The sequence below is a fragment of the Streptosporangium nanhuense genome, assembly GCF_059358815.1.
The window spans coordinates 1-115343 of the sequence record NZ_JCADBG010000016.1 but is presented as its reverse complement, the minus strand read 5'-3'; the positions used below and the strand labels follow the sequence as shown (position 1 = coordinate 115343).

Annotated in this window: 99 protein-coding genes (1 of these 99 running past the window's edge); 47 read left to right on the top strand and 52 right to left on the bottom strand. The window is 71.8% G+C overall.

The window, feature by feature from the left end:
• The 5 genes from AC5L38_RS28330 to AC5L38_RS28310 all read right to left on the bottom strand — a co-directional run.
• On the bottom strand, positions 1-417 hold the 5' end (the start) of the coding sequence (locus AC5L38_RS28330; RefSeq protein ID WP_495245871.1) for a class I SAM-dependent methyltransferase. Its footprint begins 429 nt before the window's first position; only the first 417 of its 846 coding nucleotides appear in the window; it begins with the start codon at positions 415-417; its stop codon lies off the left edge, out of view.
• A 205-nt stretch (positions 418-622) separates the two neighbouring features.
• Positions 623-826: a hypothetical protein gene (locus AC5L38_RS28325; protein WP_495245870.1), complete on the bottom strand. Its 204-nt coding sequence runs from the start codon at positions 824-826 to the stop codon at positions 623-625.
• Between the two features lie 143 nt (positions 827-969).
• Positions 970-2172: a CU044_5270 family protein gene (locus AC5L38_RS28320; protein ID WP_495245869.1), complete on the bottom strand. Its 1203-nt coding sequence runs from the start codon at positions 2170-2172 to the stop codon at positions 970-972.
• Entirely contained in the window at positions 2169-2690 is a 522-nt protein-coding gene (locus tag AC5L38_RS28315; protein ID WP_495245868.1) for an RNA polymerase sigma factor, read from the bottom strand. The genes AC5L38_RS28320 and AC5L38_RS28315 overlap by 4 nt, the downstream gene beginning before the upstream one ends.
• A gap of 146 nt (positions 2691-2836) precedes the next feature.
• On the bottom strand, positions 2837-4213 hold the full coding sequence (locus AC5L38_RS28310) for an alpha/beta fold hydrolase (protein WP_495245867.1): 1377 nt from the start codon (positions 4211-4213) through the stop codon (positions 2837-2839).
• Positions 4214-4550: 337 nt separating this feature from the next.
• Between AC5L38_RS28310 and AC5L38_RS28305 the strand changes: the two genes are divergently transcribed.
• The gene (locus AC5L38_RS28305) at positions 4551-6089 is read left to right on the top strand and encodes a glycosyltransferase family 39 protein (protein WP_495245866.1); all 1539 of its coding nucleotides are present in this window, start codon (positions 4551-4553) and stop codon (positions 6087-6089) included.
• A 24-nt stretch (positions 6090-6113) separates the two neighbouring features.
• On the opposite strand, the gene AC5L38_RS28300 is transcribed toward AC5L38_RS28305, so the two are convergent.
• The 9 genes from AC5L38_RS28300 to AC5L38_RS28260 form a co-directional block, all read right to left on the bottom strand.
• Positions 6114-6803 carry a DNA alkylation repair protein gene (locus tag AC5L38_RS28300; RefSeq protein ID WP_495245995.1) on the bottom strand — a complete coding sequence of 230 codons (690 nt, stop codon included), beginning with the start codon at positions 6801-6803 and terminating at the stop codon, positions 6114-6116.
• A gap of 234 nt (positions 6804-7037) precedes the next feature.
• A complete protein-coding gene (locus tag AC5L38_RS28295; RefSeq protein ID WP_495245865.1) occupies positions 7038-7256 on the bottom strand; it encodes a helix-hairpin-helix domain-containing protein in 219 nt (72 codons plus the stop codon).
• Between the two features lie 282 nt (positions 7257-7538).
• The gene (locus tag AC5L38_RS28290; RefSeq protein ID WP_495245864.1) at positions 7539-8345 is read right to left on the bottom strand and encodes an SDR family NAD(P)-dependent oxidoreductase; all 807 of its coding nucleotides are present in this window, start codon (positions 8343-8345) and stop codon (positions 7539-7541) included.
• 290 nt (positions 8346-8635) lie between these two features.
• Positions 8636-10561: a discoidin domain-containing protein gene (locus AC5L38_RS28285; RefSeq protein WP_495245863.1), complete on the bottom strand. Its 1926-nt coding sequence runs from the start codon at positions 10559-10561 to the stop codon at positions 8636-8638.
• A gap of 222 nt (positions 10562-10783) precedes the next feature.
• Positions 10784-11770, bottom strand: a complete 987-nt coding sequence (locus AC5L38_RS28280) for a substrate-binding domain-containing protein (protein WP_495245862.1) — start codon at positions 11768-11770, stop codon at positions 10784-10786.
• Between the two features lie 37 nt (positions 11771-11807).
• Entirely contained in the window at positions 11808-12794 is a 987-nt protein-coding gene (locus AC5L38_RS28275; RefSeq protein ID WP_495245861.1) for an ABC transporter permease, read from the bottom strand.
• The gene (locus AC5L38_RS28270; protein ID WP_495245860.1) at positions 12791-14365 is read right to left on the bottom strand and encodes a sugar ABC transporter ATP-binding protein; all 1575 of its coding nucleotides are present in this window, start codon (positions 14363-14365) and stop codon (positions 12791-12793) included. The genes AC5L38_RS28275 and AC5L38_RS28270 overlap by 4 nt, the downstream gene beginning before the upstream one ends.
• Positions 14362-15777: an aldehyde dehydrogenase family protein gene (locus AC5L38_RS28265; protein WP_495245859.1), complete on the bottom strand. Its 1416-nt coding sequence runs from the start codon at positions 15775-15777 to the stop codon at positions 14362-14364. Before AC5L38_RS28265 ends, AC5L38_RS28270 begins: the two co-directional genes overlap by 4 nt.
• 64 nt (positions 15778-15841) lie before the next feature.
• Positions 15842-16624, bottom strand: a complete 783-nt coding sequence (locus AC5L38_RS28260; protein WP_495245858.1) for an IclR family transcriptional regulator — start codon at positions 16622-16624, stop codon at positions 15842-15844.
• Positions 16625-16939: 315 nt separating this feature from the next.
• Between AC5L38_RS28260 and AC5L38_RS28255 the strand changes: the two genes are divergently transcribed.
• Positions 16940-18805 (top strand): CASTOR/POLLUX-related putative ion channel, encoded by a 1866-nt coding sequence (locus tag AC5L38_RS28255; protein WP_495245857.1) that lies wholly within the window; start codon positions 16940-16942, stop codon positions 18803-18805.
• 244 nt (positions 18806-19049) lie between these two features.
• Here AC5L38_RS28255 and AC5L38_RS28250 read toward each other — a convergent pair whose 3' ends face one another.
• Together AC5L38_RS28250 and AC5L38_RS28245 are read right to left on the bottom strand one after the other, a co-directional pair.
• On the bottom strand, positions 19050-20147 hold the full coding sequence (locus AC5L38_RS28250) for an alanine racemase (RefSeq protein WP_495245856.1): 1098 nt from the start codon (positions 20145-20147) through the stop codon (positions 19050-19052).
• Positions 20148-20564: 417 nt separating this feature from the next.
• Positions 20565-21299 (bottom strand): SDR family oxidoreductase, encoded by a 735-nt coding sequence (locus AC5L38_RS28245; protein ID WP_495245855.1) that lies wholly within the window; start codon positions 21297-21299, stop codon positions 20565-20567.
• Positions 21300-21378: 79 nt separating this feature from the next.
• Between AC5L38_RS28245 and AC5L38_RS28240 the strand changes: the two genes are divergently transcribed.
• On the top strand, positions 21379-22002 hold the full coding sequence (locus tag AC5L38_RS28240) for a TetR/AcrR family transcriptional regulator (RefSeq protein WP_495245854.1): 624 nt from the start codon (positions 21379-21381) through the stop codon (positions 22000-22002).
• 114 nt (positions 22003-22116) lie between these two features.
• On the opposite strand, the gene AC5L38_RS28235 is transcribed toward AC5L38_RS28240, so the two are convergent.
• On the bottom strand, positions 22117-23778 hold the full coding sequence (locus AC5L38_RS28235) for an alpha-amylase family protein (RefSeq protein WP_495245853.1): 1662 nt from the start codon (positions 23776-23778) through the stop codon (positions 22117-22119).
• A gap of 117 nt (positions 23779-23895) precedes the next feature.
• Here AC5L38_RS28235 and AC5L38_RS28230 point away from each other — a divergent pair, with 117 nt between their 5' ends.
• The 5 genes from AC5L38_RS28230 to AC5L38_RS28210 all read left to right on the top strand — a co-directional run bounded on the left by AC5L38_RS28230 (position 23896) and on the right by AC5L38_RS28210 (position 30054).
• Positions 23896-24282 (top strand): hypothetical protein, encoded by a 387-nt coding sequence (locus tag AC5L38_RS28230; protein ID WP_495245852.1) that lies wholly within the window; start codon positions 23896-23898, stop codon positions 24280-24282.
• 226 nt (positions 24283-24508) lie between these two features.
• Complete coding sequence (gene secD / locus AC5L38_RS28225; protein ID WP_495245851.1) at positions 24509-26785, top strand: protein translocase subunit SecD; 2277 nt, start codon at positions 24509-24511, stop codon at positions 26783-26785.
• A 208-nt stretch (positions 26786-26993) separates the two neighbouring features.
• Positions 26994-27320 (top strand): four-helix bundle copper-binding protein, encoded by a 327-nt coding sequence (locus tag AC5L38_RS28220; protein WP_495245850.1) that lies wholly within the window; start codon positions 26994-26996, stop codon positions 27318-27320.
• Between the two features lie 263 nt (positions 27321-27583).
• On the top strand, positions 27584-27799 hold the full coding sequence (locus tag AC5L38_RS28215) for an EF-hand domain-containing protein (RefSeq protein WP_350969734.1): 216 nt from the start codon (positions 27584-27586) through the stop codon (positions 27797-27799).
• A gap of 566 nt (positions 27800-28365) precedes the next feature.
• Positions 28366-30054: a tRNA ligase subunit PheS family protein gene (locus tag AC5L38_RS28210; protein WP_495245849.1), complete on the top strand. Its 1689-nt coding sequence runs from the start codon at positions 28366-28368 to the stop codon at positions 30052-30054.
• Between the two features lie 27 nt (positions 30055-30081).
• Here the strand turns inward: AC5L38_RS28210 and AC5L38_RS28205 are convergent, their stop codons facing one another.
• Complete coding sequence (locus AC5L38_RS28205; RefSeq protein WP_495245848.1) at positions 30082-31407, bottom strand: hypothetical protein; 1326 nt, start codon at positions 31405-31407, stop codon at positions 30082-30084.
• A gap of 451 nt (positions 31408-31858) precedes the next feature.
• Here AC5L38_RS28205 and AC5L38_RS28200 point away from each other — a divergent pair, with 451 nt between their 5' ends.
• On the top strand, positions 31859-32677 hold the full coding sequence (locus tag AC5L38_RS28200) for a sensor histidine kinase (RefSeq protein WP_495245847.1): 819 nt from the start codon (positions 31859-31861) through the stop codon (positions 32675-32677).
• A gap of 146 nt (positions 32678-32823) precedes the next feature.
• Here AC5L38_RS28200 and AC5L38_RS28195 read toward each other — a convergent pair whose 3' ends face one another.
• A complete protein-coding gene (locus AC5L38_RS28195; protein WP_495245846.1) occupies positions 32824-34713 on the bottom strand; it encodes a sensor histidine kinase in 1890 nt (629 codons plus the stop codon).
• Between the two features lie 164 nt (positions 34714-34877).
• On the opposite strand from AC5L38_RS28195, the gene AC5L38_RS28190 reads away from it, so the two are divergent.
• Positions 34878-35537, top strand: coding sequence for a response regulator (locus AC5L38_RS28190; protein ID WP_495245845.1), 660 nt, complete (start codon positions 34878-34880; stop codon positions 35535-35537).
• An 82-nt stretch (positions 35538-35619) separates the two neighbouring features.
• Here the strand turns inward: AC5L38_RS28190 and AC5L38_RS28185 are convergent, their stop codons facing one another.
• Positions 35620-36021, bottom strand: a complete 402-nt coding sequence (locus tag AC5L38_RS28185; RefSeq protein WP_495245844.1) for a response regulator — start codon at positions 36019-36021, stop codon at positions 35620-35622.
• A 311-nt stretch (positions 36022-36332) separates the two neighbouring features.
• Here AC5L38_RS28185 and AC5L38_RS28180 point away from each other — a divergent pair, with 311 nt between their 5' ends.
• Together AC5L38_RS28180 and nhaA are read left to right on the top strand one after the other, a co-directional pair.
• Positions 36333-36965: an IclR family transcriptional regulator gene (locus AC5L38_RS28180; protein ID WP_495245843.1), complete on the top strand. Its 633-nt coding sequence runs from the start codon at positions 36333-36335 to the stop codon at positions 36963-36965.
• A 168-nt stretch (positions 36966-37133) separates the two neighbouring features.
• Positions 37134-38450 (top strand): Na+/H+ antiporter NhaA, encoded by a 1317-nt coding sequence (gene nhaA, locus AC5L38_RS28175; RefSeq protein WP_495245842.1) that lies wholly within the window; start codon positions 37134-37136, stop codon positions 38448-38450.
• A gap of 47 nt (positions 38451-38497) precedes the next feature.
• Here nhaA and AC5L38_RS28170 read toward each other — a convergent pair whose 3' ends face one another.
• Complete coding sequence (locus AC5L38_RS28170; RefSeq protein ID WP_495245841.1) at positions 38498-38851, bottom strand: VOC family protein; 354 nt, start codon at positions 38849-38851, stop codon at positions 38498-38500.
• 235 nt (positions 38852-39086) lie between these two features.
• Here AC5L38_RS28170 and AC5L38_RS28165 point away from each other — a divergent pair, with 235 nt between their 5' ends.
• The 12 genes from AC5L38_RS28165 to AC5L38_RS28110 all read left to right on the top strand — a co-directional run bounded on the left by AC5L38_RS28165 (position 39087) and on the right by AC5L38_RS28110 (position 49785).
• Complete coding sequence (locus tag AC5L38_RS28165; RefSeq protein ID WP_495245840.1) at positions 39087-39884, top strand: phytanoyl-CoA dioxygenase family protein; 798 nt, start codon at positions 39087-39089, stop codon at positions 39882-39884.
• A gap of 79 nt (positions 39885-39963) precedes the next feature.
• Positions 39964-41136: a homogentisate 1,2-dioxygenase gene (locus AC5L38_RS28160; RefSeq protein ID WP_495245839.1), complete on the top strand. Its 1173-nt coding sequence runs from the start codon at positions 39964-39966 to the stop codon at positions 41134-41136.
• Between the two features lie 148 nt (positions 41137-41284).
• Positions 41285-42115 carry a hypothetical protein gene (locus tag AC5L38_RS28155; RefSeq protein ID WP_495245838.1) on the top strand — a complete coding sequence of 277 codons (831 nt, stop codon included), beginning with the start codon at positions 41285-41287 and terminating at the stop codon, positions 42113-42115.
• Positions 42115-43251, top strand: coding sequence for a fumarylacetoacetase (fahA, locus tag AC5L38_RS28150; protein WP_495245994.1), 1137 nt, complete (start codon positions 42115-42117; stop codon positions 43249-43251). The genes AC5L38_RS28155 and fahA overlap by 1 nt, the downstream gene beginning before the upstream one ends.
• 111 nt (positions 43252-43362) lie before the next feature.
• Positions 43363-43800, top strand: a complete 438-nt coding sequence (locus AC5L38_RS28145; protein ID WP_495245837.1) for an NfeD family protein — start codon at positions 43363-43365, stop codon at positions 43798-43800.
• A gap of 4 nt (positions 43801-43804) precedes the next feature.
• Positions 43805-44890, top strand: coding sequence for an SPFH domain-containing protein (locus AC5L38_RS28140; protein WP_495245836.1), 1086 nt, complete (start codon positions 43805-43807; stop codon positions 44888-44890).
• Positions 44891-45135: 245 nt separating this feature from the next.
• On the top strand, positions 45136-46164 hold the full coding sequence (tdh, locus tag AC5L38_RS28135; protein ID WP_495245835.1) for an L-threonine 3-dehydrogenase: 1029 nt from the start codon (positions 45136-45138) through the stop codon (positions 46162-46164).
• Positions 46165-46216: 52 nt separating this feature from the next.
• A complete protein-coding gene (locus AC5L38_RS28130) occupies positions 46217-47389 on the top strand; it encodes a glycine C-acetyltransferase (RefSeq protein ID WP_495245834.1) in 1173 nt (390 codons plus the stop codon).
• Between the two features lie 115 nt (positions 47390-47504).
• Complete coding sequence (locus tag AC5L38_RS28125) at positions 47505-48419, top strand: LysR family transcriptional regulator (RefSeq protein WP_495245833.1); 915 nt, start codon at positions 47505-47507, stop codon at positions 48417-48419.
• Positions 48420-48425: 6 nt separating this feature from the next.
• On the top strand, positions 48426-49118 hold the full coding sequence (locus tag AC5L38_RS28120) for a hypothetical protein (protein ID WP_495245832.1): 693 nt from the start codon (positions 48426-48428) through the stop codon (positions 49116-49118).
• A 17-nt stretch (positions 49119-49135) separates the two neighbouring features.
• Complete coding sequence (locus tag AC5L38_RS28115; RefSeq protein ID WP_495245831.1) at positions 49136-49591, top strand: hypothetical protein; 456 nt, start codon at positions 49136-49138, stop codon at positions 49589-49591.
• 14 nt (positions 49592-49605) lie between these two features.
• Positions 49606-49785 (top strand): hypothetical protein, encoded by a 180-nt coding sequence (locus AC5L38_RS28110; protein WP_495245830.1) that lies wholly within the window; start codon positions 49606-49608, stop codon positions 49783-49785.
• Between the two features lie 469 nt (positions 49786-50254).
• Here AC5L38_RS28110 and AC5L38_RS28105 read toward each other — a convergent pair whose 3' ends face one another.
• The 3 genes from AC5L38_RS28105 to AC5L38_RS28095 form a co-directional block, all read right to left on the bottom strand.
• The gene (locus tag AC5L38_RS28105) at positions 50255-50785 is read right to left on the bottom strand and encodes a pyridoxamine 5'-phosphate oxidase family protein (RefSeq protein ID WP_495245829.1); all 531 of its coding nucleotides are present in this window, start codon (positions 50783-50785) and stop codon (positions 50255-50257) included.
• A 205-nt stretch (positions 50786-50990) separates the two neighbouring features.
• Positions 50991-51731, bottom strand: coding sequence for an aspartate/glutamate racemase family protein (locus tag AC5L38_RS28100; protein ID WP_495245828.1), 741 nt, complete (start codon positions 51729-51731; stop codon positions 50991-50993).
• Entirely contained in the window at positions 51731-53311 is a 1581-nt protein-coding gene (locus AC5L38_RS28095) for an NCS1 family nucleobase:cation symporter-1 (protein ID WP_495245827.1), read from the bottom strand. Before AC5L38_RS28095 ends, AC5L38_RS28100 begins: the two co-directional genes overlap by 1 nt.
• 405 nt (positions 53312-53716) lie before the next feature.
• Here AC5L38_RS28095 and AC5L38_RS28090 point away from each other — a divergent pair, with 405 nt between their 5' ends.
• A complete protein-coding gene (locus AC5L38_RS28090; protein ID WP_495245993.1) occupies positions 53717-54337 on the top strand; it encodes a helix-turn-helix domain-containing protein in 621 nt (206 codons plus the stop codon).
• Here the strand turns inward: AC5L38_RS28090 and AC5L38_RS28085 are convergent.
• A complete protein-coding gene (locus AC5L38_RS28085; RefSeq protein WP_495245826.1) occupies positions 54321-56120 on the bottom strand; it encodes a GumC domain-containing protein in 1800 nt (599 codons plus the stop codon). The two genes, AC5L38_RS28090 and AC5L38_RS28085, sit on opposite strands and share 17 nt — an antisense overlap.
• Positions 56105-56860 (bottom strand): ABC transporter ATP-binding protein, encoded by a 756-nt coding sequence (locus AC5L38_RS28080; protein ID WP_495245825.1) that lies wholly within the window; start codon positions 56858-56860, stop codon positions 56105-56107. The genes AC5L38_RS28085 and AC5L38_RS28080 overlap by 16 nt, the downstream gene beginning before the upstream one ends.
• A gap of 229 nt (positions 56861-57089) precedes the next feature.
• On the opposite strand from AC5L38_RS28080, the gene AC5L38_RS28075 reads away from it, so the two are divergent.
• A complete protein-coding gene (locus AC5L38_RS28075) occupies positions 57090-57464 on the top strand; it encodes a hypothetical protein (RefSeq protein ID WP_329086781.1) in 375 nt (124 codons plus the stop codon).
• Positions 57465-57582: 118 nt separating this feature from the next.
• On the opposite strand, the gene AC5L38_RS28070 is transcribed toward AC5L38_RS28075, so the two are convergent.
• The 3 genes from AC5L38_RS28070 to AC5L38_RS28060 all read right to left on the bottom strand — a co-directional run bounded on the left by AC5L38_RS28070 (position 57583) and on the right by AC5L38_RS28060 (position 59076).
• Entirely contained in the window at positions 57583-57981 is a 399-nt protein-coding gene (locus AC5L38_RS28070) for a hypothetical protein (RefSeq protein ID WP_495245824.1), read from the bottom strand.
• On the bottom strand, positions 57978-58358 hold the full coding sequence (locus tag AC5L38_RS28065) for an SgcJ/EcaC family oxidoreductase (RefSeq protein WP_495245823.1): 381 nt from the start codon (positions 58356-58358) through the stop codon (positions 57978-57980). The genes AC5L38_RS28070 and AC5L38_RS28065 overlap by 4 nt, the downstream gene beginning before the upstream one ends.
• Positions 58359-58473: 115 nt before the next feature.
• Positions 58474-59076 carry a PadR family transcriptional regulator gene (locus AC5L38_RS28060; protein WP_495245822.1) on the bottom strand — a complete coding sequence of 201 codons (603 nt, stop codon included), beginning with the start codon at positions 59074-59076 and terminating at the stop codon, positions 58474-58476.
• A gap of 250 nt (positions 59077-59326) precedes the next feature.
• Here AC5L38_RS28060 and AC5L38_RS28055 point away from each other — a divergent pair, with 250 nt between their 5' ends.
• The 3 genes from AC5L38_RS28055 to AC5L38_RS28045 all read left to right on the top strand — a co-directional run bounded on the left by AC5L38_RS28055 (position 59327) and on the right by AC5L38_RS28045 (position 60565).
• Positions 59327-59827, top strand: a complete 501-nt coding sequence (locus AC5L38_RS28055) for a VOC family protein (protein WP_495245821.1) — start codon at positions 59327-59329, stop codon at positions 59825-59827.
• Between the two features lie 172 nt (positions 59828-59999).
• On the top strand, positions 60000-60218 hold the full coding sequence (locus AC5L38_RS28050) for a hypothetical protein (RefSeq protein WP_495245820.1): 219 nt from the start codon (positions 60000-60002) through the stop codon (positions 60216-60218).
• A 2-nt stretch (positions 60219-60220) separates the two neighbouring features.
• Positions 60221-60565: a DUF1036 domain-containing protein gene (locus AC5L38_RS28045; protein WP_495245819.1), complete on the top strand. Its 345-nt coding sequence runs from the start codon at positions 60221-60223 to the stop codon at positions 60563-60565.
• A gap of 385 nt (positions 60566-60950) precedes the next feature.
• On the opposite strand, the gene AC5L38_RS28040 is transcribed toward AC5L38_RS28045, so the two are convergent.
• The 7 genes from AC5L38_RS28040 to AC5L38_RS28010 all read right to left on the bottom strand — a co-directional run bounded on the left by AC5L38_RS28040 (position 60951) and on the right by AC5L38_RS28010 (position 69710).
• Positions 60951-62831 carry a GTPase family protein gene (locus tag AC5L38_RS28040; protein WP_495245818.1) on the bottom strand — a complete coding sequence of 627 codons (1881 nt, stop codon included), beginning with the start codon at positions 62829-62831 and terminating at the stop codon, positions 60951-60953.
• Complete coding sequence (locus AC5L38_RS28035) at positions 62828-64666, bottom strand: ABC transporter (protein ID WP_495245817.1); 1839 nt, start codon at positions 64664-64666, stop codon at positions 62828-62830. The genes AC5L38_RS28040 and AC5L38_RS28035 overlap by 4 nt, the downstream gene beginning before the upstream one ends.
• A gap of 403 nt (positions 64667-65069) precedes the next feature.
• A complete protein-coding gene (locus tag AC5L38_RS28030) occupies positions 65070-65768 on the bottom strand; it encodes a response regulator transcription factor (RefSeq protein WP_495245816.1) in 699 nt (232 codons plus the stop codon).
• Between the two features lie 84 nt (positions 65769-65852).
• The gene (locus AC5L38_RS28025) at positions 65853-66446 is read right to left on the bottom strand and encodes a hypothetical protein (protein WP_495245815.1); all 594 of its coding nucleotides are present in this window, start codon (positions 66444-66446) and stop codon (positions 65853-65855) included.
• Positions 66447-66487: 41 nt separating this feature from the next.
• Positions 66488-67750 (bottom strand): ABC transporter permease, encoded by a 1263-nt coding sequence (locus tag AC5L38_RS28020; RefSeq protein ID WP_495245814.1) that lies wholly within the window; start codon positions 67748-67750, stop codon positions 66488-66490.
• The gene (locus tag AC5L38_RS28015; RefSeq protein WP_495245813.1) at positions 67747-68550 is read right to left on the bottom strand and encodes an ABC transporter ATP-binding protein; all 804 of its coding nucleotides are present in this window, start codon (positions 68548-68550) and stop codon (positions 67747-67749) included. The genes AC5L38_RS28020 and AC5L38_RS28015 overlap by 4 nt, the downstream gene beginning before the upstream one ends.
• On the bottom strand, positions 68547-69710 hold the full coding sequence (locus AC5L38_RS28010; protein WP_495245812.1) for an efflux RND transporter periplasmic adaptor subunit: 1164 nt from the start codon (positions 69708-69710) through the stop codon (positions 68547-68549). Before AC5L38_RS28010 ends, AC5L38_RS28015 begins: the two co-directional genes overlap by 4 nt.
• 147 nt (positions 69711-69857) lie before the next feature.
• Here AC5L38_RS28010 and AC5L38_RS28005 point away from each other — a divergent pair, with 147 nt between their 5' ends.
• Positions 69858-71963 (top strand): efflux RND transporter periplasmic adaptor subunit, encoded by a 2106-nt coding sequence (locus AC5L38_RS28005; protein WP_495245811.1) that lies wholly within the window; start codon positions 69858-69860, stop codon positions 71961-71963.
• A 68-nt stretch (positions 71964-72031) separates the two neighbouring features.
• Here AC5L38_RS28005 and AC5L38_RS28000 read toward each other — a convergent pair whose 3' ends face one another.
• The 4 genes from AC5L38_RS28000 to AC5L38_RS27985 all read right to left on the bottom strand — a co-directional run bounded on the left by AC5L38_RS28000 (position 72032) and on the right by AC5L38_RS27985 (position 76476).
• The gene (locus tag AC5L38_RS28000) at positions 72032-73420 is read right to left on the bottom strand and encodes a sensor histidine kinase (RefSeq protein ID WP_495245810.1); all 1389 of its coding nucleotides are present in this window, start codon (positions 73418-73420) and stop codon (positions 72032-72034) included.
• Positions 73420-74127: a response regulator transcription factor gene (locus AC5L38_RS27995; protein WP_495245809.1), complete on the bottom strand. Its 708-nt coding sequence runs from the start codon at positions 74125-74127 to the stop codon at positions 73420-73422. The genes AC5L38_RS28000 and AC5L38_RS27995 overlap by 1 nt, the downstream gene beginning before the upstream one ends.
• Before the next feature lie 34 nt (positions 74128-74161).
• Complete coding sequence (lhgO, locus tag AC5L38_RS27990; protein ID WP_495245808.1) at positions 74162-75352, bottom strand: L-2-hydroxyglutarate oxidase; 1191 nt, start codon at positions 75350-75352, stop codon at positions 74162-74164.
• A 110-nt stretch (positions 75353-75462) separates the two neighbouring features.
• Entirely contained in the window at positions 75463-76476 is a 1014-nt protein-coding gene (locus AC5L38_RS27985) for an NAD-dependent epimerase/dehydratase family protein (RefSeq protein ID WP_495245807.1), read from the bottom strand.
• A 399-nt stretch (positions 76477-76875) separates the two neighbouring features.
• On the opposite strand from AC5L38_RS27985, the gene AC5L38_RS27980 reads away from it, so the two are divergent.
• Positions 76876-77253 carry an STAS domain-containing protein gene (locus AC5L38_RS27980; RefSeq protein WP_495245806.1) on the top strand — a complete coding sequence of 126 codons (378 nt, stop codon included), beginning with the start codon at positions 76876-76878 and terminating at the stop codon, positions 77251-77253.
• A gap of 106 nt (positions 77254-77359) precedes the next feature.
• Here the strand turns inward: AC5L38_RS27980 and AC5L38_RS27975 are convergent, their stop codons facing one another.
• Together AC5L38_RS27975 and AC5L38_RS27970 are read right to left on the bottom strand one after the other, a co-directional pair.
• Positions 77360-80875: an SCO7613 C-terminal domain-containing membrane protein gene (locus AC5L38_RS27975; RefSeq protein WP_495245805.1), complete on the bottom strand. Its 3516-nt coding sequence runs from the start codon at positions 80873-80875 to the stop codon at positions 77360-77362.
• A gap of 122 nt (positions 80876-80997) precedes the next feature.
• Complete coding sequence (locus AC5L38_RS27970; RefSeq protein WP_495245804.1) at positions 80998-82152, bottom strand: hypothetical protein; 1155 nt, start codon at positions 82150-82152, stop codon at positions 80998-81000.
• Positions 82153-82270: 118 nt separating this feature from the next.
• Here AC5L38_RS27970 and AC5L38_RS27965 point away from each other — a divergent pair, with 118 nt between their 5' ends.
• The gene (locus AC5L38_RS27965; protein ID WP_495245803.1) at positions 82271-83239 is read left to right on the top strand and encodes an aldo/keto reductase; all 969 of its coding nucleotides are present in this window, start codon (positions 82271-82273) and stop codon (positions 83237-83239) included.
• 142 nt (positions 83240-83381) lie between these two features.
• Here the strand turns inward: AC5L38_RS27965 and thpR are convergent, their stop codons facing one another.
• The 3 genes from thpR to AC5L38_RS27950 form a co-directional block, all read right to left on the bottom strand.
• Complete coding sequence (gene thpR, locus AC5L38_RS27960; protein WP_495245802.1) at positions 83382-83972, bottom strand: RNA 2',3'-cyclic phosphodiesterase; 591 nt, start codon at positions 83970-83972, stop codon at positions 83382-83384.
• Positions 83926-85191, bottom strand: a complete 1266-nt coding sequence (locus tag AC5L38_RS27955; protein ID WP_495245801.1) for an MFS transporter — start codon at positions 85189-85191, stop codon at positions 83926-83928. Before AC5L38_RS27955 ends, thpR begins: the two co-directional genes overlap by 47 nt.
• Before the next feature lie 311 nt (positions 85192-85502).
• Positions 85503-85958, bottom strand: coding sequence for a MarR family winged helix-turn-helix transcriptional regulator (locus tag AC5L38_RS27950; RefSeq protein WP_495245800.1), 456 nt, complete (start codon positions 85956-85958; stop codon positions 85503-85505).
• 279 nt (positions 85959-86237) lie between these two features.
• Here AC5L38_RS27950 and AC5L38_RS27945 point away from each other — a divergent pair, with 279 nt between their 5' ends.
• The 7 genes from AC5L38_RS27945 to AC5L38_RS27915 all read left to right on the top strand — a co-directional run bounded on the left by AC5L38_RS27945 (position 86238) and on the right by AC5L38_RS27915 (position 94359).
• Entirely contained in the window at positions 86238-86843 is a 606-nt protein-coding gene (locus AC5L38_RS27945) for a hypothetical protein (protein WP_495245799.1), read from the top strand.
• Complete coding sequence (locus AC5L38_RS27940; protein WP_495245798.1) at positions 86840-88069, top strand: aspartyl protease family protein; 1230 nt, start codon at positions 86840-86842, stop codon at positions 88067-88069. The genes AC5L38_RS27945 and AC5L38_RS27940 overlap by 4 nt, the downstream gene beginning before the upstream one ends.
• A 129-nt stretch (positions 88070-88198) precedes the next feature.
• Entirely contained in the window at positions 88199-89077 is an 879-nt protein-coding gene (locus tag AC5L38_RS27935; protein ID WP_495245797.1) for an AraC family transcriptional regulator, read from the top strand.
• A gap of 178 nt (positions 89078-89255) precedes the next feature.
• A complete protein-coding gene (locus tag AC5L38_RS27930; RefSeq protein ID WP_495245796.1) occupies positions 89256-89798 on the top strand; it encodes a (2Fe-2S)-binding protein in 543 nt (180 codons plus the stop codon).
• The gene (locus tag AC5L38_RS27925) at positions 89795-90790 is read left to right on the top strand and encodes an FAD binding domain-containing protein (protein WP_495245795.1); all 996 of its coding nucleotides are present in this window, start codon (positions 89795-89797) and stop codon (positions 90788-90790) included. Before AC5L38_RS27930 ends, AC5L38_RS27925 begins: the two co-directional genes overlap by 4 nt.
• Positions 90787-92913, top strand: a complete 2127-nt coding sequence (locus AC5L38_RS27920) for a xanthine dehydrogenase family protein molybdopterin-binding subunit (protein ID WP_495245794.1) — start codon at positions 90787-90789, stop codon at positions 92911-92913. The genes AC5L38_RS27925 and AC5L38_RS27920 overlap by 4 nt, the downstream gene beginning before the upstream one ends.
• Positions 92914-93258: 345 nt before the next feature.
• Positions 93259-94359: a hypothetical protein gene (locus tag AC5L38_RS27915; protein WP_495245793.1), complete on the top strand. Its 1101-nt coding sequence runs from the start codon at positions 93259-93261 to the stop codon at positions 94357-94359.
• 99 nt (positions 94360-94458) lie between these two features.
• Here the strand turns inward: AC5L38_RS27915 and AC5L38_RS27910 are convergent, their stop codons facing one another.
• The gene (locus AC5L38_RS27910) at positions 94459-95925 is read right to left on the bottom strand and encodes an NCS2 family permease (protein ID WP_495245792.1); all 1467 of its coding nucleotides are present in this window, start codon (positions 95923-95925) and stop codon (positions 94459-94461) included.
• A 131-nt stretch (positions 95926-96056) separates the two neighbouring features.
• Here AC5L38_RS27910 and AC5L38_RS27905 point away from each other — a divergent pair, with 131 nt between their 5' ends.
• Positions 96057-96317 (top strand): DUF2530 domain-containing protein, encoded by a 261-nt coding sequence (locus tag AC5L38_RS27905; protein ID WP_495245791.1) that lies wholly within the window; start codon positions 96057-96059, stop codon positions 96315-96317.
• Between the two features lie 25 nt (positions 96318-96342).
• On the opposite strand, the gene AC5L38_RS27900 is transcribed toward AC5L38_RS27905, so the two are convergent.
• Both AC5L38_RS27900 and AC5L38_RS27895 read right to left on the bottom strand, forming a co-directional pair.
• Positions 96343-99567 carry a sacsin N-terminal ATP-binding-like domain-containing protein gene (locus AC5L38_RS27900; protein WP_495245790.1) on the bottom strand — a complete coding sequence of 1075 codons (3225 nt, stop codon included), beginning with the start codon at positions 99565-99567 and terminating at the stop codon, positions 96343-96345.
• Between the two features lie 270 nt (positions 99568-99837).
• Positions 99838-100653, bottom strand: coding sequence for a DUF3027 domain-containing protein (locus tag AC5L38_RS27895; protein WP_495245789.1), 816 nt, complete (start codon positions 100651-100653; stop codon positions 99838-99840).
• A 193-nt stretch (positions 100654-100846) separates the two neighbouring features.
• On the opposite strand from AC5L38_RS27895, the gene AC5L38_RS27890 reads away from it, so the two are divergent.
• Positions 100847-102529 (top strand): MFS transporter, encoded by a 1683-nt coding sequence (locus AC5L38_RS27890; protein WP_495245788.1) that lies wholly within the window; start codon positions 100847-100849, stop codon positions 102527-102529.
• A gap of 153 nt (positions 102530-102682) precedes the next feature.
• On the opposite strand, the gene AC5L38_RS27885 is transcribed toward AC5L38_RS27890, so the two are convergent.
• The gene (locus tag AC5L38_RS27885) at positions 102683-103081 is read right to left on the bottom strand and encodes a cold-shock protein (protein WP_495245787.1); all 399 of its coding nucleotides are present in this window, start codon (positions 103079-103081) and stop codon (positions 102683-102685) included.
• Between the two features lie 90 nt (positions 103082-103171).
• Positions 103172-103801 (bottom strand): HAD family hydrolase, encoded by a 630-nt coding sequence (locus AC5L38_RS27880; protein WP_495245786.1) that lies wholly within the window; start codon positions 103799-103801, stop codon positions 103172-103174.
• Between the two features lie 379 nt (positions 103802-104180).
• Between AC5L38_RS27880 and AC5L38_RS27875 the strand changes: the two genes are divergently transcribed.
• A complete protein-coding gene (locus tag AC5L38_RS27875) occupies positions 104181-104804 on the top strand; it encodes a TetR/AcrR family transcriptional regulator (RefSeq protein ID WP_495245785.1) in 624 nt (207 codons plus the stop codon).
• Between the two features lie 211 nt (positions 104805-105015).
• On the opposite strand, the gene AC5L38_RS27870 is transcribed toward AC5L38_RS27875, so the two are convergent.
• A complete protein-coding gene (locus tag AC5L38_RS27870; protein WP_495245784.1) occupies positions 105016-105540 on the bottom strand; it encodes a hypothetical protein in 525 nt (174 codons plus the stop codon).
• A 1258-nt stretch (positions 105541-106798) separates the two neighbouring features.
• On the opposite strand from AC5L38_RS27870, the gene AC5L38_RS27865 reads away from it, so the two are divergent.
• From AC5L38_RS27865 to AC5L38_RS27850, 4 genes are all read left to right on the top strand, one after another.
• Entirely contained in the window at positions 106799-107020 is a 222-nt protein-coding gene (locus AC5L38_RS27865; RefSeq protein ID WP_495245783.1) for a hypothetical protein, read from the top strand.
• Positions 107021-107197: 177 nt separating this feature from the next.
• A complete protein-coding gene (locus AC5L38_RS27860; protein WP_495245782.1) occupies positions 107198-109609 on the top strand; it encodes a helicase-associated domain-containing protein in 2412 nt (803 codons plus the stop codon).
• A gap of 307 nt (positions 109610-109916) precedes the next feature.
• Entirely contained in the window at positions 109917-110528 is a 612-nt protein-coding gene (locus AC5L38_RS27855) for a hypothetical protein (protein WP_495245781.1), read from the top strand.
• 172 nt (positions 110529-110700) lie between these two features.
• Positions 110701-112347, top strand: coding sequence for a DNA repair helicase XPB (locus tag AC5L38_RS27850; RefSeq protein WP_495245780.1), 1647 nt, complete (start codon positions 110701-110703; stop codon positions 112345-112347).
• 337 nt (positions 112348-112684) lie between these two features.
• Here the strand turns inward: AC5L38_RS27850 and AC5L38_RS27845 are convergent, their stop codons facing one another.
• On the bottom strand, positions 112685-112975 hold the full coding sequence (locus AC5L38_RS27845; protein WP_495245779.1) for a hypothetical protein: 291 nt from the start codon (positions 112973-112975) through the stop codon (positions 112685-112687).
• A 164-nt stretch (positions 112976-113139) separates the two neighbouring features.
• Between AC5L38_RS27845 and AC5L38_RS27840 the strand changes: the two genes are divergently transcribed.
• Positions 113140-115161, top strand: coding sequence for a HelD family protein (locus tag AC5L38_RS27840; protein WP_495245778.1), 2022 nt, complete (start codon positions 113140-113142; stop codon positions 115159-115161).
• The last annotated feature ends 182 nt before the right edge of the window (positions 115162-115343 follow it).

Sequence of the window (115343 nt, the reverse complement as noted above, 5' to 3'; positions counted from 1 at the left end):
GCCGATGTTGGCGAACGCGGCGACCGGATCGGCGAAGAACATGATCCCGAACCGGCTCACGGCCACGTCGAAACTCGAAGCGGGAAAGGGGTGGACCTGGGCGTCGCCCTCCTCGAACGTCACGTTGGCGACCCCCTCGTCGGCCGCGCCGGCACGCGCCCGCCGCAGCATCGGCGCCGACAGGTCGATCCCGGTGGCCCTCCCGAGTCGCGCCCGCCCGGCGGCCAGGCGCGTCACCTGCCCGTTGCCGCATCCGACGTCGAGCACGCGGTCCCGGTCGCCGATGGCGGCCGCCGCGAGCAGGTGGTCGTTGAACCCGCTGTTCACGGCGTCGTACCGGGCGTGGTGATCGGCCCAGTGGCTCCCTTCGTAGCCGTTCCACGCTTCCGCCTGCTCGGTGTTGACGATGGAAAGCATCGAGTTCCTCCCGTGGGTCCCGGGACGTCCCGAACGGCTCCCCCGGTTCCGGGTCGCGACGCCCCGATATGAACGAGCGTTCATGAATACTCGTTCATAATGAGGACGCCGGGCGGGAGATGTCAATCGTCACGTGAGCGATCCGGAAGCGGGGAGGGGTGACGCGGCGGACGCCGTTCGCGGGAACCGGCGTCATCACCCTCGTTCAGCCGAACCGGATGTGCCTGGCCCCCGTCCACGCACGCCTCAGGCGTCCCCGCAGCGCGCCGTCCGTGTCCGGGGCGAGCGCCGGACCGGCCGAGGCGGCGATGTGGTCGGCGACCAGCGGAATCGTGAGGCGGTCGGTCCACACGTGCTCGGCGAACTCCCGCTCGCGCAGCCGTTCCAGGCACAGGTCGAGCCTGGACACGGGCCGTCCCGGGCGGGAAAGGCCGTGGCCGCTCGGAGGACGCGCCGGTGTCTCGCCGGTGACCCTTGACCCCTGATCCTCCGTACGCCCCTGAAAAGCACGGCGGGTCAAGGGGCAGGGGTCAGGGGTCGGTGGTCGGGGATTCAGGACGCGGGCTTCTCGTCGGTCCAGCCGGCTTCGATGACGGTCTGGGAGTGCCACACCGTGCCCGGCTCGAATCCGGCCTGCAGGCCACCCGGCCGTACCACGACGTTCTCCCTGGCCAGTGCCGTGCCGGTCTCCTCGTCGAAGATCAGGCGGTTCAGCAGGACACCGTCGGCGCCCTTGGCGTCCGCCTTGGCCCTGGCCCGCTCCTCGATGGCGACCGAGCTGCCGGTGCGGCCCTCCGCGTCGGTGACGTCGCGGTCGACCTTGACGGTCTTGAGGTCGGCCAGCATCCGGAAGGCGGCGCCGCGCACCTGCGGGGTGACCGGCATGTCGGTGATCAGCCCGATCGCGACGGAGAACAGCCAGGTGTCCGACGACATCGGGGTGTCCGCCTCGGTGCCGGTCCCCTTGTAGGCGCGCAGCAGCCAGGCCTTGAGGCCGCCGGGGTCGTCGGGCAGGCCGCGCAGGTCCTTCATGGTGACGTTGCGGCCCAGCCAGAACACCTTGTCCCCGTCGACGAGCGGAGCCCGGCTGTCCTTCGCCTCTCCCTGCTCGGTCGACACGACGTACCCGCCCCTCGGGCCCCCCTGCTTGCCGGGGACCTCGACCTCGATCCTGGTCGGGGAACCGGCCCGCCGCCAGGCCGCCTCGTCGTCCGGGCTCGCGGGCCGCGCCCCGAGCGACCGCGTCCGGAACCACTGCTCCCCGCCGGTCGCGAACGGGGTCCAGCCCTCGTCCCGGGTCCGCTCGACGACGGTGTAGTCCCCGTCGGCCGCCTCGGACAGCGTCCGGGTCACCGACGCGGTGTGCCAGTAGGCGCCGGTCGTGTCCGGCTGGCGGGCCGCCCCGTGGGCGGCGGCGAGCAGGATGGACCTGCTGGAGAGCTCGACCCGCGGGGCGGAGGCCGTCGGGCTGGAGGTCGTCGAGCCGGAGACCGTCAGGTCCGGGTTCGCCGGGGCGGAGGACGCGTCCGGGACCGTGCCGCCGGTCGCGGAGATCGTGACGGCGACCGCGGTCGCGGCCGCGGCGGCCCCGGCGAGGCCGAGGCCCCACCCCGGGCGGGCGACCCCGCGCCTGGCCGGCGCCCGCCGGGGCTCCGCCATGGCGCGGGAGAGCTCGGCGGCCCGGGTACGCGGATCGACCGGCGCGTCCCCCAGGTGCTCGGGGCGTGCGGCCCGCAGCTGATCGATGGGGTTCATGACCACTCCTCGCTGAGGTTCCTCATCCGGGGTCCGGGGTACGCGGCGGTGTCCATCTCCTGCTTGAGCCGCTTGCGCGCGCGGTGGAGCCGCACCCGGAAGGCGGTCGGGGAGCAGCCGACGACCCGCGCCGCGTCGCGGGGGGAGAGCCCCTGCCAGGCGGTCAGGATCAGGAGCTCCCGGTCGTCCTCCGACAGCCCCGTCAGCGCCTTGAGCACGCTGAGCCGCTCCGCCACCTGCTCGGCGACGTCGTCCTCGATCCAGGTCCGCAGCTCGGCGCCGATCGCGTCGCGCCGGACCTCCGCCCGGATGTTGTCGCGCAGCACGTTGCGGGCCACCCCGAGGAGCCACGGCAGGGCCGGCTCCGGCACGTCCTCCAGCCGCCGCCAGGCGATCGCGAACGTCTCGCTCACCACCTCGTCCGCCACCTGCCGTCCCGCCCTGCTGACCACGTAGGCCCAGACACGCTGCCGGCACTCGTCGTACATGCTGGTGAACCGTTGCGAGTCGTCCGTCACCGCCCCGCCCCCTTCGTACCGGATGTGTTGTTCTGACACCGGGAAATGGCCGGGGCCCCTCGTTTGTTACCTGCCTTCCTTAAGAAAAATGGTACGAACCGCCACAAATCAGGAATCACCCCTGCCCGGACCCGCCCGTCAGGGCGTCAGCACTTCGTCCCCGCCGGAGGCAGTACGCGGTCGGTGAGATAGCGGTCGATGTGATCGCGGGCGCAGGGGTTGGAAGCGTGGAGCGTGTGGCCGGGGCCCTCGTGGCGGACGGTGACGCTGCCCGGCACCTGCTTGAGCACCCGCTGGACGGCGTCCGACTCGCCCCAGGCTCCCGCGCCGAGCATGGGCGGCAGGCCCTTCGGCAGCGGCGCGGGCGGGTTGGTCACCTTCACCGGCCAGCCGACGCAGCCGAGGGTCCCGGTCGCCATGGTGTTGGCGGTTCCCGCGTTGGGCGCGACCTTGCGCAGCCGGGCGATCATCGCCTCCAGCTCGGCGCGGTCGGCGGGACGGGGCCAGTCGACGCACTCGGTGACGCCGGTCGACTGGTCGGGGTAGCGGGCGCCGCGCTCGGGCACGAAGCCGGAGGCGTCGCCGCCGACGGCCGCGCGGATGTCCCGCGCCAGCTCCGGCCACGCCTCGGCGCCGTCCCTGGCCGCGCTCACCGCGAAGGCCTGCAGGTCGCGCCCCTCGTACGCGATCCCGGCCTTCTTGGCGGGGATCGGCCTGCGGTCGGCCCCGGCGACCAGCCCGCGCCACTTCGCGGGCACGTCGCGGCACTTCCCGGCGGCGGCGCACCAGTCGAAGAAGCGGCCGAGGGCCTCCTCGTTGCTCCGGGCCATCTTCTCCAGCTCGCCGTCCCAGTCGGCGGCGCTGTGGTTCCACGTGCCGTCGAGCACCATCGTGCGCACCTGGCCGGGGAAGAGGCGGGCGTAGTCCTGTCCGTAGAACCCGGCGTAGGAGGCGCCGTAGAAGTTGAGCTTCGCGCCGCCGAGCGCCTTCCTGATCGCCTCCATGTCCCTGGCGTGGTCGGCCGAGCTCATGTTGGCGAAGAACTCGGGATCCTTGTTGCGGCAGGCCTCGGCGTAGCCTCGGTTGGTGTCGGAGAGCCGCCCGAAGTCGGCGTCGTTCTCGGGGAACGTGGGCAGCGGGATCCGTGTCCAGGTACACGGCAGGCCGGTGCTCAGGCCGCGGATCTGCTCGCCGTAGCCCCGGGTGTCCCAGGTGACGATGTCCATGCGCTCACGGAGCTCGTCCCACTGGTCCACAGACTGGGTGATGGCGATCCCCGGCGCGCCGGGGCCGCCGTAGGCGATCAGGACGGAGCCCTCGGAGGTGCCGGTCGCCTTCAGGCGGCCCAGCTTCAGGGTGATCTCGCGCCCGTCGGGCCGCTGCCAGTCGACGGGGACCCGCAGGTCGGCGCATTCCATCCCGACCTTGTCACCCGGGCAGGCGCTCCAGTCGAGGGGATCTGTCTGTGGCGCCTGTACGCCCGAGCCGAGCAGGCTCAGGACGATGGCGATTGACGTCAGCATGACGGCCACGATCTCCGAACGGCCACCCCTGCCACATCGGAGCCCGGTCTGATTCCGGAGACGGCGGATCAGACCGGGGGATGTCATCCCGCGAGGGCTCACGCCTCCCGGCCGGCGAAGGCGAGACCGCTACCGTCGTGCCCCGCCCGGAACCGGGTGAGGGTCCAGCCCGGAACCAGGTGACGTGCCCCGTCCGGAACCAGGTGACATGTCCAGCCCGGAACCAGGTGACGTGTCCCGTCCGGAACCAGGTGATCGGGACGTCCTCTAGCGCCGGATGACGGGCGGATCAGGATCATCCCTCGCGTCACCGGCGTCGAAGGCCGATGATGAACGAGTGCCCGAGTCCTCCTCCCCCTCCGCGCGGCGCACCCCTGACAGGTCCTCCTCCGCACCACACGCCCCTCGCGCGTCCACCCCGGCCGCCCCCTTCGCCGGGCGGCCCGTCGGCGCGGTCGCGCTGGCCACGCTCGCCGTGCTGCTGGCCGCGAGCCCGCGCTACGGCTACCACCGCGACGAGCTGTACTTCCGGATGCTGGGCGAACAGCCCGCCCTCGGATACTTCGACACCCCGCCACTGACCCCGCTGATCGCGCGGGCCTCGATCGCCGTCCTCGGCGACACCGTGGTCGCCCTGCGCGTCGTTCCCGCCCTGATCGCGTCGCTCGTCGTCGTCCTGGTCGCCCTCCTGGCCCGGGAGCTCGGCGGCGACCGGAGGGCGCAGATCGTCGCCGCGGCGGGAATCGCCACCACGACCCTGCTCCTGCTCGGCGGGCACTCCCTGCTCACCCTGGGTGTCGACCTGCCGCTCTGGGTCGCGGCGGCGCTGTTCGCCGTACGGGCGCTGCGGGGCGACGGCCGCTGGTGGCTCGCCCTGGGTGCCGTCGCGGGGGTGGCGACGTACAACCGGCAGCTGATCGTGCTGCTCCTGGTCAGCGTGGGCGTGGGCGTGCTGGTGGCAGGGCCGCGCGAGGTGCTGCGGGACCGCGGGCTCTGGCTCGGCGCGCTGCTCGCCCTCGCGATCGCCGCGCCCAACCTGGTCTACCAGGTGACCCACGGCTGGCCGCAGCTGGTGATGGCCGGGGCGCTGGAGGCGGACGAGGGCGCCGACAACCGCCTCGCCTTCGTACCGTTGCAGATCCTGCTGCTCGGCCCGCCCCAGGCGGTCTTCCAGGTGGCCGGTGCCGTACGGCTGTGGCGGGAACCCCGCCTGCGCTGCCTCGCCCTGTCCTATCCGCCGGCCTGCGCGCTGACGCTCTACTCCGGCGGGCGCCCCGACTACGTGGCGGGCCTGCTCGTGCTGCTCTTCGCCGCGGGGTGCGGCCCGGTCAGCCGGTGGATGTCGGGTACGGGACGGCGCGCGCTGGTCGCCGGCGCCCTGGCGGTCAACGCGCTCGTCTCCGTCGTCATCGCGCTGCCGGTGATCCCTCCCGCGGCCCTGGAGGGCACCCCGGTCGCCGGGATCAACGAGGTGGCGCGCGAGTCGGTCGGATGGCCGGAGTTCGCCGCCCGGGTCGCGGCGGTGGTCGGCGAGCTGACGCCCCAGGATCGCGCGCGGGCGGTGCTCCTCACCGACAACTACGGCGAGGCCGGGGCGCTGGACCGCTACGCCGGGGAGTACGGCCTGCCCGAGGTGCACAGCGGGCACAACGAGCTCTACTTCCGTGGCCCGCCGTCACCGTCCGCCCGGGTCGCCGTGGTCGTCACCGACTCCCCCGGCGGCTACGCCCGCGCGTTCGCCACCTGCGAGGAACGCGGCAGGATCGACAACGGCGTCGGCCTGTCCAACGAGGAGCAGCACCTGCCCGTCCTCGTCTGCCGCGATCCGCTGCGCCCATGGCATCTGCTCTGGCCCGAGATGCGGCACAACAGCTGACACCCCGCCACCCGCCCGCGTCCGCTACCGCCGGCTCACCTGATGAGCCGCCGTCTCATCGGGCTGCCGGCGCACCATCTCGGTGATCCAGATGGGCGCGAACGGAGACGTGCAGCCCGGGGACGTCGGGTAGTCCTTGAGCACCTCCAGGCGCTCGCCGATGTCGATCGCACGGGCGCGGTGCTCGGCGTGCTCGATCCCGATCTGGGCCAGGCAGTGGTTCATCGCCCACTGCAGGCGGTCCGGGGCGTCCTTCATCTTCGCCTCGATGACGTCGAGCAGTGCCGCGAGGTCGAGGCTCTCGGGCCTCTTCGCCACGCGTTCGGTGGTCAGCGCCCAGCCGGCACTCGCGACCACCGGATCGGGATCGGCCGACCAGGCCAGGCGCAGCTCTTCGGAGTGCGGGTTCTTCTTCACCACGTAGTTCACGAGCCAGTCGTGCGCCTTGGGGGCACGCGCCTCGCGCAACATGACGTCCAGCTCGTCACGCCCGAACGCCTTGGGGCGGCAGATCAGGATCGCCAGCAGTCTCGCCGCGGTGTCGTCCGTCTCCCAGAGCCGGCACGCGAGTTCCTGCTGCGTCTTCAGCCGCTTCGCGAGCGCGCGCAGCCTGCCGAGGTTCACACCGTGATCGTCGCCGTGTCTCTCGTTCGCCTCGCGTGTCCTCGGGTCCTCGATCTCGGCCAGCTCGGCCATCACCTCGGCCACCATCATCTCGGCCACCTCGACCTTCCATCCGTCACGTGTGAGATTCCGCCTGTACACGCCGGTTCGGCGGCGGCCACCGACCCGGGATCCCGCGTCCTCACGAATGTGCCACGGCTCCCGGCCCCCTCTCCTCCACTCCGGGCAGCCGTCCGGCTCCTGGCCGTCCCTGCCGGGAGGGGGCCCGTCCCTGCCGGGAGGGGGCGGCCACGGGCCGGCTCACGAGCCGGCCAGCAGACCGGCTCAATGCTCGGCGAAGGCGAGGCCGCGTTCGGCGAGGGCCTCGCGCAGGAGGCGGACGGCCTTGGGCCCCACACCGTGCAGCCGCAAAAGCTCCCGCTCGGTCAGGGAGGCCACCTGGGCGAGCGTCGTGTGACCGGCCGCGGCCAGGGCCCCGCGTGCGGGACGTCCGATGTTGGTGGGGATGTCGACGAGGACGTCGTCCGAGTGCGGGGTCGTCATGATGCCTCCTCGCGGAACGGGCAGCCGGTCGCACCGCGCCACGGGGAACCCTCGGCGCGAGAACACCACGTCGCGGGAACCCCTCAGCGCGGGAACCCGGCGTCGCGGGGACACGCGGCGCGGTGGCGCAAGTCTCGCATCCCCCTACGACAGAATCGGCGGGACGGCATCGGACGGCCATGGGCCTCAGGTGGCCATGGGCGTCGGACGGCCATGGGCATCGGGTGGCCACCGGTGTTCGGGTGACCCCGGGAAACCCGGTCCCCGCTGGAACCGGGTGTGTCAGACCTCCTTCAGGAAACCGGCGTCGACCGCGAAGTCCGCGCCGGTGGTGCTCGCCGAACGCGGCGAGACGAGCAGGGCGATCACGTCGGCGACCTCCCGCGGCTCGACGAGGCGGCCGGTGGTGAGCCTCATCATCTCCACCGCGACACTGTCCAGCACGGTGTCGCGATCGGTTCCCGCCTGCGCGGCGATGATGTCGGCCGCGCCGCCCTCCTCGGTCCACCACGCCGTCCGGACGGGCCCCGGCGACACGGTGTTCACCCGGATGCCCTGCGGCGCGAACTCCTCCGACAGCGCCTTGGTGAGGTTGTTCAGGCCCGCCTTGGCCGCGTTGTAATCGACGTTCATGGGTGCCGGGAGCCGGGCGCCGCCCGAGGACACGTTGACGATCGCACCCCCGCCCCGCCGGAGCATCACCGGGACGGCGGCACGGACGGCCCGTACGACCGAGAACAGGTTGAACTCGAACATCGCCCGCCAGTCGTCGTCCGTGGGGGCGAGGAACGAGAAGCGCGGCAGGGACACGCCTGGCGGCGGGCCACCGGCGTTGTTCACCAGGATGTCCAGCCCGCCGAACGTCTCCACGGCCCGCGCCACGATCAGCGCCGGCGCCTCGGGGTCGGTCAGGTCGGCCGGTACGTGGAGAAGGTCGGCGCCGTCGAGCGCGTCCAGCTCCGGGGTGCTCTTTCGCGAGGCGGCCACGACGCGGGCCCCCTCGTCGAGCAGGACACGGGTGACGGCCAGGCCGATGCCCTTGGAGGCACCGGTGACGACCGCGACACGGCCGGAAAGCTGCAGGTCCATGGAGTAGCCCTCTCGTCGTCGGGCCCCCGGGCGGAGGGAGGGGCCCTGCACGCGAGCAAAGCTATGGCGGGCAGGCGATCCCGGGCTGGCCGGATTCGGACCGGCAATTCCGGCCGGATTCAGACCTCTCATCCGGTGTCGGCATTCCGGTGTCGGCGCTCCGGCGTCGGCGCTCCGGCGTCGGCGCTCCGGCGTCGGCGCTCCGGCGTCGGCGCTCCGGCGTCCGGGCGGACGCTCACACCCGGCGGACACGGCGCCGCGGCGGGGACTCCCGCCGCGGCGCGTGCTCGTCAGCTGGAATAGGCCTCCAGCTCGAAGATGCGGGCCGCGGTGTCGCTGTCACTGGTCGGGGTGATGACGTTGAGCCGGACGTACCGGGCGGTGACGGGTGTGATGGCGTGGGTGGTGACGTTGGCGGTGTTGCCCCGGGCGCTCACGACGTTCGTCCAGGTGGTGCCGTTGGTACTGACCTGGAGGTCGAAGTCGCGGGTGTTCCAGGCCGTCTTCTCGCCGCCCGCGCCGGAGTGGCGCACCACGAACCGTCCCACCTGCGTGTTCGACTGCAGGTCGACCTGGAGCCACTTGTTGGCGCCCAGCGCGCACCACTTGTCGGAGTTTCCGGCCGTCCAGCTGCCGTTGACGGCCTTGGCGGGAGCCTCGTCGGCCGCGCACTGGTTGCCGGCGGTGGCAGGTTTGTTCAGCGCCAGGTTGGTGACCGGCTGCGTCGTCTCGGGGACGTAGAGGCGGATGTCGGTCAGGCTCGCGCTGCCCTCGTAGACGTTGGTGTAGAGGTCGCCGATCACGAAGTAGTCGGGGTACTGGGAGCCGGCCGGCCACTGGTTCGGCCAGGACGCGCTGCCGTTCACGTCGTTCTGGACGAGGGTGGCGTTGTAGCGGCCGTCGTACTCCTCGGGCCTGATGTTGTAGTGCCAGATCGGCGCGTTGCCGACGATGAAGGGGCGGTGGAAGCGGATCGTCTTCTGCCCGACCCTGGCGAAGTTGCCGCTGGCCTCCAGGACGTAGCCGGTGGCGTCGCGCTCGATGGCGAAGGTGTAGGACTGGTCGGGCATCAGCTCGGGCTGGAGCTCGGCCGCCGACGACAGCTGCTGCTCGGCCACGCCGCCGGAGCAGCTCGTCATGAACCACTGCGAGTTGCCCGCGAGGCCGCCGGGCCCCGGCGTCCAGTTGGGCAGGCCGCTGATCCACATGTTGACCGTGTTGAAGTTGCCGTCGCGGTAGTTGTAGTACTGGTTGGTGTTGGAGTTGCAGACCCGCCCGCCGGTGCCGCTGCCGACCCGGTCGGGGTGCTGGGAGAAGGAGTCCATCAGCACCTTGCGGCGGTAGTGCCAGAAGTGGTTGTTCCTCGGGGCGGGGTTGGCGAAGTCCACGATCGACATGAAGTGGAAGCCGTTGTAGCCGTACGGGCCCGACCTCACGTCCTGCCACTCGCAGTAGGGCGCGGCGGCGTTGCCGCTCCAGCCGGGGCTCCTGGACCCCTCGCCCCAGGGGTGCTGGGTCTTGCATCCTTGGGTGCCGTAGCCGTTGACCTTGCCGTTGTACTCGATCGAGCCGTTCCGCTTGCCGCCGAAGTCGATGGTCTTGAGCTTGTACTCGACGCGATACCGGTCGGGCAGCTTGCTGGTGGGCCGGAAGATCGCCCCGCCGGTGTGGTCGGGCACGTTCAGCACCGCCGCGGGCGCGCCGCCCACCGTCGCGGTGGTGATCGACGGCGGCGACTCGATGACACCGTCCTTGTTCCAGTCACGGGCCGAGAGCGAAGCCGTCAGCCAGCCGCCCTGGCCGACCGGGAACTCCTTGCGGTAGGTGGCGAAGGAGTTGAACGCGGTGGTCCAGGCCGGCCCGTAGTCGTTGCGGTACCACTGGCCGGAGTCGTCCATGATCGTGTCGAACGGGGTGGTGTAGTTCTCCCTCACCCACGGCGCGTTGCCCGTGTTGATGGGAGCCGAGAAGTTCTCCGAATGCAGCAGGGTCCAGGCGGCGGCGCTCTTCGCCGCACCCGCCTTGCTCTCCGCACCGGCTTTGGCCTGCGCGCTCGGGGTGCTCGGGGTGCTCGGACCGGGAGTACGGGTCCCGGCCGATGCGGCGGTGTCACCTGTCGCGGGGGTGCTGACCCCGAACGAGGTGAGTGCCACGACGGTCGTGGTGACCGCGGCGAGGGCCGCCTTGCGCGCGGCCCCTCTGACGTTTCTTCGCATGGGTTACGTGCCCTTCACTCGACGAGTAAGGCGTTGCTCGTACCTGAACGCGACCCGCGCCCTCGCGGGTGTTCGCACCTCCGTTCCGATATCGGGCGACCACGGGTGGCGTCGCCGACCGCCACCCGGCCGCCGTTCACGACGGGCCGTACTCCGCGGGCCGCTCCCCCGAGCGGTCGCGGGCCCGGGCCGTTCCCCCGAACGGCCGCGGATCGAAGGGGGCTAGAAGCCGCCCTTCGGGTCGAGGAACTCGGCCGCGTTGTCCTTGGTGACCCTCGGGGAGGGCACCACGGTGTCCTTCTCGACCTTGGCTCCGCCCAGGATCTCGACCGCCCGGTCCAGGCCCTTGGCGCCGATGATGTCCGCGTCGTTCAGGCCGGTCACCAGGTAGTTGGTGCCGTCGAGGATCGCCTTGAGCGCCTCGGCCTGGCCGTCGACGCCCGCGATAACGATCTGCTCGGACTTGCCCGCGTCCGCGATGGCGCGCTGCGCGCCCAGGCACATCGCGTCGTTCTCGCAGAACACCGCGACGAGGTCGGGGTTGGTCGCCAGCAGGCTCTCCATCACGGTGAGGCCGCCGTCCGATCCCCAGTTGCCGAAGTCGGGGGCCTCGACGAGCGTGATGCCCGCGGTGCTCCCGAGCACCGACTTCACGCCCTCGGTACGGGCCAGGCCGATGCTGTTGTCGGCGGGACCGCCCTTGATGATCGCGACCTTGCCGCCCTTGGGCAGCTTCTCCGCGAGGAACTGACCGTTCTGCACGCCGATCGCCTTGTTGTCCGGGCCGATCCAGCTGGTGTACTCGCCGGTCTGGAACTTGCGGTCCACCAGGACCACGGGCTTGTTCGCCGTCTTGGCCGCGTTGAGCGCCGCGGGCGCCGACTCCAGCGGGCCGCCGGAGATGATGATGGCGTCGACGTTCTTGCTCAGCAGGTCCTCGACGTTGGAGGCGAGCTTGGCCGCGTCGCCGTTGGCGTCGGTGCTGATGATCTCGATCTTGCCCTTCTTCTTGGCCTGGGCGGCGATCGCCTTGTCCATGCCGCTGAAGTAGGGGCCGCTCAGCATGAAGTTGGCGACGCCGATCGTGTAGGAGCCGTCGCCGGAGGCGGCGGTGGCGGTGGAGGGCTCGCCCTCACCGGCCGAGCAGGAGGCGAGGCTGAGGGCGAGAAGGCCGGTGGCCAGCAGGCCGCTGAATTTTCTGATGTTCATTTCGGTATACCTCGGGGGGTGTTGTGGAGCGGGTACGTCAGGCACGCGCCTGGTTGGCACGCTGGACGAGGATGACGGCGATGATGATCAGTCCCTTGAGCACCTGTTGCCAGAAGCTCTGCACGCCGTACAGGTTGAGGAGGTTGTTGATCAGTACGAGGACCAGGACGCCGCCGAAGGTGGCCCTCGCCGACCCGCGCCCGCCCGCCAGGCTCGCCCCGCCGATCACGCACGCGGCGATCGCGTCGAGCTCGAAGGCCACCCCGACGCTCGGCTGGGCGATGCCCACCCGGCTGGCCAGGATGACGCCCGCCAGACCGGCGCACGCGCCGCTGATCGTGTAGGCGAGGATCACGTGCCTGCGCACGTTGATGCCCGCGAGCCGCACGGCCTCGGCGTTGCCGCCGATCGCGACGATGGAGCGACCGCCCGGGAAGCGGGTCAGGAACAGGCCGCCCGCGAGGAACACGGCCAGCATGATCACGGTGCTCAGCGGGACGGGGCCGAGCATCGCCGAGCCGAGCGTGAGGAACGCCGGGTCCTCGGGGGTGATCGGCACCTCGGAGTAGACGAACGCCAGGCCCCTGATCGTGGTCAGCGCCGCCAGGGTCACCACGAAGGGCGCCAGCCCGAACCGGGCGACCAGCACCCCGTTGACCAGCCCGAACCCGATCCCGCAGGCGATGCCCGCGACCGTCGCCATCGGGATGGGCAGGTCGGAGACGAGGCCGGCGGTGATGATGCCGGAGAAGGCCACCACCGACCCGACCGACAGGTCGATGCCGCCGGTGAGGATCACCACGAGCATCCCGTACGCCAGCAGGCCGGTGGTGACCATCTGCTTGAGCAGGTTGGTGAGGTTGGTCTGGGTCAGGAACGTGTCGGAGGTGAGCGCCGCCACCGCGACGAGCGCCACGATGAGCGTGACGAACGCGACCTGCGCGGTGAGGTCCCGGCCCGCCAGGACCAGCCTGGGGAGCCTCCCGGAGGTCAGGGCCGCCGGGGCTGGGGTTGTACGGGTCATGCCGTGAGTCCGATCGAGTGGGCGAGGATCTCGTCCTCCGTGGTCTGGTCCGAGCGCAGGTCGCCGGTGATGCGCCCCTGGTTCATCACGAGCACCCGGTCGGTGGCGCCGAGCACCTCCGTCAGGTCCGAGGAGATGAGCAGGACGGCGAGACCCTGCCGGGCGAGGTCGTCGATCATGCGGTAGATGTCGACCCTGGCCGCCATGTCCACGCCCCGGGTCGGCTCGTCGAGGATGAGCACGCGCGGCTCGGCCAGCAGCCACTTGGCGAGCACGGCCTTCTGCTGGTTGCCGCCGCTGAGGTTGACCACCGGCATCGAGGCGCACCCCGGGGGCTGGATGCCCAGCCGGTCGATCATGTCGGTGACGTTCCTGCGCCTGAGGCCCGTGTCGATCAGCGGGCCCCGGGTGGCCGAGTGCAGGGTCGTGAGCGTGATGTTGTCGAGCACGCTCATGCCGAGCACCAGGCCGGTGCGCTTGCGGTCCTCGGTGACGAGCGCGAGCCCGGCCGCGATGGCCTCGGCCGGCGTACGGAACCCGACGGCACCGGACCGGCCGGGTGCCCGGCCGGCGGACCCGGACCCGGACTCAGGTACGGACCCGGCCCCGGATACGGACCCGGACTCGGCGCCGGAGCGGACCCGCACCTGGCCCGCGGAGGCGGGTTCGGCGCCGAAGACGCATCTGGCCAGCTCGCTGCGGCCGGAGCCGACCAGGCCGAACAGCCCGACGATCTCCCCCGAGTGCACCGAGAACGAGACGTCCTCGAACTCGCCCCCGCGAGTGAGCCCGGAGACGCTGAGCCGTACCTCGCCGTGCCCGGCGCGCCGGTCGGGGTAGATCTGTTCGAGGCGGCGGCCCGCCATGAGGCGGATCAGCTCGTTCTCGCCCGTGCGGGCGGGCTCGGTCGTCTCGACGATCCTGCCGTCCTTGATCACCACGATCGAGGTGGCCAGCTCCAGGACCTCCGCGAGCCGGTGGGAGACGTAGACGACCAGCACCCCGCGCTCCTGCAACCTTCTGATCAGCGCGAACAGCGAATCGAGGTCGCTTCCGGCCAGCACCGCGGAGGGCTCGTCGAGCACCAGCACGCGCGGCTCGTCCACCAGCGCCTTGGCGATCTCCACCATCTGCTGCCTCGCCACCGTGAGGCGGCCCGCGACGGTACGCGGGTCGATCGCGCCGAAGCCGATGCCCTCCAGCAGCTCCCCGGCGCGCGCGTGCGCCGCCGCCCAGTCGATGAGCCCGCCGCGCCTCCTGGGGAAGTGCCCCATCAGCAGGTTCTCGGTGACCGACAGCTGGGGTACCAGGGTCAGCTCCTGGTAGACGGTGCGGATGCCCCGGGCGTGCGCGTCGTGCGGCGAGCGCAGCTCGACCCGCTCGCCGTCCATCCACATCTCGCCCGCGCTCATGGGCTGGGCGCCGGCGAGGATCCTGATCAGGGTCGACTTGCCGGCTCCGTTCGCGCCGACCACGGCGAGGACCTCGCCGGGGTGGCCCACCAGGTCCACCCCGTGCAGCACCTCGACGCCGCCGTAGTCCTTGCGGACGCCCCGGAGCTCCAGGCTCATCCGAACGCCTCCATGATGACGACCGTCTTCTGCCGGGTGAAGTCGAGGACGGTCTCGTGCAGGCCCTCGCGGTAGCCGCCGGTGTCCTTGGTGCCGCCGAAGGGCAGGTTCTCGGCGCGCAGCGCGGTCGAGCCGTTGACGACGACCCCGCCGACGTCGAGGCGCCGCGCGATGGAGAACGCCCGCGAGACGTCCCGGGTGAAGACCGCGGCGTGCAGGCCGTACGGGGACTCGTTGGCCATCCGCACCGCGTCGAGGGGGTCGGAGAAGCGGGCGACGGGCGCCACCGGGCCGAAGATCTCCTCGGCGAAGGTGGGACTCGTGGCGGGCACGTCGACCAGCACGACCGGGTCGACGAACGCGCCGCGCCTGCCGCCCCCGGCGGCGAGCCTGGCGCCGTCCCCGACGAGCCTGCCGACGGCGGCCTCGACCCGCTCGGCGGCCTCCTCGGCGATGAGGGGGCCGACGTCGGTCTCCTCCAGCAGCTGGTCGCCGACGACGAGCTTCGCTGTCTGGCCGAGCAGCGACTCGACGAAGGCGTCGTGGATGCCGTCCTGGACGTAGACGCGCTTGACCGCGCAGCAGATCTGCCCGTTGCCCCTGGCCAGGCGGCCGAGCACGACGGCGCGGGCGGCCTCCTCGGCGTCGGCGTCGTCGCAGACGATGAGCGCGTCGTTCCCGCCGAGTTCCAGGAAGACCTTCTTCAGGGTCGCGGCCCCGAGGCGGGCGATCTCGCGGCCCGCCGCGGTGCTGCCGGTGAGGCCCACCGCCGCGATCCCGGGGTGCCCCGCCAGCGTCTGGGACACCTCGACGCCCCCGGTGACCAGCTGGTGGGCGTGGGCGGGCGCACCGGCCCGCTCGACGAGCTCGGCCACCCTGACCAGGGACAGCGGGCAGCGGGCGGGCGGCTGGACGACGACGGCGTTGCCCGCGGCGAGGGCCGCGGCGGCCTTGTGCGCGTACAGCTCGACCGGGTAGTTGAACGGGACCAGCGCCGCGACGACGCCGAGGGGCTCGCGCATCGTCACCGCGAGGTGCCGCTCCAGGCCGGGTACGGCGTCGAGCGGGATCTGGCGGCCGAAGAGCCTGGTGGCCTCGCCCGCGTACCCGCGGAAGATCCGGATCGCGGCGTCGACCTCGCCGCGGGTCTGCTGCACGGGCTTGCCGTTCTCGGCGGCGAGCAGCGTGGCGAGCTCCACCCGCTCGGCCTCGATCAGGTCGGCCACCCGGCGCAGGAGGTCCGCGCGCTCGTGGGCGGGCATGGCCGCCATCGCCCGCTGGCCCTCCTGGGCGGCCTCGACCACCGCGGCCACCCGCTCCGCGCTCGCCGCCTCCACCTCCCCGAGCTGCTCGCCGGTACCGGGGTTGCGGACGGTGATGACGGAGGCGTCCGGCGAGGTGAGAGCGGACATTCGTTGCACTTCCTTCCATGCGGGCCTTGCGTTACGAGCCGTGCGGGCCTTCGGAAAAGCGGGATCAGGCGGGTTTGCGGGTCCTGGGGGCGGCGTAGCCGATGCGGCGGCCGATGTCCGCGGCCATCCCGAGCGCGACCGGCGCCAGGCGGTGGCAGTCGTCGAGGCTGAACCGTCCGGCCGGTGCCGACACGCTGAACGCCCCCACCGGGCGGCCGGAGGCGTTCATGATCGGCAGGCCGATGCAGCGCACCCCCTCCTCGTTCTCCTCGTCGTCGATCGCGAAGCCCTGGTCGCGTACGGTGTCGAGCTCGGCGAGCAGCGCGTCGCCGGTGAGGCTTCTGGGCGTGCGGGGTTCCGCCCGCACGGCCAGGACCTCGGCGCGGCGCGGCTCGTCCAGGAAGGCGAGGACGGCCTTGCCCATCGCGGTGCAGTGCAGCGGCACGCGGCTGCCGATGCGGGAGACCAGGCGCACCGACTTGGCGCTCTCCACCTTGTCGACGTAGACGATGTGGTGGCCCACCGGGACCCCGAGGTGGACGGTCTCCCCGCTGATCTCGACCAGCTCGGCCAGGTACGGCTGCGCCGCGGCGCGGAGCCCGTCCTCCTCCAGGTAGCGCCCGGCGAGGGTGATGAGGGTGACGCCGAGCCGGAAGGCGCCGGTGGCGTCGCGCTCCAGAACGCCCAGTTCCAGGAGCGAGATGGCGTAGCGATGGGCGGTGCTGACGGCGACACCGGTCTGTGCCGCGAGCTCGCCCAGGGTCATCCCGGACTGACCGCTTCCGGACACGGCACTGATGAGCTCAAATGCCTTATCGACGCTTGCTGATTTCCTACCGCTCTTCATTCGAGTTACTCGAATCTATTTTCAGATATTTGTAAGATTTTTGCGATAGTTACATCAGCGATAACCACTGTCAACCCTCGTGCACAAACAGCCGCCGTGCGGGGTGAGGCTTTCGCAGGGCCGACACAGTCGGACTTGTAGGCATAAAAAAGTACAAAACACTGAATTCAGGCATATGTCTCATCAGAACGCGCGCCATTGCCCGTTGTGCGGTCGAACCCGGCGGCGACCCGGGCCGTTCACCCTTCCCTCCTCCCGATGACCTGTAGTTTTTGTACGATTGTTGACTCTGCTTTACCGACGGGGGGAAATTCCGTGCTGAGGGCGACGTTCCGTGAACGCCTGCGTTACTGGTTCGACAACACCATGTCGCGGGGCACGACCGCGCTGATCGGGTGGCTCGCCGTCATCTCCCTCGGCCTGATCCTGCTGGTCACGGCGCTGGGCCTGTGGCTGACCCCGAACGAGGCCGCCAAGAACCACGGCGCCCCCGGCCTGCTGTGGATGACGCTGATGCGCGCGCTGAGCCCCGGGAAGGTGGCCAGCGACACCGGCAGCGCGCCGTTCGTCGCCCTGATGTTCGTCGCGTCGCTGGGCGGGATCTTCATCGTCAGCGCCCTGGTCGGCGTCCTGTCCAACGACCTCAAGAGCAGGTTCGAGGAGCTGCGCAAGGGCAGGTCCCGGATCATCGAGAACGGCCACATCGTGGTCCTGGGCTGGTCGGAGCAGGTCTTCACGATCATCAGCGAGCTGGTCCAGGCGCACGCGAGCGACCGCAGGTCGGTCATCGCGATCCTCGCCGACAAGGACAAGATCGCGATGGAGGACGAGATCCGGCAGTTCGCGGGCGAGACCGGCAGGACCAGGCTGGTCTGCCGGACCGGGCGGCCCGCCGAGCCGACCGACCTCGACCTGATGAACCTGTCCGAGGCCCGCTCGGTGGTCGTCCTCTCCCCGCAGGGCGAGGATCCCGACGCGCACGTCATCAAGACGCTGCTCGCGCTGGCCAAACGGCCCGGCGGCCACCCGCCGGTGGTGGCGGCCATCGCCGAGAGTTCCAACATGGCCGCGGCCCGTCTCGCGGGCGGCCCCGACGTCCACCTCGTCGACTCCGACGACACCGCCTCCCGGCTCATCGTGCAGTCGTCGCGGCAGTCGGGCATGTCCGTGGTCTGCATGGACCTGCTCGACTTCAGCGATGGGGAGATCTACCTGCGCTCCGACCCCGACTTCACCGGCATGACGTACGGCGAGGTGCTCCCGGCCTACCAGACCGCCACGGTGATCGGGCTGCGCCGGGACGGGGCGGCCATGCTGAACCCGCCCATGGACACCGTGATCTCGGACTCCGACGAGATCATCGTGATCGCCCACGACGACTCGATGATCCACCTGGCCGACGGCATGCCCTCGGCCAGCGAGGAGTCGATCGTCATGGTCGAGCACACCGAGCGCAGCGCCGAGCGCACCCTGATCCTCAACTGGAACGGCCGGGGCCGCCAGATCGTCCGCTATCTCGACGGTTACGTCGCGCCCGGCTCGGTCCTGGACATCGCCTCAGACCACCCCGACACGGCGAACGGCTTCGAGGGGCTGAGCAACCTCACGGTCAACGTCAAGGACTGCGACACCTCCGACCGCTACGCCCTCGACTCGCTCGGCCTGGGCCTCTACCAGCACGTGATCGTGCTCTCCGACGACCGCTACAGCCCCGGCCACGCCGACACGCGCACCCTGATGACCCTGCTCCAGCTGCGCGACATGCAGTCCTCGCTCGGCGAGCGCTACTCCATCGTCAGCGAGATGCACGACGAGAACAACCGGAGCCTGGCCGAGGTCACCAGGGCCGACGACATCGTGATCAGCGACACGGTGATCGGCCTGCTGCTGGCCCAGCTCGCCGAGAACCGGCACCTGGCCGACGTGTTCGGCCGGCTCTTCGACTCGGGGGGCTCGGAGATCTACCCGCGCCCGGCGGAGCGGTACGTCCGCTCCGGGGCGCCGGTCGACTTCGCCTCGGTGATCGAGTCGGCCCGGCGCCGCGGCGAGACGGCGATCGGCTACCGCCTGGCGGACCGCGTGAACGAGGCCCCCCACTTCGGTGTCGTCATCAACCCCGACAAGTCGCGACCGCTGCGCCTCGGCCCCGGCGACTCGGTGATCGTCCTGGCCGAGCGCTGACCCTCCGGAGCGGGCCCTACGGGTTGGTGATCATGAAAGCGAGCCCGAGCAGCACTACGACGGGGATCAGCCAGACCACGGCCTCGATCGCGAACTCCTTGTACACGGTGAGCTTCTCCCTCTGAACGCTTCGGACGCTTCGGATGCTTCGGAAACTTTGGATGCCGCCTGACACATGAAAACGACGATGCGCAGCATATGCGTAGCGGCAGGTGTTTCCGTATTCGGGTCCGAGCCTTCGGCCCTACCGGCTCAGATAGTGGAAGCTCGGCTTCGGGTGCATCAGGAAGTCGTGGTGGGAGATGTTCCAGGCGTAGGCGCCCGCCATCGTGAACTCCACCAGGTCACCGGGCTTGAGCGCGATGGGGACCCGGCGGGCCAGGATGTCCTTGGGAGTGCAGAGCTGGCCGACGATCGTGATCGGCTCACCGGCCTCCGTCATCACCAGGGGCTGGTCGTGGCCCTTGGTCGCGGGGGTGCGGATGTGGTGGGTCCCGCCCGCCACGACCGCGAACAGCTCGCCGTGGACGCGCTTGACGTCGATGACGCGCGTCACATACCTCCCGCAGTAGACGGTGAGCGAGCGTCCCGGCTCGATCCGGAGCGTCTCGCCGGGACGGCGGAGCGCGGCCAGGCCCCTGCCGTAGGCCGCCCAGTCGAACCGGTCGCCGGGGTCGGCGTAGGAGACGGCCATGCCGCCGCCGAGGTTGATCTCGCTCACCCCCAGTGTCCGCGCGTAGTCCAGGACGGCTGCGGCCAGCTCCAGCATCCGGGGCGCGTCGAGCCCGCTGGCCAGGTGGGCGTGGATCCCGCGCAGCCGTACGGCACCCTGGGTCTCCAGCAGGGCGACGCATTCGGCGATCCCCGCGGGGTCCATCCCGAACGGCGTGGCGCCGCCGCCCATCGCCAGCGAGGCCCCGTCGATCGGGAGGTCCAGGTTGACCCGGAGCAGCACGTCCGCCGAGCGGCCCGACGCGAGCAGGCGGCGCAGCTCGCCGGGGCTCTCGACGTGCAGGCGGGTCACGTCGCCGAACAGCTCCGCGTCCGTCTTGCCCGGCCCGCCCAGCGCGACCGGCACGTGCGGGAAGTGCTCCCGCACGTGCGCGAGCTCGCCCCCCGAGGCGACCTCGAAGCCGTCGACGTGCGGGGCGAGCGTCCGCATCAGCTCCGGGTCGGGGTTGGCCTTCACCGCGTAGTACAGCTCGACGTCCCCCAGCGCGGCGCGGACGTCCCTGACGTGGGCGCCGAGCTCGACCAGGTCGTAGACGTACGCGGGCAGCGGCCCGGCCAGGAACGACTCCGAGGTCTGCGGCTGCGCCGCGGCTGTGGCTGTGGCTGTCACTGCGTTCTCTCCGATCTTGGCGGTACGGGACGCCGGACGAGCGGGACCCGGGTCTCGACGATCAGCCGGTACGCGGGCGTGGCCCCGGCCGGCTGCCCGTCCACGAGCTGATCCGTGTGCTGGACATCCAACACGCTCCGTCCGGACGGTTCATCGATACGGGGGCCGTGTCGGGTGAAAGTCGATGCCGCGACACCGGGCTCGGGCTCACACTCCTCGCCGGACCGAGCCGGGCCGGGCTGGACCGGGCCGGGCCGGGCCGGGCCGGGCCGGGAAAGGCCACCGGACCGGAGCCCGGCCGCCGAACCGCAGACCGCTCCTCGCTCTCGCGAAGCCCGAAGCCCGAAGCCCGAATCCTCGGCTCTGTCGCCAGGCCCCGGAACCTCGCCCCCGCCAGAGCCCGGAACCTCGCCCCCGTCAGAGCCCGGAGCCGCCGGTGGCGTCGAGGATGGTTCCGGTGACCCAGCGGGCGTCGTCGGAGACCACGAACGCGACGACGTCGGCGACGTCCTCCGGGGCGCCGACCCTGGCGAGGGCGGCCTGCCCGGCCGCGTACTCCTGGGCCCGCGGGTCGCCGCGCAGCCAGCCCGCGTTCATGTCGGTGTCGGTGATGCCCGGCGAGACCGAGTTCACGGTGATCCCGCGCGGGCCGAGCTCCTTGGCCAGCGTCCGGTTCAGCACCTCTATCGCCCCCTTGGTCGCGACGTAGGCGGGACTCTCGGGAAAGGCCATCCTGGTCACGCCGGAGCTGATGGTGACGACGCGCCCGCCGTCGCGCATGAGCGGCAGCGCCCGCTGGATGATGAAGAACGGCGCCCTGACGTTGACGGCGAACATCCTGTCGTACGCCTCGGGCGTGACCTCCGCGATGCCGCCGGGGACGATGATCCCCGCGTTGTTGACGAGGATGTCGAGCCCGTCCACCTCCTTCTCCAGGGCGGCGAAGAGCGTCTCCACGTCCCCCTCCACGCCGAGTTCCGCCCGGACGGGGAACGCCTCTCCCCCGGCCTCGGTGATCGCCGCCACGACCTCCCCCGCCGCCGCCTCGTCCTCGGCGTAGTGGACGGCCACCCGGACCTCCTCGCGCCCGAGCCGCAGGGCGATCGCCCTGCCGATCCCCCTGCTCGCGCCCGTGACCAACGCGGTTCTCACATCGCCTCCCGTATTTTTAGCGAGCGCTACAAAACGGAACCGTAGCAGGGTTTTTTAGCGAGCGCTATACAATGCTCCGGTGAGCAGGAAGCGAGCCTTCGACCGCGACGCCGTGCTGGAGATAGCGCTGCTGGAGTTCTGGCGGCACGGCTACGAGTCCACCTCCATCGCCTCCCTCACCGCCGCGATGGGCATCCGGCCGCCCAGCCTGTACGCCACCTTCGGCGACAAGCGGCAGCTGTTCGGGGAGGTCGTCGAGCGCTACAGGAGGTACGACTTCTCCGCGCGGGCGCTGGCCGAGGAGCCGACCGCGCGGGCGGCGATCGCCAGGATGCTGCGCGAGGCCGCGATCGACTACACCGACCCCGGGCACCCGCCGGGCTGCATGATCTTCAGCGCGGCCGTCAACGTCGGCCCGGAGTCGGCCGACGTGCGGGAGGCGATGCGCGGGATCAGGGAGGCCGGCAAGGCCGCGATCGCGGCGCACATCGCCTCGGACGTGGCGGCGGGCCTGCTTCCCGAGGGCACCGACCCCGAGGCTCTCGCCCTGTTCTACGCGGCCACCGTCCAGGGGATGTCCGCCCAGGCCCGCGACGGCGCGACCCGGCGGGACCTGGAGCGGATCGCCGAGCTCGCGATGCTCGCCTGGCCCGGGGAGCGGGAGACCGCGCCGGACGGGCACCCCGGACGCGTTCCCGGGTGATGGTGACCTCCGGCCGGATCACCCGCTCCCGGCCGGAGTCTCCCCTGGTGTTCGTCCATTCCCGGGCGAGGCCCCTTGGCGCTCACCCGCTCTTGGCCGAGGTCCCCCCGGTGCTCACCCGCTCTTGGCCGAGGTGTCCTCCGGCGCCGCGTCGGGGACGGAGGCGCGGAGCCAGCGGGTGCCGTAGGGCTCCAGCGTGAACTTCACCCGGCCGTCGGAGGGCAGGTTGAGAGTGCCGTCCACCAGCAGGTCGACCAGCACCTCGCAGCCGTCGAGCTTCTCGAGGACGAGATCCACCTTCGCCTCGCGGTCGGCGAAGTTGTGGACGGCGACCACGGTGCCGCCCTCGGCGTCGGCCCGGTGGGCCAGCACGGCCACGTCACCGGCGTCCAGGATCTCGTACGTGCCCCAGGCCAGCTCGGGCGACTCCCGGTAGCGCTCGATCAGGAGCCTGGTCCAGCTGAGCAGTGAGTCGGGGTCGCGGCGCTGGTCGGCGACGTTGACGTTGCGCGGGCCGAACTTGCCGGTGGGCGAGGGGACGGTGGTCTTCGGATCGGGCGAGAAGCCGCCTCCGGCCGACCACTGCATCGGGATCCGGACCGCCATCCGGCCCTCGGCCTTCAGGTTCTCGCCGAGACCGATCTCCTCGCCGTAGAAGAGCACCGGCGTGCCCGGCAGGGAGAACAGCACGCTGTAGGCCAGCTTGAGCCGCCGCATGTCGCCGCCGAGCATCGGGGGGAGGCGGCGGCGCAGGCCCCGGTCGTACAGCTGCATGTTCTTGTCGGGGCCGAAGGCGTCGAAGACCTCGTGCTTCTGCGCCTCGGTGAGCTTGTCCAGGGTCAGCTCGTCGTGGTTGCGGACGAACATCGCCCACTGGGAGTCGTCGGGCGGTTCCGGCCGGTCGCGCAGGGCCTCGGCCAGGGCCTCGGGGTTCTGGCGGGCCATCGACAGGTGGAAGCGCTGCATGGCGATGAAGTCGAAGCACATGGTGACCTCGTCGCCGTTGCCCGCGTCGCCGAAGAACTTCATCAGGTCCGGGTAGGGCAGGTTCACCTCGCCCAGCAGGATCGAGGTGCCGTCGCGGCGGTTCATGAAGGCGCGCAGGTCGGCGAGGAACTCGTGCGGGTCGCCGCCGATGCCCTCGATCAGGAACGGCACGGCGTCCACCCGGAAGCCGGACAGGCCGAGCTCCATCCAGAAGCCGAGGATGCGCGCGATCTCGTCACGGACCTGCGGGTTCGCCGTGTTCAGGTCGGGCTGGAACTTGTAGAAGCTGTGGTAGTAGTACTGGTTCGTCTTCTTGTCCAGCTCCCAGAGGCTGTCCTCCTTGTCCGGGAAGACGATCGACTTGGGGTCGACGGGCCCCGGCTCGTCCTGCCAGACGTACCAGTCGCGCTTGGGGGAGTCGCGGCTGGAGCGGGCCTCCTTGAACCAGGGGTGCTCGTCGGAGGTGTGGTTGACCACCAGGTCGGCGATCACCCGCATGCCCCGGTCCCTGGCGGTGCGCACGAACTCCACGAAGTCGCCGAGGGTGCCCAGCCGGGGGTCGACCGAGTAGAAGTCGCTGATGTCGTAGCCGTCGTCGCGGCTGGGGCTGGGAAAGAACGGCATCAGCCAGATGCAGGTCACCCCGAGCCGGTCCAGGTGGTCGATCTGCTGGGTCAGGCCCCGGAAGTCACCGATGCCGTCACCGTTCCCGTCCTTGTAGGTCTCGACGTCCAGGCAGTAGACGACGGCGTTCTTCCACCACAGATCGGCCGTGTAGGTGATTCGCATGCGTGCGCACTACCCTCCCTTGACGTTTTTATGAGACAACGCGGACATTGGGCCGGCACGGGAGAGATCGGCGAGCCCCCGGCGCGCTACGGTGGACGGGACGGCCAGGAGGAGATCATGCGACAGCTGAGGCGCGGCGCGCCCTTCGGCTGGCTGCTCGCCCTGCTGCTGCCGCTGCTCGTCTCCGGCGGTCTGGGCGGGGGCGGCGCCACCGCCCTCCTGCGTCATCCCGCCGTCGCCCAGTCCTCCGGCGAGCACCAGCGGCTGTCTCGCCCGGCCTTCGACGCGGGGCACAGGAACGCCCTCGTCAGCGGCCTCTCCGCCACCGGGATCGGCCTGGCGGGCGGGGGCGGCCACCCGCTCGCGACCCCGCCGGCTGACCTCCGGCACCTGTCCCTCGCCTCCGGCCCGGCCTCGCGCCCGGCCCGCGACGACGACACCCGCCCGCTCGCGGCCCTGATCGTCAGGCCGGGGCGCGCGCCGCCCGCCTCCACGGCCGGCTGAACCGCCCCGGAGCCACTCCGGGCCCTCGCCGTACCGGAGAACGGCCTTCGCCGACCGGGAGGCGCCTTTCCCGTACCGGGAAACGCCCTTTCCTCGTCTGAGCACCCGAACGTCTGAGCACCCGGACGTCCGGGTGCTCATAGGCCGCCGTACGCGAGGCACGCCGGCGTCCGGAAAGGCCCCTCCGGCACCCCCGAGGACAGTTCCCCAGCCTGTGGAGGCTCCCATGTCGCGTGCCCCGGTGGTACGCGCGGTGGCGGCGCTCGCCGTCATCGCCACCTCGCTCTTCATCGCCCTGACCATGTCGCCGCGCCTGGGTCTCGACCTGCGCGGCGGCACCCAGCTCGTCCTGGAGACCAGGGACTCACCGACCGTCAAGGCCGACGCCGCGGCCACCGACCGCACCCTTGAGGTGCTCCGCCGCCGGGCCGACGGCCTGGGCGTGGCGGACGCGCCGCTGGCCCGCTCCGGCGAGCGGCGCATCATCGTGGAACTGCCCGGCGTGCAGGACCCGACCAAGGCCGCCGAGGTCATCGGCAAGACCGCGCAGCTCACCTTCCACCCCGTCCTCGGCGTCCCCGACCCGGCGGCCGGGACCAAGCCCGGGAAGGGGGAGCAACTCCTTCCCGACGAGAGCGGCGCCCCGCTGCACATCGGACCGGCCGCCCTCACCGGCGAGGGCGTCAGCGGCGCCGAGGCGGGGATCGACGCACAGCAGGGCAGCGGCTGGTTCGTCACCGTCGACTTCCGCGACAGCGGGCGCGCGGAGTGGGCCGAGCTGACCGGCCAGGCCGCCTGCAACCCGGCGGGCGACCACAAACGCAGGGTCGCCATCGTGCTCGACTCCAAGGTGATCGTCTCGCCCCAGGTGAACGAGGACGTGGCCTGCAACGTCGGCCTGCCCGGCGGGTCCACCCAGATCACCGGCACCTTCACCTCGGAGGAGGCCGCCGACCTGGCCCTGCTGATCAAGGGCGGCTCGCTGCCGGTGCCCGTCGAGATCGTCGAGCAGCGGACCGTCGGCCCCACGCTCGGCGCCGCCGCGATCACGGCCAGCGCCCAGGCCGCGGTCATCGGCGTCGCGCTCACCGCGCTGTTCATCGTCGTGACCTACCGGCTGGTGGGCCTCATCGCCGCCTTCGCCCTGGCCTGCTACGCGCTGATCTCGTACGCGGCGCTGGTGGCGCTCGGCGCCACGCTCACCCTGCCGGGACTGGCGGGCTTCGTCCTGGCGATCGGCATGGCGGTCGACGCCAACGTGCTGGTCTTCGAACGGGCGCGGGAGGAGTACGCGGCGGAACCGGGGTTCAGGGGCGCGCTGGAGAAGGGCTTCCGCAACGCGTGGAGCGCGGTGGCCGACTCCAACATCACCACGCTGCTCGCCGCCGGACTGCTGTTCTTCCTGGCCTCCGGGCCGGTACGCGGTTTCGGCGTCACGCTGAGCATCGGTGTGATCGCCTCGCTGATCACCGCGATGGTCATCACGCGCGTCCTGGCCCAGTGGGCGGTGAGCCTCCAGGCCGTGTCCTCACGGCCCCGGCTGACCGGTCTGTCCGACATCGGGCGCGTCCGCACCTGGCTGAACGCGCGCAAGCCGGACCTGATGAGCCGCCGCGCGGTGTATTTCCTGGTCACCTGCGTGCTGGTGGCCGCGTCCGTGGCGGGAGTCTCGGTGCGGGGGCTCGACTTCGGCGTGGAGTTCACCGGGGGCAGGCTCGTGGAGTACTCCACGAGCACCCCGATGAGCGCCGACGCCGCCCGCGAGCTCGTCAGCGAGGCCGGGTTCCCCAACGCGGTGGTGCAGTCCTCCGGCGAGGACATCTCCGTACGGGCCGGTCAGATCGCTCCCGCCGACGTGGTGCGGATCGAGAGCGCGCTGGAGAGCGGGGGCGCCCAGGTCACCAAGGAGCGTGACGAACTTGTCGGGCCGAGCCTCGGGGACGAGCTGCGCCGCAACGCGCTGATCGCGCTGGGTGTCGCGCTCGCCGCGCAGCTCGCCTATCTCGCCTTCCGGTTCCGCTGGACGTTCGGGCTGGCGGCGGTGCTGGCCCTGGTGGCCGACGCGACGATCGTGGTCGGCGCGTTCGCGTGGCTGGGCAAGCCGGTGGACGGGGTGTTCCTGGCCGCGATGCTCACCGTGATCGGCTACTCCGTCAACGACAAGGTCGTGGTCTTCGACCGGGTCCGCGAGCTGTGGGGGGCGCGGCCGACGGCCCCGTTCGCCGAGGTGACGAACACCGCGATCCTGCAGACCGTCCCCCGTACGGTCAACACCGGCCTGGGCGCGCTGTTCATCCTGGCCGCGCTGGCGGTGCTCGGCGGCGACTCGCTGACCGACTTCGCGGTGGCGCTGCTGATCGGGATCGTCGTCGGCACGCTCTCCTCCGCGCTGGTCGCGGGGCCGCTCGCGATCGAGCTGGAGAGGCGCAGGCCCACCGGGCCGCCACGGCCCAAGCGGAAGGGACCCGCCCCGGCCCGCCAGGGCTCGGGCGCGGTGGTCTGACAGCCCCCGGCCTTCCCTACTAATCCTACAAATGATGGGTGAATTTATGCACAAAACTATTGCCATCTGCGACTAAAGGCAGAACTCCCCGGCTGGCAAGGCCCTCCGGCAGGGGCACAACACTGTTGCGAGATCTTCGGCCGTTGAAGCAGGACGGTCACGAAAACGGGGAGAAAGCATGAGCCACGCGGTCAAGATGAGCCCTCAGATGCAGAAGAGCATCAGTGCGTGCATGGAGAGCCACAGCCGTTGCGAGCAGACCATGACCTACTGCCTCATGCAGGGGGGCCAGCATGCCGACATGGCGATGATGGGCCCGCTCATGGACTGCGCCGACATGACCCGCATGTGCGCGGACATGATGATGCGCCAGTCGCCGATGGCGATGGAGATGGCCGCGATGTGCGCGAAGGTGGCCACCAGGTGCGCCGAGGCGTGCATGACCATGAGCAACGACACGACGATGAAGGAGTGCGCCAACACGTGCCGCATGTGCGCCGAGGCCTGCCAGGCCATGGCCGGCGCGCGAGCCTGAGAACCACCCGCGTCCGCCCCGTCCCCGCCCGGCCCGCCCATGGCGGCGGAGGGCGGCGTGACGGGACCGAGGGTTGACGGAGGGCAGGCCGGAGGGTTGTGAGGGGCGCCGCCGATCGCATCGGCGGCGCCCCCGTCATGGCCGGAACGAGTCCGAAAGAGCTGGAACGATGGCAATCCTCCGCTTTCCGCCAGGGGGCGCGCCTCGAATCCCGCTAGTGTGCTTGGCGTCTGATTTCCCTGCTGCCGAAGGCGGATGCAATCGTGGCGGACGACTACGCGACGACTTTCAAGATCGTTGATGTTGACGGTGACGGCCTCATCTCGATTCCCGAGCTGACGAGGCTCATGGAGGTGCTCGGCCAGCCGATCACCCCCGAGGCGGCCGCGGCGGCCGTCGCCAGGATCGACCAGGACGGCGACGGCCTCATCTCCCTGGAGGAGTTCGCCGGATACCTCGCCCAAACCCGGGCGGGCTGACCTCCCATCCCGGTCCGGACACTCCGACCCCGGGCCGGTCGACGGGCCGAACCCGATCGGGACATCCCGCCCACACCCGGGCCGGGTACCCCGATCGGGTCCGGCCCCGCCGTTTCCCATCCCGCCGTTCCCGCCTCACCACTTCCGCCCCGCCACTTCCGGCCTCTGAACGCCCCGCCGCCGATTCCTCTCGAATGCGGCCGGACCGCCCCCCACTTCACCCCGGCGCCGATCTGGTGGCATGTTGACTCACCATTGACCGGGCAATAACTTTGGGTAGTCATACAAGCGCTCAGCGTAGCGAAGGCTCGGGATGACGTGTGAGCGCCGGTGTTCCCGAACGGGTGTCGCACACGGACCCCCTTCCAGAAGGCGACCTCGCGTCTCACGCGTGAGGTCGCCCGGTCGCCACGGTCCGCGCTTCCGCTCGCTTCCCGTCACGTCCCGGCCGAAAGGCGATCCGGCGGCCTTCGCCTGACCGCCCAGGGAGCCGTCCGCCGGGGGGAGGGCGGGGAGCGCGGGGAGCGCCTCCACAGCCCCACAGAGGAAGAAGGCATAGGCAGTTGATGAGGAGCGCATCCAGCGGCCGCGCCGGGAGCGCGCCGTACGACTCGCGTGGCGCCCGGCATCCGGTGACCATCATGGCCGAGCAGATGACCGACGTCTTCCTCGACCTCGGCTACGGCGTCGCCGAGGGACCCGAGATCGAGGCCGGGTGGTTCGCCTTCGACGCCCTCAACATGGACGACCGCCACCCCTCCCGCGCTCCCGGACGCACCTTCCACGTCGAGAACCCCTCGGCCCCCGGCCGCGGGTCGGGGCTCGTGCTGCGCCCGCACACCTCACCGGTGCAGGTGAGGGCGATGCTCGACACCCCCCCGCCCCTCCGCGTGGTCTGTACGGGCCGCGTCTTCCGTCCCGACGTGGCCGACGCCACCCACAGCCCGGTGTTCCACCAGGTCGAGGGCCTCGCCGTCGACCTGGGCCTCACCATGGTCGACCTGAAGAAGACCCTCGACCACTTCGCCGTCTCCATGTTCGGCAGGGGTGCGGTGACCCGGCTCCGCACCCATCACTTCGCCTACACCGACCCGTCGGCGGAGGTGGACGTGGAGTGCGCCGTCTGCCGCGACGACACCGCCGAGGAAGATCCGGCCACGACGCCCCGGAAGGGCGCCGCCGGAGCCCCGCCCGCGAACCCGTGCGGGACCTGCGGCGGCGAGGGATGGATCGAGTGGGGCGGGTGCGGCATCGTCCATCCCCGGGTGCTGGCCGCCTGCGGCGTCGACCCGCACCGGTACGGCGCCTTCGCCTTCGGCATGGGCGTCGAGCGCACGCTGATGCTCCGGCACGGGCTGAGGGACATGCGCGACGTCGTCGACGGCGACGTCCGCTTCCCCCTCGGGATGGACGAGCTCGCCCCCGGCAGACCGCGAGCCAGGCCCCTCCCCCGGGCCACGACCGCGATCACGGCCACGACGCGAGCCGTACCGGCCGCGCGGGCCGTGCCGGAGATGGAGACCATCCCGCTGGCGCGCGGCCACGGCGCGAGGAGCGTACGGAGGCGGGAGACCGGTGCGGGGCTTCCCCGGTCACAGCACCTGCGGCGGCGCATCGGGCACGCGCTGGCCGGAGCGGGATACGTCGAGACGCCGTGTTTCCCCTTCGTCTGCGACGCCGCGTGGGACGCCTTCGGCCTGGCGCCCGACGACCCGCGCCGCGCCACGCTGACGCTGACGAACCCGATCAGCCCGCGCGAGCCGTCGCTGCGCACGACGCTTCTCCCCGGGCTGCTGGCCGCGCTGGGTCTCAACCTCGCCCGGGGAAACCGTGCCCCGGCGCTCTTCGAACAGGGGGTGGTCTTCGTCCCCCTCACGGGCGCCGGCCTCCCGCCCGTTCCCCGGGCGGACCGCCGTCCCACCGACGACCAGCTCGCCGCGCTGAACACCGCCATCCCCGCCCAGCCCCGCCACCTCGCCGCCGCCCTGACCGGCGAGTCGTCGTGGGCCCGCGCGGTCGACGCCGCGCGTACGGCGGCGCACATCATGGGAGCGGGGCTGGTCACCCGGCCCACCGAGCACGCCCCCTGGCTGCCCGGACGCTGCCTGGAACTGCTCGTCGGCGAGGCCGTGCTGGGTCACGCGGGCGAGCTGCGGGCCGGTACGGTCCAGGCGCTGGGCCTGCCCCCGAGGACGAGCGCGATGGAGATCGACCTCACCGCGATGGAGCACCTCACCGACCTCGGGAGCAGGTGACTCCCGAGGCGGATCGAGGGCGGAAGGTCAGGCGGTCGTGAGATAGATCTGGCCGAAGACCTCGGAGAGCTTCTTGAGGTCGGTGGCCGTGTCCGTCTCGGGACTCGCCGGGTTGTAGACGCCGGCCAGGCGGCGCTGGATCGGGAGGAGCTTCTTCAGCTGCTCCCAGGCGGTCAGCCGGCTCACCGCGCCCTGGGCGTTCTGGACGCTGGTCCACACGTTCACCTGCTGGGCGCCACCGTCCTTGACGGGCGCCGACAGCCGGGAGGCGACCTTGGCGTCGGTCACCTGGCCGACGAGCCCGGTCTCCTCGGCGGCGACCTGGGCCAGGACGTCCCACGAACGGGCGCGGACCTGGATCCACTGGTTGAGGTGGGCCTGCGTCGAGTTGATCTTCCAGGCGTCGTAGCCGCCGTACAGCAGGCCGCTGTCCAGGGAGAGCTGGTCGACGCGGCCCGCGATCAGGGGAGCCTCGATCTTCTCGGGGGCCAGCAGCGGGTACCGCTTGCGCATCTCGGCCTTGCAGGCGTCGTTCGCGCCGCAGGCGAGCTCGGGAACCACCGTGTGGATGCCCAGCCGCTTGCCGGGCGCGGCCTGGCGGAGGGCGTCGGAGGCCGCGGTGACGAACGCGGTGATCTCCTCGTCGGTCTTGAACGTGGTGTTGTAGCCCAGCTGGGAGGTGAACCGGATGCCCGCCACCTCCGGACGCGAGGCCAGCGCGCCGATGCGCTTGACGGCGGCGGTGAAGGTCTCGGTGCCGGCCTTCCAGTCGTCGGCCAGCTCGGTGTCGATCCAGACCCTCAGCTGCACGGCCTTCGCCGCGGTGATCGCCTGACCGGCGGGAGTCTGCGCCGCGGCCGCGATCGCGGGGTCCTGGGCGGTGCCCGTGGGGGTGGGGGTCGGGGTGACGGCGCCGGTCCGCTCGGACCCGGCGACCGTGCCGTCGCCACCCTCACCGTGCCCGTCGACCGAGCACGGCTGGCCGGCCTCGCACTCGGGCGTGCCGCCGTCGTCGGCTCCCTCGGGGAAGGGGGAGTTCTCGTCGCCCTCGGAACCGCCACCGGGCGCCTCCGGGCAGACCGATCCGGGGGCCGCGCAGTCGAGGAACTTGCCGTCGCTCGGGGTGGCCCCCTTGAGGTTGGCGTTGTCGTCGGCACCCCAGAACAGCGCGACCCCGAGGGCCTCTTCCGGCTTGGCCAGCCAGGTGCACACGACGTAGGCCGGGGTGTCGGCTCCCAGCAGGTCGTTGCAGCTGCGGGGATCGTCCTGTGAGTACGCGGCCCCGGGTGTCATGACACCGACGAGCGCGAGCGTGGCGCCCATGGCGAGAGCCCGGCGCAGAGTAAGTCGCATGTCCTGAACTCCCCGGAAAGCTGGTCAAAACGATCGATCTGCACTTTACCCAGATCACAATGGGCTCGACAGTCCCGGTCAAGGAATCCTCAGCATTCCGATATATCCCACCGGACCCGTACCGGCCGTCACGCCTCACACCGCCATCGCGCCAGAGTGAGGCGTCCCAAGGTGAGCCATGCGGGAGCGAGCCCGCCGGCCCGGGCGGCGGGCCTTACCGGGGCGAGGGCGCCCGGGGCATTGCGGCTAGCCGGAATGCCGGGGACCCCGCTGGCATGAAGCCCCAGACTGGGGCTGCCAGCGCAGACGGCGGGTGGCAAAGGCGACATCATGATTCGGTGAACACCTGTCCAGAGGCGAGCGGGCTCCCCCGGGCCATCGAGGTGCCGGTGGGAAACTCCACCACCGTCGACGAAAGCGCCCTGATCGCCCCGAATCGAAACGGACCCTCATGTCGTCGCGCGCCAAGGATCTGAGCAACGGGTTCCACGGCCTCCCGAGGGCGGACGAGATCAAGCACCTCGCCCTGGCCACCGGCAACCTGCTGAACCGGCTGGAGAGCGCCAGAAGCCGGGTCGACCAGTCGCTGACCCAGCAGCGGCGGTTCGTGGCCGACGCCTCGCACGAGCTGTTCACCCCGATCGCCGGCCTCAGAACCCTCCTGGAGGAGGCACGGCTGCACCCCGACCAGACGGATCTGGACGAACTCCTGTCAGACGCGCTGGAGGGCGTCGGCCGGCTCCAGACGATCGTCACCGACCTGCTGGTGCTGGCGAAGGTGGGAGCCAACACCTCTGACGCGTTCGTCACCGTTGATCTGGGGGAAATGGTCCGCGCCGCGATCTCGCGGCGCGAGAACGGTGTCCCCGTACGGCTCCGGCTCGCCCCCGGGGTGCGGGCGAACGTCGTCAACGCGGAGATCACCCGGCTTCTCGCCAATCTCCTGGACAACGCCCAGCGCCACGCCAGGCACGCGGTGCTGGTCGAGGTGTGCCGGAACGGCCGGTACGGCGAACTGGCCGTCGCCGACGACGGTGACGGCATCGCCACCGCCGACCGGGAGAGGATCTTCGAACGGTTCACCAGGCTGGACACCGCCCGCTGCCGTAACCGGGGGGGCACCGGGCTCGGTCTCACGATCGCCCGTGACATCGCCGAGGCCCACCGGGGGACCATCGACGTGGAGGACTCCAGCACCGGCGGCGCGCGGTTCGTCCTCCGCCTCCCCCTCGCCGGTCACCAGCCGCCCGAACCCCCTGACATCGGCTGACATCGGCTGACATCGGCCGCCACCTGCACCTTCAGCACCGATCAACCGCTCACCGTCCCGGAACGGCACCGGCACCGGCACCGGCACCGGCACCGGCACCGGGTGAGACCGTCACAGGCCGGCACCTACCTCGTGGGGCGGGACCGTCACGGAGCCGGGCAGTCGCGACCGGCGCCGTCACACCCGGTATCGTCCGCGACCGGTATCGTCACGGAGAGCGACGTCCCCTTCTGTGCGGAGCTCGCGACCTTCAGCCTGCCGCCGAGCGTCTCGATGCGGTCCTTGAGCCCGATGAGCCCCGACCCCTTGCCGTAGTCGGCTCCTCCGACCCCGTCGTCGTGGATCGAGAGCCGGAGGGTCGTTCCGGCCGCGCCCAGGGTGACGTGCACCTCGGAGGCGTTCGCGTGCTTCGCCACGTTGGTCAGCGCCTCCGCGACCGTGTAGTAGACGGCCACCTCTGCGCACTTCGACAGGCGCGGGACGGGGTCCAGTTCGAGTTCGACGGGAAGGGTGCAGCGGCGTGCGAGCGCCTTCAGGGCGGGTACGAGCCCGCCCCTCGAGAGGATCGCCGGGTGGATGCCGCGTGAGAGCTCCCGCAGGTCGTCCGAGACCCCGGTCAGCCCCTGGACCGCGCGGGACAGCCGCTCCCTGAGCTCGGTCATCGCCGGCGGCACCCCGGCCTCCGCGGCGCGCAGTTCGAGCCCGAGCGACACCAGTCGCTGCTGGGCTCCGTCGTGCAGGTCGCGCTCGATGCGCCGGCGGGTCTCGTCAGCCGCGGCGACGACGCGGGCTCGGGAGGCGGCGAGCTCGGTGCGGGCCTGCGCGTTCGAGATGGCGGTCGCGACCAGCTCGGTGAAGTTCATCATGCTCTCCTCCACGCCCTCGAACCTCGGCTCCCGGGCGCTGGAGAAGACGAGCATCACCCCCCACAGGTATCCGTCGACGACGATGGGAGAGCCGATGGCCGAGGTGACCCCCATTTTCTTGGCCCAGGCGGCGATCTTCCCGGAGCTCCGGCCGTAGTCCGCCCTCCGCGTCGGGCGCCCCGTCCTCAGCACGGTGGCCGAGACGCTCACCTCGCTGAGCGGCCACCGCGAGCCGAGGGGCAGCACCTTCTCCGTGCCGTCACGCCAGCTCCACGAGCCCAGCACCGTCACGTGGGCGGGGTCGTAGCGGCTGATCGCGACGTGGTCCGCGTTCATGAGGAAACCCATCTCGCAGGCGACCGCGTTGAACAGCTCCGCCGAGGAGATGCCCCGCGCCACGAGTGTCGCGACGCGCCGCAACGCCGCCTGCTCCCGCGCGATCCGGCGGAGCTCGTCGCGGCTGGACGCCAGGACCATCCCGGTGTTCTCGCGATCACGGGCCGCCCTCAGCAGCGCCTCCAGGGAGGGCACCATCCGCTCGCGCAGACGCCTCCGCGCGGGCTCGGACACCCCGGCGGGCAGGACCAGCGTGCCGACCCTGGCGCCGCCCTCCATGAGCGGCACCACCTCTCCGTGCTCTCCCGCCGGGACCGCCTCAAGCCGGATCTCCAGGTTCGGTATCCCCAGGGCCCGTGCCAGGAGACGCGAGGCCGGCGGCAGCGCCGCCTCCAGGTACTTCGTACGCAGCAGGAGGTGGGCCAGGCGCGCGGCGAGATCCGCCTCGCAACGGCGGTTGTCCGCCTGGACGTTCAGCGAGCGCACCAGCGCCGCGATCGAGCTGATCACCACCCCGACGAGAAGGAAGATCGGGAGCGGGGTCCAGGGCCAGCGCGCCTCGTACGAGAAGCTCCACGTGGGCGGGATGTTGAAGTAGACGAAGGCGACGGCGCTGCCCACCAGGGTCGCCAGCCCCAGACCCAGACCCCACACGACCGAGACCAGCAGGACACCGAGCAGATAGATCCCCCCGAGGAAGTCGCCCGACGTCACGCGCTCCAGGAAGAGGGACAGCACGACTTCCGCCGCGATGCACAGGGCGCCACAGATGATCCCCACCACGAGGGGCGGCCGCTTTGTGCGCAGCAACAACGACAAAAGTCGTTCGCGCATGGAGACTAAGATACTCGCATGTCAAGAAGGGAATTGACGGCTTTTCCCGATCATGCTCCGCACGTACGGCCACCTGGACATTCGAGGTGTGATTCCTTTAACTCCGCGTGACCGTTCCTGTATCCAGAATTCAGGGAGAAACGCATGGCGAAAGGGCGGGAGCCGTGAGCGAGAACCGGATACGAATAGCGCTGGCGGACGACGACGTGCTTTTCCGCGAGGGCATGGCGAGCCTCATGTCGCGGTCGGGCTTCGAGGTCGTCGGCCAGGCCGGGGACGCGCCGGAGATCCTCGCCCTCGTCCGGCTGCACCGGCCGGACCTCGTCATCCTCGACATCCGGATGCCACCGGCCCACTCCAACGAGGGTCTCGACGCGGCACGGGTGATCCGCGAGGAGTTCCCCGAGACGGGGATCCTCCTGCTGTCCGCGCACATCGAGGTGGAGGAGGCGATGGAGCTGCTCGCCACGGGCCATCGGGTCGGCTACCTGCTCAAGAGCCGGGTGACCGGTGTGAACGACTTCATGGAGACGCTCGGGCGCATCGCCCAGGGCTGCTCGGTCGTCGATCCGAGCCTCGTACGGGAACTCATCAGGACCCACCGCAGGGACGACCCGCTGGGGCTCCTCACGGCGCGCGAGCAGGAGGTCCTGGCCCTGATGGCGGAGGGACGCTCCAACTCCGGCATAGCGCACAAGCTGTGGATCACCGAGGGCACGGTCGAGAAGCACGTGCACAGCATCCTGTCCAGGATGCGGATACCGGGGACGGAGGACGACCATCGCCGCGTCCTCGCCGTGCTGACCTTCCTCGACGCCCGCTGAGAAAGCCGCCGGGAAGCCGCAGGGAAGCCTCTGAGCCGCTTGGAAGCCCGTTGACGGCGGGGGGCCGGGGGCCGATCCGGCGTCACGGGACGCGCACGGGCCCGTTGAGATCCTCGTCACCGTCGTCCTCCCCGAGGATCTCCCGGATGGCCGCCCCGGAAAGGGCTGATTTCTGGAGGAACGCGATGGCGGGACTGACAGCGATCATCTCCGCGAAGTCCCCTTCCGCGTGCGTCGAGATCAGGATGACGCGCGGGGTGCCGAGCCGCGCGGCCACGAGCCGCCGGGCCAGGTCGAAGCCGCTCTCCTCGCCGAGATCGATGTCCACGAGCGCGACGTCCGGCCGGACGTCGTCGACCTGCCGGAGGGCGTCGTCGCTCGCGGAGGCCATGCCGACCACGGCGATCCCCTCCATTTCGAGCAACACCCGGGCGGCACTGCGGAAGTGATCGCTGTCGTCGACTATGAGGCAGCGTATGGCCACACATCGAGAATCCCAGGGAAACGACCTCGGGACATTGCAGCTAGCGGGGGGCTGCCCCATATCGGGAACGCCGGTTCACATCCGGGCGGAAGCGATGATCGGTGCCTACTCCCAGCTCGCCGGACGTTCCGGAATCCGGCCGACGATCAAGGCCGGATTCCGGAACGTCCGGACAGCGCGACGGCCAGGCACGCCCCGCCCGGCGAACCCCTCGGACATCGGACGACAACCGAAGCATGATCCCCACCCGGTGGGCGTCCCGGGTGCCGGGCGATAATCGGGGCATGCTTCCAGCCCAGCGGGCGTCCTAGATGCCGGCCGAATCCTCGCAGACCCTGGAGCGCGGCCTGCGGCTGCTGCGCCTGCTCGCCGACGGGCGGCGGGGCCGTACCCCCACGGAGCTGGCGGCGGAGCTGGAGCTGAGCCGCCCGGCGGTGTACCGGCTGCTCACCACCCTCCAGAGCGAGGGCTTCGTCCGCCGGGACGGCGACGGGCGGCTCCACCTGGGCTTCGGGGTCCTCGTCCTGGCCCGGGCCGTGCAGCCGCTGCTGCGGGAGGGCGCCCTACCCACCCTGCGCAGGCTGGCAGAGGAGGTCGGGGCGACCGCGCACCTGACGGTGGCCGAGGGCGACGACGGCCTGGCCGTGGCGGTGGTCGAACCCTCCTGGACGAACATGCACGTCGCCTACCGCGAGGGCTCCCGCCACCCGCTGGGGCGGGGTGCCGCCGGACTGGCCATCCTCGCCCTGCGCGAGGGCCGTACCGGCTACCTGGTCTCCGAGGGCCAGCTCCAGGAGGGGGCCAGAGGCGTCGCCGCCCCCGTGCCCGGCCTCCCCTGGCTGGAGGCGTCGGTGGGCGTGGTCACCTTCACCCGGCTCGACCCGGACGCCGTGGGCCCCCGCGTCGCCGCCGCCGCCGCGGAGCTGTCCGGTTCGCTGACCTGACCCCCTCCCCCGGACGCCGTGGGCCCCCGCGTCGCCGCCGCGGAGCCGTCCGGTCCGCCGGCCTGACCCCCTCTCCTCAGGCGCCGGTGGGCCTGCGGGTAGGGTGAACGCCGGTGCGCCGGGAAGTTTGGTCGGCAGTGTCTGACCCGAACCCGAAATGGAGCACCGATGAGCGGCACCTCACCCGGCACGCCTCGCCTGTTCAGCCGAGGTTCGTGGGACGAGGCCCGCCGCGTCGCGGACATCCTGCGCGGGGAGACCGTCGGCGGAGCGCTGCTGCTGGCCGGTGCGGTGGTGGCGATGATCTGGGCGAACTCCCCCTGGTCGGACGCCTACGAGGCGCTGCGCGCCGTCAGGGTGGGCCCCACGGCCCTGCACCTGGATCTGAGCCTGGCGGCCTGGGCCTCCGACGGACTGCTGGCGATCTTCTTCTTCGTGGCCGGGCTCGAACTCAAACGCGAGTTCGTCGCCGGTGACCTGCGCCAGGCGCGGCGGGCCGCGGTGCCGGTCGCCGCCGCGTTCGGCGGCGTGCTCGTCCCGGCCGTGCTGTACCTGATCGTCACCCTCTCCAGCGGCGCCGGTGACGGCGCGGCGAGGGGCTGGGCGATCCCGACGGCCACCGACATCGCGTTCGCGCTCGCCGTGCTCGCGGTCATCGGCCGCCACCTGCCCGCGGCACTGCGCACCTTCCTGCTCACCCTGGCCGTGGTCGACGACCTGATGGCCATCGTGATCATCGCGATCTTCTACACCGAGCACCTGTCGGTACTGCCGCTGCTGGGCACGCTGGTGCCGCTGGCGGTCTTCGCCCTGCTGGTGCGGCGCCGGGTGCGCGCCTGGTGGCTGCTGCTCCCGCTGGCCGCCGCGACCTGGGCACTGATGCACGCCTCGGGCGTGCACGCCACCGTCGCCGGGGTGCTGCTGGCCTTCACGGTGCCGGTCGTCCGCAGCGAACGAGCGGGTGGCCCGGACGCCGGGCCCGGCCTGGCCGAGCACTTCGAGCACCGTCTGCGGCCGCTCTCGGCCGGGGTGGCCGTGCCGGTGTTCGCGTTCCTGTCGGCGGGGGTGAGCATCGGCGGCCCGGGCGGCCTGGTCACCGCCCTGGCCGACCCCGTCGCGATCGGTGTCGTCGCCGGGCTCGTGGTCGGCAAACCCGTCGGGATCATGCTCGCGACCTGGCTGGTGTCCCGCTTCACCCGCGCCGACCTGGACGAGAACCTGGCCTGGGTCGACGTGGGCGGGCTGTCGGTACTGGGCGGGATCGGGTTCACCGTCTCCCTGCTCGTCGGGGAGCTGGCCTTCGGGGCCGGCAGCGAGCGCGACGCCCACGTCAAGGTGGCGGTCCTGGCGGGCTCCCTGATCGCGGCGCTGGCGGCGGCGCTCATCCTCCGCCTGCGCAACCGGACCTACCGGCGCATCCACGAGGCCGAGACCGCCGACCGTGACGGCGACGGCATCCCCGACGCCTACCAGGAGCGTCCCTGAGCGCGCCCGGGGACGCTCAAGGGCGCTCCGGAACGCCTCAGGAACGCTCAGGAACACGGTTCCAGGAATTCGAGACGGTTGCCGTGGGGGTCCTCGCTGTGGAAGCGGCGCATTCCCGGGAAGTCGTCGTCGAAGTCGACCGGGTAACCGGCCGCGTCCAGGCGCCGGGCCCACTCGTCGAGATCACGGACCAGGAGACCCGGGTGGGCCTTGCGAGCGGGGCGGAAGTCCTCCTCGACGCCCAGGTGCAGCTCGATGCCGTGGCCGCGGAACCAGCACCCGCCCCGGCCCGCGAGGGCCGGAGGCTTGGGAATCTCGGCCAGGCCGAGCACGCCCTCGTAGAAGTCACGCAGGACCGGCTCGCTTCCGGGAGGACAGGCCAGCAGGACGTGGTGCAGCATCGCGACCCCTCACATATATCTTGACATGAAGATACTTTGCGCCCACCGTCCGGCACAAACCCTCCAGGTCACCGCCACGAGGAGGCACCCACGACTCGTACCGCCCAGGTTCCCAAGGCGTCACACGGTCGTCGGAGCGGTCGCCTCCGGCCTCAGAGGAGCGGCAAGAGCACCCGACAAAGGCGGTGCGGAGAATGTCGGGCGACCGGGGCCGGTGCCGCCGCACGATGGAGGCATGGATGACACGACCCTGGTATCCCGCTTCCTCCGCGACGGCTTCGTGAAGCTGGAGGGCGCCGTCGCGCCGCGCGTGGCCGCGGACTGCGCGCGGCTGCTGTGGCGGGAGACGGGCTGCGACCCGGACGACCCGGCGACGTGGACGCGGCCCGTGCACTGGGTGGCCGACATGGCGCAGGGGCCGTTCGCCGCCGCGCCCAACTCCCCGTCCCTGCAGCACGCGTACGACCTGCTCGTCGGCGCGGGACGCTGGGAGCCGCGCTACTCGCTGGGCTCCTTCCCGCTGCGCTTCCCGCACGAGGAGGAGCCGGACGACGCGGGCTGGCACATCGAGGGGAGCTACCTGCCGGAGGGCGAGAGCTGGTACTTCACGAACCTGCGCTCCCGGGGCCGGGCGCTGCTGATGCTGTTCCTGTTCAGCGAGGTCGGCGAGGAGGACGCCCCGACCCGGATCCGGGTCGGCTCACACCTCGACGTGCCGGAGGTGCTGGAGAGGTACGGGGAGGACGGGGCGAGCGGGCTGGCCCTCGCGCCCGGCCTGGTGGCGGCGTCCGACCACCGGCCGCTCGCCCTCGCCACCGGGTCCCCGGGCGACGTCTTCCTGTGCCATCCGTTCCTGGTGCACGCGGCGCAACCGCACCACGGGGCGCGGCCGCGCTTCATGGCCCAGCCTCCGCTGATGCCGGCCGTGCCGTACGAGCTGGAGCGGGCCGACGGCGCGTACTCGCCCGTGGAGATCGCGATCCGCCGGGGTCTGGGCCGGGACACCCCCGGCCCGGACGGGGACGACGTTTGACATCTCCCCGCCCCTGACAGATGGTTGTTCGTATAAAGGACGCATGCGTCCGATAAGCGGACATAGGCGGGAGAAGCGGATGCCGTACTACCGGGTCGTAGGGGAGATCCCCCGCAAGCGGCACGTGCAGTTCCGGCGGCCCGACGGCGGGCTGTACGCCGAAGAGCTGATGGGCGAGGAGGGGTTCTCCAGCGACTCGTCGCTGCTCTACCACCGCCACCTCCCCACCGCGATCATCAAGGCCGAGGCCGTCGAGCCCGACGCGTCGAAGGGGCTCCTCACCCCCAACGTGCCCCTCTCCCCCCGCCACCTGCGCACCCAGGACCTGCCCGCCGGCGGTGACCTGGTCACCGGGCGCGGGCTGCTCGCCGGGAACGCCGACGTCCGCATGTCGTACGCCGCGAGCGAGGAGGCCAGCGGGCTCTACCGCAACTCCATGGGCGACGAGTGCGTCTACATCGCGAGCGGGCGGGTCGGGTTCGAGTCGACGTACGGGGCGATCGAGGCCGGGGAGGGCGACTACGTCGTCATCCCCACCGGGACGATCCACCGCTGGGTGCCGCGTGGCCCCGTCACGGCGTTCGTCATCGAGGCGGCGGGCCACATCCGGCCGCCCAAGCGCTACCTGTCCAAGTACGGCCAGTTCCTGGAGCACGCGCCCTACTCCGAGCGCGACCTGCGCACCCCGCAGGAGCCCATGATCGCCGAGGGCGAGGAGGTGCCGGTGCTGGTCCGCACGCGCGGCGGGCTCACCCGGCTGGTCTACCGCGACCACCCGTTCGACGTGGTCGGCTGGGACGGCTGCCTCTACCCGTACGCGTTCAACATCAACGACTTCGAGCCGGTCGTGAAGCGCACCCACGCCCCGCCGCCGGTGCACCAGACCTTCGAGGGCCCCAACTTCGTGATCTGCTCGTTCTGCCCCCGGCCGCTCGACTTCCACCCGGACGCGATCCCGATCCCGTACAACCACCACAACGTCGACTCCGACGAGCTGATGTTCTACGCGGGGGGCGACTACACCGCGCGCAGGGGCTCGGGCATCGACGTGGGCTCGGTCTCGCTGCACCCGGCGGGATTCACGCACGGCCCGCAGCCTGGCGCCGTCGAGGCCGTCATCGAGGCGGTGCGGCAGGGCCACACGCAGACGAGCGAGCTGGCCGTGATGGTCGACACCTTCCGCCCCCTCGACCTGGGCCCGGCAGGGCTGTCGGTGGAGGACCCCGCGTACGCGTGGACATGGGCCCGTTGACGGACACGGTCCAGGACGCGGCCCAGGAGTGGCCCGGGACGCGGGCCCGTCGCCGGCGACGCGAGGCACGATCACCCGCCCGCCACGGGGTAGGGACAGGACCATGAGCGCACACACGAGCACGGGGACGGGCGCGACTGTGAACGACGTGGGAGTGAGAACGGCGGTGCTCTTCCGGGAACTCGTCGACGACGCCGGGCTGTTCCCGCCGACCGGCCTGCCGATGGCCGAGGCCCTGGAGCGGCACAGGAACGACCTGGCGGGCAACGACCCGGTGCTCACCCACCGCTTCCTCTGCCCCGCCGGACGCCTGGCGGAGCTTCGCGACCACCTGACCTTCCCGATCCGGCTCGGCCTGATCCTGGACACCCCCGACGTCCCGTCCCTCGAGGACGTCGCCGTCGAGCTGGTCGAGGTGCGCCAGGCGCCGGGCGAGACCCCCCGGAGCGTGTCGGAGCGGCTGGCCGGGCGGCTGCCCGGCGGCGCCCGGCTGTTCGTGGAGGTCTCCCCGGACGACCGCGCCTCCCTGCCGCGTGACGCCGCGGGCCCCGGCCTGAAGTTCCGCTGCGGCGGGCTGAGCGCCGGAGCCTTCCCCAGCGCGGCGGACCTGGGCGCCCTCATCGCGCACTGCGCGCAGCACGGCGTGCCGTTCAAGGCGACCGCCGGGCTGCACAACGCGGTCCGCCACTTCGACCCCGTGCTGGGCGTGGACCGCCACGGCTTCCTCAACCTGGTCCTCGCGGTCTGCGCGGCCGTGGAGGAGCGCGACCCGGTGCCGGTGCTGAAGCTGACCGACGTCGGCGAGCTGGTACGCCTGGCCCAGGCCGTGCCCGACGCCACCGCGACGCGCGCCAGGGAGCTGCTGGTGTCGTACGGGTCGTGCGACACGCACACCCCGATCGAGGACCTGACGGCCCTGTGCCTGATCGACCGGCGCCCGCCCACGGTGACCACCGGAACAGAAGAGGAGAACGCGTGATGTCTTGGGGCCTGGAGAACCTGCCCTACGGAGTCTTCTCCCGCCACGAGGGGGAGACCCCTCGCGTCGGCGTCCGGTACGGCGACCACGTGGTGGACCTGGCCGGGGCCCTGCACGACGAGGTGTTCGCCACCGGCTCGCTCAACGCCTTCATGTCCAGGGGCCCGGCCGCCTGGCGCGACACCCGGGTCCTGATCCAGAACAAGCTGAGCACCGACCAGGCGGTGATGGGGCCGCACCTCGTCCCGCTCGACCAGGTCACGCTGCACCTGCCGGTCGAGGTGGCCGACTACGTCGACTTCTACTGCTCGCTGGAGCACGCCTCCAACCTGGGCCGGATGTTCCGCCCCGACGAGGAGCCGCTCAAGCCGAACTGGCGGCACCTGCCGGTCGGCTACCACGGCAGGGCCGGGACGGTCGTCGTGTCCGGCACCCCGGTCACCCGCCCCTCCGGCCAGCGCGGCGCGGGGGTCTTCGGCCCGTCCGCCAAGCTGGACATCGAGGCGGAGCTGGGATTCGTCGTCGGCGTGCCCACGGCCCTCGGCGACCGGGCCGGGCGGTTCGAGGACCACGTGTTCGGCGTGACCCTGGTCAACGACTGGAGCGCCCGCGACATCCAGGCGTGGGAGTACGTCCCGCTGGGCCCGTTCCTAGGCAAGTCCTTCGCCACCTCGGTGTCGCCGTGGATCACCCCGCTGGCGGCCCTGTCGGAGGCGCGCGTCGAGGGCAGGCCGCAGGACCCCGAACCGCTCGGCTACCTGCGTCGCGACGAGCCGTGGGGGCTCGACCTGCGGCTGGAGGTCTCCGTGAACGGCGAGGTCGTCTCCCGGCCCCCGTACCGGGACATGTACTGGACGCCCGAGCAGATGCTCGCCCACATGACCGTCAACGGCGCCGCCCTGCGCACCGGCGACCTCTACGCCAGCGGCACGGTCTCCGGCTCCGCCCCCGGCGAGCGCGGCTCGCTGATCGAGCTGACCTGGAACGGGACCGAAGCACTGAAACTGCCCGACGGCTCGACCAGGACGTTCCTGGAGGACGGGGACACCGTCACGATCACCGCGACCGCCCCCGGGCCCGGCGGGAGCGTGATCACCCTGGGTGCGGTCTCGGGCACGATCGAGCCCGCCCGGTAGCTCCGGCGACCGGCGGAAGAGCCGGGCCTGTCGGCGATCGGGCGGAGGACATACCGTAGGAGAGGAACCTCCCAGACGTCCGGCGCGTTGTACAGGCAGGAGGGCCGGAGCATGGAATATTGGGTCATCTGGTTGATCTTGGCGGTGGCGCTGGGAGTCGCCGAGATACTCACCCTGACCACCGCTCTCGGCCTGCTCGGGGGCGCCGCCCTCATCACCTCCGTCGCCGCCCTGATCGGCCTGCCGGTCCCGCTCCAGCTCGTGGTGTTCATCGCCTCCCTGGTCACCGGGGTGGTCGTGGTCCGGCCCATCGCCAAGCGCCATCTCACCATGCGGCAACCCCGCGGCCAGCGGTTCGGGATCCAGGCGCTCGTGGGCAAGCCCGCCTACGTCCTGCGCGAGGTGACCGGCATGGACGGCCGGGTGCGGATCGGCGGTGAGGAATGGTCCGCCAGAGCCTACGACGAGACCCTGGTGATACCCGCCGGGGCGACCGTCGACGTCATCGAGATCGAGGGCGCGACCGCGCTCGTGTATCCACGGGAGTGACACCATGGACGCTCTGCTCATAGCCGGACTGCTCATCGTCCTGTTGGCGGTGTTCACCGTGATCCGCTCGGTGCGCATCGTCCCCCAGGCCCGGGCCCGCAACGTGGAGCGGCTGGGCCGCTACCACAGCACGCTGAAGCCCGGCCTGAACTTCGTCATCCCCTACATCGACCGGGTCTATCCGATGATCGACCTGCGCGAGCAGGTCGTCTCCTTCAAGCCCCAGCCGGTGATCACCGAGGACAACCTGGTCGTCGAGATCGACACGGTCCTGTACTTCCAGGTCACCGACCCCCGGGCGGCGGCGTACGAGATCGCCAACTACATCCAGGCCGTGGAGCAGCTCACGGTCACCACGCTGCGCAACGTCGTCGGCTCGCTCGACCTGGAGATGACGCTGACCTCGCGCGACACGATCAACAGCCAGCTGCGCGGGGTGCTGGACGAGGCCACCGGCAAGTGGGGCATCCGGGTCAACCGGGTGGAGATCAAGGCCATCGACCCGCCCAAGAGCATCAAGGAGGCGATGGAGAAGCAGATGCGCGCCGAGCGGGACAAGCGCGCCGCGATCCTCAACGCCGAGGGCCAGCGGCAGTCGCAGATCCTCACCGCCGAGGGTGACAAGCAGAGCGCGATCCTGCGGGCCGAGGGTGACCGGAGCGCCGCGATCCTCAAGGCCGAGGGCCAGTCGCAGGCCATCGACGAGGTCTTCCAGGCCGTGCACCGCAACGACCCCGACCCCAAGCTGCTGGCGTACCAGTACCTGCAGGTGCTGCCCGAGCTGGCCAAGGGCCCGAACAACACGTTCTGGGTGATCCCCAGCGAGGTCACCTCCGCGATCCAGGGGGTCTCCAAGGCGTTCACCGAGGCGCTGCCGCAGTCGTCGGCCGTTCGCGAGGCCCCCAGGGTCAACGAGGCCGCGGCCGAGGAGCGGAAGCTGGCCGAGCAGGCCGCCGCCGACGCGGTCGCCGAGGCTGCCGAGGCCGATCTGGGGCCCCGCCAGCTCAACGCGCCGCCCGCGCACCTGCCCGGCGACGACCTCCTGGGTACGGGGACGCGGGAGGAGCAGCACCACCGCACCACCCACTGACTCCCCCGAGGTCCCTCGGTCCTCCCGCCCGGCCCCCCGGGTGGGAGGACCGATCTCGTGATGGGCGCTCCGACGGCGAGGGCCGCCCCTTCTGATCGGTTTGCGGTCAAATGTCTGGGTAACCCTCTAGGTCTCGGGGGCCTGGCGTGAAGCAATGCTGTGGGTGGGGTTAAGAAAACCGCGATGGACACCCCCGAAGGCGACCGGGCACAGTGCGTAGGGTCGGAGCTGAGGGGGAATCCGCTATGAAAGCGCTGGTCAAGGAGAGGGCCGAACCGGGCCTGTGGCTGGCCGACGTGCCCGAGCCGTCCGTCGGTCCGGGCGAGGTGCTGATCAGGGTGCTGCGCACCGGGATCTGCGGCACCGACCTGCACATCCGGAGTTTCGACGCGTGGGCCCGGCAGACGCTGCGGACGCCGCTCGTCATCGGCCACGAGTTCTGCGGCGAGGTCGTCGAGGTGGCGCCTGGCGTGGAGGACATCGCCCCCGGTGACCTGGTCAGCGGCGAGGGACACCTGGTCTGCGGCAAGTGCCGCAACTGCATGGCCGGGCGGCGGCACCTGTGCCGCAGCACCGTCGGGCTGGGGGTCAACCGCGACGGCGCCTTCGCCGAATACCTGACGCTCCCGGCCTCCAACGTCTGGGTGCACCGGGTCCCGGTCGACCTCGACGTGGCCGCGATCTTCGACCCGTTCGGCAACGCGGTGCACACCGCCCTGACGTTCCCGATGGTCGGCGAGGACGTGCTGATCTCCGGCGCCGGGCCGATCGGGCTGATGGCCGCCGCGGTGGCCACCCACGTGGGCGCCCGCAACGTGGTCGTCACCGACATCAGTCCCGAACGGCTGGAGCTGGCCCGCAAGCTCGGGGTCACCCTGGCGCTGAACGTCGCCGAGACGTCCGTCCGGGAGGGCATGGACGGGCTGGGCATGCGCGAGGGCTTCGACGTGGGCCTGGAGATGTCCGGGAACCCGACGGCGCTCCGCGACATGATCGCCTCCATGTCGCACGGCGGGAAGATCGCCATGCTCGGCCTGCCCGCCGAGGAGTTCGCCGTCGACTTCGCGACGATCGTGACCTCGATGATCACCCTCAAGGGCATCTACGGCCGGGAGATGTACGAGACGTGGTACGCCATGTCCGTGCTGCTGGAGAAGGGCCTCGACCTCTCCCCGGTGATCACCGACCGCTTCTCCTACCGCGACTTCGACGCGGCCTTCGACACCGCCGCCGGGGGCAGGACCGGCAAGGTCATCCTGGACTGGACGGCCTGATGTCCGGCTCCCGCGACGTCCCCGGCAAGATCATTTCGGATTGGACCGCCTGATGTTCGACAATCTCCGCGACGACTTCCGCACGACCCTGAACGAGATCGCCGAGGCCGGGCTGCTCAAGCCCGAACGGGTCATCACCACCCCGCAGCGCGCCGGGATCGCGGTCGCGGACGGCGGTGAGGTCCTCAACTTCTGCGCCAACAACTACCTCGGCCTGGCCGACCACCCCGAGGTGGTCGCCGCCGCCCAGGAGGCCCTCGACCGCTGGGGCTTCGGCATGGCCTCGGTCCGCTTCATCTGCGGCACCCAGGAGGTGCACAAGGAGCTGGAGGCGCGGCTGTCGGACTTCCTCGGCCAGGAGGACACCGTCCTGTACAGCTCGTGCTTCGACGCCAACGGCGGCGTGTTCGAGACGCTGCTCGACGACCGCGACGCGGTGATCTCCGACGCCCTCAACCACGCGAGCGTCATCGACGGCATCCGCCTGTCCAAGGCGCGACGCCTGCGCTACGCCAACCGCGACCTGGCCGAGCTGGAGGCGCGCCTCAAGGAGTCCGCCGACGCCCGGCGCAGGCTTATCGTCACCGACGGCGTCTTCTCCATGGACGGCTACGTCGCGCCGCTGGCCGAGATCTGCGACCTGGCCGAGCGGTACGGGGCCATGGTGATGGTCGACGACTCCCACGCCGTCGGCTTCGTCGGCGAACACGGCGGGGGCACCCCCGAGCTGCACGGCGTGCGGGACCGGGTCGACATCCTCACCGGCACGCTCGGCAAGGCCCTCGGCGGGGCCAGCGGCGGCTACGTGGCGGCGCGCAGGGAGATCTGCGAGCTGCTCCGCCAGCGCTCGCGCCCCTACCTGTTCTCCAACTCCCTCGCCCCGGTGATCGCCGCCGCGTCGCTGCGCGTCCTCGACCTGATCAGCGGCTCCGACGAGGCCCGGACGAGGCTGCGCGCCAACACCGAGCGGTTCCGCACCGGCATGACCGAGGCCGGGTTCGACATCCTGCCCGGTGACCACCCCATCGTCCCGGTGATGATCGGCGACGCCGCCGAGGCCGCCGCGATGGCCGAACGCCTGCTGGAGCGGGGCGTCTACGTGATCGGCTTCTCCTATCCCGTGGTCCCGCACGGCCAGGCCCGCATCCGGGTCCAGCTGTCCGCGGCCCACTCGGCCGAGGACGTCGACCGCGCCCTGGAGGCCTTCGCCGCCGCCCGAGGCTGAACGGTCGCACGCCGCCCCGGGAACAGTCACCCACAGCCTGTGGACAAAGTGCCCTCGACAACCACCAAAAGGGCCTTTGTCGCAGTTCACGGACGACCTCGGCGACAATACGTAGGTGATTGACACGCGGCGGCTCAGAACCCTGCGTGCGGTGGCCGACCACCGCACGGTCACCGCGGCCGCCGCCGCGCTGCACCTGACCCCCTCGGCGGTCTCCCAGCAGCTCGTCGCCCTGGAACACGAGGTGGGCCACCGGCTGCTCGACCGCGACGGCCGGGGCGTGCGGCTCACCGCCGTCGGGCGCATCCTCCTCGACCACGCCAATGAGATCTTCGCCCAGCTTGAACGGGCCGGGGCCGACATCGCCGCCTACACGGCCGGCACCGCGGGCGAGGTGAAGGTGGCCTCCTTCGCCACCGCGATCGGGCTGGTCGTGGCACCCGCGGTCGGCGTCCTGCGGGACAAGGAGCCCGGCATCCGGGTGCGCGTCCTGGACGCCGAGGGCGACCAGAGCCTGACCATGGTCCTGGACGGCGCGGTGGACGCGGCCGTGGCCGTGGAGTACCGCGGGGCCCCGGCCGAGGACGACCGGCGGCTGTCGCGCATCGCTCTCTACTCGGAGCCGTTCGACCTGGTGCTCCCCCGGGGCCATCGCCTCTCCGGGGGCGAGGTGGCGGTCGCGGACCTGTCGGGCGAGACCTGGATCGGCCCCTACCCGGGCAACCCCTGCCACGACGTGATCGCGCTGGCCTGCGAGCACGCGGGCTTCACCCCCGAGTTCGCCCACTCCTCCGACGACTTCAGCGCGGTGGTCGCGCTGGCCGCCGCCGGCTCCGGGGTGGCGATGGTGCCGCGCCTGGCCCTGCGCGGCACCGACCTGTCCGGCGTGGTGATCCGCCCGGTCCCCGGCCCCGAGCGCCGCGTCTTCACCGCGGTACGCCGAGGCGCCGAGCGCCATCCCCTCCTCGTACCCCTGCTGGACGCCCTCCGGCACACCGCGACGGCCCTGAACCGAACCTCGTCACCCTGAAGGTTCGTGACGACCACCATCGCTTCCTCTACCACCGCGCTCGGTGACGTAGACCCGCCCGCTGTCATCACGACAATTGATGTTCGGTATAACCGAAGATATATTCGGCTCATGCGAAGCGTCGCGGCGCCGATCGTTCCCATCTTCAGGACTCGGAGCCAGGCGGAGATCCTGGCCGCCATCTATCTACGGCCCCGGCAGGACTGGACTCTCGCCTCTCTCGCCCGAGATCTGGGCGTGGCCCCCTCAACCTTGCACGCCGAGGTTCATCGCCTCATCGACGCCCAGTTGATCACTACCACCGAGATCGGGCGTTCCCACGTCCTGCGCGCCAACACCGGCCATCCGCTGTGTCGGCCCGTGACCGAGATCCTGAGCTACGTGTACGGACCTCGTACGATCATCAGCGAGGAGTTCGCCGGCATTCCCGGCACCGAGCGCCTGCTCATCTTCGGCTCGTGGGCCGCCCGCCATGCCGGAAACCCAGGACCTGTCCCCCACGACATTGACATACTCGTCGTCGGCGAGGTCGACCGTGCCGCCCTCTACGCCGCCGCCGACCGTGCTCAGGAACGCATCGGCATGCCGGTCAATCCCGTCCTCGCCTCCACCCGCCGCTGGAACGCGGAGGCCGACGCCCTCATCAGGCAGATCAGGTCAGCCCCCGTGATCGACCTGACCGCCGAGATCCACACCTGATCGGAGAGACCCGGCCCATGACGCGGTGGACACGTGGCGAAGCGGACGTCGAGCGGATGTTGACCTCCGGCGAACTCCAGCGCGTCCGTGGCGAGGCCACCGACGGCAGTGGATGGCTGGAGAAGGCGACCACCACCCTCGCCAGCGCCGAAGGGCTCAGGGCAACCGATCCGAACTCCGCCTACACACTCGCCTATGACGCGGCGCGCTTCGCCTGTGCCGGCCTGCTGGCACAACAGGGCTTACGGGCCACGACCTCCGGCGGCCACTACGCCGTCCAGCAAGCCGTGATCCGGCAGTTCGGCCCCACGTTCGAGCCGTACGGCACCATGCGCCGCAGGCGCAACGAACTCGAATATCCGGAGTTCCCCGACGAGGTGGTGGAAACAGCGGAAGCGGACCACGCGATAGCGTCCGAACGCGCACTGATCGACGCCACCGGCAAACTCCTCGACCACCTCGGGCTGTTCTGATCTCCGGGAGCGGGATGACGGTCGCGGACCTGTCGGGCGAGACCTGGATCGGCCTCTACCCGGGCAACCCCGGCCTCGAGCGCCGCGTCTTCACCGCCGTACCCCGAGGCGCCGGGCGCCATCCCCTGCTCGTACCCCTGCTGGACGCCCTCCAGGACGCGGCGGCGACACTGCGCCGCACCCCGCCCCTGTGACGCGGACGCTCGCCGAGACCAGGGACGTCACCGAGAGGTACGAAGTCTCGTGGCGCACGCCATCTCGGCCCTCGGGTCCCCGAGGCGACGGGAATTCCCCATCATCCGTCCGCAACTCCCCCGGGGCGGGCCACCGGTTCCGGTGACGGTGCCAGTAACGCCCCGCGACCACCACCATCAGAGCGGTCGCGGCGATCATCCCGGCGACCGCTGCCTGAAGCACCAGCTGCATATCACCCACCCCGTCCTTAAAGTCACTTATGGGGCTTTTCGTGGAACGAGGGGTTCATGGATGCGTCATGACTTGCAGACTTTCGGAAAGCGCTTTACCATACCCACCCCTCACCATCTGGCGCCGGCAGGCTGGTCCCATCGACGGACCGGCGACGGCCTGACAGCTCGTTGGACGCGGAGGTTCGGAGCGGTCCCGTCGGGAGGGCATCGGTCTCGCTGAGGACAGGGCCGCGGATCAGGACCGGGGTGCCGCGGTGAGCTTCGCGACGTCGGAGGTGTAGACGGTCATCCAGTGCGGATGCAGCCGGTAGTAGACCACCTCGCCGTCCCAGTCGAAGGCGTCGTCGTCGTAGAAGCCCTTGAGGTACGCGCGCAGGTCCGGCCAGTCCGCGGCCGGCTCGCCGTCCCGGGGGTTGAGGGTCTCCACCGTGCCGTGCGTGAACACGCCCAGTTCCTCACCGCGCAGGTGCGCGGCGCTGACGGCGGGCCTGGCGGCGAGGTGGCGGGCCTTGGCGGCGTCGCGTGCCGTGCCGAAGTGCCACTTCCCGTGCAGGAAGTGCCCGTCCACACCGCTGATCCGCGGCTCGCCCTTCGCCGTCACGGTGGACAGCGCGAGGGTGCGCATGCCGGTGAGGACCCGGGTGAGCTGCTCCGCGGTAAGGGTGTGCTCGCCGTTGATGATCGAGCGGAGGTGCGAGGTGGAACGGGAGAGGGAGACGTCGAGGAGGGCCTGAAGCTCTTTGAGCTCCTCTGGCGTTTCGCGCATCGAAGTCCTTGTCCATCCGTAGGGGCCGGTCCACGGCCGCCGTCGACGTCGGCCGGTGGGGCCATGCTCGCCCGAAAACCCGACACCTTGTGTCATGTTTCCTCAGTGAAAGGCGTGCCATCGGCGCCCTCCGGGCCGGCGACATCGTCCTCCCTCCACGCACCGATCGACCGAGGCCGCCCCCTCCCCCGTGTCGTCTCGTACGTCAGACGGAGAAGTCCCGCAGCAGGCCCGTGTACCTCTTGGGGCCCGGAGGGGCGAACTCGCCCCGGGTGCTCGTCCGCAGGCCGAGGTGGACCAGCGACTCGACGAGCTTGGTCGCCACGGCCACGCCGTCGATCACCGGGACGCCGACGGCGCGGGAGACGTCCGCGCAGAACGAGGCCATGCCCGCGCAGCCGAGCACGATCGAGTCGCAGCCGTCCCGCTCCACGGCCTCGGCGCACAGGGCGGTCACCACCCTCCGCGCGTCCGACGAGGGGTCGTCCAGCTCCAGTACGGGGATGTCGCAGGCGTGCACCCCCCGGCACGCGCCCGCGAAGCCGTACCGGGTGGCGAGGTCCCACGCCCGGCCCGTGGTCCTGGCGAGGGTCGTCACGACGCTGAAGCTCCGGCCGACCAGGGTGGCGGCGTGCATGGCCGCCTCGGCGATCCCGACCACCGGCCCCGAGGCCAGCTCGCGGGCGGCGTCGAGGCCGGGGTCGCCGAAGCAGGCGATGACGTACCCGTCCGCCCCCGCCGCCTCGCCCGCCGCGATCTCCGCCAGCAGGCCCGGCACGGACAGGGCCTCGTCGTAGTGGCTCTCGATCGACTCCGGGCCCATGGCCGGGCTGACGGCCGTGACGACGGTGGAGGGCGCCGCGACCGCCCGGGCGCACCGGCCGATGTTCTCGGTCATGGCCCGGGCGGTGTTGGGATTGATCACCCGGATTTCGACGGGGGTCATCAACCGGTCAGGGTCGTGCCGTCCGACACCTGCTCGACGTCGCGGTCGAGAGCGCCGATCCTCGGCGACCTCCGCTCCAGCGCGGTGAACGCCACGAACCCGAGCCCGCAGCCGACGAACCAGCTGTAGTCGCCGATCCAGGTCACGTCGGCCGTGGTGAGCCCCAGGTCGAGCAGCATCTTCGGCACGAGCACCGACGCGATCGCGGGGACCCCGCTGAGCACCGTCGCCCAGATCGCGTTGGGGTTGTAGCCGCCCCTGAAGAAGTAGCGTCCGGTCGGTTCGAGGGTGAACATGTCGTCCACCCACACCCGCTGGCGGCTCACGATGTAGTAACCGGAGATCAGGATCCCGAACAGCGGCCCGATCAGGGCGCCGAGGATGCCGAGCGTGTAGTGGATGGCGTCCGGGTTGCTGTACCAGTTCCACGGCGTGAGCAGCACGGAGCCGACCGCCGCGATCATGCCGCCGGTCCGCCAGCTGATCTTCTGCGGGTTCACGTTGGAGAAGTCGAACGCCGGGGAGATGAAGTTCGCGACGATGTTGATGCCGATGGTCGCGATGACGAAGGTGAGCCCGCCCAGCAGGATCGCGAACGGCGTGTCGATGCGCTCGACCGTGTGGATGGGGTCGGTGATGAGCTCGCCGAACACGGGCACGGTCGCCGACGCGGTGATCACCGTGAGCAGCGAGAAGAACAGGAAGTTGATCGGCAGCCCGAGGAGGTTGCCCTTCTTCACCGCCGCGAACGACCTCCCGTACCGGGAGAAGTCGCCGAAGTTCAGCATCGGCCCGGAGAAGTACGAGACGACGAGGGCGATCGCGCTGAGCATGACCGGGATCGACGCGCCGAAGTCGAGGTTCTCGCCCTCGGAGAGGTCGAGGCTGATGTTCTCCCAGCCCGCCTGGCTGACCAGGTAGACAGCGAGCACGACCATGACGACGTACACGGCGGGCCCGGCCCAGTCGATGAACCGCCTGATCGCCTCCATGCCCTTCCAGAACACGGCCGCCTGGGCGACCCAGAGGATGGCGTAGCAGATGTAGCCGAGCGGGGACAGGCCGAGGAAGCCGCCCTCGTTCAGCGACGCCGACGCGGGCCAGAACTTGAGGAAGATGATGATGAGCGACTGGGAGGCGAGGTAGGTCTGCACCCCGTACCAGGCGATCGCGATGAGGCCCCGGATGATCGCGGGGATGTTCGCGCCGCGCACCCCGAAGATCGCCCGGTTGATGACCGGGTACGGCACGCCGGTGACCTGGCTCGGCTTGGCGACCAGGTTGCAGAACACGTTCACGATGACGATGCCCACGATCAGGGCGAACAGGACCTGCCAGCTCGCCAGCCCGAGGGCGAACAGGCTGCCCGCGGTGACGTAGCCGCCGACGCTGTGCACGTCGGACATCCAGAAGGCGAAGATGTTGTACGAGGACCACGTCTGCTCGCGGAGCGGGGCCAGGTCCTCGTTCGCGAGGCGGGGGTCGTATCCGGGCTTGACGAGCCCGGCGCCGACGGGCATGCCGGCCGCCTCGACGACGTCGTGTAATTTCGGCTGGGACGGTGCGCTGTGTTCGGTCATTGCCAGCTTCCGTGGGGGGTACGGTGCGGGGACCGGTGTGTCCCGCGCGCGGGTGTGCCGGGGCGGAAGGTGCCGGGAGATCGGCCCGGGTGATCGGCCCGGGAGCCGCCCCCCGGGGCCGTCGAAGGATCGGCCCGAAGGAACGGCTTCGGAGGAACGGCTTCGGAGAATCGGTTTCGGAAGATCGACTCGGAGGATCGGCGAGAATGGCGTGTCGGCGGAGCCGTGGCGACCGCCCGGTGGCGGGTGACGTGCCTCGGTGCGGGCCAAGGCCGTCACCGGGGCTGTGGCGTGGGCTGTTAAGTGGTCACTTAACAGCTGCCGTCAATGTATGCCTTGACACCCGAGCCCTAATTTCGCCCGCGTAAAGGCCTTGTGACAATTGGTGTGGAGGCCGTGACAGCCATGACCCCGGAACCCGGCACGGAGATCGAGGCCATCACGAACGAGCACCTCGGCCGCAGGCTCCGCGAGCTGCGCCTCCGGTCGGGGATGTCGCTGCGGGCCCTCGCCCGCGAGCTCGGCATCTCGCCCAGCGCGGTGTCCCAGATCGAGCTCGGCACGATGCGGCCGTCCGTCAGCAGGCTCATCGCCTTCGTGTCCGCGATCGGCGTGCCGCTCGCGGCCGTGTTCGACACGGCGGAGGCGGCCGGCGCCGACCCGGCGGGGCCGGACACGCCCGCCGGCCGGTTCGCCGTCCGGCGCTCGTGGGAGGTCGCCCCCATCCTGCTCAGCGGCGGCATCACCTTCCGCAGGCTCTCGCCCACGCCGTCACCCGACGTCGAGTTCTTCGAGTCGACCTATCCGCCGGGCTCGATCTCCAACGCCCACGGCCACTTCCTCAAGCACGAGGGCTACGAGGTCGGGACCGTCACCCGGGGCGAGCTGACCATCGACTTCGAGTCGGAGGTCGTCACCCTCGCCGAGGGCGACTCCGTCACCTTCCCGTGCAGCCGCCCCCACATCATCGGCAACCGTTCGGAGACCGTCACCGCCGTCGCGACCTGGCTCATCGTTCATCGCTGAGCGCGGGGGCCTCCTTCCGGCGGTAGGAGAGGACCACACCCGTCGTGTAGATGCCCACCCCCAGCAGGACCATGAACACGATCGTGGGCCACTGCAGCCACGACGGCAGGTAGAGGGCCAGGAACCACGCCCGCGTCGGGCTCTCCGAGACCTTGAGGTAGCCGGCCAGCAGTCCCTGCGGGAACAGCGGGATCGCGCCGAACGTGAAGCAGAGCCCGATGATGATCTGCTTGTGGCGCGGCAGGGACTCGAAGGGGAGCCGCCCTCTCGCGCCCGGCTTCGGAGCCGGTCGGCGGCCGGTGCGCATCGTGTCGAGCAGCTCGGGCCCCTTCTCCAGCAGCCGCCGCTCGGCGAGCAGCCCGAACCCCCAGTAGCAGAGCACCCCCGTCAGGGCGCCGACGGCAACGCCCGCCCAGCCGAGCAGCCCGGTCACGATCGCGGCGGGGGCCGCGGTGAGGGCCACCAGCGCCAGCACCGCGTACACCATGCCGGTGACCGCGCCGTCCTCCTCCGTGGAGCGCAGCGGGTTGCCGCCGCGCCGGTGCGGGTCGGTGCCGGGGATGAGCCCGTACACCGAGATCAGGGGGACCAGCCCGGCGCCGCCGCCCAGCATGGCGAGGAGGACGGCGAGCAGCATGGGCCACGGCCCGCCGGTGACCGCGGCGAGGGAGACCGTCACCACGAGGGCGACGGGCGCGACGGTCAGCAGCCACGCGTGCTGCCGGCCCCGGACGTCACGCGCGCCGGGCGTCATGAGCATGAGCCACAGCGCGGTGCCGTCGGTGCCGTAGAGGTTGGCCGACATGGCCGCGGCCATCACGACGAAGACCGGCCCCGCCCAGGGCAGCATCCCCGTCCAGCCCAGCAGCAGCGGGGCCCCGGCGAAGCACACGCCGTAGGCGAGGGCGAAGGTCAGCTGGTGCGTGCGCACCAGGTCACGCGACCAGGTACGCAGTTCCTTGGCGAGGACGGCGCCTGAGGCGGTGGTGGCCCGGATCGGCCGGCGTCCCCTCGTGGCCGCCCTGGACGCCCCGGTCCGCCGGGTGAGCAGCACCGCCCACGCGGCCAGCAGCATGACGACCAGCAGCGCCATCCCGGCGAGGGCCGCCAGGGCCCGCGGCCAGTCGGCGGACGCGGCGGCCTCGACCGCGACCGTCCCCCAGCCGGAGGGCAGGTAGCGGGCCGCCGTCGCCACCACCGGGGGGAGCCCTGACGTCTGCCCGAGTGCCATGAAGACGACCCAGATCTGGCCGAGGAAGGCCAGGATCAGGCCGTTGGTCAGGCCGGCGCCGATCGCGCCCACGCGGGAGCGCAGCGCCAGGCCGAGCAGGGCCACCGCGACCCGGGAGAGCAGGACGAACATCGCGAGCTGGAGCAGCAGCGCCGGGACCGAGACGAGCGCGGGCACCACGCCCCGCCGGGCGCCGGAGACCGTGAGCCCGGCCAGGGCGATGAGGCTGATCACGGGCGCCACCCCGACGAAGGCCGCCATGAGCAGCCCCGAGGCCAGGCGGCGCGGTCGCAGGCCGAGCAGCGTGAAGTACTCCGGGCGGAGCGTCTCGTCGCCGCCCCCGGCGAAGACGGGACCGAAGATCCAGCCCAGCATCCAGACGGCGTACACGGCCGGGAGCAGTTCCGGCCAGGAGAGGGCCGTGAAGATCGTGCCGGCCGCGAGGACCAGGCCGACCACCGCGCCCATGACGACGAAGCCGGCCCGCTGCCCCGACATCGAGTGACGGAGCACGGCCACCTTCATGTTGACCATGGTCAGTTCGACAGCCACGTCAGCTCCTTCACGCCGCCGTCGGCGGTGCCGACCAGACCGACGAAGGTGTCTTCGAGGGAGCCGGTGCCGCGGACCTCGTCCAGGGACCCCGCGGCGGCCACCCTGCCCTTGTCGATCACCGCGACGTGGTCGCAGAGCTGCTCCACGAGGGCCATGACGTGGCTGGAGAGCACGATGGACCCGCCACCGGCCACGAAACCGCGCAGGATCGTCTTGATCGTCGCGGCGGACACCGGGTCCACGGCCTCGAAGGGCTCGTCGAGCACGAGCAGCCTCGGCGCGTGCAGCAGGGCGGTGGCCAGGCCGATCTTCTTGCGCATCCCGGTGGAGTACTCGATGACGAGCGTCTTCTCCGCCTCGTCGAGCTCCAGCACCGACAGCAGCTCCTCGGCGCGCTGGTCGACGACCTCGCGCGGCAGCCCGCGGAGCAGGCCGAGGTAGGTCAGCACCTCCCGGCCGGTGAGCCGTTCGGGCATGGCCATCCCGTCGGGCAGCACGCCGACCAGCGTCTTGGCCGTGGCCGGGTCGGACCACACGTCGGCGCCGAAGATCCGCGCGTTGCCCTCGTCGGGACGCAACAGGCCGACGGCCATGGACAGGGTGGTGGTCTTGCCGGCGCCGTTCTGCCCGACGAGCCCGTAGAAGGAACCCTGGGGGATGTTCAGATCCACGTGGTCGACGGCGACCTTCTCACCGAAGGTCTTGCACAGACCGTGGATCTCAAGTGCTGCGGGCATGGATTACTCCGGAGTGCGGGGGGAGGAGTGCCGGTTCGCTCAGCGACCGAGCCAAAGATCAATAAATATAAGCATTTGAGAACTTACAGCGGCGGCAGCCGCGCATACCAGGCCCGCCACGGAAAGGACGGCCTCCCGGATCGGGCATCCTCGGCGACATCGACCCGTACCGCATGAGCCGCAAGAGCCGCATGAGCGGACGCGATCCGGCCGACCTATCCTGGGAGGGGTGGAAGAGAACCGGGCACGACGGATCGTTGACGCGCTGCGCGATCGTGGCATAGACGGCCACCTGGCGAGGGTCGGGGTATACCAGTTCGGGATACGCGTGTCACTGCCCGACGGGCGCGAGGCGGAGTGGGACACCGACGGCACCGCGGGCCTCGAAGCCCAGGTGATGCGCAACGGGATGCTCGTCGGCTTCGTCCCCGTGATCGAGGGGTCCGAGGACTTCGACGAGCAGCAGGTCCTCGACGCCATCGCGCGGACCGACTACGACCAGCCCATCGCCAGGCAGCGCGCGCAGGCGCCACCGCCGGCCGAGCCCCTGCCCCGCATCGGCGGCGTCTTCCGCCGCTTCTTCGACGGCTTCCGCTACCGGTGACGGGGACCGGGCGGGTTCCCGCCCGGTCTCGGGACGCCGGCGTCCCGCGTTCGCCGACCACTCGAACGCCCGCCACCGATCGCTCGTCGGCGGCGCCCGCGCGCGTACGCCCGGAGCGCTAGGCCATACGGGTCGCACACCCCAGGCGCTGTCCTGTCCGGACGAGACTCTCGGCGAACCCCCGCCGCGTCCTGTCGGCGAAGCCGACGAAGAAGCGGTTGGCCAGCGGCACGCCCCACCGCATCGTCCGCGCGACGTTGAAGACCCGGTGCACGAGCAGCGCGCCCCGGGGGTGCGGTTCGACGCTCCACTCGCCCCGGTACCACCAGCCTCCCTGGAAGGAGATGGTGTGGCCGGTGACCTCCACGGTGGAGGTGTGACCGGGCAGGTCCTCGACGGTGAAGCGGCCGGTGCGCCGGCCGTCGGGCAGCAGCGTGCCGGCCAGGTCGTCGAAGACCACGGCGACCGGCGCCTCGACGATCCCGGCGACCTCGGTGATCAGCTTCCTCCCCGTCACCGCGCCACCCTGGTGTTCTGGAAGGAGGCGAATCGCCAGCCTTGCGGCGTGCCGACGGCGGTGAAGGAGACGGTCGACTCGCGGAGCTCGCCCGCCAGGTCGGTGCCGCCTCCCGAGATCACCAGGACCGCCGCGTCGGCCAGCGGTTTGACCTTGACCTGCTCGTTCGGCATGGACATGGTGGAGCCCTTGAGCGGGCCGTCGAAGAGCCATCGGTGCGAGGACTCGATGGCCGCCCGCCCCTCGATGTGCGTGCCGTCGAAGACGATGTAGTCGGCGTCCTCGGTGAAGAGGGCGGCGTAGGCGGTGGCGTCGCCCGCGTTCCACGCCTCGGCGAGGCGGGTGAGCAGGACGTTGATCTCCGTGTTCACGGACATGGCGCGATTCCTCACGGTCGCGGCGCCTATCCTGGGGGTGCGAGTCCAGACAGGGCAGGCGCCTTGTTCGGATAGCCGGCTGCCAGGGTGTTGACGCACCCTGGCAGCCTCTTTCTCATGGTTCGTCGAGTATTTGCGACAGCAGTTCCTGCTTGACGGTGCCCCTCCAGTCGAGTTCCCCGGACTCCAGGCGGGCGACGACGCGCCGCACCCAGGCCAGCTCGGCCTCGTTCAGCGTGCGCTCGTAGTCGACCTCGATCATCAGGATGTCGGGCAGGCCGCTGTCCCTCATGGCACGCAGGTGGGCGTCCGCCCCGGCCAGCACTCCTTCGATCGTCGCGGCCCTGGTGCGCAGGGCGCGCAACGCGTCGGGCACCGGCAGGGTGCCCATGAGGGAGACGGCCGCGGTGAACGTACGGCGGTCGGGGCCGGGGTTCTCAAGGAGCGCGCGGAGCCTGGTCGACAGCTCCTCGCGGCCCTCGTCGGTGATCTCGTAGACCGTACGCTCCGGCCGGCGACCCTCCCTGCTGGTCTCGACCGGGACGATCAGATCCTCGCCGGCGAGCTTCTCGACCGCGTGGTAGAGGCTCCTGGGCAGCCCCGTCACGTAGTCCTTGTGGGTGTCGACGATGAAGCGGTGAAGCTCGTAGGGGTGGCCGGCGCGCACCGAGAGCATGGCCAGCACGGTCAGGCCGACCAGATCGGGGCGTCGCGCCATGGGGATGCCTTTCTCTATATTGCAATGTGCACTATAGCAGAAGACAGAAAACCTCACCCGGCTCGGGCTCGACGGCGGCGCCACCAGCCGCCACCTCACGATGTCGCCGGAGCGCCAGGAAACCAAGACCGCGCGGAGCACTCGCCGGAAGGCATACGTCGTCGTCCATCAGATGCTTTCAGGACAGAAACCGGCCGGTATCAGAGCTAGCTTCGTCACATTGAGACACTCGCACTCAGGAGGCAGTTCGATGTCCCTTGTCAGACCGATCCCCCAGGGCTACGGCACCGTGACGCCATGGATCATCTCTCACGACACGCCACAGCTCATCGACTACATGGTGAGGGCCTTCGACGCGGAGGAACTCTTCTGCCTGACCGGCGAGGACGGACGGGTCGCGCACGCGGAGGTACGGATCGGCGACTCGGTGGTGATGATGTTCGACGGGCGGCCGGAGTGGCCCCCGACCCCCGCCTTCCTCCGCCTCTACGTCGAGGACTCCGACGCCGTGCACCGCCAGGCCGTCGCCGCCGGCGGGACCTCGGTCACCGAGGTCACCCACCTGGCCTTCGGTGACCGCGTCGGGCGGGTGCGCGACCCGCTGGGCAACCTCTACTGGATCCAGACCCACATCGAGGACGTGAGCCCGCGGGAGATGGAACGCCGCCTCGGCGACCCCGGGTTCACCGAGGCGATGGCGTACGTCCAGAGCGCCGACTTCTTCCCCGGCCGGGCTCCCGGACCCCGCTGACACCACCGCGCCGGGCCGGCCCGCGACCACGCGACGATCTTCCCCGGTAGGCGGTCTCGCCGAGACCGCCTACCGGCCCTCCCGCGATCCGGGAATGAAAACGATTCTTTACATGGCCTTGGAGGTGACTGTATGTTATCGAGCAATCACTCTACGAACTCAACGAATGTAGGTGAGCCCCATGCCGGACAACGGCAACGAACGCTCTCCCGATCCCCGGGTGGCGTTCGCGGACGCGACGTCGGCCAGCACGGGAGAGACGGACGAGCGACCGGGAGCGGCCGACCGCGCCGCCGTGACCGCGAAGACCGACGACCATCTCCCTCCACTGGCCGACGACCCGATCGACGACAGGCCCCTCGCCCTGCGATTCACGGAGCCGGAGGAGTAGAGATGCAACTGCACTTCCGTAACCGCTACACCTCCAAGGTGTGGGTCGCGATCATGTTCTACAGCCCCGACGGCTGCCGCGACTACGGCCAGTGGGGCACCCGGGGCTGGTGGCCCATCAACCCGGGTGGCGAGGCGTTCGTCCTCAACACCGGCAACCGCTACGCCGCCTACTACGCCGAAGCCGCCAACGGAGCCGTCTGGACCGGCGCCTACGGCCCGATGTACGTCTACCAGAACGCCTTCGACTCCTGCATCAACATCGGCAGCACCGCCGCCAGGCTCGTCGGCACCCGGCTGATCGACATGAACGGCTATTCGAGCTACTACGTGAATCTCACCTCCTGACGCGCTCCCCCCACGTGGCGCGCCGGCCGGCCTCGGCCGGTTCCGCGCGGCAGTGGGAGCGGACGCGGATGAGCGCCTCCTGAGAGACGGACACCGGAATCCCTTCTCCGGAGTCCGCCCCCCTTCACCCGGGAGGCGCTCGATCTCATCCGGAACCGCCCCCATCCGCAGGTTCCGGCCCGCCCATCCGCAAGCCCCGATCCACCTACCTGCGGGCTCCGTTCCCGCCCACCCACGAGCCCCGATCCACCTACCTGCGGGCTCCGTTCCCGCCCACCCACGAGCCCCGATCCACCTACCTGCGGGCTCCGTTCCCGCCCACCCACGAGCCCCGATCCACCTACCTGCGGGCTCCGTTCCCGCCCACCCACGAGCCCCGATCCACCTACCTGCGGGCTCCGTTCCCGGCCACCGTGACCGCCTCGGTGAAGTGGTGATACCGGGTCAGCTCCTCCTCCATGGGATCCAGCACCAGCTCGCGACCGACCTTGTCGACGCTCGACCGCAGTGCCCTCGCCGCCTTGCGGGCCCGCCTGCGGCCGCCGAGCCAGGCGGCCACCCGGGAGAGCAGCGCGATCAGCAGCCCGAGCAGGAGACCCCCGATCAGCAGCGTGGTCGGCCAGGGCAGCTCTCCCGCGGTCGGCATGTAGAGGCTCGGAAGCCGGAGATAGTCGAGGGCGACCAGGGCCAGCAGCCAGATCCCCCCGGCGAGCATCGTCGCGAGCACCAGCCACTGCGCCAGCCCGGCCAGCCGCCACCACAGGGGCCGCCGGGAGACCCCGAGCGAGGTGGTGGCCACCGCCCGGTCCAGGCCGTCCTCCAGCTCGTCTCCGTGCGACCTCGCCGCCTGCCGTACGGCGGCGGCCCACGGCGCGGGAAGCCCCGCGGAGGCGGCCCCGGCGGCCTCACGGATCGCGGTGTCCATCCGGGAGCGCTGGACGACGGTCGCGACGGGGATCGACGTCCTTCCGACGAGCCCCTCCGGCTCTCCAGGCTTCCCCGGTATCACCGGTTCCCCGGCGGACCGGCTCGTGGCGTCCAGGCGGAGGCGGCGGAGCGGGTCGGGCCGCAGGCGGCGGATCCACCTGGTGGGCGGCCACCCGGTGGCGGCGACCGAGCGGTGCCGGTGGGACTTGGCCACGGCCTCGACGACCACCGGCACCCCGGCGGCCTGCGACAGCGCGTCCCTCAACGGCCTCGCCAGGCCGTCCGGCCTGCTCTCGACGTCGGGAAGCGGCTCGCCGGGGGTGACGCCGGACGCCTGGAGGAGCGCGTCGGCGGCCATGCCCGCGTCGGCGGCGAGGCGGGCGGACCAGGACCGCCGGTCGGCGACCCGGGAGATGAGCAGCGAGCTCAGCTCGGGAACACCCGCACCGGTGCGGGTGGACACCCCGATCACCGGGACACCGGTCAGCCCGTCCTCGTCGAGGAGCCGCCGCAGGTCCTTCAGGCACCGCTCGGCGGCGGCCGGGGAGAGCCGGTCGATCTGGTTGAGGACCACGACCATGACGTCCCGGTGCCGGGCCAGTGGCCGGAGGTAGCGGTCGTGGACGGCCGCGTCGGCGTACTTCTGCGGGTCGAGCACCCACACCAGCAGGTCGACCAGCTCGACGAGCCTGTCGACCTCCAGCCGGTGCGACGGCTCGATCGAGTCGTGGTCGGGCAGGTCCAGCAGGATCAGCCCGGCGGCCTCCCCGTCCACCCCGGACGCCTGCCCTGGGCTGCCCGACGGCTGGAGGGCGGCGGCCGAGGAAGCTCCGGCGAACGTGGCCCCCGCCTCGGCGGCCCTCCCGTCCCCTCCGAACAGCGTCCCGCCGGCCCTCTCGCCCGGCTCGGCCCCGCTCGCGCCGGCCGGGGGGCCGGCGCCGTTCCCGTGCCACGGGCTTCGACCGGCCTCGCCGGGGGTGTCGAGGAGCTCGTGGCGGCGGGGGATCTCCAGCCAGTCGAGCAGCGGTCCGGCCCCGGAGCCCTCCCAGAGCGCGGCCTGGGCGGTCGAGGTGGTCGGCCTGGTGACGCCGACCGTGGCGAGCGAGGTGCCCGACAGCAGGTTGAACAGCGAGGACTTGCCGCTTCCGGTGGCCCCCGCCAGCGCGACCGCGGTGTGGTCGACCGACAGGCTCGCCCGCACCCCGGCCCGGGAGATCACCGAACGCGCCGCGGCGACCGCCTCGGCGTCCAGCCTCCCGTCGGCCAGGTCCGCGGCGCGTGCCAGCGCCGCCAGCCGGTCGTCCAGCGAGACCGTCTTCTCTCGTCGCAGCAGCTTCACGCCTGGCCCGCCTCTCCCGTTCCGGTGGCGCGCGGGAGGCCGTCGGGCGGTCTCCTGGACTCCCCCACCGCGATCGGGACGGACCCCGCGGGGAGGGCGGCCCTGCGGTCCGCGACGGGGAGCTCGCGCAGGTGCTCTCGTACGGCCTCGGCGGTGGCGCGGAGGGCGGGGGCGGTGCCCTCGGAGGGCTGGACGGCGTCCAGCAGGTCGGTGAAGCGGTCGGCGTCCTCGCCGAGGAGGATCGCGACGCGGGCGCGCAGGTCGGAGCGGGCCTTGACGGTGAGGTCGCGGACGGCCTGGTCGCCGAAGACGGCCTCCAGGACCTTCTGGCTGAGCACGCTGGTGCCTCCGGCGATGCCGACCTCGATGCCGGTCAGGCCGCCGGTCGAGGCGAACACCGCGATCATCAGCAGCAGCCCGGCCCCGTTGAGGCCGAACGAGGCGACGCGGGCGGTGGTCCGCCTGTCGGCCCCCTCCTCGCGGACCAGGTCGAGCACGTACGACTGCCAGCCCCTGACGGCCTCCTCGGCCCTGGCGGGCAGGTCGGCGGAGGCGCGACCGAGACGCCCGGCGACGGCGACCCCCTCGTGTTCGAGGAGGGCCCGCCCCGAGGGATGCGACGACCACGACTCCAGCAGGCGCTCGGCGGCGCTGTCGGCCGAGGCCCTGATCAGCGCCTCCACCCCGCTCTCCAGGGCGCTCCGCAGCTCGCTCTCGGGCGCGCGCCGCCCTGTGACGAAGGCCACGACCCGGTCCCTGAACCTGCCGACCCTGCTCTCCAGGGAGCGCATCAGGTCGCCGGTCCCGATGAAGTCCTGCCAGCGGGCCAGGACCTCGCCGCGCAGCAGCGACCCGTCCCGCATGCCCTCGTCGAAGGAGGCGAGGCCCACGGCGTAGGCGGCGTCCGCCATCGAGCGGAGCTCCTCGGCCCCGGTGTGCTGGCGGTCGACCGCCGAGGCGAGCGCGGGCACGCGGGTGGAGAGGCTCTCCAGCGCGCCGGACAGGGTCTGGCGCACCACCTCGGCGCGGGAACGGGAGTCGGCGGCGATGGCCATGAGCCAGTCGGCGATCGGCTGGACCGCCTGGCGCGGCAGGCGGGCGTTCTCGTCGGGCAGCACCAGCTCAGGCACCTCGAACAGGTGCGTACCGCCCAGGCCGTTGACCTCCAGCAGCCGGTTCAGGTCCTTGCGCACCACGCCCATGGCCTCGGGAGGGACCCTGGACAGCACGACGGCCAGGGCCGTGCTCCGCTCCCTGGCCGAGCGCAGGAAGCTCCAGGGGACCTCGTCCGCGTACCGGGCGGCGGTGGTGGTGAACAGCCACAGGTCGGCGGCGGCGAGCAGCTGGGCGGCCAGCTCGCGGTTGGCGGTGACGATCGAGTCGATGTCGGGGGCGTCGAGCAGGGCCAGGCCGGGCGGGACGGCCGCGGCGGTGACGATCCGGAGCGTGCCGGGCTCGCCCCTGCCGCTCCCGGTGACGCGCGGCAGGCCGGGCAGGATGTGCTGGGCGGTGAACCACTCGCGGTCGACGGGACTGGTGACCAGGGTGGGAGCCATCGTCGTGGGCCGCAGCACGCCCGGCTCGGAGACGTCCTCGGCGACCAGGGAGTTGACCAGCGTGGACTTCCCTGCCCCGGTGGAGCCGCCGACGACCGCGAGCAGCGGGGCGTCGATCGCGCTCAGCCGCGGGATCAGGTAGTCGTCGAGCTGGCCGGTCAGCTCGCGCATCGCCCGGCGGTCGGCCGCCACGTCGCCGATCGCGAGGGGGAACAGCTCGCGGTCGAGGTGCCGCCGCAACTCCCGCAGCGTCTCCAGAAGACCGTCGTTGTCACCCATACGGTCGATCCTGCCCTGCGAGGGCCCCTCTAGACGCGTTTGGCCGCGCCGAACCGTCCGGGCCGAACTCCCGAGGCCGAACCGTCCGGGCCGGCCGCGAGCGCCCTGTGGACGCGTCGGGCGCGGCATCGAACCGGCGGCCTGGCTCGGGGGCAGGCCGCGAGCGCCCCCGGAAACGCGTTTGGCCCCACCGCTCGACCGGGTTACGGGGGCGAACTCGGTAAAGCGGTGGGGCCCAGCCCTCGGACCTCATCCTCGGGCCGTGTCGAGCTCGTCTCCCCCGCAGCTGGAGGCGAGCCCGAGCCCGTCGGATGCTTCCGAGGTGATCGGGGGTCGTGCATTGTCTATTTGAACACACAAAGCTCAGAAACGGGTCAGCTGGAGCTGAATATCAGCTGAAAATTCAATCACTATGGGGCGGGCGCAACACATAGCCCACACCGCGGAGGGTGTGGATGAGCCTGGGCTCGGCCGTGTCGACCTTCCGGCGCAGGTATGAGACGTAGGACTCGACCACCCCGGCGTCACCGCCGAAGTCGTAGTTCCAGACGTGGTCGAGGATCTGCGCCTTGGACAGCACCCTGCCGGTGTTGACCATGAAGTAGTGCAGGAGCTTGAACTCGGTCGGCGACAGCCGCACCGGGACGCCGGAGCGCCAGACCTGGTGCGCCTCCTCGTCCAGCTCCAGGTCACCGACCTGCAGGCGCACCGGAAGGTCGAGATCTCCCCTGGTACGGCGCAGCACGGCCCGGATGCGGGCGAGGACCTCCTCCAGGCTGAACGGCTTGGTCACGTAGTCGTCGGCCAGCCGCAGCCCGGCGACCTTGTCGTCGGTGGCGTCGCGGGCGGTCAGGAAGAGCACGGGCATCTGCCCGCCCATCTCCCGCAGCCGCCCCGCCACGGCGAAGCCGTCCATGTCGGGCAGCATCACGTCCAGCACGACCAGGTCGGGACGGATGCGCTCGGCGAAGTGCACGGCCTCCCGGCCGTCCACCGCCGTCACCACCTCGAACCCGGACAGGCGCAGGCTGGCCGAGAGTAACTCCCTGATATTCGGTTCGTCGTCCACGACCAGCAATCGGGCTTCCACTCTGTCCAGCACGTTCCGAGGCTCGCCCACCTCGCTGGAACGCAGCTCAGCCTGGGCTGAACGTTTCCTGAGAACCCTCTCGGCACCGCCCCCGCCTCACCGGCGTCCGGCGCCCTCGTTGATGGCGGTCGCGGTCACCGAGCCGTCGTCGGCCGTGGATCCGCGCACGACCACCGCGCCTCCGGGCCTGAGGTCGGTGACCTTGCCCTGCTTCGTGACGCGTACGGACGTCTCGTCCGTGGTGTTCACGGTCACGACCGAGCCGTCCGCCGTCCGGACGTAGACCTTGCCGCCCTCGACCCGCTGCACCGTGCCGACGGTCATGCCGCCCCGGCCGCCACCTCCCCGGCCGCCCTGGCCGCCCTGCCCCTCCTGGCCGCCCTGACGGCCCTGGCCGCCCTGACGGTCGCCGAACCCGCCGGAACCACCGGGGCCGCCGAAGCCACCGGGGCCCGCGCCGGCCTGCCGCATGGCACCCGCGGGGACGCCGGACGGAGCGCCCATCGCCTTCTGCGCCTGGATGCCCACGATCACCCCCGCCACGAGCATCACCCCGGCCCCCAGCACGAGGGTGAGCGTCGACAGGCGGCGCGGCGGCCTGGCCGCCAGCTCGCCGTCCAGGTCCCCCCGGAACGGGGAACTCTCCAGCGCTCTCCCCGCCGGGACCGTCTCGTCGGCGTTGCCGCCCATGTGTCTCTCCTCGCCTTCCTAAGCCGCGTATGCCGTACGGGTCACTCGTGACGCAGGGCCTCGATGGGCCGGAGCCTGGCCGCCCGGTTGGCCGGGTAGCCGCCGAAGAACAGCCCGATGCCCACGGAGACGCCGAGGGCCAGCGCGATCGAGGACGGTACGAGCACCGGTGAGATCCCGGCGATCGTGAAGCGGGTGCCGGCGAACGCGATCGCGACGCCCGACAGGCCGCCCACCAGGCTCAGTACCGTCGCCTCCAGCAGGAACTGGCCGAGGATGGCGCTCCTGGGCGCGCCGATGGCCTTCCTGATGCCGATCTCCCTCGTCCGTTCGGTGACGGTGACGAGCATGATGTTGGTGATGCCGATGCCGCCGACCAGCAGGGAGATGGCGGCGACCGCGCCGAGCAGGGCGGTGAAGATCCCGACGGTCGAGCTGACGGTCTCCTGCAGGGTGGCCTGGTTCAGGATCCGGTAGTCCGCGACGCCCGTCGGGGTGATGCCGTGCCGCTGGTTGAGCACGGCGGTCACCTCGGCCTGCGCGGAGTCGGTCGTGTCGGCGCCGGTCGCCTGCACGATGATCGAGCCGAGCGCGCCGAACCCGGTCAGGCTCTGCTGCACGGCGGGCAGCGGCACGACGGCCACGTCGTCGGCGTCCTGCATGCCCGCCGAGCCCGACTCCTTGAGCACCCCGATCACCGTGAACGGCACCCCGGAGACGCTGACAGACTCGCCGACCGGATCGGCCGTGCCGAACAGCGCCTCGGCCACGGTCCGCCCGATGACCATGACCTTCCTGGCGGCGAGCACGTCGTCGTTGACGAAGTAGGTGCCGCTGTCCACGGGCCTGTTCGTGGCCTCGAAGTAGCTGGGGTAGGTGCCGACGAGCTGCGCGATCGTGTGGCCGGCGCCCTCGTGGACGGCGGCGGCCGCGTTCGCGGTCACCACGGGCGACACGCTCCGCACCGACGGGACCTGCTCGCGGTCGGTCAGCGCCCTGGCGTCCTCCAGGGTGAGCTGCCTGGCCTGGGTACGCGGGCCCTCGTTCTGGCCCCTGGCCGCCCGGCCCCCGCCCCCTCCTCCGCCACCGCCTCCGCCTCCGGTGAAGGACGCCGAGACGGTGAGGGTGTTGGCGCCGAGCCGCTGGATGGACTGCTGGATGCTCTGCGAGGCCCCTTCGCCGAAGGCGACCAGCAGGATCACCGCCGCCACCCCGATGAGGATGCCGAGGGTGGTCAGGAAGCTGCGCAGCTTGTTGGCGGCCAGCCCGCGAAGCGCGAACCTCAGGATTTCGAGCCGACTCACGCGGTGACCTCCGGCGTGCGGGGCGGCAGGTCGTCGTCGGGAGTCCCCGGCATGCGAGGCGGGAGGCCGTCAGCGGGAGTCCCCGGCGTGCGGGGCGGGAGGCCGTCGACGGGGGCCTGGCGGCGGTCCTCGACGATCCGGCCGTCCACCAGGCGGATGACCCGCTTGGCGTGGGCGGCCACGTCGTCCTCGTGGGTGATGATCACGATCGTCCGGCCCGCGACGCTCAGCCCGTCGAGGATGCCCAGCACGTCCCCGGTGGAGGCGGTGTCGAGGTTGCCGGTCGGCTCGTCGGCGAGCAGCAGGGCGGGCGCGGTGACCAGCGCCCTGGCCACGGCCACCCGCTGCTGCTGGCCGCCGGAGAGCTCGTTCGGCTCGTGGCGGACCCGGTCGGACAGGCCGACCTGCTCCAGGGCCGCGAGGGCGCGGGCCCGCCGGTCGGCGGCGCCGACCCCGCCGTAGGCCATGGGCAGCTCGACGTTGGCGAGCGCGCTCATCCGGGGGATGAGGTTGAACGACTGGAAGACGAACCCGATCTTCCGGTTGCGGAGTACGGCGAGCCTGCGCTCGTCCAGCGAGCCGACGTCGGTGCCGTCGATGCGGTAGTCGCCGGAGGTGGGCACGTCCAGGCAGCCCAGGATGTTCATGAGCGTGGACTTGCCTGAGCCCGAGGCGCCCATGATGGCGACGTAGTCGCCCCGGTCGACGCTGAGCGACACCCCGCGCAGCGCCCGGACCTCGGCGTCTCCCCTGCCGTACACCTTGGTGATGTCCGTGAGGGACAGGACGGGGACGGTCATCGGCCGTTCCCTCCCCCGGCGGGGCGGATACCGCCGCCACCGCCACCGCCCCCGCCACCGCCGTTGCGACCGCCGCCGAAGCCGGGGAAGCCGCCCTGCTGGGTGGTCTCCGTGGGCACCGGGCGGACCACCTGGTCGCCCTCGGCGAGACCGGACCTGATCTCGGTGAGCGCGTCGCCCTTGATCCCGGTCTCCACCTGGACGGGTGTCTGGCGGCCGTCCCGCAGTACGGTCACCGTGCTCCGCCCGCCCGCCGTGGAGATCACCGCGGAGGATACGGCGAGCACGTCCTCGGCGCGTTCGACGACGACCCCGACCGTGGCCGTCTGGCCGAGCCTGACCTGTTCCGGCACCTCGGTGAAGGAGATCGTCACCGGGTACTGGACCACGTTGTTGCTGGTGGTGGCGGTCGGCTGGATCTGGGTGACCTTCCCTGAGGCGGTGACCCCGGTGAGCGCGTCGAACCCGATGGAGGCCGTCTGGCCGACCTTGAGCCTGGTGACGTCGGTCTCGGTGAAGGTGCCGACGAGTTCGAGCCTGCGGGTGTCGGCGAGGTCGACGAACCCGCCCGAGGCGTTCGCGTTGGCGTTGCCGTTCGCGTTGGCCCCGGACCCGGCCGAGTTGTTCGCGTTCGTCGCGGCCTTGGAGGCGGCCCCCGAGGAGCCGCCGACCGTGCCGTTGACGGCGGTGACCGTACCGGCGAACGGCGCCTTGATGACGGTGCCGTCCAACGCGCGCTTCGCGGACCGGTAGGTGTTCCTGGCCGTGACGTACTGGGCGTAGGCCGCGGCGGTCGAGGTGTCGTCGTCGGCGGTGTCGAGGGCGGCGGCCGCCGCGTCCAGGCCCTCCTGCGCCGAGTCGTCGTCGAGCCGGGCGAGGATCTGTCCCGCGGTGACCTTGTCCCCGGCCTTGACGTAGATCTTCTCGACGGTGCCGCTCGACCCGAAGGAGAGGGACCGGGCCCGGGCGCTGGCCACGGTTCCCGAGGCGGAGACGGACGCGGAGACCGTGGCACGGGTCACCGGCACGGTCCGCACCGCGGCGTCGGCGGATGAGGCCTCGCCGCCGAGGGAGGAGTAGGCGATCACCACTCCGCCCAGCAACAGGACCCCCAGGGTCCCGTTCACGATCAGCGCTCCGCGCTTGGTCGACAGCTTCACAGCGCCTGACCCTGACGCACCAGGCTTGGACTCACCCCGGCGAAGGCTGAAGATTTCCTGTAGACCGTGTCGTACCGCTCCCGATGCACAGCAAACCTTCAGGGGCCTGTGAGCATGCTGTGAATCAGACGGTCCAGGATGTCCGCCATGAGACCGACCCATCTCCCGAAGAACCTGCGCGCGGGAGGGCTCGCCCTGGCCGCCCTCGTCCTGGTGGGCGCGGGGGCGATCGTCGTGTTCGACGGCGGCTCCGAGCAGGCACCCCGGGTGGAACTGGCCTCCGCCAGGCGCGGGACGGTGACCGCCGCCGTGTCGGCCGCGGGCGGCACCGTGGACGACGGCACCCGCGAACTGGCCTTCGGCGGATCGGGGACGGTCACGAGGGTCTACGTCAAGGCCGGGGACAGGGTCGACAAGGGGGACGTGCTCGCCAGGATCGGCTCCGCCCCCGCGCGCGAGCGCCACGACGCGGCGAAGGCGCAGCTCGCGGCGGCAGAGGAGGCGCTGGAGACGGCGGAGAGCACGCCGGGGGGTACGGCGACGACCGGGGTCGGGCAGCAGACGGGGGCGCAGGACGGGAGCCGGACGGCGGATCGGGCCACGGATCGGGCCATGGATCAGGGCACGGATCAGGGCACGGATCAGGCGGGGTCCGACCGGTCACGGACCGATCAGACAGGAACCAACCGGAAGGGGACCGACCAGACGGGGACCGACCGATCGGGGAACGACCAGACAGGGGCCGACCGGTCGGGGACCGCCAGGCAGGCCGGCTGCGAGCCCACGGCGACGCGGCCTCCGGGGGCGGGCGCCACCCCCACGCCCGCCCCGACCCGGACGGGTGCCCCCACTCGGAGGCCGGAGCCCGCGCGCACGCTCTCACCGCCCTCCACGTCCACGCCGACCGGATCGGCACGCACGCCCTCGGCGCCCTCGGCGTCCCCGGCGTCGGCTGGACGGACTGGATCGACTGAATCGGCGAGGGCGGTACAGGTCGCCCCCGCGGGCGGGATCGTCCCCGCCGGGTACCGCTTCGCGGCGGCCCCGGTCCTCACCCCTTCCCCCACCCCCGTTCCGGTGCGGGACTCCGCGTCCGTACCGGCGCGGTCCCAGGCCTCGCCCACGGCCACCCCGGCACCGACCGTGACGCCGGCGGCCGTACGGACGGGTGACGGCCCGCCCCGGCCCGCGCCGACGGTCACCGTCACGGTGACGGCCGCTCCGACGGTGACCGTGACGGCCACGGCGACGGTCACCGTGACCGCGAGGCCGCACGGGAGCGAGCCGCCCGCGACCGCCGACCCCGGCCCCACGGGCCCGCCCTCGGGCCCGTCGACCGGCCCGAGCGAGCACCCTGGACCGACAGCGGGCCCCACCGGTCCCGGCGGTCCCACCGGCACGGCGGCGCCGACCGCCACCGCCAAGCCCACCGGCAGGCCCACCTCCAGGCCCACCTCCAGGCCCACCGGCACCGGATGCCCCACCCCGAAGCCGAGCGCGAGCACGGGAACGGACAGGGGCGCGTCCCCGAACAGGAACACCGGGCAGAACACCCGGCAGGGTCCTCAGCAGGACGGCGGGACCGGGCGGGGGGCGCTCACCGTCGAGCAGGCCGAGGACCGCGTGAAGCAGGCCCGGGCGGAGCTGACCGACGCCGCCGAGGAGCTCGCGGGCGTGCGGATCGTCGCCCCCTCCGACGGCACCGTCATGTCCGTGGCCGGGGCGGTCGGCGACAGCGCGGGCACCGGGACCTTCCTCACCCTCGGTGACCTGGACGAACTTCAGGTGGAGGCGTTGTTCACCGAGTCGGACATCGGCAGCCTGAAGCCGGGACAGCGGGCGGCGATCACCCTGGCCACCCGGCAGGGGGAGAGGTACGCGGGCACCGTGACGGGAATCGCCCCCACCGCGACCACCAGCGACCGGCTGGTGAGGTACGGCGTCACGATCGCGTTCGACGAGCCCCCGGCGAACCTCCTGGTGGGCCAGACCGCGTCGGTCACCGTCACCGTCGCCGAGTCCGCGGAGACGCTCTACGTCCCGGTCCAGGCCGTACGGACCAGGGACGGGGTTTCCAGGGTCACCGTGCGAGGAGGCGTCGAGCGGGTCGTGGAGACGGGGGTCCGCGGCGACCGGTACGTCGAGATCACCTCCGGGCTGTCCGAGAACGACCGGGTGGTCCTGCCCGGCGGCGCGACCGGAGGGGAGTTCCCCGACAGCGGCTGGCCGGAACCCGCCACCGGCGCCCCCTGAACCGGGCGGCGACCGGCCGGACCGGCGGGATCGACCGGACCCGGGTGGTTCAGTCGGACCCGGGTGGTTCAGTCGGATTCGGGGGCGAGGGGGAGGATCACCCGGAACGTCGAGCCCTTGCCGGGCTCCGACTCCACGTCGACGCGGCCGCCGTGGGCCTCGACCATCGCGGCGACGATGGCCAGGCCGAGACCGCTCCCGCCGTCCTCGGGGGCGCGCCTGCCCCGGGCGGAGTCGGCGCGGTAGAAGCGTTCGAAGACGCGCTCACGCTGCTCGACGGTGAGCCCCGGCCCCTCGTCGGCCACCTCGATGACGGCCATGCCCTCGTCGCCGGAGAGGATCACCCGTACGGGGGTGCCCTCGGGGGTGTGGGTGAGCGCGTTGGTCATGAGGTTGCCCACGACCTGGCGGAGCCGTACCTCGTCGCCGGAAACGATGAGCGCGGAGCCGTCCACCGAGAGCGTGACGTCGCGTTCCGGGGCGAGGATGCGGGCGTCGTGGACGGCGTCGGCGGCGATGGCGAGCAGGTCGACCGGCCGCATGACCATCGGCCGCTGCTGGTCGAGCCGGGCCAGCATCAGCAGGTCGTCGACGAGCAGGCCCATCCTGACCGCCTCGGACTCGACCCGGCGCATCAGCGGCGCGGCGTCGATGCCGGGCGCCTGCCGGTAGAACTCGGCGAAACCCCGGATCGAGGTCAGCGGCGTGCGCAGCTCGTGCGAGGCGTCCGCGACGAACCTGCGCATGCGCTCCTCGGAGCTGCGGGCCGAGGACTCCGACTCCGAACGGGCGCGGAAGGCCGTCTCGATCTGGGTGAGCATGCCGTTCAGCGACCGGCCGAGGCGGCCCACCTCGGTGCGCGGGTCGGCGTCGGGGACGCGGCGGCCCAGGTCTCCGGCGGCGATGGCCTCCGCGGTGCGCTCGATCTCCTCCAGGGGGCGCAGGCTCCTGCGGATGATCACCACTCCGGCCCCGGCGAGCATCAGCACCAGGCCGCTCCCGCCGAGCAGCTCCACCAGGGCGAGCTGGCCGACGATCTGCCGTACCTCGCCCATGTCCACGGCCACGAGGAGGCTTCCGCCGGTGTCCAGCGAGGTCACCCGGACCCGCCAGTCACCGCTCTCGAACGGGTCGGCGTCCTGGCCCGGGGGCACGGTCGGCCCCGGCTTGCCCTCCACGTCGATGCCGCTGAGCAGGACGACGTTCTCGCCGTTCCCGGTGCGGAGTTCCAGCCTGGCGTCGGACGGCAGCGACTTGTTCAGCAGCGCGACGGAGCCCCGGTTGTTCATGCGGCGCAGCGCGGAGTCGACGGTCAGGTCTATCTGGCTGTCGACGCGGTCGATCAGGTAACCGCGCATGATCGAGACGCTGCCGATGCCGATGAGGGCGAGCGCGATCGTCAGCAGGACCAGGATGACGCCGATCAGCTTCACCCGCAGGGGAGTCGCGTCGAGCATCACGAGGCCGGTGGAAGGCGCAGCACGTATCCGACGCCGCGCAGGGTGTGGATCAACCTCGGCTCGGCATTGTCGATCTTGCGGCGGAGCACGGAGACGTAGGACTCCACGATCCCGACGTCGCCCCTGAAGTCGTAGTCCCACACGTGGTCGAGGATCTGGGCCTTGGACAGCACCCGCCCGGCGTTCGCCATGAAGTAGCGCAGCAGCTTGAACTCCGTCGGCGACAGCGCCACCGCCTTGCCCCTGCGCCACACCTCGTGGCTCTCCTCGTCGAGCTCGACGTCGGCGAAGGTGAGCCGGGGCGGCCGGGGCGCGAGGTCTCCGGCGCCGGTACGGCGCAGCACCGCCCGGATGCGGGCCACGACCTCCTCCAGGCTGAACGGCTTGGTCACGTAGTCGTCCCCGCCCACGGTCAGCCCCCGGATCTTGTCCTCGGTGGCGTCACGCGCGGTGAGGAAGACCACCGGCGTGTCGCTGCCGCCGCCGCGCAGGCGCCGTACGACGTCGAAGCCGTCCATGTCGGGGAGCATCACGTCGAGCACGATGAGGTCGGGCCGGTGCCGCTGGACGGCGGCGACGGCGTCCGTGCCGTTGCCGGCCGTGTTGACACCGAACCCGGCGAACCTCAGGCTCGCGGCCAGAAGTTCGAGGATGTTGGGCTCGTCCTCGACGATCAGCAGGCGGGCCTCGGGTGAGTCGGTCACTGGTTTATTTTCACCGGCCCACATGAGAAAGCAGTTAACTGGTCAACACTGAGGCTAACCCCACAATATGCCTGGCAATCGCCAAACTTGACGTGGCCGCCGGTGAGGGGGCGTTGCGCACGAGGGCGACGCGGCCGTGCACGTCGATCGCGAAGTCGTCCAGCATGCCGCCCTGCCCGTCCACAGCCTGCGCGCGGACGCCTCCGGCGGTCCTGACCAGGTCGGTTGCGGTCAGGGCCGGGACGTAACGGCGCGCGGCCCGCAGGAAGGATCCTTTACCCATGGAACCGGCCACCTCCCTGATCCCGGTCCGCCAGTGCCTGGCGGCCAGCCGCCGGGTGCCCCGCCAGGCCAAAATCCGGCCCAGGTCGGCGAGGTCGACGTCCCGCCAGGAGTAGCCCTCCAGCGCCAGCGCCATGACCGCGTTGGGGCCGACCAGCACCTCGCCGTCGATCCTGCGGGTCAGGTGCACGCCGAGGAACGGGTAGCGGGGGTCGGGAACCGGGTAGATGAGCCCGCGGACCAGGTCCTTCGCCTCCCCGGCCAGCGCGTAGTACTCGCCGCGGAAGGGGACGATCCGCACGTCTCCGGGAACCCCCGCCATCCGCGCGACGGTGTCGGTGCCGAGCCCGGCGCAGACGATCACCCGGTCGAACTCCAGCCTCCGCTCCCCCGCCAGGACGCTCACCCCGCTCGCGGTCTCCCGTACGGCGCGCACCGGGTGGGACAGCAGCACCGAGCCGCCGCCCTCCTCCACGTCCAGGGCCAGGCGCCGGGCGACGGCGGGGAAGTCGGCGATCGCGGTGTGCGGGGAGTGCACGGCGCCCACGCCGACGGCGTGCGGCTCGATCTCGCGCAGGGCCAGCGCGTCGAGCTCGGCGATGCCGGGAACCCCGTTCGCGCGGGCCCGCTCGGCGATCCTGCGCAGCTCGGGCCGCTCGGGCCCGGTGGAGGCGACGACGAGCTTGCCGACCTCGTCGTACGGGATGCGGTGCTCGGCGCAGTACTGCCTGAGCATCGCCACGCCCTCCCGGCAGAGCGTGGCCTTGAGCGAGCCCGGACGGTAGTAGATCCCGGCGTGGACGACGCCGCTGTTGTGCCCGGTCTGGTGGGCCCCGACGCGGTCCTCCTTGTCGAGGACGGTCACGGTGGCCCCGTGGGTCAGAGCCGTCTCCCTGGCCACGGCCAGCCCGACGATTCCCGCGCCGACGATCCCGACCCTCATCGCCGGATCCTCCCTGCTCGTTCCCCTACATCCCCGTCGATCCGCTTCCCAGAAGTCTCCTACGGGTTCCCCCGTGAATTCACCATGAATTCTTTACGGGGCGATCGACGTCACCCCGCGAGCCTCCCGACCTTGCCGGTGGCGAGGTGTCCTTCCTGCGCCAGCCAGCGCAGCGAGTCGGCGATGGTCTCCTCGACCGGCCGCAGCCCCACGCCGAGCGCCTCCAGGGTCGGGGTGTCGTACGTGCGGACCATCGTGACCATCATCTCGACGGCGTCCCTGGTCAGCGGGTAGTCGATCTCTTTGATCAGCTTCATCACGTCGCCCACGGCCGCCGCGCCGCGCAGCACCGACCGGTGGATCCTGAACCTCCGGCAGCGGTTCCCCGTCACCTCGTCGCAGACGTCGGCCAGCTGCGCCCAGGTGAGGTAGTGCCCGCCCAGCATGAACCGGCGCGGCCCGCGCCCGGGTTCGAGGCAGCGGGCGAGCACGACGGCCAGATCCCGTACGTCGACGATGTTGGCACCGCCCGCGGTGATCGGCCAGCCCTGCTCCAGCCCGGCGCGCAGCCCCTCCACCATCGCGTCCAGCGAGGGCTGGTGCGGCCCGGTGACCCCGGCGGGATAGACGATCGTGACCGGCATTCCCTGCTCCTGGAGCCGTCTGGCGTAGCGCTCGGCGGAGATCTTGCTTCTGCCGTATCCGTTCCTGGGCGTGGAGAGCGGGCTCTCGGTCGTGATCACCGGTCCGGCGGGGGGCACGAAGACGCCGACACTGGAGATGTGCACGATGGGGTCGAGACCGAGTTCGACGGCCTGTCCGAGGACGTTCTTGACTCCGGTCACATTCGTACCGTTTAGGTCATCGGCCCGGCCGATCACCCCTATTTCCGCGGCGGCGTGAATGACCGCGTCGCACTGTTCGAGCCCCTCCCGCACGGCCGCCGCGTCGCGGATATCGGCCTTGTGCAGGGGAATCTCCCCCGCCACCCCGACGGAGGCCAGCACCTCGCGCGTTTTCTCTGGATTGCGGATGAGAAGAAGCGGCTCGTGCCCGTCGGCGAGGAGCGCGGCGACCGCATGCGAGCCGACGAAACCTGAAGCCCCGGTTATCAGAACGCGCATGCTCGAAAGTTAGCGGCAATCCTCACCGCAAGAGAAGGGATAACCGGCCTGGTTCCTAATCGTCATTGCCTATGCGGGAAATACGTCCAGGCCGGTCAAGGAATAGGTGAATATGTCAGGGCAGTAAATAGCGATGCGGTCATTCATTTTCGGCATGGACCAGGCGGGGATGCGCGGGAGGTCACGTGTGATCGTGTGCTCGTGCGATCCCACGCGGGAGACGGCGTGGGGGCTCGTGGGAAAGACCGGGTGAGGGACCGGGGTGAGCGATCGGGCGTCCACAGCCGTTACGCACATGTCTCCCACCCGTCGCCCACCCCGGTGTCAGAGAGGGGTATACCTTGATCAGGCCGGATGGCGGCCGAAACCGACTGCGTCACCGGGTGGGGATACGAGGCGATGAGCAGACAACTCTCCATCGGCGTCGACCACCACGGGCACGCGGACTGCACTGTGATCACTGTCGTGGGCGACATCGACCGTAATTCCAGTGAGCTGCTCAGGGAGACCATCGAACAACTGGTCTCCGACTACCGCCCGCGGATCGTCATCGACGCCGGAGGCATCACCTTCTGCGACTCCACGGGGCTGCGGATACTTCTCAGCGGCGCGCGGCTGACCTCGGAGGCGGGCGGGTGGCTGCGCCTCGCCGAGGTGTCGGACGTCCTCAAACGCCTTCTGCAGGTGACCGGGCTTTTCACCTGGTTCCCCGTCGACCCCGACGTGGCGACCTCCCTGGGCCACGCCACCCGCCGCGACCTGCAGTCCCCCGGCTGACCCCCGAGCGCCCCCGGAAACGGCCGGCGCGTCCGAGCCTTCGGGCCCTCGGTCGCCCCTCGGTGTCCACGGGCCCAGACGGGCGCGTCCGGGCGCCGGGGATCGGTCAGCGCATCCGGCCGACCGCGCCCCGCAGGCGTCGTACGTCCCGCAGGCGCGCCTCGTAGGTCGCGCCGACGACCACGAGCAGCAACCCGCCCAGCGCCATCGGCACCCATCGGGGCACCAGCACGACCACCTCCGCGATCCACGGCGCCAGCTCGTGCAGGGCGACGACGGCCAGGGTCAGCCCGCCGAGGACCGCCGGGGCCTGGAGCCGGAACCGGGCGCCGACCAGCAGCACGGCCAGCGAGACCACACCGAGCAGCAGCGGCCGGAGCCAGCCCGAACCGGCGAGCAGCGCGAGCATGCTCGGCACCAGGCTGGAGACGAGCCCGGCGCCGTACGCGATCCAGGACGACTTCTCCCCTCCGCGCGCCCGCCACCAGCCGAACCCCAGCAGCACCAGCGAGAACGGAACCGTGTACGCCTCGATCACGCTGATGTCGGAGGCGAGCAGCCGCAGCCAGGAGGCCAGCAGCAGGAACCCCGTTCCGACGTATCCGGCCCACCGGCGATCGGGCCGCAGGGCCGTGCCGGCCATCAGCACACCCGCCACGGCGCAGGCGAGACCCGCCAGCGGCAGGTCGGCCGAGGCGAGCGGCAGGCCCGCTCCCACGAGGACGTACCCCGCGGCCTCCACGCCGACCGCGACCGGCGACCTCCTGAACCGGCCCGCCAGGGCCGCCGCCGCGCAGGCCACCGCGAGCGGGCCGAACGCCGCGTGCCGTACCGGCCAGTCCAGCGCCAGCCCCGCCGCCAGCGCCTCCCCGCCCGCCAGCAGCGTCGCCAGCCCCGCCGCGACCGGTGCCACCGCCCGTGCCGTGACCCCTGCCGTGACCCCTGCCGTGCCCCCTGCCATGGCCCCCGCCCCGGCCCCCGTCCTGGCCCGGTCACCCAGCACGACCGCCACGGCGATCACCGCCACGGCGGGAAGGACGATCAGGGTCGCGGGCTCGCTCATGAGGGCCCAGGAGATCGCGACGGAGGCGGTCGACAGCGCCGCCACCCCGCCGAAGAGCCCGTTCTCGCGGCTCCGCGCGACCGTCCACGCCGTCGGGACGGTACCGGCGACGAACAACCCCAGCTCCACCCCGTACGGCAGGGCGACCGACACCGGCAGTGCCACCAGCAGCGCGGGCCAGGCGAGCAGCACCGCCCCGGTCGCGCCCCGGCGCCGCGCGACCTGCCAGGAGACCAGCACCGCCGCCACGGCGACGAGGCCGACCACCGCCACGAGTGGCGGATGACCGCCCGCGGGGCCTGTCACGGCCGTCCAGGGCCGTACGAGGGGGCGGAGGAAACCGAGGACCGCGGAGACGGCGGCGTGCGCGGAGACGACCGCGAGCACCGCCAGCACGACGCTCAGCACCGGCCCGGCGAGCCGCCGTCCGCTCTCCCCAGGTGGATTCGCGGGCGCGGGCGTGGCCGGTGAGCCGCCGCGCGGGGCAAGGAGGGCCGCGAGCACCGCACCGGCGGCCAGGGACAGGGACAGGCCGTCGCCGGCGGGAAGCCACCCGGTCCCGGCGGAGACCGCCCACATCAGGCCGGTCGCCGAGAGCACACACGCGACCAGCGAGAACGCCGCCGCCTCGCGTACCCGGGCCGCGAACACCGCCGCGCCCCACGCGACGAACAGGACACCCAGCGTCGCGTACGTGCCGGACCTCTCGGCGAGCGCGGTGACCGTCGCCACCGCGGACACCGCACCGGCGGCGATCGCGAGGGCCCCCGCCCATCGCGGCCGCCGGGCCAGGGTCGTACCGGTCACGAGGACGACGGCCAGCGCCGACAGGACCGCGAGGTCCACCCCGTGCCCCCAGCCGAAGGCGACGGGCGCGACGGCCGCCGCCAGCGTCCCGGCGGCGAGCGCGACGAACCCCAGGGCGGCCCGCCCCCGCGCGGCAGCCCACACCGAGGCGACGGCCAGCAGCCCCGCCACGACCGGGAACTGCGGGAACGGGGCGATCAGCCGGGCGTCGGCGAAGCCCGGAGATCCCGACCACACGTCACCCAGCCGGTTGAACGGGGCGAACAAAGTGAAGATCACATCGTTCGCGAAAGGGAGCGCGGTGGCCGCCGCCAGCACCCCGGCGGAGACGGCACCGGCCGAGCGGACCCGGGGCTCGTCCGGACCGGGCGCGTACAGCATGATCGCCACGGTGACCAGCGCCGCCACCGTGTACGGCACGGCCCACCAGGTGGACGACACCAGCGGCCAGGCGAGGGCCGCCAGTCCCGCCGTCAGCGTGAGCGTCGAGAAGGCGGTGAGGACCAGGAGGCGGTCCGTGTTCCGCACCCCGCGCGCGACCGCGAGCCCGATCACGGCCAGCGCGACCAGCAGCGGGGCCTCCCTGAACGAGACGATCGCCGGGGCGCCGGACGGGTTCAGCGTCTTCATGAGCGACTCCAGGAGCCCCTGGCACACCCCCAGTCCCCACACCACGCCGAAACAGACCGCGACCGTCGTCAGCGGCCCGCGCCCGGTGACCTCGGCCCCGGCCTTCCCGGAACCCGTGGCCGCCGCTCCGACGCCGGGCCCGGGACTCCGGGACGCCACGTGGAACACCAGGAAGGCGGCATCGGCGGCGGCCGTCACGGCGAGCGCGGCGGTGATCCACGGCGCCGTCTCATCGAGGGCGAGCAGCGGGAGCGGGAACTGGGCGAGGACGACCGCGACGGGCAGCGGCAGTCGCAGCGGGAGGAGTCGCGAGTAGCCCGCCATGGCGAGCGCGACCAGGGCGAACAGCAGGGCCGCGTAGTGCGGTCCGGCCAGCTCGTCGGCCCCGGCCAGCCCCGTCCGCCGGGCCGCGTAGCCGTCGAGGAAGAGCAGCGCCGCGCCGAGCATCGCGATGGTCTCGGCGGTGGTGACGAGCCCGCGCCTCACCAGGATCCTGGGCGCGGCGAAGGTCAGCCCGGTGACGGCGGCCAGTACCGCCGCCCGGCCGCCGAGGCTCATGCTCCCCCAGCTGACCACCGTGAACACCACGGCCGCGACGGCCAGCAGCAGCCCGCCGAGGCCGAGCAGCAGATTCTGCACCGCCCGGGGCGAGAAGTCCTTCCCCGGCTCTGACACCGTCCCCGGCAGGCCGCCGGACCCGGACGCCGTCCCCTGCCGCCTGACGGACCCGGACACCGCCTCCGGCCGCCCGGCGGATCCGCCGCCGACACCGGCGAGGTCCCGCTCCCGTTCCCCTTCTTCCTGCCCGGCCCGCTCCTGCCCGGCCAGTTCCCGGTCGGCCAGTTCCCGGTCGGCCCGTTCCCGGCCGGCTCGCTCACGTTCGGCCCGCTCCTGGCCGAGCAGGCCGAGCAGACGGCCGCGACGGGCGAGGAGTTCCGTCTCGCGGGCGCGCAGCCCCGCGAGGGCACCGTCGAGCCGCCACAGCTCGGCCGCCACCGGGCCCCTCAGGGGCAGCGCGCAGCGCGGGCAGCGCTCGTACGTCCCCGCGATGGGAGCGGAGCACTCAGGGCAGCTCACCCCCGAAGGGGAGCGGAGGCTCGGCGCCGGGCTCTCGTCATGCATGGTCCGCAGGATGGCGTAAGCGGCTTGCCGTCCGCTTGCGCCGAATCACTCAACCGGATCTGAGTATCCGAGCGGGCTCGGGTGTCTCAGCGGGTCCGGTTGTCTCAGCGGGTCCGGGTATCTCAGCGGGTTCTGCGGGCGATCAGGGTGATGACGCCGGTGGCGCCCGCGGCGATGGCCAGCCAGAGGAGCACGGCCGAGGTCGGGATACCCGTGTCCGCTCCGGCGCCGTCCTCACCGGCCTCCACCCGGGCGACCGGCGTGGGCTCGGGACCACCGGCGGCACCGGTCGGGGTGGGAGCCGCCTCGCGGCGGGCGGACGTGGGTTCGGGAGCCGCCACGCCGAGAACCGTCTCGGGCAGCGGCACCCGGTAGACCGGGCTGCGGCTTCCCTCGCTGCCGGTCAGCAGGTACCTGCCGTCGCGCGTGTAGGTGATCGACTCGGCCTGCCGCAACTCCGGCATCGTCACCCGGGCGATCTGCTCCCCCGGCGCGCGGTAGACCGTGGCGGAGAAGTAGGTACGGATCACGAAGCTCGACCCGTCGGGGGCGTAGGCGGCGTCGGTGGCCATGATGGGCGCGGAGCCGGCCTTGCGGAGCACGTTGACCCTGTCGGTGCGCAGCCGCTTCGGGGCCTGGTAGACGGCACCGGCGAACTGCTTGGTCACGATGGAGAGGCGGCCGGTCCGGGGGTGCACCATGATCCCCTCGGCGTTGTGCCCGCCGTCCTCGTAGCGGAACCGGTAGCGCACGGCGGGGACGGTGGCGTCGCTCAGCGTGGTGGGCTCCGCCACCCTGTACACGGAGATGTCGGGCCAGGCCCCTTCGAGGTTGTCGCCGATGTCGGCGAACCAGAGCACGCCCCGCCCGGTCCGGGGGTCGGTGGAGGCCGCCATGCCCTCCCAGTCGCGGGAGGCCGCCCCCCGCAGGGTGAAGGTCGCGCGGGTCCGCCCGTCGGGGCCGACCGCGAAGAAGACCGGCCCCGCGGAGCTGTCGTTGTGGGTGTAGTAGACGTCCTTGCCGGTCGGTGAGACCGCCAGCCCGCTCGACTCGGTGATCCGGCTGTCCCTGAAGCGGAAGAGGATCCGCTCCCCGCCGTCCGCCGCCCGCCCGGTGGCCGCCGGTACGCCGTACCCCGCCTCGCGTACCGCCTCCTGCGCCGTTTCCGCCTCCCGTACCGTCCCCGCCTGTGCGCCCTGTCCCGCGAGGACCGTGGCCGCGGTCAGGCCCGCCACCGCGAACACGCGAACCCAGACTTCCCCCTGCTTACTCAGCATTCAGCCATCATGCCCCGGTGGTACGCGCGGACGTCACAGACGTGGCGGGTCCGGCCGACACGGATTTCCTCGCGAATCCGCTCGCCTGGAGTGCGCTCCAGGTACCTAGTGTGAACCCATGGATTACACGCAGCTTGGCCGTACCGGCCTGAAGGTCAGCCGCCTCTGCCTGGGCACGATGAACTTCGGCCCCTTGACCACGGAGGAAGACTCCTTCGCGATCATGGACCACGCCCATGAGCTGGGGATCAACTTCTTCGACACCGCCAACGTCTACGGCTGGAAGAAGGGCGAGGGCGTCACCGAGCAGATCATCGGCCGCTGGTTCGCCAAGGGAGGCGGGCGCCGTGAGAAGACGGTGATCGCCACGAAGCTCTACGGCTCGATGGGAGACTGGCCCAACGAGGGCCAGCTGTCCGCGCTCAACATCCGCCGCGCCGCCGACGCGTCGCTGAAGCGGATGCAGACCGACCACATCGACCTCTACCAGGCTCATCACGTCGACCGGAACACCCCGTTCGACGAGTTCTGGGAGGCCATGGACATCCTCAAGCAGCAGGGCAAGATCCTGTACGTGGGGTCGTCCAACTTCGCGGGCTGGCACATCGCCAAGGCCCAGGAGAGCGCGCGGCGCCGCAACGGCGTCGGCCTGGTCTCCGAGCAGTCCCACTACAACCTGATCGTCCGCGCGCCGGAGCTTGAGGTGATCCCGGCGGCCGAGGACTACGGCGTGGGCCTGATCCCGTGGAGCCCGCTCGCGGGCGGCCTGCTCGGCGGCATCCTGCGGAAGATCGACAAGGGTCGTTCGGCCTCGGAGCAGATCACCAAGCAGCTCGACAAGCACCGCGACAAGATCGAGCGTTACGAGGAGTTCTGCGACGAGCTGGGCGAGGACCCGGCGAACGTCGGCCTGGCCTGGCTCCTCCACCAGAAGGTCGTCACCGCGCCGATCATCGGCCCGCGCACGCTCGACCAGCTCGACGGCGTCACCAAGGCGCTGGAGATCGTGCTGGACGAGAAGGCCCTGGCCCGCCTGGACGAGATCTTCCCCGGTTTCAGGACGGCGCCCGAGCACTACGCCTGGTAGCCGGTGCCGGACGGCGTCCGGACCGGCCGGGACACGGCCGCCGGGCGGCTAGGACACGAGGGCACCGATCACCACGAGGAGCACGAGCAGTGCGAGCACCGTGGGCAGCAGCCAGCGACGGGGACGATCCACGTCCTGGAGCCTAGCTCTGCCCACGGGGTGCGCGTGCCGTCAGATGCCATTCCTCGACCGTCTCGTAGCGAGCCTCGGTCCCGCCGGAGGTCCCGCCCCCGAAGTTGCTCCGGATCAGGTGCACCGTCCGCGCCTCCCACGCGGCGCCGGAGAACGTCCCGAACGCCTCGACCAGAGGGCTCACGTCCATGTCGGCGCGGCACCGGGCCAGGCTCAGATGCGGCGTGAACCGCCGGCGGTCCGTCTGCCCGGCTCCGGCCTCAAGCGCCTCGGTTCCGACGTGGTCGGCCAGGCGGGCCAGGCCGGGGCGGTCGCCCCCCAGCCCGGCCAGGAAGACCCGCGCCCGACCGGCCGAGGGAAACGCCCCGGCGCCGGTGAGGGACAGCGTCAGCGGCGGGTGGCGCGTGGCGGCGCCGGCGAGGCGCGCCCGTAGCTCGGGCAGCACCCGGTCGGGCACCTCCCCGAGGAACGACAGCGTCACATGCCAGTTCGCCGGGTCCAGCCAGCGGAGCCCCGGCCATCGCGGCCGGTGGGCTTCGAGGGCGAGGACGAGCTCATCGCGCACCGGTGGTGGCGGTAGCAACCCCACGAACAGCCGCACGCGACCTCCTGCTGATCATCTTTGTCAGCATTATGGCCACACCGGAGCCGATCAGCGTGAGCGTACCGCCCACCATGACCCCCGCACGCGGGCCGCCCAGATCCGAGATCCAGCCGAGCAGCAGCGCGCCGAAGGGGGCTCCCCCGGTGAACACGAGCACGTAGATCCCCATCACCCGGCCGCGCATCTCCGGCGAGGTGGCGAGCTGCACGCTGGCGTTGGCGGCGGTGTTCACCGAGATCAACGCGATGCCCGCGGGCACGAGGGAGACCAGGTAGAGGGGGTACCACGGCGCGAGGCCGCTGACGATCTGGAACAGGCCGAACGCGACCGCGCCGCCGACCAGCAGCTTCCTGCTGGGCCGTACCCGCCGCGCCGCCATGAGCGCGCCCGCCAGCGCGCCGACCGCGAACATGCTGGACGCCAGCCCGAACGAGGCCGCGCCCGCCCCGAAGACCTGGCTCGCCATGAGCGCGATCGACATCGAGAACGACTGCGTGAACAGCGAGACGAAGGCGATCAGCAGTATCGGCATGAGCAGCTCGGGCCGCGCCAGCACGTAGCGCAGGCCCTCGCGGAGCTGCCCCTTGGCCCTTGGCACCGGTTCCGGGGTGGTCAGCTCGGAGGTGCGCATGAGCATCAGGCCCGCGAGCACGCCCGCGAAGGAGAGCGCGTTGATAAGGAAGATCGGGCCGGTGCCGCCGAGCGCGTAGATCAGGACACCCGCGACGGCCGGACCGACCACGCGGGCCAGGTTGAAGCTCGACGAGTTCAGCGCGATCGCGTTGGACAGGTCCTTGCGGCCGACCATCTCCACGACGAACGACTGCCGGGTCGGCACCTCGACACAGGCGATGAGGCCGAGCAGGAACGCCATCATGAACACCTGCCAGACCTGGGCCGAGCCGGTCACGACGAGCACGCCCATGGTGAGCGCCAGCAGGCCCATGAGCGACTGGGCGACGATCAGCAGCGGCCGCTTGGGATAGCGGTCGGCGAGCATGCCGCCCCAGAGGCCGAAGAGCAGCAGCGGCAGGAACTGCAGCATGACGGTCACGCCCAGCGCGAAGGCGCTGCCGTTCGTCAGGTCGAGCACCAGAAGGTCCTGCGCGGTGCGCTGCATCCACGAGCCGACGTTGGAGACCACGCCCCCGGCCGCGAACAGCCGGTAGTTGTAGACGCGCAGGGACCGGAACATCCCGCCCCGCGTCTCGGGCACGGGCTGGGCCGTGCCGCTCTCCGTGGCCTGGAACTCGTTCGCGGTGGCGGCGGCCCTCGCGGCACGCCGCCGCCGGACCCTCGCCCGCAGCCCGGTCCTCCCGCCTCGCCTGCGGCCCGGACCCCCGCCCGGCTCGCCGTCAGGCCCGGCACCGGGCTTCCGGCCCGGCTTCGCCCGCGGTCTCGTGTCCGGCTCACCCTGAGGTCTCGTGTCCGACTCCGCCCGCGGCCTCGTGTCCGGCTCCGCGCCTGGCACGGCGGGCGCCCCGGCGTCGCGCGGGATCGCCGGGGCCTCGGGTTCCTCGGGTTCGGCTAGATCCGGCTGAGCTTCTCCAGTATCGGAGCCGCCTGCCGGAGCGTCGCCCTCTCCTCGGGTGTCAGCTCCTTCAGCCGCTGCGTCAGCCACGCCTCCTTGAGGCGACGCTCCTCCCTCAGCAGGGTTGAGCCCTGCTCGGTCACGCCCAAGGTCACCTGGCGCCGGTCGGTCGGGTGCGGTGTACGGGACACCAGCTCCCGCTCGGCCAGCACGGCGATCACGCGGGTCATCGAGGGCGGCTGGACCTTCTCCAGCTCGGCCAATTCGCCGGGGGTTATCCCGGAATGCCGTTCTACGGCGGCGAGCGTCGCGAGCTGGGTGGGCGTCAGCGAGTGCACCGCGGCCTGCCTGCGCAGGCGTCTGTTCAGTCGTGCCAGTGACACGCGCAGAGCCGAAGCCAGACCGGCGTCGCTGCGCAGGTTCGCGACGTGGTCCTTCCTGGGGTTCTTCATTAGCGTAAGTCATTACCTTTGCTAACTATATACGTATGCACGTGATTCCCTCCAGCGGGTTTCCTTCTCGGCGCGGGCCGTACAGCGTGCCAGACGGACAGGGGATCGCCAACCCGGCCCGGAGTCCCTCCGCCCCCTTGCTCTCACTGTCACACGGAGCCTCCGCCGGGCAACGGGCGACCGGCCGCCGTACGGACCGTTGACCCTCACAAGGGCCGTGTGTACGCTATTCCGAAATTACGGAATAATCTCTCGATGGCGACCTGGGGGCGAGTGAGAATGGACACCACGGAGCAGCGGCTCGCCGCTCTGGAGGAACGGGTGGAACGGCTGGAACGGCTGGAAGCCGCGCCGACCACCCGGCGGAAGGAGCGGGCGGCCGGAGGATCGGCCGGTGACGCGCCCCTGCGTCTGCTCGACCGGCTGCGCGAGCACATCGGCGACGCCGGCGACCAGGCTCCCGGACCGGGGGAGGCGACCGGCGCGATCACGTACGCGGGAGCCGTCGGCCGCGACGGCCGCGAGTACCTGTGGGCCAAGCAGCGGCCCGTTCACGACCTCGTCGGCCTCGTCGATGCGGAGCGATCGGGTGCCGCCGCCGTGCTGGAGTGCCTCGGAAGCCCGGCACGCCTGGCGCTGCTCACCGCGACGCTCGGAACGACCCGCACCCGCGCGCAGCTCCAGGAGGTCCTCGGCGAGACGACCTCCACGGGGCATCTCTACCACCACCTGCGCGGGCTGCAGGCGGCGGGCCTGCTCATCCAGCCACGGCGGGGCGAGTACGAGCTCGCCGCCCACGCGCTGGTCCCGCTGCTCACCATCATCGCGGCCACCCTGGACCTGAGCACCGGAGGCGACCAGGCGGCCGGGGAGGCAGGGGAATGAGCCGGATCCCCCACCGGTGGCACGTCCGCGCCGCGTGGCGAGCCTGGGCCCGCGGGGACATCGACGAGGCCGAGCGGCTGGCCGCGCACGCCGGCGAGCGGCAGCACGCGCACCTCGGGTTCCTGACCAGCTACGTGCGCGGGGACTACGAGCGGGCGCTGACCCACTACGAGGCCTTCCGCCACCGGTACCCGGCCCGCACGCAACTGGACGAACCCGTCGCGCACGCCCTGCTGCACCTGGACCGGCCCGCCGAGGCGTACGCGCACGTACAGCGGCGCCGGGGGAGACGGCCGATGCCTGCCGACCTCGTGTCGCGGGTGGACCACCCGCTGAGCACCCAGATCGGCCACACGACCGTCCTCCCCTTCGCCGACCACCCGCTGGCGCCCTACCTGCCCGCGGTGGACGCCACGCTCGACGGCCACCCCGTACGCGCCCACCTCGACACCGGCGGCACGTTCCTCGTCATGGGAACCGGGCGCGCCGAGGCGCTGGGCATCCGGCTCACCCCCGGCGGAAGGGATCATCACGGTACGACCCGCACCGACCTCTACACCGGGACGGCCGGGGAGCTGGCGCTCGGCGACGTCGTCCTGACCAATGTGCCGGTGGAGGCGATGCCGACGCTGCGCGACGAACAGGATCTCGTCATCATCGGCACCAACGTGCTGCAGCGATTTCTCACCACCGTCGACCATCCCCACCGGCGTCTGCTCCTGTCACGACGCCGCGACCCTCGGCAGACGGCGGAGCATCTCGCGCTTCTCGACGACCGGCCGGAGCTCGCCCGGATCCCCTTCTACCTGTGGGCGGACCACTACATGTTCGCCCGCGGCGGCTTCGGCACCCGGCAGGACCTCAACTTCTTCATCGACTCCGGGCTCGTCTACGTCAACCAGGAGGACGGCTCACCGCCCCGCCAGGCCTGCCTCTACACGACCGCGAGGCGGTACCGCTCCTGGGGCGTGCACCGGACCCGCGCGGCCCGCCCGCACTTCGGCGTCGACGAACCGATCCACCTGGGACCGCTTCGCCAGGACGACCAGTTCGTGGCCACCACCCCGACCCGGCGCGTGCCCTGGTCGTCCTTCGGCGGCGTACGCATCGACGGCCTGCTGTCCCACTCCTTTCTCGACAAGTACGCCTGGACCCTCGACTTCGACCGGCACGAATACACGTTCCGCTCGCATGACCGGCGTCAGATAGGGTCACAGCCCTCTTGAACGAGGCCGGGACCGGCTCCCCCATGCCGACGGCCGCCCAGACGGGAAACGGACCGGTCGGCCGTTCCGAAACGTGGCCGGCTCGCAGGCCGGGCGTCGGTCCGTCCGGCCGGTGGTTCAATCGGTGCCGTGCCTCTCGACGAGTTACGTGATCTCATCAACAGACATGCCCGGCCCGATCTGAGCTGCGCCATCGGCGACGTGCTGATCTTCCGGGCCGAGCAGCCCTACCCGCCGACCCCGACCACGTACGGCAAGGTGCTCGCCATCGTCGCGCAGGGCGCCAAGCGATTCGCGCTGGGCGACCGCCTGTACGAGTTCCGTGCCGGGCAGTACCTCATCGCCTCCGTCGACCTGCCGGTGACCAGCCATTTCACCGAGGCCAGCCCGGAATCCCCGGGGTTGGGGGTCGGGCTGACCCTGCACCCGGCGGCCGTGGCGGAGATGCTGCTGCTCGCGAAGCCCGGTGAGCTGCCGGAGATCGAGCCCGCCGCCCCGCCGGGGCTGGCCGTCAGCGACGCGCCGGCCGAACTCGTCGACGCCATGCTGCGGTTGTTACGGCTGCTCGACACGCCCCGGGACATCACCGCGCTCGCGCCGCTGGTCAAGCGGGAGATCCTCTGGCGGCTCATCACCGGGGAGCAGGGGGCCGTCATCCGCCAGTTCGGGCTGCCCGACAGCGGGCTCAGCGACATCGCCCGCGCCGTGCGGTGGATCCGGGACAACTACGCGCGGCCGTTCCGGGTGGAGGAGGCGGCTCGCCAGGCGGGCATGAGCGTCTCCGCCTTCCACCGCGGTTTCCACGCCGTCACGGCGATGAGCCCGATCCAGTTCCAGAAGCAGATCCGGTTGCAGCAGGCCCGGTTGCAGCTCGCTGCCCAGCCCAACGACATCGCGGGAGTCAGCCGCCGGGTCGGCTACGACAGCCCTTCTCAGTTCAGCCGCGAGTATCGCCGCCAGTTCGGTGAACCACCCAGTCAGGACGCCGCCCGCCTGCACGCCTGGTGATTCGTACAAAGCTCGCGTTCTCGTGCCCGATCCTGCTTATTTCGCCACTCCGTACCGGGAGAAGGCGGGTACGAAGAGAATCAGGCAAGGAGTCGCAAGTATCGGACAAGCGTTTTCCACCCACCCGCTGATTGCATGGAACCCCATTCGCATCCGTCGGGCGGCGAGAGGAAACGCGATGACCGACGACTTCTCCAGCGAGATCTCGCTGGAGGTCAACGACGTGACACACCACCTGCCGGTGGACAACCGCAGGACCCTGCTCGACGCCCTCCGGGAGGACATCGGGCACACCGGCCCGAAGAAGGGCTGCGACCACGGGCAGTGCGGCGCGTGCACCGTGCTGGTCGACGGCCGCCGGGTGGTGTCCTGCCTGACCCTGGCGGTCACCGCCGAAGGCGCGCGCGTCACCACGGTCGAGGGGCTCGCCGGCGACGGCGGGCTGCGGCCGATCCAGGAGGCGTTCGTCCGGCTCGACGGGTTCCAGTGCGGTTTCTGCACGCCTGGGCAACTCTGCTCGGCGGTCGGCATGCTGGCCGAACACGCGGCGGGCTGGCCGAGCGCCGCCACCGCCGAGGTCTCCCCCGACCTGCCGGCGGCTGAACTGGACGCCGCCGAGGTACGCGAGCGCATGAGCGGCAACCTGTGCCGCTGCGGCGCGTACCCCTCGATCGTGCGCGCGGTGCTGGAGACCGCCGCGCGCGGGGCGGTGACCGGATGAGGCAGTTCTCCTACCGGCGTGTGACCGAGGTACGCGACGCCCTCACACTCGTCGCCGGGCACGACGACGCCCGCTACCTGGGCGGCGGCACGAACCTCGTCGACCTGATGAAGAGCGGCGTCGAGACGCCGGGCCGCCTGGTGGACGTGCGCCGCCTCCCGCTCGACGGGGTGCGCCCGGCGCCGGACGGCGGCCTGCTCATCGGCGCGACCACGACCAACAGCGACGCCGCCGCCGATCCCGAGGTGCGCCGCCGGTATCCGGCGCTGAGCCAGGCGGTGCTCGCGGGCGCGTCGGGCCAGTTGCGGAACATGGCCACGGTCGGCGGCAACCTGCTCCAGCGCACCCGATGCGGTTACTTCGCCGACCTGTCGCAACCGTGCAACAAGCGCACCCCGGGCAGCGGCTGCGCGGCGATCACCGGGGCGCACCACAACCACGCCGTCCTGGACTGGACCGGCCACTGCGTGGCCACGCACCCCTCCGACATGGCGGTGCCGCTGGCCGCCTTCGACGCGGTGGTGCGGTACGAGACGCTCGAAGGCCCCGGCGAGATCCCGCTGACGGACTTCTACCTGCCGGTCGGCGACCGCCCGGACCGGGAGACGGCGCTGCCGCCCGGCGCGCTGATCACCGCGGTCGCTCTCCCCCCGTCCGCCACCGCGCGGCGCTCGCGCTACCGGAAGGTGCGCGAACGCGCGTCGTACGCCTTCGCCACCGTCTCCGTCGCGGTGGCCCTGGACGTCGAGGACGGCTTCGTGCGCGACGTGCGGATCGCGCTCGGCGGGGTGGCCTCGCGTCCGTGGCGGGCGCGGAGCGCCGAGGAGGTCCTCCGGGGCGGCCCCGCCACCGCCGACCGGTTCCGGGGGGCGGCCGAGACGGAACTGGCCGCCGCCGAACCGTTGCGCGGCAACGCGTACAAGGTGACCTTGGCCGTCAACCTCATCGAGGCCGTGCTGACCGAACTGTCCGGAAAGAAGGGTGAGCGATGAGCCCGGAACCGACCACCGCCGCGGTCGGCAGCGCGCGTCCCCGGATCGAGGGCCACCTCAAGGTCACCGGCGCCGCCCGCTACGCCGCCGACGAGCCGCGGCCGGACCTCGCGCACGGCTGGATCATCACGGCCACCGTCGCCCGGGGCCGGATCCACGACATCGACGTCTCCGCCGCGCTCGGCATGCCCGGGGTGCTGGGCGTGCTCGACCACCGCAACGCGCCCCGGCTCAACCCTCAGGCGGGCAACTACTTCGGCCCCGACGGCAGCCTGCTGCTGTTGCAGGACGAGGTCGTCCCGTACGCCGGCCGTCCCGTCGCCCTGGTGGTGGCGGAGACACCCGAGCAGGCGCGGGCCGCCGCCGGTGCGGTCCGGGTGACCTACCGGCCCGAACCGCACGACGTGGACTTCCGGCTCGACCACCCCGCCGCCCGCCCGGCCTCCACCGCCTTCGGCCCGGAGGCCGACACCGGCGACGTGGAGGCCGAACTGGCCGCGTCCGCGATCGTGGTGGACCAGCGCTACCGCACGCCCGAGGAGAACTGCGGCGCGATGGAGCCGCACGCCGCGACCGCGTGGTGGGAGGACGGCCACCTGCACGCCGTGGACTCCAACCAGGGGCCCTTCAGCGTCTCGCAGGTGCTGGCGACGCTGTTCGAGATGGACCGCGACCGGGTGCACATCCGGGCCGAGCATGTCGGCGGCGGTTTCGGGGCCAAGGGCATGTGCGGCCCGCAGATGATCCTGGCCGCGATGGCCGGCCGGAGATTCGGACGTCCCGTGCGCGTCGCGCTCACCCGCGAGCAGGTGTTCCTGTCCACCGCGCTGAGGCCTCCGACCGACCAGTGGCTGCGTGTCGGCGCCGACACCGACGGCCGCCTGCGCGCCGTCCACCACCGGCCCGCGTTCGCGTTGTCCCCGCTCGCCGAGTACATCGAGTGGTGCAGCGAGCAGGCCATGACCCTCTACGCGGCCCCGGCCATCCGCACCGAGCTCACCGCCGTCCCGCTCGACATCCTGCCGCCGAGCCCGATGCGCGGGCCCGGCGCGACGCCCGGGTCCTTCGCCCTGGAGTCGGCGATGGACGAGGTGGCCGAGCGGCTCGGCCTCGACCCGCTGGAGCTGCGGTTGCGCAACCAGCCGGCCGTGGGCCCCGTGTCCGGCCGGCCGTTCAGCAGCCGGCGCTCGGTCGCCTGCCTGCGAGAGGGCGCGCGCCGGTTCGGCTGGGCCGGCCGCGACCACCGCCCCCGGACGCGGCGCGAAGGGCACCTGCTCATCGGTACCGGCATGGCCACCACCTCCTTCAGCGCCGGGGTGTTCCCCTCGTCGGCGTCGATCACCGCCGAGGCGGACGGCACGTTCACCGTCGCAGTCGGCGCGACCGACATCGGCACCGGTGCGCGCACCGCCCTGACCGCCGTCGCGGCCGACGCGCTGGGAGTCGGTACGGAGCGCATCCGCATCCGCATCGCCGACAGCGACCTCGGCATGGCCTGGGGCGCCGGAGGCTCCCGGGGCACCACGTCGTGGTCGTTCGCGATCACCGAGGCCGCCAGGGCGCTGCTCGAACGGCTGGAGGAGCCGGCCCGGCCGGTGACGGCGACGGTGGACACCAGCGCCCTGATCAACTATCGGCCGGAGAAGGAACGCCACACCTACAGCGCGATTTTCGCGGAGGTGAGCGTCGACCCCGCCACCGGCGAGGTACGGGTACGCCGGATGCTCGGCATGTTCGCCGTCGGCCGGGTGATCAACCCGCTGCTGGCACGCAGCCAGGTCGTCGGGGGAATGACCATGGGCCTGTCGATGGCGCTGCACGAGGAGGGCGTCCGCGATCCCGCGACCGGCCGGCAGGTCAACGCCGACTTCGCCGGCTACCACATCGCCGCGCACGCCGACGTCCCCGAGATCGAGGCCGACTTCGTGCCCGACTACGAGCCGGACGACCCGCTGGGCCTCAACGGCCTCGGCGAGATCGGCACGGCCGGTACGGCGGCGGCGATCGCCAACGCCGTCTGGCACGCCACGGGGACCCGCCAGCGCACTCTGCCGATCCGTCTCGACCGCGTGCTGGAGACGGTGACCTCCGGCGTCCGGGTCGACGGCCTCGGTGTCACCTGAGGTGTCGCCTGAGGTGCGGCCGTCCGTCGCCGCCCGGCACCGCCGTCATCGCGCCGGTGCTCTCCCTGGACGCCGACCGTGCCTTCACCGTGGGCTTCCCGGTCTGCGCCGGGGTGGGCGTGCTCGCGGTCATCGCCTCGATCCTCGTGCCGGCACGTCCGCGGACGTGACCACACGACGGCGAATCTCCCTGCCGGCGAGCCCTGGCGATACCTGGCGATACCTGGCGCGTCTCTCGTTCACCGGTCGCGATCGACGTGTCCGACGGCAACGTGGAACCAGCGTCAATCTTGATCCGTCTGACACGAGGTGAAGCCTCAGCGTGGCATGAGACGGTTCATCCCGGTGTTGGCACTGCTTGTCGGCGCGGTAACCGCCTGCACGTCACACCAGCCGCCCGAACCGCTTCCCACGGTGCCGGCGCTCGCCCCCGTCGGCGACGTGTGGCCGGAAGCGCTCCTTACCGTGCCCGGCAAGCTCAAGGACGGCCGTACCATACAGCCTGTCGCGATGTTGAGCGCCGACGAGGTTTTCGTGATGGCCGACGGACCTCGTACGGCGTTCCTGAGCCTCGACGTCCGCACGGGACGCCATCGCGTCCTGGCCACGACACCGAAGTGGGCATCCTGCGACGGGTGTTTCGACATCCACGTCTCACCCATGACCATCAACGCCACGCACGTGACCCTGCTGATCAATCGCTACGAACCCGGCTCGCGTCGCGAGGGGAAACCTCGTGCGGAGCTTTGGGCCGTTCCCCGATCAGGCGGTCCGATGAAGATGCTGGCCCGGCTGCCGACCAACGGGTACGGCCATGTCAACGACTTCGAGATCATCGACGATCTCGTGGTCTGGCGGGACTTCGAGGGCATCTGGAGTGCTTCCCTCACCGGAGATGAGATCAGGCAGATCTTTCCCGGCCGCGACCTCGACATCACCTCCTGGCCCTGGGCCTACGACAGACGGCAACGGACCGTTGTCAATCTGGTCACCGGCCAGGAGACGAAGGTGCGACACGGAGACGACGTCGAGTCTCCGGACTGCGGGCCCGTATGGTGCGTGGGACAGGTCACGCTCCCCCGCGAGGTGAGGAAGACCGTCATCCAGCGGGTGGACGGCTCCGGACGCACGACCGTCTCCGGAGATCCTTTGACCCTCGTGCCGACGATTCGAGACAGGTTCGTCTTCCTCTGGCCTCCCACCGTCCCCGGCGACGGCAGGTGGGGTGGCGGTCACCTCGGGTCCTCGGCCCAGTTGTACGACCGGTGCGGCCGGCGGGCCGCATTGCTCGGGCTCCCGGACCGGACCAAGGCTCCCGAGGACTGGAACAAGATCAGTTTGGGGGCGACGGCGCCGGACGGGCCGATCGTGTTCTGGAAGAGCGGCGGCGGGCGCTACACGGTCGTGGATCTCTCCCGCATGACCGATCCCCCCTGCGCGGACTGAGGCCACCCGGGGAACGGTTCGCCCACTGACCTGATCCCCCGTCGGAGGCCGTCACGGCGATCGGTTCCACCATCGCCGCGACGGCCTCCGGCCCGCTGCTCAGAGGTTCAGCAACGCCTTGATCGGGCCGAGCGCGAAGTAGATCACGAACAGTCCCGCGACCGTCCACATCAGCGGGTGGACCTCGCGTCCCTTGCCCTTGACGGCCTTGATCAGCACGAAGGTGACGAAGCCCGCGCCGATACCGGTCGCGATCGAATACGTGAACGGCATCAGCACGATCGTGAGGAACGCCGGGATGGAGATCTCGTAGTCGGTGAAGTCGATCTCGCGGATGGCGGTCATCATCAGGAAGCCGACCACGACCAGGGCGGGGGCGGCGGCCTCGTAGGGGACGACGGCGACGAGCGGCGAGACGAAGATGGCCAGCAGGAACAGCACGCCGGTGACGACGCTGGCGAGGCCGGTGCGGGCGCCCTCGCCGACACCCGCGGCCGACTCGATGTAGGTCGTGTTGGAGGAGACGGAGCCCGCGCCTCCGGCCGCCGCGCCGATCGAGTCGACGAGGAGGATCTCGCGGGTCCTGGGCAGGGTGCCGTCCTCCCTGATCAGCCCGGCCTGCCCGCCGACGCCCACGATCGTGCCCATGGTGTCGAAGAAGTCGGTGATCAGCAGGGTGAAGATGAGCAGCAGGGCCAGGATGACCGAGACGGAGCCGAAGGCGCCGAGCGGGTCGAACTCCCTGAACAGCACCAGCGGGTTGTTGAAGCCGAAGATCTGCTCGGGCAGCTGGGGGACGACGAGCTGCCAGCCCGCGGGGTTCGGCGGCTGACCCGGCGTCACCGAGGCGCCGACCTTGGCGACGGCCTCGACGATGACCGCGAGGACGGTGGTGGCGATGATGCCGATCAGGATGGCGCCCTTGGTCTGGCGCGCCACCAGCAGCACGATCAGCAGCAGGCCGGCGACGAAGACGAAGATCGGCCAGCTGGTCAGCGAGCCCGCGATGCCGAGTTCCAGCGGCGGCCCGGCCGCCACCCGGCGGACGAAGCCCGCGTCCACGAAGCCGATCAGCGCGATGAACAGGCCGATGCCGACGCTGATCGCCGTCTTCAGCTGGGGCGGGATGGCGTTGAACACGGCGGTCCTGAACCCGGTCAGCACCAGGAGCGCGATGATCACGCCCTCCAGGAACACCAGGCCCATCGCCGACTCCCAGGACATCTGCGAGGCGATGCCGTAAGTGACGAAGGCGTTCAGGCCGAGGCCCGCGGCCATCGCGAAGGGGACCTTGCCGATGACCCCCATCAGGATGCTGAGCAGTCCGGCCACGAGGGCGGTGCCGGCCGCGACGAGCGGGATGTTGGGCGTGCTCCCGTCGCCGATGAACTGGCCCTCGGCGTCCTTGACGGTGGCGATGATCAAGGGGTTGAGCACGACGATGTAGGCCATCGTGAAGAACGTGGCGAACCCGCCGCGCACCTCCCTGCCCACGGACGAGCCACGGTCGGAGATGAAGAAGAAACGGTCAATCCTACTTATTTGGTGGGTTTTAACATCATTCACTCACGCAGAGTGACATCGGGATTTCCTCCCTGGAAGACCCGGCGGGTGATGGTGATGCTTTCGAGACGGATTCGCGTCTTGACGTAATCCGTTTTGCGAACAGTGAGACGTCGTCACCTAGTCTGGAGCGCGTGAACCAGCCACGACGTCCGGATCTGCAGCCGTTGAAGACCAACGACACGCTCACGATCCTTGCGGGTACGGGTCTGTGGGCCATCGCCCTGGTCGTGCTCCTGGTCGCCCAGCCGGATCCCGAGTACCGCTGGTGGATCTGGACCTGCGTTTCGGGCATCTGCGGCGGCCTCTTCGGCCTCTGGTTCGTGCGCCGCCGCAACCGCCGCTCGCCGCCCCCGCCCGAGGAGCCGATCGAGCCGACCACCGCGATCCTGTGAGACCCGTGGCCGGCCAGGCGATCGTCTAGGTCGAGGCGGTCCAGCTGTCCAGGTCGGCCTCGGCGAGCAGCAGTGGCACCGCCGCCGGATCGCGCAGCAGCGCCGCCACCGCGAGCCGGTCACCCCACTGGCCGGACGCCCAGGCGAGCCCGCGCGCCAGCCCCTCCACCCCCGAGGCGTGCACCGTACCCTCGAAGAACCGCCAGGCCGCGGGGACACCGTCCACCAGCAGTCTCTCGTGCTCCACGTAGGTCACGGGCGCGGTCGGCAGCAGCGATCGCACGGCGGGCGGCACGTCACGTGTCTCGCCCGAGGACGTCACCTCCCCCGCGGCCTCCTCCCCCGCCAGCGGCAGGTCGAGCAGCTCCGACAGCGCCTCGGCCAGGTCGAACGGGGCCAGGATCAGCGGCCGTCCCGCGACGAGCGGCAGCAGGTCCGGCGCCTCGACCACGACCGGCTCACCCGCGCCCTCCTCCTCGGGATCGGTGCCGGTGGACAGCACGCGGCCGTCCTCCGCGTCGACGGCGACGATCGCGTCACCGAGGACGGCGCGCACGGCGCGCGGGGGCCCGACACGGGCGGGCTCGACACCGGCGAGGGCCACCCACAGGGAGCGGAGCTGTGCGCGGTCGACCTCCACGGCGGGGTCGCCCAGCAGGTCGAGCAGCTCGTCGGGACCGCCGTGGGAGGCGAGCAGGTCGGCCAGCGTGCTCCGTACGCCGATCATCGCCAGCGCGGCCTCGTCGACGACGGCCGGGGCGTCGCCGTACAGGCCGAACAGCAGCGGGTCGCCCGCGGGGAGCCGCAGCTCCGTGGGGCGCCTGCCGGCGAGCACCGGGTGCGTGGAGAGCCACCAGGCGGTGTAGGACGGCACCTCCACGACCTCCCCCGCCACCAGGACCCGCAGCGGGTGCAGCACCGAGCGGAGCGGCGGGCGCGACAGCAGGGCGAGGGCCGCGGGCCAGTCGGCGACGTACTCCAGGTCGCGTACGGCGGAGAACTCCCGGGCGACCGGCGGTACGGCCATCTCGGGCAGCAGGTCGAGGACGATCTCCAGCCACTCGTCCTCGCGGTCCAGGTCGTGGTCGCACTCGTCCGGGTCGATCATGACGTCGGAGTCGTTGACCACGGCGAAGCCGTCGAGCACCCCCGCCGCGGCGAGCACCCGGGGGCCGTACCGCTCCACCAGCTCGGGGGCGGCCGTGCCGAAGTGCGTCTCGCTGTCGAGCAGCCCGGCCAGCGACCCGTCGGCGAGGAGCAGCTCGCCCGCCGGGTACAGCTCGCCGTCGGCGCCGCGCAGCGCCAGCTCGGACAGCCAGGGGGCGTCGCCCGCGGTCAGCCCGGCCGCGTCGACCAGCGCGAGCACCGCCTGGGCCACCGGCTCGGAGTCGGGGCTGTCCAGCGACTCCGAGACCGCGGAGCGGGTCAGCGGGTCCTCCAGGACGGTGCGCGGGGTGGCCTCGCCCGCGCCGAGCCTGAGCAGGAGGGGGTGGGCCGCGTCCGGGTGCACCACGCGCAGCCCGAGCGGGGCGAGGACGGCCGGGTCCAGCGTGGAGCCGTCGGTCAGCAGCAGCGTGCCGCGCGGCCCCCTGACCAGGCGGCCGTCGGCCAGCGGCACCGGCAGCGCGCCGAGGGCCTCGGGGTCGTCGGCGGGCAGCACCTCGTACAGCGACCGCCACCAGGAGGGGTCCCTGTCCTTGACGACGTCGCCGGAGAGCAGGTCCACGATGTCGGAGAGCTGCACCCGGCTGACCCCGAGCGCGGTGATCGCCGGATGCCGGGACGGCCACCCCGCGGGCAGCAGGCCGGGGATCATGGGGGCGACCCGCTCCAGCAGCTCGGCCGGGGCCGCGACCACGGAGGCCTGCCGCCCGGAGACGACCAGCTCCTCGCCGCCGGAGAACCCGCCGGAGAGCGGGGCCGAGGAGGCGCCACCTCCGGCGGCCACCTCGGAGGGGTCGGGGAGCAGGAGCGAGGCACCGGAACCGCCCGCCCTGACCGCCGGGTCGGCGGGCGGGGAGAGCGCGGGGAGCAGCGGGGCGTCGGGAAGCCTGCGCAGGATCGCCCGGCGGATGCGGGCGTCGAGCTCGCCCTTGCCCATCATGCCGGGGACGAGGTCCAGCAGCCGGGGCGTGCGGGGCAGCCCGGCGAGCAGTTCCAGATAGGTGTCGGCGGCCCGCTCGACCAGGAAGTCGGCCAGCGGGCCCGGCGCGACGTGCCGCCGGTCGGTGGCCATCGGGAACGAGGCGATCAGCAGCGCGGGCAGGTCCAGCGGCTCGTCGCTCGGCGTGGGCGCGTGCACCACGGGCGGCACCAGGGCGGGCAGCGGCCGGGGCTCCCCGGCCGGCGCCGCCCCCCGCGAACCGTCCGGCGCCCCTCCCGGGGCACCGCCCGCGAAACCGGCGGACGCGGAACCGGTGACAGCGGACCCGGTGACGGGCACGGCCCAGCGGACCAGCCAGTGCGGCCGGGAGCGCTCCTCCGTGGGGCGGTCGGCGAAGAGCTCGGCCACCTGCTCGGGGGTGAACCTTCCGGAGGCCGAGACGACCTTCCAGCCCTCGGCGGTGACGGTCCGCGTCTCGCCGTCCACGTCGACCTCGATCGACTCCAGGGCGGGCAGGCCGAGCAGCAGGGCGGGGCTGGTCTCCCTCAGCATCGCCCGTACGGCCTCCTCGGCCGCCTCGTCACGGAGCGGCAGCCGCACGAGCGTGTCGAAACCGGCGGGGATCTCGACCGGGCCCGCGGGGAAGGGCAGGCGCAGCAGCGGGACGTGCCCGCCGCGCTCGGCCAGCTCCTTGGCCAGCCCGGGCTCGGCGGCCACCAGGGCGGCGGTCTGGTCGCGGGACCAGCGGACGACCCCGGAACCCAGCGAGCCGATCACCGGCTCGTCGCAGACCGACACCACGGCCGCGAACCCGACGCCGAACCGGCCGGCCGCGTGGGCGTCGGCGCGCTTGGCGGAGACGCGCAGCGTGGACAGGCCCTCGATCCCGGCCCCGTCGAGCGGGGCGCCGGTGTTGGCGGCCGACAGCACGCCCTCCCGCAGCGAGAGGCGGAGCCGCCCGGGCACCCCGGCGCGGAGCGCGGCGTCGGCGGCGTTCTGGGCGAGCTCGACGATCAGCCGGTCACGGTAGCCGCCGAGCGCGAAGTCCTCCTCCGCGTTGGCGTCCTCGCGGAAGCGGGCGGGCGAGGCGGTCCAGGCGGCCAGGACGGCCGAGCGCAGTCGTTCGGTGCCGAAGATGTCAGTCAAGGCGATGCTTCCAAAGGTCGAAGCCCCGCGCGACCGGGCGTCCGGGCCGCAGGAGCCGGGACGCCACGGGAGAGGCGCCCGGCCGCGACGGCCGGGTGTGCCGCCGGGACGGCGGCGGGGCGGGATGGACCCGGTGCCCCGGGTTGGCAACGGCCCGGCGGCGCCAGGCCAGGAGTGACCGAGCGGCGCCAGGCCAGAGGTGACCGAGCGATGCCAGGCCAGGAGTGACCGAGCCGCCGCCAGGCCAGAAGTGACCGAGCCGACGCCGGGTCAGGAGTGACCGAGCGGTTCGGAGGCGGTGTCGTCGACCGATCCGGCCAGATCCGGCTCCGCGGCGTTCTCCGCGGTGTCGTAGGAGAGGTCGTCGAGGATCGGCGAGGTCGGCTCGACCTGGTGCGGCAGCACGGCCGCCTCGGAGTGCGCCCCGCAGCCGTGGTCGGCGGCGACCACCCGGCCGTCGTCGGGGGCGTACTCGTTGGCGCAGACCCCGAAGCCGGTGCGCAGCGCGCCCGCGAGCGGCCAGTAGAAGCCGCAGGTGGAGCACTGGGCGGGCGCGGCGTGCGCGAGCGGGGTGTGCGGCCCCGACTCGCCGGAGTGCCAGCGCCGCACGGCGCGGTCACGGCCGATCGGAGAGAGCACCCGGGCCCGGCCGAGGCCGTACTCGAAGATCATCTGATGGTCGGAGTCGTCGTCGGTCTCGGTGAAACCGGGCGCGAGCCTGTCGTCGTCGTCGGAGGTGGGCAGCAGATCGCCCACGCCGAGGTCGCCGGGCAGCAGCCGCTCGCTCCACGGCACCCACTGCGGCGGCATCAGGGCCCCCGCGCCGGGCAGGAGCACGACCTCGCTGACCGTCACGTTGCGCGCCCGCGAGGCACGGGCGACCGTGACGGCCCAGCGCCAGCCCCGGTAGGCCCGGTCGAGACAGGCGAAGTAATGGGTGACGACGCGGTCGCCCTCGCCCTCGACCCCGAGGTGGTCGCCCACCTCTCCAGGCCTGACGTTCTCCTCGACCGCGGCTCTGGCCAGGTCGACGGCCGCGACGCACGCCTGGTCAAGGACCACGGCGCGGGATCGAGTCCGGCTCACGAGTCGTCTCCCGTCAGCCTCGCAGCACGACGGCTGCTGTCCCTACTGGCTCGCTCGCTCACTGCGCTCACAGTTCATTCTCGCCCATGACCGGAGCGAACGGCACCGTGGACATCCCAGTGGACATCCCATCATCCACCGAGTGACCTAGCGCACCGGACAACTCACCCGCCCTTCGGGTATGACTGGATACGTGGCAGCTGGGTGGGAACGGGCGCGGAAGACGATGGGAGAGGCCTCCCGGCGGGTCGGCGGGGCCGCCGTGGCCGCGGGCCGGGCCGCCGTGCGCGCGGGCCGGGGCACGAGCCGGGTGACGGCACGGGCGGGCAGGGCGACGGCACGGGCGGGCCGGGGCGCGGTGAGTGGCACCCAGCGGGCGGGCCGGGGCGCTGTCAGCGGCACCCAGCGGGCGGGCCGGGCCGCGCGGCGGCTGACCCACGCGCAGGGCGCGGGCCGCACCGGGCTGGGCCAGCTGATCGAGCTGACAGCCGCGCACAGCGCCGGTGACGCCCTGGTCACCGCGGCCCTGGCCGGGACCCTCTTCAAGCTCCCGGTGAACGAGGCACGCGGCCAGGTCGCCCTCTACCTGCTGATCACGATGATCCCGTTCGTGGTGGTCGCGCCGTTCGTCGGCCCGGTCCTCGACCGGTTCCGCTCCGGGCGGCGTTTCGTGATGGCCGGGACCCTCTTCGGCCGCGGGCTGCTCTGCTTCGCGATGGCGGCGGCGATCGTCCCCGGCGACGTGTTCACGATCTTCCCGGCGGCGCTGGCCGTGCTGGTGCTGTCGAAGGCCTACAACGTCTCCCGCGCGGCGATCATGCCGAGCGTGCTGCCCGCCGACATCGCGCTGGTCACGGCGAACGCGCGGGTCGCGCTGTTCGCGCTGGTCACGGCGGGCGTCGCGGTGCCGATCGGCGCGGGCGCCAGCGCCTGGCTGGGCGCCGAGTGGGTGCTGCGCGGGGCGACGGTGCTCTTCCTGCTCCAGGGCGTGCTGGCCGTACGGCTCCCGCGCCACATCGACTCCCCCGACCTGGAGGAGCTGGACGACGAGGGCGAGGAGCGGCCGCCCCGCTGGCGCACGATGCTGAACGTGGGCCCGGTGGTGGCCGAGGCGATGCACGCCAACGTGGCCATCCGCCTCTACTCCGGGTTCCTGCTCTTCTACCTGCTCTTCCTCGTCCAGGACAAGAATCTGCCCGGCCTGCCGCCGGTGGTCGCCATCGGCGTGCTGGCGGTGGCCGCCGGGGTCGGCGGGCTCGCGGGAACGGCCGTGGCCTCGTGGGTGCGCAACCACTCCCCGCAGGTCATCGTGCTGGGCACGCTCGCCATGACGACCGCGATCACGATCCTGGCGGCCGTGGTCTTCCAGCTGTGGAGCGCGGTGGCGGTCGCGCTGGTGGCCGCGTTCGCCCAGGGCCTGGGCAAGCTCGCGCTGGACGCGATCGTGCAGCGGGAGATCGGCGAGGAGGTGCGCTCGTCCACCTTCGGGGTGGTGGAGGCCTTCCTGCAGATCGCCTGGGTGGTGGGCGGCCTGGTCGGGCTCTGGCTCTCGCTGTTCGCGGGCGGGTCCGCCGGGCTGGCCGTGATGGCCGCGGTGCTGGCGGGCTCGCTCGGCTGGCTGCTGGTACGCCGCCGCAGGCGGGTCCGGGAGGTGGACGCCAGGGTCGAGGCGGCCAGGGGCCCGCGTCCCTCCCCGTCCGGGCCGCACCCCGCGACGAACGGGGAGCGGCCCTCGCGGGACGCGACGCCGGAGGAGCCGTCGGAGCCCGAGGGGTGGGTCAGGCCCCGGCCCGCCGGGACGACCACCGCGGTCGTGCACCACGGAGACCCCCCGACGGAGAAGCGGACCAGACCTCTCACCAACCCCCACGGCTGAGCCCGCGACCGGGCTCGGCCGCAGGGGTCTCCACGCGTTCGAGGAGCGCCCGAACCCGCGCGGCCGAGCCACGGAGCCGGAACGGCCGGGCCGGGAGCCTGCGCGGAAGATCGGGTCGAGCGGCGGACAGGGTCGGGCGGGCGGCCGGCGGGGTCAGTCGTCCAGGTCGTCGGCGACGGCCCGGAGCACGGCGGCGATCTTCTTCGCGTGCACGGCCTCGGGCTGCTTGCCCCGCTGGTACGACGTGGAGACCGTGTCGAGCAGCTTGATCAGATCCTCCACGATGACGACCATCTCGTCGGGCTTCTTGCGCTTGCCCTTGGGCTTGGCGGTCTTGGCGAGGGTGGGGGGCTGGTCGATCACTCGGACCGAGAGCGCCTGCTGGCCGCGGCGCCCCTCGGCCACGCCGAATTCGACCTTCTGGCCCGGCTTGAGGGAATCCACGCCGGAGGGTAGCGCGGAAGAATGCACGAAGACCTCACCGCCGTCGTCGCGGGTGAGGAAGCCGAATCCCTTGTCGGCGTCGTACCACTTGACCTTGCCACTCGGCACAGGGGTGACCTCGTTCAGACTGTCGTGAAAAGGAATGGATGTAGGTTATGCCCACCGGGCGTCGAGGGCGACCGTGTATTGGGACCCGAATTACACGAGAGCGGCGGGGGTTCGCCAGCCGTCAAACCATTCGACGAACTCAGTCAGATCGCCCAGGATCACATCGGCTCCGTGATCACGCAGTTCTCCCGCCGGATAGACACCCGTCGCCACCGCCACGCTCACGACTCCCCCCGCTCGCGCCGCGTCGATGTCAGCGACATGATCTCCAACATATGCGGCGGCGCCGAAAGCCGCGAGGGCCGGACCCTTGGCCGCCCCGAAAACCGACCCGGCGACCTCGTCCACCTCAAGCCCGAGGAACTCGACCGTGCTCGCCGCGTCGCGGGCGTTCTTCCCCGTCACGACGGCGACCCTGCCCCCCGCCCGCCGTACGGCCTCGACGGCCTCGCGCGCGCCGGGCATGAGGGTGGTGACCGGGATGGCGATCGACGGGTACAGCTCCCGATAGACGTCGGCGGCCGCAGGCACCTCCACGGCGGGCATCCAGTTGGCCAGCTCCCACTCCAGCGGCGGCCCCAGCCTCGCCACCACGGCGACGCTGTCGATGTGGACGCCGGTGCGCAGCGCGACCTCGTCGTAAACGGCGGCGATGCCCGCGCGGGTGTCGGCGAGCGTCAGATCGAGATCGAATCCCACGGAGTTCATCGGGTCACTCACCACTCCTTGTCCGCTTCGCGAAGAGGATTCTCCGAGAAGCCCTCAAAGAATGCCAAATCACCCTAAACATGGCTAATCCTAAGTGTTGTAGATGAGACACCTCACTGTGGAAGCCTTCGCGAAAGGATTTCCTTATCCGGAAGACGAGCGGACGACCTGACTTCATGAGCCTGACCTCGTGGGCCGGCCTCCGTGGGGCTGTCACCGGGGCGATCTTCGCGGGCCGCTTCTCGTTGAGACCGTGTCCACTCGACGTCCGCCCGACGTCCGCCCGATCCGCTCGCCATGAACGGGGGTCGGCGCGGCGCGTGCGGTGCGGTGTGGTGCGGCCCGGCCCGGGCGGCACTGGATAAGGTCACGGAGGAGGTATCGGCAGAGAATGACCAGATCGACGCGCGAGCGGATCATCGACGAGGCGCTACGCCTGTTCGCCGAGCGGGGCTACGCCGCGACCTCGGTGGCCGAGATCGAGGCCGCCTCCGGGCTGTCTCCTGGCGCCGGCGGCCTCTACCGGCACTTCAAGTCCAAGTACGAGGTGCTGGCCGCGGCGATGAACGAGCACGCCGCCAGGACCCGGGCACAGATCACCGAGACCCTGACCGAGCTCAGCGTCGTCGACACCTCGACCGGCGTCGAGGAGCGGCTGACCCACCTGTGCGGGCTGGGGCTGGCGAAGGTCTGTGAGGAGAGGGAGTTGACGCGCGTCTTCTTCCGCGACCTCGGCCAGTTCCCCGAGCTGGTCGCGACCGTGCGCGAGGGTCTGCTGCAGCCCATGTTCGACGCGATCACCATGTGGTTCCGCGCCCAGCCCGAATACGCCGGGGCCTCCGCCGACTGGTCCGCCATCGGTGCCGTGCTCGGCGGGGCGGTGATCAACTACCAGCTGTTCGAGGAGACCGTGGGCGAGCCCCCCGGCCGCGTGGATCGCGACCGCTTCGTCGCCTCCTGGGTGCGCCTCGCCCTCGGCCTGCTGCCCCGGCCGACGGTCCAGGCCCTCGGCTGACGGACCCGGCGGCCGGCGAGCCACCGGGAGGGCCACCTGCGCGAAACCCCGCCGGACGACGGCCGACCCGCACCGCCCGGACGCTCCGGGTCTCGACCACCCGAGGCGTCGAACGGCGTGGAGACTCCCCACCCGTCCGGCGAGGACGGGGAGGACGGGGAGCCACGTCCTCGCCAAAGATCGGGAAGGCCCCACCGATGCCCTTCGAGTGTCACCCGGGCCTGCGGACTCCCCTTCCCACCGGGACCGGGGGGTTGAGCAGGCGGTAGGCCAGCCAGAAGACGGCCCACGCCGTACCGAGCATGAACATGAGCCCGCTGATGGTGAAGAACTCGTCGATCACCGCGCCGAGGTCGTTCCTCGCCCTCACGAGGGCGACCAGCCCGCCGCCGAGGGAGTAGCTCACGATCGGGGCGGCCAGCCCGAGCGCCTTGTCGGAGGTGTGCCAGTTCTCGCAGAGGATCACGACGAGCACCGCGACGGCCCAGACCAGCACCGGGATCCTGAAGATCGCGATCGGGGCGAGCGGGAAGGGGATCAGCAGGCCTGCCAGGGAGAGCAGGCCCAGGCCGATCATCTCGCGCCGGTGGCTCAGCAGGATCGTGCGAGCGTCCTCGGTGCCGGGGACGACGTCCTCCCTCGACCGGGCCGGGCGTCGCCGGCGCAGCCAGTCGGGCCGGGCCCGAGTCTTCCTCCTGGCCAGCCGCTCCTCGGCCTCCCGCATCCCCCTGGCCACGCCGGGCGGAAGCCCCGGACGGTCCTGCGCGCCTCCCGGCCTCCCGCGCGGCGCCTCCGGAGGCGCCTCCTCACGCTTCTCCCGCGGTTTCCCCGCCTCCTCGGCTTCTCGCGCCTCACGGGGCCGCTCCGCTGCCTCCCGCGGCGCCACCGGCGGCGGGAGAGGGTCCTGTACGGGTGGGATCTCCTCGGTCGGCGGATCGCTCTCCACCGCGTCCTCCCACTCGTCCGCGGCGTCCGTCTCGCTCCTCGGACGGCTACCGGCCGGAACGTCGGGCTCGTCCTCTTCCGGGGCGGCCGGCGACAGGCGCGAGCGGGCCGGGAAGATCCGCTCCGCCCACCTGGACGCGCGCGAGGCCTCGGGAGCGTCCGGCTCCGGGCGCTCCGACCCGGGACGGTCCGGTTCCGGCTCCGATCCGGGACGGTCCGGCGCGAGATGGCCGCGCGCGGGTTCACCAGCATCCGGACGAGCGCCCGTCGAGGCGTACGGATGCCCCCGGACAGGGCGGCGGGAAGGCGGGAGGCCGGGATCTCCCGGCGTCGCCTCGCGGGCGGCCGACGGGGCACGTCCGGCCGTCTCCGCCCCACCCGATGGTGACGAGGGCGAGGAAGAAGGCCCCGCCGTGTCGGGCGCGGCCAGGGCTCGCGGCCCCTCCTGCGCGTGGCCGGGGCCGTCCGGGCCGGGGACCGCGTCCCGCGGCGTGGAACCGGGAATCTCGGGACCGGACCCCGTGAAAGTGGAATCGGGACCCTCCGGACCGGACCCCGCTGAAGGGGAATCGGGGTCCTCGGGGACAGATCCCGTGGAAATGGCGTCTCGGTCCTCGGGGACGAGCCTCTTGGAGGCGGGATCGCGGTCCTCGGGGGCGGAACCCCCCTGAGCGCGGTCACTGTCCTCCGGAGCGGGGCCTTCCGAGGTGGGGGCGGAGAGCGGCACGGCGACCGGCGGATGGTCGGCGAACGCGACGGTGGGGTCCGCGGCGCGGCCGGAGGAGCGGTCGGCGCGGCCGTGGGCCCCGGCGGCGTCCTCCCGGGGCCTGGGAACCGTACCGGAGTCCTCACGCGAGCGCCGGGAGCTCCGGGCGCCCCCGACATCCCTGACATCCCTGACATCCCCGACGTCCCCGGCAGCCCCGGTCCCCCGAGAGCCCTGAGCCCCCCAAAGACCCCGAAGCCCCTGAAGACCCCGAAGGCCCCGAGAACTTCCGGACTCCTGGGACTCCTCCTCGGAAACCCGTGGCTCCGGACGTCCCGGTGGATTGTCCGGGGACGGGGAGGGCGCCTCCCTCCCCAGGCGGCGCAACTCGCGGCGGACCAGCGCGGCCGGGTCGCCGAACCGGGCCAGGACCCTCGCCACGGCGACAGGGTCGTCCGCCCCGGCCCGCTCGGCGTCGATCCGCCTGCGCAACACCGCGACGAAGTCGATCCGCTGCCTCGGCGGCAGCACGCCGTGGGCCGCGTCGGCCGCCTTGCTGACGTAGTCCAGGACGAGCTGGTCCGCACGCTCGATCACACTGGCCATCCTCTCTCGACATCGTCTCGCTCGTGAGCTTCTTCCCCCATTCGCCGTCCATCACGTGATCGATCGGCCCTCTTCGCGCGATCCCGGAATTCCCCCAGGCCGCGCGATGTCGGTCAAGCCTCCTACCATTGGCGGAATGAGCACGGAGTTCACCGAGTGGCTGCGCGGCCGGAGCGACGACCGGTTGCGGGCTCTCGTCTCCGTGCGCCCCGAGCTCATCACCCCCGTGCCCGCCCACCTGGAAGGGCTCGCCGGGCGGGCGAGCAGCCCGTCGGCGGTGGGCAGGGCACTCGACCGGCTCGACCGGTTCGCGCTCGCGGTCGTGGAGACGCTGGCCGTGCTGCCCGGCCCGGTCCCCTACCGGTCACTGCGCGTCCAGATGGCCCGAGCCCTTCCGGGAACGGCGGATCCGGAGTTCCAGAGCGCCCTGAAGGAGACGGTCGAGCGGCTGCGCACCATGGCCCTGGTCTACGGGTCCGACCGCGCCCTGGCCCCGGCGCCCGGGGTGCGGGAGGTGCTCGACGCTCCCGCGGGGCTCGGCCCGCCCGCCGTGGAGGCGTTCAGGCACCACTCCGCCGAGCGGCTGGCCGAGCTGGTCCAGGACGTCACGGGCGAGGGCGGCGACGCCGGGGAGGCCACCAAGGAGACGCTCGCCGCGCTGCTCGGCGACGGGGAAATCGTCGGACGGCTGGTCGAGGAGGTCTCGCCGCAGGCGCGGTCCGCGCTGAACGAGCTGGCCTGGGGCCCGTCCAGCGGCCGGGTGCCCAACGCCCGCCGTGAGGTGCGGGCCGCCACCGCGCAGTCGCCGATCGAGCAGCTCCTCTCCCGGGCCCTTCTCGCCGCCGTCGGCGAGGAGACCGTGGTGCTGCCCCGCGAGGTCGCCCTCTTCCTGCGTGGCGGGCGCGTTCACCGTGACCTGTCCCCCTTCCCGCCCCCCACCGAGGGCACCGAGCGCGACCGGAGGCTCGCCGACCGCACGGCCGCCGGGCAGGCGTTCATGTTCACCCGCGCGGTGGAGGAGTTGTGCGAGCGCTGGAGCGTCGAGCCGCCCGGCGTGCTCCGCAGCGGCGGCCTGGCCGTGCGCGACCTCAAGCGGACCGCGGGTCTGCTCGACGTGCCCGAATGGGTGACGGGGCTGATCATCGAGGTGTCGTACGCGGCGGGGCTGATCGCGGCCAGCGGCACCGTCGACGGCGACTGGTTGCCCACCCCCGTCTACGACGGCTGGCGGGTGAAGTCCACCGAGGACCGCTGGGTGCTGCTGGCCACGGCCTGGCTCACCATGGACCGGGTGCCCGGGGTCATCGGCGAGCGCGACGAGCGCGACCGGCTGCTCAACGCCCTGCATCCCGACCTGCGCCGCCCGGCCGCCGCCGAGGTCCGCGCCACGACCCTGGGCATGCTCGCCTCGACGCCGGGGGTGGCGCCGACCCCCGACGCGGTACGCGAGCGCCTGGCCTGGGAGCAGCCCCGCCGCCGCGGAGGCCACCGCGACCAGCTGGTGGAGTTCACGTTGCGCGAGGCCGAGCAGATCGGCGTCACCGGCCTCGGGGCGCTCGCGGCCCACGGTCGCGCCCTGCTCCCCGACCCCGGCGGCTCCGCCACACCGGCCGGTGCGAGTGGCGGCCGTCCGGTGTCCGCCGCCCACCTGCTGCTCCCGCTGCTGCCCGAGCCCCTCGACCACGTGCTCCTCCAGGCCGACCTGACCGCGGTCGCCCCCGGCCCGCTCACCGGCGACCTGAGGCGGTGGCTGGCGATGGCCGCGGAGGTGGAGTCGACCGGCGGCGCGACGGTCTACCGCTTCGACGAGCGGTCGATCCGGCGGGCGCTGGATGCCGGGCAGGGCGCCGACGAGCTGCTGGCCATGCTGGAGCGCCACTCGACCACGCCCGTGCCGCAGCCGCTCAGCTACCTGGTCACCGACGTGGCCAGGCGCCACGGCCGGATGCGCGTCGGCACGGCGAGCGCGTACGTGCGGTGCGACGACCCCTCCCTGCTCGACGAGGTGATGGCCGACAAGCGGGCGATCCCGCTGCGGCTGCGGCGGCTCGCCCCCACGGTGATCGCCTCCAAGTCCTCCCGTCCGGCGCTGGTCGACTCGCTGCGCGCGATGGGTTACGCCCCGGCGGCGGAGTCGCTCGACGGTGACGTGATCATCACCCAGCTCGACGTCCGCCGGACCGAGGGCACCTCGGCGGGTCGTTCCCCGGTCACGTTCAGCGGCCACGAGGCCGACGTGGTGGCGGCCGCCGTGCGCGCCGTGCGCGCGGGCGACGCCGCGCACCAGGCTCGCCGCGCCCCGGTGGCCGCCCCCGGCGGCCAGGTGCCGCGTTCCCCCGCCACGGCCACGATCACCGCCCTGCGCGAGGCCATCCGGCAGGGATCGCAGGTCTGGATCGGCTACCTCGACTCACAGGGCAACGCCACCAGCCGGATCCTCGAACCCGCCCGGATGGAGGGCGGCTATCTCACCGCCTACGACGAGACGCGGGCGGCGGTGCACCGCTTCGCCCTGCACCGCATCACCGGCATAGCAGACATCGTGTGAGATGCCCCTTACCGGTTCCGCATGGGACCGGGAAGCCCGCCCGGCCCCGGTGTGCCGGGCGGGAGCACGAGGTAGTCTCGATTCCGGAACGGGCCCGCCGCGAGCCCGCCGGCGGTCCGGCGGCGGCCCGCCGTCCGCAGCGTCGTTCACCGGGACGCTCGCCGAGGCGCGAGGGTCCTCCCCCTGGTCTCCTCCGGGCGCCGACCACCCGGATGTGACCGAGTCCGTTCACCCCTGGCGCACGTCTCACGACCCATACCGTGATAACAGTTGACGTTCTGAGCTCCACAGAAGCGAGAGATCCCCAGTGAGCAGCGGTCACTCCGAAGGCCCCAGCACCAACCCGGACGACTGGAAGAGCCCCTACACCACGGGGCCCGGCCAGACCCCGGGTCACGACCGGCAGCCGTACGGCTACGAGCAGCCCCAGCAGGGTCACCGGCCCGACTACGCCCAGCCCGACTACGGTCAGCCCGACTACAGCCAGCCCCAGGGCCACGGCCAGACCCAGAGTTACGGTCAGCCCCAGAGCTACGGCCAGACGCAGGGCTACGGCCAGACCCCCGGCTATGCCGACCAGCCCTACGGGCAGGGGTACGGTCAGGGCTACGGCGAGCAGCCCTACGGCCAGGGTTACGGGGCGCCGCCGTCCCGCGACGTCGAGGGCGTCAGGACGCACGCGATCGTCGCCCTGGTCATCAGCCTCGTGCTCGCGCTGAGCTGCTTCGTCAGCCTCGGCGGGCTCATCGGCACCGTCCTGTCGGGCCTCGCGCTGAGCAGGGTCGACACCGACCCGCGCGGCGCGCGGAACCTGCTCAGGTGGACCTGGATCAGCGTCACCGCCAACGTCGTGCTGCTCGTCCTGGGCGTGACCTTCTTCATCGTCGCCGGCCTCAACGGCGCCTTCGGCCCCAGCTGAACCCTCCGCGCGAAGGACCGGCCACACAACGGACGGGCCGGACGGGACTGCACCGGCGCTCCCGTCTGTTGCATACAGGGAGCGCGGGGCGACCCCACGGGCGTCCACGGGTGCGACCATGAGCTGATCCGCCGTACCCTGCGGTGACCAGCGGTGACCAAGGGAGAAGTCTGTGACTGACGGACCATTGATCGTCCAATCGGACAAAACCCTGCTTCTTGAGGTCGATCACGAGAGAGCCGGGGAGTGCCGCAAGGCGATCGCCCCGTTCGCGGAGCTGGAGCGCGCTCCCGAGCACGTGCACACCTACCGGATCACCCCCCTGGCGCTGTGGAACGCGCGGGCCGCCGGGCACGACGCCGAGCAGGTGATCGACGCACTGATCGCCCACAGCCGCTACCCCGTGCCGCACGCGCTGCTGGTCGACGTCGCCGAGACGATGTCGCGCTACGGCAGGCTCCGCCTGGAGAAGCACCCCGTCCACGGGCTCGTCCTGACCAGCACCGACAGGGCCGTGCTGGAGGAGGTGCTGCGCGCCAAGAAGATCCAGCCGCTGCTGGGCGAGCGCCTGGGCGACGACGGCGTGGCGGTGCACCCGAGCGAGCGCGGCAACATCAAGCAGCACCTGCTCAAGCTGGGCTGGCCCGCCGAGGACCTGGCCGGATACGTCGACGGCGAGCACCACCCGATCACGCTCACCGAGGACGGCTGGGAGCTGCGCGGCTACCAGCGTGATGCCGCCGAGGCGTTCTGGCACGGCGGCTCCGGCGTGGTCGTGCTCCCCTGCGGGGCGGGCAAGACGATCGTGGGCGCGGCGGCGATGGCGCACGCCAAGGCGACGACGCTGATCCTGGTGACCAACACGGTCTCCGCGCACCAGTGGAAGCAGGAGCTGATCAAGCGGACCTCGCTGACCGAGGACGAGATCGGCGAGTACACCGGCACGAAGAAGGAGATCCGGCCCGTCACCATCGCCACGTACCAGGTGATGACGACCCGCAGGCAGGGCGTCTACCGGCACCTGGAGCTGTTCGACGCGCGCGACTGGGGCCTGGTCGTCTACGACGAGGTGCACCTGCTGCCCGCGCCGATCTTCCGGATGACCGCCGACCTGCAGGCCAGGCGGCGGGTGGGCCTGACCGCGACGCTCGTGCGCGAGGACGGCAGGGAGGGCGACGTGTTCTCCCTGATCGGCCCCAAGCGGTACGACGCGCCGTGGAAGGAGATGGAGAACCAGGGCTGGATCGCCCCCGCCGACTGTGTCGAGGTGCGGGTGACGCTGACCGACGAGGAGCGGCTGGCCTACGCGATGGCCGAGTCCGAGGAGCGCTACCGCTTCTGCGCGACCACGCCGTCCAAGACGCGGGTGACCGAGGCGCTGGTCCGCCGTCACCTGGACGAGCAGGTGCTGGTCATCGGGCAGTACATCGACCAGCTCGACGAGCTCGGCGAGCACCTGAACGCCCCGGTGATCAAGGGGGAGACGAAGGTCAAGGAGCGGGAGCGGCTCTTCCAGGCGTTCCGCGACAAGGAGATCCAGGTCCTGGTCGTCTCCAAGGTCGCCAACTTCTCCATCGACCTGCCGGAGGCGGCGGTGGCCATCCAGGTGTCGGGCACCTTCGGGTCCCGGCAGGAGGAGGCGCAGCGGCTGGGCCGGGTGCTGCGGCCGAAGGCCGACGGGGGCGGGGCCCGGTTCTACTCGGTGGTCAGCCGTGACACGGTGGACCAGGACTTCGCCGCGCATCGGCAGCGGTTCCTGGCCGAGCAGGGGTACGCGTATCAGATCATCGACGCGGACGACGTGCTCGCCGGAGATTGACCCCACCTGGCGAACACGTCGTCATTTTGTGTCAGGTCCACGAAATCCCGCGGGCTTTCGACAAACAAACCACCCCCTCGCTAGGCCTGGCGGCCAATGGCGACATACCCCCATGATCTGAGGGAGTCACCATGTTTGCCTCGCTTTTTCGCTATTTCAGCGGAGAATTACGGAGAGTGGCAGAGCGACTACCGAACGCCCGGAGTGACTGCTGGACGAGCGAAGCGACCGCCCCGCAATCAAGGCGACAACCGCGCAATTCGATCAAATATTGAGCAATCGGAGTGGCCGCCGAACAATCAAGGTGATCACCGGACAATCGAAGACCGACAAATGATCAGGGTGACCGCCGGACAATCAGGCCGCCCGCGAAGAGAATTCCCTCCGCGATCACCCAGGCGGCCACCGCGGCGATCATCAGGGCCGTGAAACGGCTCCTGACGCCGCCCGGCCCCCGCGCCAGCAGGGCGGCCGCCGTACAGCAGGCCGCGACCGCCGCGAACAGGGACGACAGCCTGACCACCCCGCCCAGCCTGTCGACGCAGCCGGGGTCGGAGCAGAAGGCCTCGACCCCCCAGCCCGCGAACACCGAGAGTCCCCAGAGCGCGGCCAGCAGAAGGCTGGCCACGATCGGTATGACAGGGGAGATCCGCACGACCGTTGGGATACCCACGACCGCCGCCCCCCAGTCCGGCGTTAATCCTTTTGAGACGCGAGAGGGTCGCCGCTAAGCTGGTCGATTCGCTGCCCGATGACCACCACCTCCGTTTATCGAATGGGAGGCGCTTCAGCGTGCCCGCACATCAATTGGCCCCCGACATAACCGACGACCCCGCCCTCATCCTCGCCGCCGAGCGCGAGCATCTGGCCGTCTCCAGGGCGGCGCTCCGGGCGATGCGCGAGCACGCCCGCTCCCTCTCCTCCGACGCCGCCGGGGACTGGGTCTCCCAGCAGATCCTGCAGGCGCTGCTGGACCAGCGCGTCGAGGCGCTCGCCGACCACTCCGGCACGCCCCTGTTCTTCGGCCGCCTCGACCGCCAGGAGGGAGACGACCTCCCCGGCACGGTCCACGTCGGGCGCAGGCACGTCCACGACGACAGCAGCCGTCCCCTGGTCATCGACTGGCGGGCCCCGGTCTCGCGGGCCTTCTACCAGGCCAGCCCGTCCGACCCGATGCGCGTCGCCCTGCGCCGCAGGTTCGGCTACCAGGGCGGCGACCTGACCGCCTACGAGGACGAGCGGCTCGACCAGGGCGGCGCCGCCCTCACCCAGAGCAGGATCCTCACCGAGGAGATCGAGCGCCCGCGCTCGGGGCCGATGCGCGACATCGTCGCGACGATCCAGCCCGACCAGGACGAGATCGTCCGCTCCGACCTGGGACGGACGGTGTGCGTCCAGGGCGCCCCCGGCACCGGGAAGACCGCCGTCGGCCTGCACCGGGCGGCCTACCTGCTCTTCACCCACCGCGAGCGGCTCGCCCGCTCGGGCGTGATGATCGTCGGCCCGAACCGGGCCTTCCTCTCCTACATCTCATCCGTGCTCCCCGCCCTGGGCGAGGTCAAGGTCGACCAGACCACGGCCGCCGGGATCCTCGGCGACCACTCCACCCCCGAGGACCCCGCCGTCAGCACGATCAAGGGCGACGCGAGGATCGTCCCCGTGCTCGGGCGCGCCCTGTGGGCGCACGTCGTCAAGCCCACCGAGGGCGTGCTGTTCACCAAGGGGATCAACCGCTACCGGGTGGCCGACCACGAGGTCCGCGAGATCGTCGCCGCGCTGCGCGGCACCACCCGCTACGGCCCCGGTCGCGCCACGCTCGCCCAGCGCCTCGCCCACCTGGTGCTCGTCCGGATGGAGCAGCGCGGCGAGTCGCCCGACGACCGGGTGCAGGACGCGGTGGCCAGGTCCAAGCCGGTCAGGCAGCTCGTGGACCAGGTCTGGCCCAAGCTGACCCCGCAGCAGGTGCTCCACCGGCTGTTCAGCGACCCCGCCTTCCTCGCCGCCGCCGCGAAGGACGACCTCACGGCCGAGGAGCAGGCGCTGCTGCTGTGGGCGAAGCCCGCCAAGTCCTTCCGCTCGGCCAAGTGGTCGGCGGCCGACGGCGCGCTGATGGACGAGCTGGCCGACATGATCGAGCGGACCGTCCCGCTGGGCCACCTGGTCGTGGACGAGGCCCAGGACCTTTCGGCCATGCAGCTGCGGGCCCTGGGGCGGCGCTGCCGCACCGGCTCGGCCACCGTGCTGGGCGACCTCGCGCAGGGCACCACGCCCTGGTCGGCCCGCTCCTGGGCGGAGGTCCTCACCCACCTCGGCTTCGAGGACGGCGCGGTCACCGAGCTCACCCTCGGCTTCCGGGTGCCGCGCGAGGTCCTCGACTACGCGGCCAGGCTGCTGCCCTCCGTCGCCCCCGACCTGGCCGCGCCCCGGTCGCTGCGGCCCGGCGCGGGCTCCCTGACGGTGCGCCCGGTGCCCGACCTGGCCGCCTCGCTGGCCCGGGCCGCCGAGGAGGCGCTCGCCCGCGAGGGGTCGATCGGCGTCATCGTCCCCGACGCCTCGGTGGGCGCCGCGTCCGAGGCCCTGGCCCACCTGGAGCACCGGGTGCTGAGCCCCGACACGGTCGAGGACCACCGCCTCCTGGTCATCCCGGCGTCCCTGGCCAAGGGTCTGGAGTACGACCACGTCATCGTGGCCGAGCCCGCCGACATCGTCGACGCCGAACCTCGCGGCCTGGCCCGCCTCTACGTGGTGCTGACCCGCGCGGTCACCTCCCTGACCGTCCTGCACTCCCGGCCGCTGCCCGCGCAGCTCGGCTAGCGAACCACGGCGGCGGACGGCGGAAGGGAACAAAAAGAGGCGGCCCCTGCACTACGGGGTCGCCTCTTTTTCGAAAGCGCGTGGACTCAGAAGTCCATGTCGCCGCCGCCGGGCATGGCGGGGGCGGCTCCGGCCTTCTCGGGCTTCTCGGCGATGACGGCCTCGGTGGTGAGGAACAGCGC

Bases quoted from the DNA above. Each gene is read 5' to 3' on its own strand.
- AC5L38_RS27975 (WP_495245805.1), bottom strand. From the start codon at position 80,875: ATGCATGACGAGAGCCCGGCGCCGAGCCTCCGCTCCCCTTCGGGGGTG.
- AC5L38_RS28140 (WP_495245836.1), top strand. From the start codon at position 43,805: ATGGACGCTCTGCTCATAGCCGGACTGCTCATCGTCCTGTTGGCGGTG.
- AC5L38_RS28045 (WP_495245819.1), top strand. From the start codon at position 60,221: ATGCAACTGCACTTCCGTAACCGCTACACCTCCAAGGTGTGGGTCGCG.
- AC5L38_RS28165 (WP_495245840.1), top strand. From the start codon at position 39,087: ATGGATGACACGACCCTGGTATCCCGCTTCCTCCGCGACGGCTTCGTG.
- AC5L38_RS27875 (WP_495245785.1), top strand. From the start codon at position 104,181: ATGACCAGATCGACGCGCGAGCGGATCATCGACGAGGCGCTACGCCTG.
- AC5L38_RS28095 (WP_495245827.1), bottom strand. From the start codon at position 53,311: ATGACCGAACACAGCGCACCGTCCCAGCCGAAATTACACGACGTCGTC.
- AC5L38_RS27940 (WP_495245798.1), top strand. From the start codon at position 86,840: ATGAGCCGGATCCCCCACCGGTGGCACGTCCGCGCCGCGTGGCGAGCC.
- AC5L38_RS28110 (WP_495245830.1), top strand. From the start codon at position 49,606: ATGACGGTCGCGGACCTGTCGGGCGAGACCTGGATCGGCCTCTACCCG.
- AC5L38_RS28310 (WP_495245867.1), bottom strand. From the start codon at position 4,213: ATGCTGACGTCAATCGCCATCGTCCTGAGCCTGCTCGGCTCGGGCGTA.
- AC5L38_RS27970 (WP_495245804.1), bottom strand. From the start codon at position 82,152: ATGCTGAGTAAGCAGGGGGAAGTCTGGGTTCGCGTGTTCGCGGTGGCG.
- AC5L38_RS27930 (WP_495245796.1), top strand. From the start codon at position 89,256: ATGACCGACGACTTCTCCAGCGAGATCTCGCTGGAGGTCAACGACGTG.
- AC5L38_RS28105 (WP_495245829.1), bottom strand. From the start codon at position 50,785: ATGCGCGAAACGCCAGAGGAGCTCAAAGAGCTTCAGGCCCTCCTCGAC.
- AC5L38_RS28295 (WP_495245865.1), bottom strand. From the start codon at position 7,256: ATGACGACCCCGCACTCGGACGACGTCCTCGTCGACATCCCCACCAAC.
- AC5L38_RS28005 (WP_495245811.1), top strand. From the start codon at position 69,858: ATGAGACCGACCCATCTCCCGAAGAACCTGCGCGCGGGAGGGCTCGCC.
- AC5L38_RS28065 (WP_495245823.1), bottom strand. From the start codon at position 58,358: ATGTCCGTGAACACGGAGATCAACGTCCTGCTCACCCGCCTCGCCGAG.
- AC5L38_RS28285 (WP_495245863.1), bottom strand. From the start codon at position 10,561: ATGCGAAGAAACGTCAGAGGGGCCGCGCGCAAGGCGGCCCTCGCCGCG.
- AC5L38_RS28015 (WP_495245813.1), bottom strand. From the start codon at position 68,550: ATGACCGTCCCCGTCCTGTCCCTCACGGACATCACCAAGGTGTACGGC.
- AC5L38_RS28055 (WP_495245821.1), top strand. From the start codon at position 59,327: ATGTCCCTTGTCAGACCGATCCCCCAGGGCTACGGCACCGTGACGCCA.
- AC5L38_RS28265 (WP_495245859.1), bottom strand. From the start codon at position 15,777: ATGTCCGCTCTCACCTCGCCGGACGCCTCCGTCATCACCGTCCGCAAC.
- AC5L38_RS27920 (WP_495245794.1), top strand. From the start codon at position 90,787: ATGAGCCCGGAACCGACCACCGCCGCGGTCGGCAGCGCGCGTCCCCGG.
- AC5L38_RS28090 (WP_495245993.1), top strand. From the start codon at position 53,717: ATGACCCCGGAACCCGGCACGGAGATCGAGGCCATCACGAACGAGCAC.
- tdh (WP_495245835.1), top strand. From the start codon at position 45,136: ATGAAAGCGCTGGTCAAGGAGAGGGCCGAACCGGGCCTGTGGCTGGCC.
- AC5L38_RS28280 (WP_495245862.1), bottom strand. From the start codon at position 11,770: ATGAACATCAGAAAATTCAGCGGCCTGCTGGCCACCGGCCTTCTCGCC.
- AC5L38_RS28180 (WP_495245843.1), top strand. From the start codon at position 36,333: ATGCCGGCCGAATCCTCGCAGACCCTGGAGCGCGGCCTGCGGCTGCTG.
- AC5L38_RS28000 (WP_495245810.1), bottom strand. From the start codon at position 73,420: ATGCTCGACGCGACTCCCCTGCGGGTGAAGCTGATCGGCGTCATCCTG.
- AC5L38_RS27860 (WP_495245782.1), top strand. From the start codon at position 107,198: ATGAGCACGGAGTTCACCGAGTGGCTGCGCGGCCGGAGCGACGACCGG.
- secD (WP_495245851.1), top strand. From the start codon at position 24,509: ATGTCGCGTGCCCCGGTGGTACGCGCGGTGGCGGCGCTCGCCGTCATC.
- AC5L38_RS28210 (WP_495245849.1), top strand. From the start codon at position 28,366: ATGAGGAGCGCATCCAGCGGCCGCGCCGGGAGCGCGCCGTACGACTCG.
- AC5L38_RS28270 (WP_495245860.1), bottom strand. From the start codon at position 14,365: ATGAGCCTGGAGCTCCGGGGCGTCCGCAAGGACTACGGCGGCGTCGAG.
- AC5L38_RS28320 (WP_495245869.1), bottom strand. From the start codon at position 2,172: ATGAACCCCATCGATCAGCTGCGGGCCGCACGCCCCGAGCACCTGGGG.
- lhgO (WP_495245808.1), bottom strand. From the start codon at position 75,352: ATGAGGGTCGGGATCGTCGGCGCGGGAATCGTCGGGCTGGCCGTGGCC.
- nhaA (WP_495245842.1), top strand. From the start codon at position 37,134: ATGAGCGGCACCTCACCCGGCACGCCTCGCCTGTTCAGCCGAGGTTCG.
- AC5L38_RS28145 (WP_495245837.1), top strand. From the start codon at position 43,363: ATGGAATATTGGGTCATCTGGTTGATCTTGGCGGTGGCGCTGGGAGTC.
- AC5L38_RS28230 (WP_495245852.1), top strand. From the start codon at position 23,896: ATGCGACAGCTGAGGCGCGGCGCGCCCTTCGGCTGGCTGCTCGCCCTG.
- AC5L38_RS28130 (WP_495245834.1), top strand. From the start codon at position 46,217: ATGTTCGACAATCTCCGCGACGACTTCCGCACGACCCTGAACGAGATC.
- AC5L38_RS28260 (WP_495245858.1), bottom strand. From the start codon at position 16,624: ATGAAGAGCGGTAGGAAATCAGCAAGCGTCGATAAGGCATTTGAGCTC.
- AC5L38_RS28205 (WP_495245848.1), bottom strand. From the start codon at position 31,407: ATGCGACTTACTCTGCGCCGGGCTCTCGCCATGGGCGCCACGCTCGCG.
- AC5L38_RS28100 (WP_495245828.1), bottom strand. From the start codon at position 51,731: ATGACCCCCGTCGAAATCCGGGTGATCAATCCCAACACCGCCCGGGCC.
- AC5L38_RS28170 (WP_495245841.1), bottom strand. From the start codon at position 38,851: ATGCTGCACCACGTCCTGCTGGCCTGTCCTCCCGGAAGCGAGCCGGTC.
- AC5L38_RS28035 (WP_495245817.1), bottom strand. From the start codon at position 64,666: ATGGGTGACAACGACGGTCTTCTGGAGACGCTGCGGGAGTTGCGGCGG.
- AC5L38_RS28060 (WP_495245822.1), bottom strand. From the start codon at position 59,076: ATGGCGCGACGCCCCGATCTGGTCGGCCTGACCGTGCTGGCCATGCTC.
- AC5L38_RS28275 (WP_495245861.1), bottom strand. From the start codon at position 12,794: ATGACCCGTACAACCCCAGCCCCGGCGGCCCTGACCTCCGGGAGGCTC.
- AC5L38_RS28195 (WP_495245846.1), bottom strand. From the start codon at position 34,713: ATGCGCGAACGACTTTTGTCGTTGTTGCTGCGCACAAAGCGGCCGCCC.
- AC5L38_RS27925 (WP_495245795.1), top strand. From the start codon at position 89,795: ATGAGGCAGTTCTCCTACCGGCGTGTGACCGAGGTACGCGACGCCCTC.
- AC5L38_RS28200 (WP_495245847.1), top strand. From the start codon at position 31,859: ATGTCGTCGCGCGCCAAGGATCTGAGCAACGGGTTCCACGGCCTCCCG.
- AC5L38_RS27980 (WP_495245806.1), top strand. From the start codon at position 76,876: ATGAGCAGACAACTCTCCATCGGCGTCGACCACCACGGGCACGCGGAC.
- AC5L38_RS28080 (WP_495245825.1), bottom strand. From the start codon at position 56,860: ATGCCCGCAGCACTTGAGATCCACGGTCTGTGCAAGACCTTCGGTGAG.
- AC5L38_RS27985 (WP_495245807.1), bottom strand. From the start codon at position 76,476: ATGCGCGTTCTGATAACCGGGGCTTCAGGTTTCGTCGGCTCGCATGCG.
- fahA (WP_495245994.1), top strand. From the start codon at position 42,115: ATGTCTTGGGGCCTGGAGAACCTGCCCTACGGAGTCTTCTCCCGCCAC.
- AC5L38_RS28235 (WP_495245853.1), bottom strand. From the start codon at position 23,778: ATGCGAATCACCTACACGGCCGATCTGTGGTGGAAGAACGCCGTCGTC.
- AC5L38_RS28160 (WP_495245839.1), top strand. From the start codon at position 39,964: ATGCCGTACTACCGGGTCGTAGGGGAGATCCCCCGCAAGCGGCACGTG.
- AC5L38_RS27965 (WP_495245803.1), top strand. From the start codon at position 82,271: ATGGATTACACGCAGCTTGGCCGTACCGGCCTGAAGGTCAGCCGCCTC.
- AC5L38_RS28220 (WP_495245850.1), top strand. From the start codon at position 26,994: ATGCAGAAGAGCATCAGTGCGTGCATGGAGAGCCACAGCCGTTGCGAG.
- AC5L38_RS28290 (WP_495245864.1), bottom strand. From the start codon at position 8,345: ATGGACCTGCAGCTTTCCGGCCGTGTCGCGGTCGTCACCGGTGCCTCC.
- AC5L38_RS27945 (WP_495245799.1), top strand. From the start codon at position 86,238: ATGGACACCACGGAGCAGCGGCTCGCCGCTCTGGAGGAACGGGTGGAA.
- AC5L38_RS28025 (WP_495245815.1), bottom strand. From the start codon at position 66,446: ATGGGCGGCAACGCCGACGAGACGGTCCCGGCGGGGAGAGCGCTGGAG.
- AC5L38_RS27950 (WP_495245800.1), bottom strand. From the start codon at position 85,958: ATGAAGAACCCCAGGAAGGACCACGTCGCGAACCTGCGCAGCGACGCC.
- AC5L38_RS28300 (WP_495245995.1), bottom strand. From the start codon at position 6,803: ATGATGGTGGCCGAGGTGATGGCCGAGCTGGCCGAGATCGAGGACCCG.
- AC5L38_RS28115 (WP_495245831.1), top strand. From the start codon at position 49,136: ATGACGCGGTGGACACGTGGCGAAGCGGACGTCGAGCGGATGTTGACC.